Raw genomic sequence first — 115,343 nt, 5'->3', positions numbered from 1 at the left:
GGATACCCCACAATTTGTCCAGGTCCGTGATAGGTGATATCTCCACCACGATTGATTTTGTAAAAAGTAGCCCCTTTATTTTTTAGTCCTTCTTCATCGATGAGCAGATTCTCTATATGACCGCTTTTGCCAAGTGTATATACGTGAGGGTGTTCTACAAAAAGGAAATAATTAGTAGTAGGCAAGTTTGTGCCATTAGCTTTGTTATTTGTTTTTTGTGCGACTATTTCTTCAAACAGCGACTCTTGGTAGTCCCACGTTTCTTTGTAGTCTTTATTACATAAATCCTTAACGATTACTTGTTTGTTCATAAATAGTTTGAATATTACCCTGACGGATATCTCCAGTATTGTACCCTTTGGTAAACCAATATTTACGTTGTTCAGAAGTACCGTGAGTGAATGAATCAGGTACTACGTGTCCTTGCATACGTTTTTGTATAGCATCATCACCTACAGCGTTAGCCGCACTAAGAGCTTCGTCAATATCATCGACATCTAAATATTTTTGGTTGTGATGTGCCCATACTCCCGCATAGAAATCGGCTTGTAATTCTTGTGCTACCGACCATTTATTGGCAGCTGCTTTGGAGAGCCCTTGTTGTTTTTGGCGTACTTGTTGCGAAGTGCCTAAGAGCGTTTGGATATGATGCCCTACCTCGTGTGCCATTACGTAGGCAATAGCAAAGTCGCCACCTTTAGCTCCGAAGCGTGTTTTGAGTTCTTCAAAGAAATCCATATCCATATAGAGCTTTTGGTCAGCAGGACAATAGAATGGACCTACTGCAGAAGAGGCAGTTCCACAGCCTGTATTTACATTAGCAGTAAAGAGTACCAAGGTAGGTTTCTTATAGGTTCCTAAGCCATTTTGAGCAAATATTTTATCCCATACATCTTCGGTATCGGCGAGTACTGTAGCGGTAAACTCACCTATTTTCTTTTGTTCGGCAGTAAGTTCTACGCGTTCTACCGCTTGTTGAGTTTGGTTACCACCTGCTACTTGACTTACTACAGAGGCTACTTGTTGTCCTGTTTCGCCTCCAAAGAGTTGTAACAATACTACGATGATACCTACGATACCGCCGCCTGCTATAAGACCACCTTTAGCACTTATTCCGCGACGGTCGTCTACATTGCTACTTTGTCTTCTTCCTTCCCATTTCATAGTTTATCTTGTTATATTTTGGTGCAAAGATACATCTTTTCTCAATATGTACAATATCCGTTTACAATAAATGAATTCCGTTCTTATCGCATAACTGAACCATATCATCTGTCCATATGGATGCTTGTACTTCACCGATATGAGCTTTTTGCAAGAGTAGCATACAGATACGAGATTGACCGATACCTCCCCCAATAGTTAAGGGTAATTCACCGCGTAATAGCATCTGATGATATTCTAACTTCTCGCGTTCTTCTGATTTTGAAGCTTTCAGTTGAGAATGTAGAGAGGCTTCGTTTACTCGAATGCCCATTGAAGAAAGTTCTAAAGCGCTGTTTAGTACAGGATTCCAAATAATAAGGTCGCCATTGAGTTCCCAATCGTCATAATCGGGGGCTCTATTGTCGTGTTTTTTTCCTGAAAGAAGTGTTTTGCCTATTTGAGTAATAAAAATAGCTCCTTTTTCTTTGGTGAAATTATGTTCGCGTTCAGAAGGTGATAAGTTAGGATACATATCTTCTAATTCTTGTGAACTTATAAATGTTACTTCACGAGGTAGGAAAGCTCTACACTTGTTATATTCTTTTACTAATATCGCTTCTGTTTCAAGAAAGGCATTATATAGCTGTTTTACGGTTTGTTTGAGATAAGATAAAGTGCGCTGAGAGGGAGTTATCACTTTTTCCCAATCCCATTGGTCTACATAAATAGAATGGGTATTATCTAATTCTTCATCTCTACGGATAGCATTCATATCAGTATAAATGCCTTCGCCTGCTTTAATACCATAGCGTTTCAGGGCTAAACGTTTCCATTTAGCAAGCGAATGGATAATTTCTATCACTTCACCTTTGTAATCTTTCATTTCAAAGCTAACAGGGCGTTCTATTCCGTTGAGGTTGTCATTAAGACCTGTGGAACGCTTCACAAATAAAGGAGCCGAAATACGTGTGAGGTTTAAAGCACGCGCCAAAGCCTGCTCAAAAGAGTCTTTGATTAGTTTTATAGCTCGCTCGGTATCCATTATTCCGTAGGGAGTTGAGTAGTTTTTAGGAATAATAATAGTCATAATCAGACGATAATAAGCTGTTTGTTAATTTAGTAGCTTGCTTTGAGTTAATAGCATTAGTTCTCGTACTGCTTTGGTAGTTATAGGGTGTTCATCGGCACGAACATCAAAACCATTCATTTCGCCTATATTCCACAAACCTATACCATCAGGGAAGGCTTGAGAGTCTTTAATTTTGGAGGCAATCTTCTCAAACCATTTAGCTCTCTCAGTATCATTTCCTTTGTATTCTTTTCCTGTTTCCTCAATGACCAAAGGTTTACCAATGCTATGGCAAAAGGCAACTAATTGGGGAATGCTATTAATAGCGTCGTCGTCGTATACGTGTATGGTGGGGATATCAATCTCGGGCAACGACCATATTTCTTTAAAACCTAAATCGGCATCGGTACCCCAGCCGTCTTTGCCTTGATGGAGGAACGCACCTGCTGAAATAGGGCGAGTTACTCCCATTCTCTTCAACTGAAGGGCTAACCGTTTATAGAAGGCAATGAGATTAGCTTTATTACCCGCTTTCTCTATTGGATTATCACTGTATTTACTAAAAGGCTCGCCTGCTATGGCTATGAAAGCAAGGTGAGGTTCGTTTTTATAAGTATATCCTTTTATAGGGGTTCTGTTTAAAACAACTTCTAAATACGGAGTCCAATCGGTAGAAGGTGAATAAGGGTTGATACCTTCTTTTATGAGTTGATTTCGTATGTAGGATAAATCTAAAACATAAGTCATACCGCTGGCGACTATTTTGGCTACTTTTTTATCCATTTCGTCAAACTTATGTTCAGGGTCACTGGTTAAATCTTGCAAATGACCTTTATCTTTTTGTATCATATCAGTCAATCGCATACAATTAATACCCATAGCTTTAGCATTAGCAATCCATTTATCGACATTAGGAGCTCCATAAGCAGTAGCAATTCTTAATCCTACTCCTGCTTTTGGTTCTTTGTTTTCAGGATTTGATTTTTCGTCTTTACAAGCGATTAGTAAGACAAAAAATAGGAGTAAATATTTTCCTTTCATATTGTGTAAGTTTTTTTAATTTTAGAATCAAAGAAACTACACTTTGCTAAACTTGCTGTTTAACAAAGTGTAGAAGCTATGAAAATTAATGAAAAAAGTATTTTATTTTTCGATAATAATAAATTCTACGCGTTTATTAGCTTGGTGTTCTTCTTCACTACAAGGTACTCCGTTTTCGCAACCATTTACCAATTGCGTTTCGCCATAACCTTTGGCAGTTAATCGGTTAGGAGAAATACCTTTGCTTACAAGCCATTGATAGATAGATTGCGCTTGAGTTTCGGTGAGGTTCATATTGTAACCGTCTTCTCCTCGGCTATCGGTGTGCACTTTAATTGCTATCTTTACAGTAGGATTGGCTTCCAAAAAAGCCACAATTTTAGCTAATTGCACAGAGGCGTCATATCGGATATTGGTTCTTCCGTAGTTAAAATGAATATTATCAATGGCAAAAACAGGGGCTAAATCATCGCCCTCGTTAAGGCTTATTGTGTGAGGGGCTAATGATATTGTTTTTTTGAGAGTGTTATTGTTCTCAAAAACGATAGGGGTATCGGCAATATCATAATCTTTTTTTACGATTTCCACAAAGCCATTTTGAAAGTTACAGTTCAGTTTTTTGGTAGTAAAAGAGCCCTTACTATCAGTTGTATTGCTGGAAAGAGCTCCCATAGCACTATCAAATATAAAAACTTGAGCACCAGAAATCTTGGCACCTGTTTCGGCATCGGTTACAGTGCCTATAATTTCACGAGAGCAATCTGGTGTAGGGTTAGTTTGAGGAGCGTCACTTTTTTTTGTGAGTACCTCGAAAAGGTTAAATTGTTTTTTAGCTTCGTCTTTTTTACCTAAGGCTTGCAATACCACTGCATAGCGGTAACGGTTGATAGGTTGAGGAGAGTAGTTGCCGTCTTTCATCAGTTTTTCATACCAATAGAATGCCTTAGGATAATCTTTACTAGCATAGTAATAATCGCCTAATCGTTCTACAACTTCTTGTATTTCATATCCTCTATCTACTACTGTGTTATAAATTTCGACAGGAGATACTTTTATTTGTGAAAAACCTAAGGAGCAACCTCCTAAGAATAGCGCAAATAATACTTTTATCTTCATATTTTTCATTTCAAATTAAGGCACAAATGTACAAAAACTTCTTAAAAGTTGTACAGTTTCCCTTTTTAATTTAACATTTTTAACAATTTCTCTCTTAGTTAGAGTTAGGTAACATATACCTTATTTCTACCTTTACAAAATTAGTGCCAATTTTTTTGATTAGCAAATTAGATGTAAGCTGTACGGGCAGTTGTGGTATAATGGACAGTGCGAGCTACGCAGGTGATTAAGTTAGCAAGCTGAGAGAGTTGGATTATCGAAAGATTTCGAAGAGGTTCGGAAGGAGTAAATTGGCTAAAAAGTGAAAAATAGAGGGTAAATGGGTATGCTTAGCTTATAGAGAGCTTATAGGAAGCTTGAACGAATCTTGGAAGATTGGTATAGAAAGGGTATATAAGTAGTTGATAGTGAATAGTTAAAAGTGAAGGATAAAAAGAGGTTTAGGCGAAAGAAAAGTAATGAAAAACGAAAGTTGTCTACCTTCTGAGGGAGATTGTAGCAACGCAAAAGTGATTGAAAAGTACTACTTTGTTATATTGAACTGATGTAAAAATACAAAAGGTCTATACGATTCATTTTCTGTATTATTTTCTTACTTATCATTCATCATTTGTAATTCATAATTATTTCCTACCTTTGCACCCTCATAACATTACAATGGACATTCAATTCAATACAAACGAAGATTACAATAAATTAGCCCTTAGCGAGTTGCGCAAACGCTTGAAAAAAGTAAAAGAAAGCGGGGGCAAAAAGAACCTCGAAAAGCTTCATAGCCAAGGTAAACTTTCGGCTCGTGAACGCATAGAGTATCTGTTAGACAACGATAAACCCCAAATAGAAATAGGCGCTTTTGCCGGTGAGGGAATGTACGAAGAACACGGCGGTTGCCCCTCGGCTGGTGTAGTGGTGGTGATAGGCTATGTAGCTGGTAAACAATGCGTAGTAGTAGCTAATGACGCTACTGTAAAGGCGGGAGCGTGGTTTCCTATTACTGCCAAAAAGAACCTACGCGCTCAAGAAATTGCGATGGAGAACCAATTGCCTATCATCTATTTGGTGGATAGTGCAGGGGTGTACTTGCCTTTGCAGGACGAGATTTTCCCCGATAAGGAACACTTTGGTCGCATCTTTCGCAACAACGCCCTGATGAGTAGTATGGGCATCACCCAAATAGCCGTAGTAATGGGCAGTTGTGTGGCGGGTGGGGCTTACCTACCAATAATGAGCGATGAGGCACTGATAGTAGATAAAACGGGCAGTATCTTCTTGGCAGGTAGCTATTTAGTGAAGGCAGCGATAGGCGAAAACATCGATAATGAAACCTTAGGTGGAGCCACTACCCATTGTGAAATTAGCGGGGTAACCGACTACAAGGCAACCGATGATAAAGACGCTCTCGACCGTGTACGCCGTACAATGGCTAAACTTGCCGATGCCGAAAAAGCGGGCTTTAACCGCATTGAAGCTCATAAACCGCTGAAAGACCCTAACGAAATTTACGGTATATTGCCTAAATTGCGCACAGAGCCTTATGATATGAAGGAAATTATCCTTCGATTGGTAGACAATTCAGAATTTGACGAATATAAAGAAGGGTACGGACAAACTATTCTCACGGGCTATGCGCGTATTGAGGGTTGGGCGGTAGGCATTGTTGCCAACCAGCGCAAAGTGGTAAAAACTAAAAAAGGGGAAATGCAGTTTGGAGGAGTAATCTACTCTGATAGTGCCGACAAGGCGACCCGCTTTATAGCCAATTGTAACCAAAAGAAAATTCCCTTGCTCTTCTTGCAAGATGTTACCGGTTTTATGGTAGGCTCTAAATCAGAACACGGAGGGATTATCAAAGATGGGGCTAAACTTGTGAATGCAGTTGCTAATTCGGTAGTGCCTAAATTTACGGTCGTGATAGGCAACTCGTATGGGGCTGGTAACTACGCAATGTGCGGTAAGGCTTACGACCCGCGTCTTATCGTATCGTGGCACAGTGGAAACATTTCGGTAATGGGAGGAGTACAAGCTGCTAAAGTACTCTTGCAGATAGAAACTGCCAACCTAAGAAAAAAAGGAGAAGAACTTACCCCTGAAAAAGAAGCTGTGCTTTTTGCTCATATCAAAGAGCAATACGACGAGCAAATATCACCCTACTATGCTGCCGCACGCCTTTGGACTGATGCCATTATCGACCCATTAGAAACCCGCCAATGGATAGCAATGGGTATAGAAGCCGCTAATAATGCCCCTATTGAAAGAGCGTTTAATTTGGGTGTGATACAAGTATAAAATAGATAAGCAATAAAAAATCCCTTAAAGTAACATCATACTTTAAGGGATTTTTTCTATCTAATTGTTATTTGTTTAATCAAATAAAGTGCCTTGCTTCGCAGAATTCACTCTACCTAAGTGTTTATAAGCTAAATCGGTTACTTCGCGTCCGCGAGGAGTACGTACGATAAATCCTTCTTGAATGAGGAAAGGTTCATACACCTCTTCAATAGTTTCAGCACTTTCGGAAACGGCAGTCGCCAAAGTGGTAATTCCCACAGGCCCTCCTTTGAACTTATCAATAAGGGTTGAGAGAATTTTGTTGTCCATCTCGTCTAATCCGTGTGCGTCTACATTTAAGGCTTTGAGTCCGAAACGGGTAATAGCAATATTTATTTCACCATTGCCTTTTATCTGAGCAAAGTCACGAATACGGCGCAAAAGAGCATTGGCAATACGTGGGGTACCTCTACTTCTGCTTGCTAATTCTATAGCAGCTTCCATAGAAATAGGTACTTTAAGGATAGAAGCACTGCGCTGAACGATATCTGCCAAAAGTTCGGTAGAATAATACTGCAATCGACTTTGAATACCAAAACGTGCACGCATAGGAGCTGTAAGTAGCCCTGAACGGGTGGTCGCCCCTATAAGTGTAAATGGATTGAGATTGATTTGTACGGTGCGGGCGTTAGGGCCTGATTCTATCATTATATCAATCTTGTAGTCTTCCATAGCTGAGTAAAGGTACTCTTCTACTACTGGGCTCAAGCGGTGTATCTCGTCAATAAAAAGCACATCACGTTCTTGCAAATTAGTGAGTAATCCTGCCAAATCACCAGGTTTATCAAGCACGGGACCTGAAGTAATTTTGATACCTACGCCCAATTCGTTAGCTAAAATATGAGCGAGAGTAGTCTTTCCAAGTCCAGGAGGTCCGTGAAAAAGGGTATGGTCGAGTGCTTCGTGACGCATATTAGCAGCTTTTACGAATACTTTTAGGTTTTCTAAAACTGCTTCTTGCCCTGCAAAATCATCAAACGACAAAGGGCGCAAGGCTCTTTCTATATCGAGTTCTTGCGCCGAATAATTTTCTTTATTTGGGTCTAAGTTTTTATTCAAGCTTTTAGGATTTAGAGGATACGAGTTAGGAGATTGAATCACTTCATATTGCGAAGGTTGATTACTTCTTGCTGAGTGAGACGACGCCAATGACCCCGAGGTAAATCTTTTTTAGTGAGTCCAGCAAATACTACACGGTCGAGTTTTTCTACTTGATAGCCCAAGTGTTCGAAAATACGACGTACAATACGATTACGACCACTGTGAATTTTGATGCCTATTTCATTCTTAGGTTTGTCGTTCACATAGCTGATTTCATCTACTTCAATAAGACCATCTTCTAACTCTAATCCGTCTTGTACCTTCATAAAGTCTTTGTAGTCGAGTTTGCGATCGAGAATTACGTGGTATATTTTGCGCACACCGTGAGTGGGGTGAGTCAGTTTTTTGGTAAGCTCTCCATCATTGGTAAGCAATAACAACCCTGTAGTAGCTCTGTCTAAACGACCTACAGGCAAGATGCGTACATTGGTAGCATTTGCGACTAAATCCATTACAGTTTTGCGTCCTTTCTCATCGTTGGTAGTGGTGATAAAACCTTTGGGTTTGTTGAGCAAGATGTATTCTTTCTTTTCAGAAGAAAGGAGTTTTCCATCAAAACGCACTTCATCGGTAGGCTTTACGCGATAGCCAAGCGTGGTCATTACTTCACCATTTACCGTTACATTACCTGCCGAAATATACATATCGGCATTACGGCGTGAGCAGATACCAGCATCGGCAATATATTTGTTCAAACGCACTTCAGCTGGAGTGGTAGTAGGGTAATCTATAGGAGCGTTGTTTTGAGGTTTGTAGGTATTGTTATAAGGTTTTTTGTTGAAAGGTTTTTTATAATTATCGTTTCGGTTATAACCTTCATTACGGTTGTAGTTGTTAGGCTTGTTATATCCCTCGTTCTTTTTGAAGTTAGGATTGTAAGATTTTCTATTTTCGGAGTTGTAACCATTGTTACTATTGTTGTAACGATTGCCACCGTTATTTTCATAACGATTACTGCTATTATTTTCATAACGGTTGCCACTGTTATTGCTGTAACTGCGTCCTTCGTTCTGTCCGTAAGTTTTCTTTTTGAATGAACTATTGCTGTTGTTGTTACGATTGTTACTGCTGTTATAAGAAGAATTGTAAGGCTTTTTCTCTGAATTCCCATTAGAGGAATAGCTATTCTTCTTGTAGTTGTTAAATTTTTTGTTTTCCATATAAATTAAATCTCTCTATTATATATCCCGACGCATTACATTATGCTAAGGCTTCTGAACCTCCTACGATTTCTATAATCTCACCTGTGATGGTAGCCTGACGGGCTTTATTATAGGTAAGTATGAGTTCGTTCTTAAGGTCTTGAGCATTGTCGGTAGCTTTGTGCATAGCTGTCATACGAGCACCGTGCTCAGCAGCTACTGAGTCGCGTAAGGCTTTGAAAATCTCTGTTTTCAGAGAACGCGGAATGAGTTCTTCTACGATCTCTTGCTTAGAAGGCTCATAAATATAATTTGTGTTTAGTTCTTTGCCTTTTGCTTTAGTCGCTATAGGCTGAATAGGCAAAAATGTTTCTTCGGTAAGAATTTGTGTAGCTGCATTCTTAAAGCTGTTGTACACCAATACTATCTGATCATATTTACCCGAAGTGTACAATTCCATTAGTTCTTCAGCCAAAGTAGCAGCTGTAGCAAAGGTGAGCTTATCGAAAATCTCGCTGTTATGAGCTATAATATTGTCGTATTTTTTCAGCACATCATTGCCTTTTTTACCTATGGTGTAGAGTCGCACCTGCTTGTCTTTATAGGTAGTTTGTTCTAACTCTAACGCTTTTTTAATCACGCTGGCATTGAACGCCCCGCAGAGTCCTCTATTAGAGGTGATAGGTACTAAAAGTACTTTTTTTACCTCTCCTTTGCGCGGGTTATAAACATTCTCATCACCCAAGGCAGCACTAAGATGTTCTAATAACTGCTTGAGTTTATAAGCATAAGGCTTCATCGCTACAATAGCATCTTGCGCCTTTTTCAGTTTGGCTGCCGATACCATTTTCATCGCTGCTGTGATTTGCATCGTTGAACTTACCGATGAAATTCTGCTTCGTATTTCTTTTAAATTCGCCATTTTATCAATTAACAGTTAGCAATTTTATCATTGCTGTTAAAAAGAATACCTTTGATAAACATCTATTCCTTCTATCTTCCTTAATGAAGGTGATTTGCTATGGAATAGCTGAGAGGTTAGAATAATAAGGTTTTCCAAATCAAAACCCTGAATAGTACGTCCTAAAAGGAAAGATATGGTATATTCTTGCCAATTCTTACCTTGTTCTTTTGCTATTTCTGATACTTTTTGCAATATATCCCACATTTCAGTTTCTGTGATATATTGGCACCAATAACACCATTTAGCCAAAGAAGCTGCTCTACACAAATCCCACGCATAAGCCGATTTTACTGCTTCTACTTGTGCTAATTCTATCTCCAAACCTTTGGCTATTTGTTTCTGTATTTTGCTAAGCTCAGGTGAGGTTTGCGTTAGCAGATGTCGGAACTGTAACGAACGTTTCTGTGCTAATAAGTCACTTATAGTTTCTTTAGCAGATGCTGTATCTGTTATTTCCCATTGTCGACGTAATCCTTTCTGATATGTTTCTAATATTTCAGTAGGTATCAGGTTTAGTAGATTTTCACCACGGTAATACGTCAGTATTGCTCCAAAAGTAAGTAATCGTATCTGTTCCTCTGTTAAAGGGTTTTGATTGATGTGCCCTATTTGTTTTTGCAAATGTTTTTTTGTATAAACTTTATTTACATAAATCTTTAGCGCAAATAAAAAGACGGCTCCAATAATTACCCATATAATAACACTCATAAGAATAAATGTTTAAAAAGATGTATTTACTATTTCGCGTATTTTTCACTCAAATCTTTCGCTACTTTTTCGAGGGTAGTTGTAATCTCATCGGTGAGTTTGCCAGCTTTTAGCTCGTCTAAAATGTCACGATGGGATACATTGAGGAACTCCAAATATTCTCTCTCAAACTCTTTTATCTTGTCCACAGGCACTTGTCTCAATAAGTTTTTAGAACCTGCATAGATAATTGCAATTTGGTTTTCTACGGGGTAAGGGTCGTTTTGTGGTTGTTTTAAGATTTCCACATTGCGCTTCCCTTTTTCGATAACCCCCATAGTAGCTGCATCGAGGTCAGAGCCGAATTTGGCGAAAGCTTCGAGTTCGCGGTATTGAGCTTGGTCTAATTTGAGAGTACCCGCTACTTTCTTCATCGATTTAATCTGTGCTGAACCTCCCACACGCGATACCGAAATACCCACGTTTATAGCTGGACGTACCCCTGAGTTGAACAAATCAGACTCCAAGAATATCTGTCCGTCAGTAATAGAAATCACGTTAGTAGGGATATAGGCTGATACGTCACCCGCTTGAGTTTCGATAATTGGCAAGGCAGTGAGAGAACCTCCCCCTTTTACGAGTGGTGCAATGCTTTCGGGTAGGTCGTTCATCTGGCGTGCGATAGTATCATCATTAATTACTTTGGCAGCGCGCTCTAATAAGCGAGAGTGCAAGTAGAACACGTCACCAGGGTAAGCCTCACGTCCAGGTGGACGGCGTAATAGAAGTGATACCTCACGGTAAGCTACCGCTTGTTTAGAAAGGTCGTCGTAGATAATAAGAGCTGGGCGACCTGTATCACGGAAGTATTCCCCGATAGCAGCTCCTGCGAAAGGTGCATATACCTGCATAGGAGCAGGATCGGAAGCATTAGCAGCTACAATGGTAGTATAAGCCAAAGCACCCGCATCTTCTAAGGTTTTAGTGATACCTGCTACGGTAGAAGCTTTCTGACCAATAGCCACATAGATACAATATACTGGCTTACCCGCATCGTAGAATTCTTTTTGGTTGAGGATAGTGTCAATACACACGGTAGTTTTACCCGTTTGGCGGTCACCAATCACTAACTCACGTTGTCCGCGACCGATAGGAATCATTGCATCGATAGCCTTGATACCTGTTTGTAGAGGTTCATTTACAGGCTGACGGAAGATTACCCCAGGGGCTTTGCGTTCCAACGGCATTTCGTATAGTTTGCCAGTAATAGGTCCTTTTCCATCAATAGGTTGTCCTAAGGTATTTACCACGCGCCCTACGATGCCTTCACCTACGTTGATAGAAGCAATAAGCCCTGTGCGTTTTATGGTATCCCCTTCTTTAATATCGGTAGACGGCCCTAAGAGAGTAATCCCCACGTTGTCTTCTTCGAGGTTGAGGACAATCCCTTGTAGTCCGTTGTCAAATTTCACTAATTCACCGTATTGCGCATTCGATAGCCCGAAGATACGTGCAATACCGTCTCCCACTTGTAATACTGTTCCTACTTCTTCCAAAGAAGCATTGGCGTCGAAGTGAGCTAATTGTTCTTTTAAAATTGCTGAAATTTCAGCGGCTTTTATTTCTGCCATTTTTTCAGTTTTTATTTCTTAGTCGTTAGTTTTTAGTTGTCAGTCTTATTTATATCAATCTTTAAACAATTCTTTCTCCTTACCATTCATCTCTTACTTACAGAAACAGTTTCTCTTGAAACTCTTGTTGTAATCGGTTGAGTTTGTGAGCTACACTAGCATTGTATTGGACATCATCTACACGAAGAATAAAGCCCCCAATAATATTTTTATCTACCTTGTTCTCAAGAGTAACATTTTTATTTTTAGTAAGCATCATTACCTTTTCGAGTATCTCTTTGCGGGTAGCTTCATTAAGCGGAGTTGCTGTAGTTACTACTGCTGTTTTGTTATGCTTATAATCGTTGTACAATACAACAAACTTCTCGGCTACTGCTCCGAGTATTGGCAAGCGTCGGTTCTGAATAAGCAAATCGAACAAACGTTGCGTTTCAGGAGTAACCATTGTAAATATTTCAGTAAGGACATTCTTCTTTACCGTTGTTTTCACAATAGGCGAAATGAGCATACGCTCCAAGTCCTTATTCATTTTTATTGTTTTATCTATCAAGGTCATATCAGCGAAAACCCCTTCTAATGCATTTTGTAGAAGAGCGTATTCCAAGAGTGCCTTGGCATATCTATTTGCTACTCTCAATCCGTACATAACCTATTTTAGTTTAATGTAACACCTTTTAGATAATCGTTGATGAGAGCAGTTTGTTTCTTCTCGTCTGAGAGTTCGCTCATCATCACTTTCTGAGCCATTTCAACAGAAAGAGCTGCCACTTGGTCTTTCAGCTGTGCCAAGGCTACTTTCTTCTCACTGTCAATCGCTTGTTGCGCTTGCTTGATAAGTTTTTCGCCTTCGCGTTGTGCTTCTTCTTTGGCTTCTGTTACTATTTTATCTTTAACATCTCTTGCCTCTTTCAAAATTACATCTCTCTCGGCACGTGCTTCAGCTAAAAGACGCTCATTATCGGCTTTGAGATTTGCCATTTGTTTTTGAGCTTCTTCAGCAGCTTCCAAAGCCTTATTGATAGAGTCTTCGCGTTGCTTTACCGCATTCATTATGGGCTTCCAAGCGTATTTTGCTAAGAGGAAAAGCAATATCAGAAATATGAGAGTATTCCAGAATAATAAACTTTCGGGGTGTGCTAAATTCATTTCTTTAGTTGTTATTTAGTCTTTAATAATATGATTATTTTATTCTCTTTTGTGTCCCTTTATGTAGGGATAAAAGGCAATTCACCATTAGTGGCATACGCCCTAATTTTATAAAACCGTTGTGTAACCAACCGTTGCACAACGGTTTTGTCGTCCTATTTTGCGATGAGTGCTACTACCACAGCAAAAAGGGCTACCCCTTCGATAAGTGCTGCTGCAATAATCATCACAGTTTGAATTTTTGAAGACACTTCGGGTTGGCGTGCTACTCCTTCAACAGCAGAAGCACCAATTTTACCAATACCGATTCCGGCTCCAATGGCTGCTAATCCAGCCCCAATTCCTGCTAAAACCATATATATAAAATTAATTAGTTACTTGTTAATTGTCAATTGTTAATTATCAATTGATTAGTGTTCTTCTTCCACTGCCTGTCCTATAAACAAAGCTGATAACAGTGTAAACACATAGGCTTGTAAAACAGCTACCAATAGCTCCAAGATACTGATAAACAAGGTAAATAATACCGATACAGGCGATATATACACCGTTCCAAAGATGAAGATGAGTGAAATTAAGCTCAGTACGATGATGTGCCCTGCCGTCATATTGGCAAATAAACGTATCATTAAGGCAAAAGGCTTAGTAAAAACACTCAACATTTCAATAGGTATCATAATCGGTAATATCCAGGTAGGAACTCCTGGGGGAGCAAAAATATGCTTCCAATAGTGTTTGTTACTGCTAAATAAGGTGAGAATAAGGGTAAAGATAGCCAACATACCTGTGAAAAGAATATTGTTAGTTACCGTACCAGCAAAGGGGAAAAACGGAATTAATCCGAAGAGGTTTCCTATCCAAATCAAGAAAAACACAGTAAGCAAATAAGGCATATACCTATTGTAGTACTTTTCGCCTATATTAGGAATCGCTATCTCATCGCGCACAAAAAGCACTATGGGTTCTAAAACTCCTGTTAAGCCTTTAGGGGCTTTGGGGTTCTTCTTGTAAGAACGTGCCATATAGGTGAAGATGAGCACCATCAATACCGATACTAAAAGCAATGAAAACACGTTCTTAGTAATAGAAAAGTTCAACGGACGTGTATTGGTTACTTCTCCTTTCGCGTTGAAAGAGAGAGGTGTATCAGCATTTGCATAGTAAATATCTTCTTTGTAGCGCACAAATCGCTGTCCGTCTTTATCTACTACTACTGTACCTTTGTTGTCGTGATGGAAGGCATTCGATAGGAAAGTCACTAATCCTTTATCGGTATAAAGAATGATAGGCAAGGGCAACGAATAAGTGTGCCCTTTATAATCAAACAAGTGAAAATCGTGTGAATCGTTGATGTGTTCATCAATCAAATCGTTGATTTGAAAAGGTTCTCCTTCCTCATTTTCAGTTGCAAAACCTTGTAGAGGAATGAGTGAGGTTACAAATAAAGTGATATATAGAATGTAATTCTTTACTTTCATTACTTGTTTTGTTTTTATTCGTGCAAATGTAGGAGTTTTTATTTAAGTGGCGAAATTATTTAACACATTTTTTCACTTAATGTAATATAACCTGCTGAAATACAGAAGTTATATTTTAGCAGTTGAGATTTAGGTTTCGCTCTAATTATTAACTTCTAATTCTTATAAAATGCTATACACAGGGTGTCCTTTGAGTTTCTCCCTGCCGTTCAGAAAATGGAGTTCCATCAAGAAATCTAGTTGTACAATATCGCCACCGAGGCGTTCTACAAGTTTTACTACCGCTTCAGCAGTACCACCGGTAGCGAGGATATCGTCGTGAATAAGGATTTTTTCACCTTTCACAATAGCGTCTGCGTGAATTTCCAATACGTCTTGTCCGTACTCCAAATCGTAGGTTTGCGAGAGGGTTTTGTAAGGTAATTTTCCTTTTTGCGCACTGGTACAAAGCCAGCCCCCAATCGTTGTGCAAGCAACATTCCGAAGAAGAAACCCCTACTTTCCATACCCACTACTTTGTCTATTTTCTGTCCGTGCAGGTTCTCCACGAGCAGGTCTATTACATATTGCCCTGCTTTCACATCCATTAGTAATGGTGTAATATCTTTGAAGATAATTCCTTCTTTAGGAAAATCTTTAATATCTCTAATTTTACTTTTAATATATTCTTTTTTGTCCATTTTTTTACTTGTTACCTAATTACGTGGATTAAACACTTCTGCTAGCATACACCTCGCACTGCCTCCTCCACAAGTCTCAATAGTTTCTAAATTGCTGTGGAGTATCTGGGTATATTTCTCAATCGTCTGTATCTGTTGAGGGGTAAGGGCGTTATAAGCGACATCACTCATCACCAAATAAGTATTGTCCTTACCCTGCACTTGTAGCATATTGCCTGCGTACTGACACATCTGCTCAGGGGTGATGCTGATAATCTCTTTCTTGTCTTCTTTTAGGTGATGCAAAAGGTTCTTGCGCTCACTTTTGTCGGTGATGGTATCTAAACACACCACCGCAAAATTTTCACCTAAAGCCATCATCACATTGGTATGATAGATAGGTACTTGCTTACCATCTACCTTTTGGTAAGCTTTGAAAATTACAGGCGTATACTCAAAATCTTCACAGAACTCAATAAATAGTTCCTCATCAGCGCGGGGCGAGAGCGCACAATAAGCCTTGCGATGCACACGGTCTAGCACCATAGCCCCCGTACCTTCCAAGAAGATGTTTTCTTGCTCAGCATCAGTATAGTCATACACATTTTCGATGAGAAAACCTTCTTCCTCTACCTTGTCCAAAATATCCTCACGACGCTCACGACGCCGATTTTCAGCAAACATAGGGTAAATTGCTACGTTGCCATTTTGGTGAAAGGTAATCCAATTATTCGGAAATACCGAATCAGGAGTGTTTTGCTCGTAAATATCGTCTACGCCAATCACTTTTACTCCTACCTCACGTAGTTTATGCACAAAGGCATCAAACTCTTGTTGCGCTTGGCGATTGATTTCCTCGTTCTTCAAATCCATTTCCTCTTGGAAATAGTTGTTCACAACGGTTTCTTCGTTCATACGGAAGCGCACAGGGCGCACCATTAGTACAGTATTGGTAATTTGTTTTTTCATCAGTAAACAATGGTTAGCACTCAAAGCGACAAAAGTACAAAATAATCAGTAATTAACAATGAAGCAAGAAAAATTATTTTTTCAAAAACGCTACAATTCTGATTTTATCAAGCTCCATTTTAATTTCACCTTGCCTCTATTTTATCTTCCTCTTATCTTCACCTTATCTTCACCTTATCTTCGTTCATTGTTCGTCTTTTGTTCGTTGTAGAGCCACTGTAGAGCCACTGTAGACCCACTGTAGAGCCACTGTAGAGCCACTGTAGAGCCACTGTAGAGCTACTGTAGAGCCACTGTAGAGCCACTGTAGACCCACTCATTGTTCGTTTATCCTTTAAGCCTTGTATAAGCAACCTCCTTAATTTACCCATCTACCCTTGCGACTTCCTCCCTTCATCATTTGTTCAAGTTTCAATTTATCCTTTGCTAGTGCGAGCTTGTAGCTCGTACCTAAAAAATATGCACCAAAAAATTGTACAATTAAAAATTAGTTGTACATTTGTAGCGAATTTAAAAATCATTTAAACACTATTTAAAAGAAACAGAAAAAACACTTACATAAAGACATAAATTAGCGTTTCGCTTTACATTTTCCTTTTTATAGAAAACGACCATTTTTATTAAAGTAACTAAAGGGAAGTAGAAGTGGAAATGCCTACGTTATAAGCGTGGGCATTCCTTTTGCTTTAGTTACTGCCTTTGGTCGGGCTTCTATAAAAGTATAAGGAATGTGCCCGCGTTTTTTTATGCGCTTATATGAACGACAAAGGCTCTATCCGAAGGGAGCAAAATAGGTACTTTCCGAAATACCTTTAAATAGTAGGAGTTATCTAAAATTAATTTATTTAATGCGTAAAATTCTATTAAGCTCATTATTTTTCTTATTAGCTTTAAAAGGAATGGCTCAAGCACAGTTAATTGTAATAAACAACTTTAGAAGCCCTTCTAATATAAAAATAATGACTACAAAAAACGGTTATAATTCTATTTTCCATACAGAATTTATTAACCAAAACGGGCAAAGGGTATATTCCATACCTAAAAACAAGTGTGGAACTTTTACTATTAAGGTAAAAGTTGGAACAATGAGAAATGAAACCTTTTTAAGAATTCCTTCATTTCAAATAACTAATGGTTATAAAACAACTATTTACCTATCAAATGGAGTTCCGAGTTCTAAATCAGAGTTTAATCGATAATATAATCAAATGGCATATTTAGAAGACAAAAACTTAGAATTTCTACAATATTGCAGTACTGAAGACTTGCAAGTATTAGTAGATTACTTAACCAAAGACAAGAATGGTGTTTTACGTGTTTCAGAAACTTTGACAGGAACTGAAGCATACAAAAAGTATTATCCACATAGTTTACCTATGATGTGGAAACTAATAGCTGAAGAGCTACAACACTATGGAGGAAATACTTTTGCGAATGGACTTCGTGGCACTGGAGTTTCTTATAGAGAAATACTAGATGATGTAGCAAAGAAGCAAAAGGTAAATTTCAATTCTGACAATAGTGTAGAACTTATAGAGCAATACATTTTGCAATCTATTATGCAAAAAGCTATTGAAGAAATGTCAGAGAAAGAATTGAAAGACTTTCTTAATGAAATGAATGCAGGAAAAATAGTAGGAACTAAACAAGCTATGACTGCAGGAGCACTTGCTTTACTTAGAGTAGGAGGCTTTGGAACCTACAAAATGGCTGTAATTGTAGCGAATGCTGTTGCAAGAAGTCTATTAGGTAGAGGATTGTCATTTGCAGGAAATGCTACTTTAACAAGAACGTTAGGGGTAGCTTTAGGTCCTATAGGCTGGATAGTTACAGGTTTATGGACACTTTTAGATATAGCTTCTCCTGCCTATAGAGTTACTATCCCCTGTGTAATACAAGTAGCCTATATGCGTTTAAAATTTCAAGAAGAAGCTTTAAAAGGAGAGCTTTCTTCTGATGGAGTAGAAACTACTCCAAAAGAAAAAAGAGAAGAATCTAATCTCACCTCTGACATTACATCATTCAGAGAAGCAAATGAAAAGAATATTCAAAATTTCTTTGAAGAGGTTCAGAAACTGAGGGATAAGAATATGCCTGAAAAAGCTCTAATGTTATTAGAACAAAAAGAGGACGAGTTTGGTTTTTTACCAGAATTCAAGTTGATTAAAGATCAAATAGTAGGTAATATTCAGCAAGTAAAAGCTAAAAATTACTTTGATTCGTTAGAAGAACTTTTAGAGAAAAACGACTATGAGTCTGTTATAAAAAGTTTAAGTGAGAACAGAGCTCTTTATGGAATGTATAGTAGATTTCAAAAGTTACAAGAAGAGGCTTTATCAATGAGAAAAATGGAAGAAGCAAACTCTTTTTTTGATGCATTAGAATATCTTTTAGAACAAAAGAAGTACAGAGAGGTTTTAAAAAAACTATATCAGAATGAAGAAAGATACCAATCATTTAAACGCTTTAAAGAAATTGAAGAAAAGGCTTTAAAAGGAATTAAAAACACTTAAAACATTAAAATCCCCGCAAAACTTATTGCAAGTCTTGCGGGGATTTTTTGTCTCTACACAGCATCACTACAATACAGCAATACAAGAAATCTCTACTTCTACGGATTTAGGCAATTGTGCTACTTGTACGGTTTCGCGTGCAGGTGCTGTTGCCTCGTTGAAATAGCGTGCATATACGCCATTTACTTCCGCAAATTGCCCCATATCGGCTAAGAAAATAGTGGTTTTTACTACATTCTCAAAAGTAGCTCCTGCTTCGGTAAGGATAGCTTTGAGATTTTCCATTACTTGTTTGGTAGCGGCTTCTATGCCTTTTACTACTTCTCCTGTTGCAGGATTTACCGGTATTTGTCCTGATACGTAGAGTGTGTTGCCAGCTTTCACGGCTTGTGTGTAAGGACCAATGGGTGCTGGCGCTTTTTCTGTAAAAATGATATGTTTCATATAGCTATTAGTTATTAGTCGTTAATTGTTTGTCGTTAGTTTTGTAAAGTTGGCTTTCAGAGTTCCTATGTTGCCTACTCTGTCTTTCGCGTTTACAATGAGTTCGTATCTATTGGTTTGGGTAGTATCAATATCGCTGAAATGAAAGGTGAGGCATCGGTTTTTAGGTTCATATTCAAAAAGAATCCACTGCCCATTTAGGGTGGCAGAACAAGATTCAAATCCCGTAAGATTATCGTTTACTAAAATCTTGAGAGTATTACCTTTCACAATGCCTCCGTTCCTAAAATTCACTGCCTTAAGAGTGGGCGGAATAGTATCCTTACGCAAATAGAACTTTCCTAAGTTACGCGATTTGGCTGTAAACACACCATCTTTATAGACCGTTGGTTCATAGCCCCCGTTCGAACGAGCTATAAATACCTTAGAAGTATCTTCATTGGCATAAGTATCACTTTTGATAGTTATAGTAAAGAACTTTTGAGCAGGAATGAACGAACTACCCACGGTTAAAGTATCTTTAGTGCTAGTAATATTCATCAAATAGTCTTTATAAAAAGTATCTTCGGGGAAGTATACACTTCCGTATTCCATTTCGTAATAATTATCACGAGTAGCAATTACTTGCTTATTGCCTTTAGGTTCTGGTTGAGCTGTTTTTAAAGGCTCTCGTTTGCCTTCAATAGGAATATTGATTTTAGTGGTATTCCCCTTAAAGTCTTCTGCAATAATAGATACAGTGTATTGTTTACCTTCTTCAATAGTAAGATAACCTTTATTAGGTTTTAAGGTAGGATATACTGATTCGAGTTTGTTGTTAGGCAATTTGTACAAAAGCTGTACAAACCCTTTGTGTTGTGCATATCGTTCGTAGTCTATAAGTGCATTAAGGTAACGTGTTTCGTCATAGTTTACTTTATCAAAGACAGTTTCTAACTGGGTCTCTCCGTTTAGAAGTAAACTCACCTTGTAAATACCATTGCGATGCATTGTTTCATCTTGACGGTCATAGCCCAAAATACCAAAACCTATGGTGCCAATCGCATTAACTTTCTCGGTGAGGTAAGTGCCGTCTATCTGTTTATTTTTATTGAGCTGACGTGGTAACTGAGTGTTATCTATTTGTGCGTCATCACTTAGTGAATAAGCATATACAAGCAATACATCAGGAGGAGTGGTGTCTTGTATTTCTTGAAAACCAAAAAGCAGAGGATTCCAACCGTTATTGTGAATATCGCGTACCTCGAAATGCAAGTGTGGCCCTCTACTTCCGCCCGTATTACCACTGAGAGCTATCCAATCGCCTTTTTTTACGACAAATTGTTTTTCGGGAAGAAGTATATCGATATCATAGCTTTGCTTTTCGTATTGTTTTTGCTTTACGTAAGCTTCTATTTCAGGAGCGTACTTTTGTAAATGCCCATAAGTAGTTACATAACCATTGGGGTGAGTAATAAACAACATTTTGCCATAACTGTAAGGACTTACTTTGATACGAGACACATAGCCATCTTCGGCAGCAAACACCTGCAATCCTTCACGACCTTCGGTTTTTAGGTCGATGCCACCGTGAAAGTGGTTGGGACGCAATTCAGCGAAATTACCTGCGAGCAAAGGTTTAGTGTTGAGAGGCATTGCGACCTGGAAAGACTGAGCTTCTAAGGTAGGAGGTAAGAGGTAAGAGGTAAAAAGTAAAAGATTGGATAATAAGCAAGCGATAAGTTTTTTCATTGTTTCCGTTTAAAATATTTTGCTTTTGTAAAAACGGCGCAAAAGTAAGAATAATTTGTTAATTAGCCAATTTGTAGATTAGTAAATTAGCAAATTTTTGATATTTTAGGTATAAAAAAAAACTTTGCCAAAGTTCTATGGCTTTGGCAAAGTTCGTGTGATAAGATTTCTTAAAGCGTGCTGATGTTCAAATCCTCTAAATCAAGAGTAGCACCTATTTCTAAGAGGTGTAAGCGACGGTGGTCGTCTTTGAATTTGCGTTTAGCCGCTTCTTTATCAATTTTAATTACAGGGAAGGTGTCGTAATGCACACCTAACACATTGCCTACCTCTACAAAACGAGCCGCTGTAAGAGCATCGCGTACGCCCATTGTATAGTTGTTGCCGATAGGAAAAATAGCTAAATTCACCTTGTATTGGTGAGGAATAATTTTCATATCGTAATGTAAGGCGGTATCTCCTGAAATGTAGATAGTATTATCGTTGTAATCAATCAAAAAACCAGCAGGATTGCCTCCATAAGAACCATCGGGGAAGGAAGATGAGTGTTCTGCCTTAATCATCTTTATTTTTACCTTGCCATCTACGAAGCGGTGAGAGCCTCCGAGGTTCATTGCGTGACCACTAAGCCCTAATTTTTCGTAATGAGCGAGAATTTCAGGATTGGTAATCAGTTGAGCGCCTGTACGTTTGGCAATAGCCCCTACATCGGCAATATGGTCGCCGTGGGCGTGGGTAATGAGAATGTAATCCGCTTTGATAGAGTTTATATCAATGTGTGAAGCCAAAGGGTTTGGGCTAATAAAAGGGTCTACGAGAAAGTGAGTCCCATTGATGTCTATATTCACGCAAGCGTGACCTAAATAAGTTACTTTCATAGTGTTTTATTTATTTGTTGTTTAAGGCTACAAATGTAGAGATAAAAAACGAATAAAGCAAATAATTTTCAGTTTTTATTTTAATCGCCCATTCCACCACCATCAAGTACAATTTTTTAAATTAGCAAATAATCCTTACTTTTGCGCTCTAAACTGAAAAAGAATGAAAAATACCTATATATTAGCTATAGAATCTTCTTGCGATGACACTTCTGCTTCAGTGCTTTGCAATGATAAAGTGCTTTCTAATGAGGTGGCAAATCAAGAGGTGCATAAACAATACGGCGGGGTAGTGCCTGAACTGGCTTCGCGTGCTCACTTACAAAACATAGTGCCCGTAGTGGCTCAAGCGCTCAAAAAAGCAGGGATAACCAAAAAAGAGCTCTCGGCTATTGCCTTTACAAGGGGACCTGGTTTGATGGGGTCGCTATTAGTAGGTACATCGTTTGCTAAATCGATGGCAATGGGACTAGATATCCCACTCATTGAAGTGAACCATATGCAGGCACATATTTTGGCACATTTTATAGAGGAAGGTCAGCCGAAACCAGAGTTCCCTTTTCTCGCAATGACCATCAGCGGAGGGCATACCCAAATAGTGAAGGTGAACAGCTTTTTTGATATGGAGGTGCTGGGCGAAACCCTCGACGATGCGGTAGGGGAGGCGTTCGACAAAACCGCTAAAATATTAGGGCTCCCTTACCCTGGAGGGCCTCTCATCGATAAATACGCCCAAGAGGGCAACCCTAAAGCCTTCAGTTTTTCTAAACCTAAAATATCTGGTCTCAACTTCAGTTTTTCAGGACTTAAAACAGGTATTCTCTATTTTGTACAGAAAAACACTGAAGAAAATCCTAATTTCATAACTGAACATTTAGCCGACATCTGTGCCTCGGTACAACACACTATTGTGGAAATACTGATGAGCAAACTCAAAAAAGCTGTAAAAGAAACAGGTATCAAGCAAGTGGCTATTGGGGGAGGGGTATCGGCTAATTCGGGTATTCGCAATGCCCTCACAGCTTTAGGACAGCAGTACGGTTGGCAAACCTTTGTACCTAAATTTCAGTATTGTACCGATAATGCAGCGATGATAGGTATCGTAGGGTATCACAAGTTTTTAGAAGGAAATTTTGTGGCACAAGAAGTTACTGCACAAGCGCGACTTTCTTTGAGGTAATAGGTAACAAAAAAGCTCATATCTTTATAGGAATTCTCCTGTAAAAATATGAGCTAAAAAAAGTAACAAATAAAAATAATTTTCTTCGCTTTATTGGTCTTTTACAATTACGAGTTGTGCTTTCGAGCCTGTTGCTAAATCCCAACGGTTGCGTATAATGGTGTTGCCTTTGTCGTCCAGCACCATAAACTCGGCTGTATTAGGACCTGATTCACCTTGGTTGAGTGCTAAAAACTCTACTTTGTTGAAACCTGGTTTCAATTCTACTTTAAAACCTCTGAACTCCCCAAGAAGAAAAATATCGCGAACTTCTTCTACTCCATTCACATATAAACTCACTCGATCGCCATCAATAGCTGCGAAGTCGCGACAATATACATTTACAAACTTTCCATTATTGGTGAAGTCGCCAAAAAACTGGTCGCCTTTTGGGGCTTCGTAATCTTCCCGTTTATGGTCGTTGAGTACCTCATAATTAGGTTTGAACTCTATTTTACGCTGTACCAAATTACTCTTTCCCGTAAAATCAATGCTCTTTTCAGGCATCTTCATCCAGGGATTATTCTCTTTTTTAGGAGCTACCCGCAGATTGATGGGACTACCCTTGTACTCTATCTCAGGTGATTTTTCTAACGGAATGACTACCTTTTCATCTTTTTTACGTGTTTCAAAAGGTTGAGCTTGAGCTACTAATCCCCCTAATAAAAGTAATATGTATAGACATAAATGTTTCATATTGTTTGAGCATTTACTTTTTTATAGCGATAACTATGCCAAATTTGCTATTTTGCCAATTGTTTTATACTTTTGCACTTCATTATAAAGTATTTTTTTATGAAAAACATTACATTATTTGTAGCGCTGTGTGCTTCTTTTGTAGTAACAGCACAAGACGACCTAATCAGATCGGTAGCAGGAAATCAATCGGCTAATGCTGGATTTCAGTTTACTACCATTATTAACCTCGAACGCACCGACGTGAAAGACCAAGGTAGCAGTGGAACTTGCTGGAGCTATGCAGGGGCTTCGTTTATAGAAAGTGAGATGAAGCGTATGGGTAAAAAGCCTATTGATCTTGCCGAAATCTTCACTGCTCGCAACTGCTATATCGAAAAAGCTAAACAATATGTGCGTATGCACGGCAATTTGGATTACGGACAAGGAGGTGAACTCCACGATGTAATCAATATGTACGCCAAATATGGTGCTGTACCTCAAAATGTTTATACAGGCTTGCACTATGGTACTACTCGCAATGATTTTGGTGAACTGCACGCTATCCTACAAGGCTTTTTAAAAGGAATGATAAGAAATGGTGAAAAGAAGAAAAAACTCACCCCTAACTGGCTACCTGCTTTCACAGCTACCATTGATGCCTATTTAGGTGCAGTGCCCGAAAGTTTTATGTACGAAGGTAAAAAGTACACTCCTCAGAGCTTTGCTAAAGAGCGCGTAGGTATCAATCCTGCCGACTATATAGAAATGGTATCGTATGCCGATCAGCCTCTCTACAAAAACGTATTTATGGCAGTACCCGATAACTGGAGCTTTGATTATGCTTACAATATTGCAATGACAGACCTCACTAAAACCATTGACAACGCCCTTAAAAAAGGTTATACGGTAGCGTGGGCAGCCGATGTGAGTGAGCGTTATTTCAGTTGGAAAAACGGAGTGGCTTTTGTGCCTGAAAAAGAAGTGAGTGAGATGAGTAATGAGGAAGCCTTGTATCTTTTTTCTAATCCTCCCACTGCCGAAAGAACCATCACCCCCGAGATGCGTCAGCGTGATTTTGACAATTATCAAACTACCGATGACCACGCAATGCACATCGTAGGGCTTGCCAAAGACCAAAATGGACGTGAGTACTACATCGTGAAAAACTCTTGGGGCTTGCGCAACGATTATGAAGGCTACTTGTACGTAACTAAAGCCTTTGTAGAGTTTAAAACAACTGCCATTATGCTTCACAAAGGAGGAGTGCCGAAAGAGGTACTTTCAGGTAAGAGATAAGAAGTTAATACTAAAAATTGTTTATTATTTATTGCTAATTAATAAATTGTTTCGTATCTTTGCCGAATAGTTACCAAATCATTCTCGTATGAACTTACACGAATACCAAGGAAAGGAAATCCTTTCGAGTTTTGGGGTGCGCGTACAACGTGGCATCGTTGCTCAAACCCCCACCGAAGCCGTAGAGGCTGCCAAACAACTCACCGAAGCCACTAATACTCAGTGGTATGTGGTAAAAGCACAAGTGCACGCCGGAGGGCGCGGAAAAGGCGGTGGCATTAAGTTAGCCAAAGGTTTAGACCAAGTAGAGCCTATAGCTTCTCAAATTATAGGTATGCAACTCGTTACCCCTCAAACGCCCCCCTCAGGAAAAAAAGTACATCAAGTGCTCATCGCCGAAGATGTATATTACCCTGGAGAAAGCGAACCCAAAGAGTTCTATATGTCGGTACTATTGAACCGTGCCAAAGGTAAAAATATGATTATGTATTCTACCGAAGGCGGAATGGATATCGAGGCAGTAGCTGAAAAAACACCTCACCTTATCTTCACCGAAGAAATCGACCCTGCCGTAGGGCTCTTGCCTTTCCAAGCTCGCCAGATTGCTTTCAACTTAGGAGTTACTGGTGACGCTCAAAAAGAAATGGTGAAGTTCGTAACAGCACTCTACAATGCTTATGTGTCTTCTGATGCTAGCTTGTTTGAAATTAACCCTGTTCTAAAAACTTCTGATAATAAAATAATGGCAGTAGATGCCAAAGTAACTCTTGATGACAATGCACTTTTCCGTCACCCTGAGTATGCGGCTTATCGCGACACGCGTGAGGAAAACCCAGTAGAAGTAGAAGCTAAAGCGGTAGGACTCAACTATGTTGCTCTCGATGGTAACGTGGGCTGTATGGTAAATGGTGCAGGCTTGGCAATGGCTACGATGGACTTGATTAAACAAGCGGGGGGTTCACCTGCTAACTTCCTTGATGTAGGAGGTACCGCCGATGCTAAACGCGTAGAAGCTGCTTTCCGTATTATCCTCAAAGACCCTAATGTGAAGGCTATCCTCATCAATATCTTTGGTGGTATTGTGCGTTGCGACCGTGTAGCACAAGGGATAGTAGATGCCTACCAAAATATGGGCGACGCTATCAAAGTGCCTATTATCGTGCGCTTGCAGGGTACGAATGCCGAGCTTGCTAAAGAAATATTAGACAATTCAGGCTTAGCGGTTCATTCAGCAATCCTCTTCCAAGAAGCCGCCGATAAAGTAAAAGAAGTATTACAATAAACTACAGATAATTATTTTAGCTTTTCTGTTTTGAAGTTTATTCTTAGGAAAATATTCTAAATTCATATCGGTACACAAGTTTTATTATTAAAAATTTGTGTACCGATACTATTTTTCATATCTTTGCGCCCAATTAAAATTTCAATAAAAATATATGAAATCAAACGTATTAGGTTATCCTCGTATCGGTGAAAAACGAGAACTTAAAAAAGCCAATGAGTCTTTCTGGGCTGGTAAAATATCAGAAGAAGAACTCTTAGCTGTGGCTGAAAATATTCGTGTACATAACTGGACACTACAAAAAGAAGCAGGAGTAGATTTGATTCCTTCTAACGACTTCTCTCTTTATGACCAAATGCTTGACTTTTCGTTTACAGTAAGCGCTATTCCTGAGCGTTTTACACCAATTAAACATTTGCGTGATTTAGAACGTTATTACGCTTTGGCACGTGGCTATCAAAAAGATGGTATCGATATTACTGCTATGGAAATGACCAAATGGTTTGATACCAATTACCACTATATCGTACCCGAATTTACTAAAGACCAATCTTTCAAAATTCTTGTAAACAAACCTTTGCAAGAGTATAACTTAGCTAAAAAACACGGTTTCGATACTAAACCTGTACTTATCGGCTTGGTAACTTACTTGCTTCTCGGTAAAGAAAAAGAACAAGGTTTCCACCGTTTAGACTTGGCTGAGCGTCTATTACCTGTGTATGTACAAATCGTACGAAGTTTAGTAGATGCAGGTGCTAAAACTATTCAAATAGATGAGCCTTACTTAGTTCTCGACCTTCCTGAAGGCGCTGCCGATGTATACAAAAAAGTATATACCGAGCTAAGAAGCAAATTCCCTACTACCGAATTTATCCTCACTACCTACTTCGGAGCATTGGATAACAATACCGAATTAGCTGTTTCATTGCCTTTCAATGTATTGCACATCGATTTAGTGCGCGCAGCGGCTCAGCTTGACAAAGTGCTCAAAGCACTTCCTGCCGATAAAAAACTATCGCTTGGAGTAGTAGATGGACGTAATATTTGGAAAAACAACTTCGAACACTCATTAGCATTGATTGAGAAAGCTAAAGAAGCTATCGGGGCTGATCGCCTATTGATAGCTACTTCTTGCTCTTTATTGCACTCTCCTTGCAACCTCGAACTCGAAAACAACGAGAAAGTGCTTACCCCTGAAATCAAACAATGGTTGGCTTTTGCTAAACAAAAAGTAAAAGAAGTAACTACTTTGCAAGCTCTTGCTACAGGTCACATAACTCCTGAGGTAAAAGCCGTTTTTGAAGAAAACAAAAAAGCAGCTGAAACACGTAAAACTTCACCGCTTATCCACGACAACAAAGTGAAAGAGCGCGTGAACAACATCACAGCCAAAGACGATGTGCGCCACAGTCCGTTCAACGAGCGTAAAGTAGCACAACACAAAGCGTTAAACTTACCTCTTTTCCCTACAACTACTATTGGGTCATTCCCTCAAACCGACGAGGTACGCAGCTGGCGTGCTCGCTTCAAAAAAGGAGAACTCACTCAAGCTGAATACGACAAGTTATTGGAAAAAGAAATTGAAGAGTCTATCCGTTTCCAAGAAGATACCAATATCGATGTACTCGTACACGGAGAGTTTGAGCGCAACGATATGGTGGAATACTTTGGCGAATTGCTCAAAGGATACACCTTTACCAAATTCGGTTGGGTACAAAGCTACGGTTCACGTTGCGTAAAACCACCGATTATCTTTGGTGATATTTCACGTCCAGAACCAATGACTGTACGCTGGAGCAAATACGCACAATCGCTTACTAAATTACCAGTAAAAGGTATGCTTACAGGACCTGTGACTATCTTGCAATGGTCGTTTGTACGCGATGACCAACCGCGTTCTGAAACTTGTTTGCAGATAGCTTTAGCAATCCGCGATGAAGTAGTAGACCTCGAAAAAGCGGGCATCAAAGTTATTCAGATTGACGAACCAGCTATCCGCGAAGGATTGCCTTTGCGCAAGAGCGAGTGGAAAGCCTACTTCGATTGGGCAATCAAAGCGTTCCGCATTTCAGCCTCAGGTGTGAAAGACGAAACTCAAATCCACACCCATATGTGCTATTCTGAGTTCAACGATATGATTGAAGCTATCGCCGATATGGATGCCGATGTGATTACCATAGAATGCTCACGTTCACAAATGGAACTCCTCGATGTATTTGGTGACTTCAAATATCCTAACGAAATAGGACCTGGAGTATACGACATTCACTCACCACGCGTACCTTCACAAGAAGAAATGACCAACTTGATGAAGAAAGCTATTTCGGTAGTGCCAAAAGAGCAATTGTGGGTAAACCCCGACTGCGGACTCAAAACGCGTCACTGGCCAGAAACCAAAGCAGCTCTTCACGCAATGGTGGATACCGCCAAAGAACTTCGCAATCTTTACAAATAAGAAATAAGAAGTAATAAATAAAAAAAGCAATGTGCAGAAGATGTACATTGCTTTTTTTGTTGCTTCACATACTTTGGCAAAGTTTCAAGCTTTGCCAAAGTTGATAACACAATATTTTTGTCAAAAATATTCCTTTATTTTGTAGGAATGATATTTTTTTGTACATTTGCCTCATTAAACCAAAATAACTATTATAAGAAGTACTATTTTAAAATAGTATTATAAAATAACATATAGCGTTTCGCTTTACAGTTTCCTAATTTCTGAAAACGACCAATTTTTCAATGTTACAAGGAAAGTGAAAGTGGAAATGCCTGCGGTTACGTGGGCATTCCTTTTGCTTTGTAACATAGCCTTTGGTCGGGCTTCAGAAATTGAGCAATAAGGAATGTTCCCACGTTTTTTATTGCTTTATTATAGCGAAACCTACTTAAAAGGCGGTAACCGAAAAGCCTGAACAGAGTAGGTATAAACTTAATTTTATGTAACAATAGCAATGAAAAACAAAAACAAAAACGTAGCGTGGTCGACCTTTCGCACTGCTACACAGGTAGTAGCCATTATGGCAGTAATTTTAGTAACCCTTATCGCTTGTGATAAAAGCGACAGCGGGGGAAGTGTACAAAACAAGGATTTGATTGGAACTTGGAAGTTAGAAAGTATGACTATTGATGGAAAGAATGTAGAGGATATTGTTTTTGACGATGGTGAAAAGATATCTAAAGCCTCTAAAAAATGCCTTTATCGTAGATCTTTCACTTTCTTAGAAAAAGAAGGGGTATTCTCTAATTGTGCGCTTGAAACTTTAAAAAACAACGAATGTAAGTGTGAATCTATTTCATTTATTTACACTGTCTCAGGCAATACTATAGTTTTAAAATCAACTACTGGAGAAGCAGAATCTATGTCTATAGTAGGAAATAAACTTACTCTTAGTGCTTCAAAAGAAGATGAAAAAGGAAATAAACATACTTATATTATGACTTTTGTCAAGCAATAAATCTCTCATATCATTACCTTAGAAACTTATTTAAGGAACAAAAAGAGCAAAGCGCGTTAAAGTGCTTTGCTCTTTTTTATCTGTCACTCCAAAAAATCTTAACTTACTCTGTTGTAGTTTTTTCAGGTAATTCATTATGTTCTTCGCGTTTAAATACAAAAGTATCATAATAAGTATTGAAAAACTGTACAAACATAACCGCACCTTGTCGGTCTTTGTAGACTTCTACTAACAAATCCCCATCTTTATCAGGAGCTATGCGTATTCTATCAATATCTACTCCTAAATAAATAGGAATAAACGGATAGATTCTAAACCTATTATAGCGTTGCCAAAAGTTCTTCTTCTGTTTGCCTTTAAAACCAGCTACCATTCTCACAGTAGTGGTGCTATCCTTCACCTTTTGGTAACTCACGTACAGCGAATCTGCTTTTACTTGCAGTTTAAACCTACTTAAAGGTAGCGCTGTTTCTTGGTATTCTTTGGGCAGTAGCGGAAAGAACAAGGGAGCTTGCTTTTCCATAGGCTCAGAATACACATAATACGTTCCTTCATTAAGGGTCTTAATAGCAGCTTCATCCATAGGAGCTGTCATTTTAGGGCGTTGTACTGTTTTACACGAAAACAGCAATAACGATAGTAAAACAAAAGTAAAGGTTCTCATATAAAATTATTATTAATCATTCACCATTAATCATTCACCATTAATCATCAGTTTCTCTCTTTTAGCATCGGTACAAACTGAAAAGTACCGTGCGTAGTCTTGTGAAATTCTTTTTCCGATATGCGCTCGTAAAGCGTCATTGTTTGAGTTTCTTCTCCTATCGGAATTACCAAACGTCCTCCTACCGCCAATTGTGCAAGCAACGCTTTCGGCACATATGGAGCGCCTGCCGTTACCAAAATACGGTCAAAAGGTGCTTCGTTAGGAATCCCTTTATAACCGTCGCCAAAGTACATATGCACAGTACGATTCATTAGTTTGGGAAGTAGTTTTTGTATTTGCTTAAAGAGTTTCTGTTGTCGCTCAATAGTGTAAAGCTGTACCCCTAAATATAGCAGTACACTAGCTTGATAGCCACTGCCTGTACCTATCTCCAATACTTTTTGTCGAGGTGATACTTGTAGCAATTCCGTTTGGAAAGCTACGGTATAGGGTTGAGAGATAGTTTGCCCTTCCTCTATCGGGAAAGCCTTATCTTGGTAAGCGTGATCTTCAAAACTGCTGTCCATAAACAAATGGCGCGGTATCGTGCGAATAGCCTCCAATACACGCTTGTCCTTTATGCCTTTTTCTCTCAATAAATCAGCTAATTGATTCCGTAATCCTTTGTGTTTTAATGTGTCTTTCAGCGGTAGCATCTTCTTGTATTTTCGGGTACAAAATTCAACCTTTTTTTTCAACTAAAAAAGTATTTGTGTTATTTTTTTGCTAAAAAGTTGATTAGTTTAAAAATTATTTATACTTTTGTGGCGGAAAAAACTAAATTAGGAAAGAGATGAAGCGTTTAAAACGTAACTTGTATTTCATCTTTGTCTTCCTTTTAGCTACGGCTTGCAGAGTGAGCGATACCTCCTCTGAAGCCACTCAAGTAGTGAAAGTTGAAGATAGATATGAAATGACACTACCTAACTCTCTTACCAGCCAAAATAATCTTTATGAAGAAGCCTCTCTGCAATATGGCAACGGTAAGTCTGAGCTTTTTGTTGCAGTAATCGATGAAGACCGCAAGGAGCTTAATGAGGTACTTTACCAAGTGTTAAAGGACTCTTTGCATATTAAAAACAAAAAAGCCTTTGTTAAATCTTTCGGATTAAAGGACTATTTTAGCATCTGCAAAAAAGGTTGGGCAGAAGCCAAGATGATGCGCCCTACTGATAAACAAATTACCGAAACTACCATTAATAAATATCCTGCTGTAGTAGTTGAAACTACCGAAACCGTCAATGGTATCGGAGTCTTTTACGTGGTAGCTATTGTCGAAACTAAAAAGACCTACTACCAAGTTTTTACCTGGACGTTAGCTAGCAAAAAAGAAAAGAATTACCAGCAGATGAAGGACATTATCAATTCCCTAAAAGAATTATAAATACTTATCTAATGACTATTAATGTAGCCCTTGCCAGCTTTGGTATGAGTGGACGGGTATTTCACGCCCCTTTCGTAGCACAACACCCACAGTATCACCTCTATGCGATAGTAGAACGCCATCGTTCCGATTCGCACGCTCTATATCCTGATGCTAAACTTTATCGCTCAGTAAACGAAATGCTACAAGACCCTGCGGTAGATTTGGTAGTGGTCAATACCCCCGTGCAAACCCATTATGAGTATGCCAAAGAAGCGTTATTAGCAAATAAGAATGTATTGGTTGAAAAGCCTTTTACGGTTACTGTTGAGCAGGCTGAAGAACTCAATACATTAGCTACAAAACAAGGTAAGTTGCTTTCCGTTTACCAAAATAGGCGTTATGATGGCGATTATTTAAAGGTAAAAGAAATAGTAAACAGTGGTGTACTGGGCGAACTTAAAGAAGTAGAAATGCGCTTCGACCGTTTCCGAAGTGAAATTAGTGCTAAGGCTCATAAGGAAACTCCCGAACGTGGGGGAGGGGCTCTCTACGATTTAGGAGCACATCTCATAGACCAAGCACTCCAGCTATTCGGTACTCCTAAAAACGTATATGCCGATTTGGGTTACCTTCGCAAAGGTACTCAAACCGACGATTATTTTGAACTGATTCTCTTTTACGAAAACGAACTACGCGTCCGTCTTAAATCCACTACCTATGCTTTGGAACGCCAATGGGAGTACACCTTGCACGGCACTAAGGGTTCCTTCCTTCAACAGCGGTTCGACGGACAAGAAAATGCCTTAGTAGCGGGCACTATCCCTTCAGCCTCTCAGTGGCTACCTTCTGTTACCGAGCCTAATGGCATTCTCCATACAATTGAAAAACGTTTGTTTACCACTGCCCAACACGGTAACTATTGGCTTTTTTATAACGACCTTTACCAAGCTTTAACGGGCAAAGGTGTCAATCCCGTCCCCGCCATTCAAGCCGTTGAAATTATCAAAATTATTAGTCTATTTAGCCAATAACACAATCTGCTAATTCTCTAATTTTCTAATTTGCAAATTACAACCTTCCTTGCAAGAATTTCTTTACTTTCTTCACGTCATACCCCTTCCCCGATTCTAAATCTTCACTTTTTTGAGTGAAAAGCACATCTCCTTTTTCGTTGAGAATCAAAAAAGAGGGATAACCATATTGTGCGCCAGGGTTTCCGTACTTTTTAAAAGCCTTTTCATTCTTGTTTTCAGGTGAGAAGTTTAGGTGATAGAAAATATATTTCTTATCCAAAATACTTTTCAGTTCAGGTGTAGTAGTCACCAAATGGTTAAAGCGCAAGCACCACACACACCAATTGCCACCTATTTGCACCAACACTTTTTTGTGTTCTTTTTTAGCTTGTTTTAGCAGTTGTGTAATACGTGCATCACCGTCTTCCTCAGGGTGATAAGGTTGTTCATAACCAGCGCGTTCTTTACTTATTTCCTCACTGTTTTGAGACCAAAGAGCAGTGCCTCCCCAGCAGAGGAGTGCTATAAAAAAGTATTTCTTCATAAAAACCAAATCTTTTGAAAATATATAATTACAAAAAAAGTGCCAAGATACTTCAAGAGCTACATCGAGGCTGTTCCAAAAGTCTTAAATTGCATTTGCGTCGCTACACTGTAGAGGCGATTGGCAAATTGCCTTCACAATAAACATTACTAAATCTCCTCTTTTCAATAGATTTTATCTATCATAAATAGCTCTTATAAACATCTAATATATAGGTTATTAATAGCGTTCCTTCGTCTTTTGTTCGTCTTTTGTTCGTCTTAGCTTCGTCTTAGGTTCGTTTTAGCTTCGGTCAAACTCCCTCTAAAAAGGCTCTTTTTTCTTCATTTTCCATAGATAATATCTATATAAAGAAAACTATCCGCTTAATGAGTTGATATTTTTTTAATATCATAACTATTTTACAGTTTCATTTTTTATTGATTTTTAAGATTTCCATAAGGTCAGATATTCCTTTTATATTCTGAATTTTTATTTGCTAATTTTCTAATTGGCTAATTGGCTAATTCCCAAATTACTAATACATTATCTTAAAAATATTTCATAAAAAGTATGGTTATTCCAAAACAAAACATTACCTTTGCCTATCATTAATGAAAAATAAACGAAACAATTGCTTTTTATGGATAAGTATTCTTTTTTGAATGCCGCAAGTACGGCTTATTTTGGTGATTTATACGATAAATATCTCGAAAACCCCGATGCGGTAGAACCCAGTTGGCGTGCTTTCTTTCAAGGTTTCGATTTTGCTCAAGAGCAATACAGCACTCCGGTAGAAGAAGCGGTACCCGTAATGGTACAACAAGTGGTGGGTAACGAAAACCCTGCGCTTTCCGAAACTGTCAAGAAAGAGTTTGCCGTGCTTAACCTCATCAATGGTTATCGCACTTACGGTCACTTATTCGCACAAATTAATCCGCTACGTCCTCGTGAGCCATATACACCTACTTTGGCTATCGAAAACTACGGACTTACGACGGCTGACCTCAATACTACATTCGATGCTGCTCGTGAAATAGGCTTAGCTCCCTCGCCTTTAAGTGCAATTATTGAGGCGTTGAATACTACTTATTGTAAGTCGATAGGGGTAGAATATCAGTATATTCACAATCCCCAAGAACGCGATTGGTTCACCAAACGATTACAGCAAAATCACAATAAACCTCAGTTTTCTAAGGAAGAAAAACTGCAAATCCTTAATAAACTTAATGAAGCCACTTCTTTTGAGAACTTCCTTCATACTAAGTATGTAGGTCAAAAACGCTTTTCGCTTGAAGGCAACGATGCGCTCATCGCAGGTCTCGACTTTATGGTGGAAGCTGCTGCCGAGCAAGGCGTAAAACACGTAGTACTCGGTATGGCGCACCGTGGGCGATTAAATGTATTAGCTAATGTGTTCGGCAAGAATCCAAAGGATATCTTTTCCGAGTTCGACGGTAAGGATTACGAAATGGACGATTGGTTCGACGGTGATGTGAAATACCACTTGGGTATCACTACCCAACGCACTACTCGTGCCGGAAAAATCGTAGATATGAATTTGGTACCTAATCCTTCGCATCTCGAAGCTGTAGATGCCGTTGTAGGAGGTATTACTCGTGCGAAACAAGACCGTTATTGTCAAGGGAATTTCCGACAAGCCTTGCCTATCATCATTCACGGTGATGCTGCTGTGTCAGGGCAGGGTATCGTCTACGAAACGGTGCAGATGTGTGGCTTGAGAGGCTTCACCAATGCGGGTACCGTGCATATAGTAATAAACAACCAAGTAGGGTTCACTGCTAATTTTGCCGACTCGCGTTCGTCGTTGTACTGTACCGATATTGCAAAGATGAACGATTCGCCTGTGCTTCACGTAAATGCCGACGATGCCGAAGCCGTAGTGCGCACTTTTCTCTTGGCAATCGATTACCGCCAAGCCTTTGGCAAAGACGTGTATATCAATCTCTTTGGCTATCGTAAATACGGTCATAATGAAGGCGATGAACCGCGTTTTACACAACCTCTTTTGTACAAAATTATAAGTAAGCACGACAATCCCCGCAATATTTACGCACAGAAGCTAATCGAAGAAGGACTCATACAGCAAAGTTATGTTGCCGAGATAGAGAATGCTTATAAAGCTACTCTTGATGCTGACCTCGAAGCATCTCGTCGCGAACCACTTACGATATTAAAGCCTTTTATGCAAACCGAATGGCAAGGCTTTGAAATAGCATCGCCAAAACAAATGTTACAAAAGGTAGATACGACTATTAGCAAAGGAAAACTCGACACAATAGCCAAGGCACTTACTGAATTGCCTGCCGATAAACCTTTTATCAGTAAGGTGAAGAAGATTGTAGCCGACCGTAAAGAGGCGTATGCACACAACCATATCGATTGGGGAATGGCAGAGCTCTTGGCGTATGGTTCACTCCTTACTGAGGGCTATGATGTACGTATTACTGGGGAAGATGTGCAACGGGGTACATTCTCGCACCGTCACGCTGTGCTCAAAACAGAAGATACCGAAGAAGAAATATGCTTCTTGCAAGACCTCAAAGCCAAACAATTGGCAACAGGTACTTTCCATATCTACAATTCGCTGTTATCCGAATATGGAGTCTTGGGCTATGAGTACGGCTATGCAATGGCAAGTCCGCGCACGCTCACCATATGGGAAGCACAGTTCGGCGATTTCTCTAATGGCGCACAAATAATGATTGACCAGTATATCTGTTGTGGTGAAGACAAATGGAAAGTGCAAGACGGATTGGTAATGTTACTCCCTCACGGTTATGAAGGACAAGGAGCTGAGCACTCTTCGGCACGCATAGAACGCTATTTGCAACTCTGTGCTGAGAATAATATGTATGTAGCCAATTGTACTACCCCCGCTAACTTTTTCCACCTACTACGCCGCCAAATGAAGACTACCTTCCGTAAGCCGTTGGTAATATTCACTCCTAAAAGCTTATTGCGTCACCCCCAAGTGATTTCAACTGTGGAAGATTTAGCTGGCGGACAGTTCCAAGAGGTGTTAGACGACCCTATCGCTAAAGCTCAAAAAGTAAAACGCGTAGTATTTTGCTCTGGTCGCTATTACTACGACCTCTATGCCGAACGCGAAAAACTTGGCAGAGACGATATAGCCTTAGTGCGCATCGAGCAGTTGTTCCCGCTACCGCCAACACAGCTCAAAACCATTATAACGAAGTACAAACACGCCACCGACTTTATTTGGGCGCAAGAAGAACCTAAAAATATGGGCGCTTATGGTTATATGTTAATGAATTTCGATTTGGTAAAATGGCGTTATGTAGGTACTCCCGCCTATGCAGCACCTGCCTCTGGTAGCCATACTCGTGACCGCAAACGCCATAACGAAGCTATCGCAGCTGTATTTGAATAATAAAAAACTAAAAATACCAATTGATATGAAACGAATTATTACATTACTATTGCTGATAACCACTTATGCGCTATCAGCGCAAAAAACAGTTACCAAAATTGTGTCACGAGAGCAGAATTCACCCTTGCTCGTGGTGAATGGCGTTCTGATAGACGATAACAAGATAGGTAGTATCTTTTTAAACGCAATTGATCCTAATGATATTGAGAATATCAACGTACTTAAAAGCGCACTTAAAGATCCTTCTGCTACTGTTTTATGTAGTAGTAAAGCCGAAAAAGGAGTGGTTATCATTACGTTGAAGAAAAGCAAAGACACTTCTAAGAAAGATAACCTATCAGGAATAGAAGTTCCTAATAAAGCTTTTCCTCTGGTTATTGTCAATGATGTAGAGTTTTCAGATCCTGAAGTAGGAAAGCTTTTTATGAACAATATCAACCCTAAAAAAATAGAGAGTATCGTAGTGCTAAAAGACAAAAAAGCTACTGAAAAATACGGTGAGAAAGCTAAAAACGGAGTGATTTTAGTTACTCTAAAAGGAAATCCTGAAAAGTTAGATATACCACCTTATGAACCTAAGTCGTAGTACGACGAGCAATTCGTCGCAAACTTTGGCAAAGTTCAACCTCTATGGGGAACGGAGCTTTCTAACACATAACACCTAAAAAAATGAGTCGAACTTTTTACATTAAAAATACACAAGCACCTAAGGAAATGACTCCTCAGCAATTGCTCGACCTCCAGCGTGAGGGATTTGTACAATACTCTATTGATGATAACGACGAGCATTACTCTCAAGTGATGAATGCACCGCTCAGTGATTGGGGCTATATGCTGATGGGACAAGAAGGCATCAGTGGTCGCGGTTTTGAGGTCTCTTACGACACCGAAACTCAAGACTACGGTGTGCGCGTCTTTACTCCCAGTACCGAAGCCGATTGGTTAGGTGCGTACGAGTTTATTGGCAAAGTAGCCACCGCATTGGGTAGCAAAGTAGTTGATGAAGAAGGAGAGGTTTATGAGCCCAATGCCATTACGTACGATTATAGAAACGATATTAAATTTGGTATCAAATGTTATGAAGGTGAAAAAGGAGGATCTTATCTGTTCGGTGTCTACCGTCCTATATGTTTGTCAGACGAAATGATAAACGGGTTATTAGTCTCCGAAGATAAGGTAAAAGCCTTTAGTCAGCTTATAGAAAAACAACTATATGAGCACCCTGATGCATATATCGCACGTCAGCAGTTTTTTAGAAATGACAGAGGAGAGGTGATGGGAGCTTATGCTCTTACAGAGGGCGTTCCTACTATCTTGCCATATGAATATCCGCCTTTTGTAGATTTCACCCAAGTAAACCTCAGTCAAGACGATGTAAAGTTGTGGCGCATTAGTTTGGTAGTTATCAACGGCGACGAAAACGACCCTGATGCTTATGAGGTACTCGATGGACTCGATTACCAAACCTTTTTAGAGCGATTGCCTCAAGAGAAAATACAAAAACTCGATGGTCACTATATGCTTATAACCCTCAACCGACAAGAACTCGAAACTCTCTTGCAAAATGATAAACAAGAACGCAAAGGACTCCTAGCAAAATTGAAAAACTTTTTAACGACGAAATAACTAATACCTAACGCTTAAAACTAAACGATATGTTGGAAATGAAAGTCCCTTCACCTGGGGAATCTATCACCGAAGTAGAAATAGCCCGTTGGCTTGTAAAAACGGGTGATTATGTAACCAAAGACCAAGCTGTTGCCGAAGTGGATTCTGATAAGGCTACTCTCGAACTTCCCGCTGAAGCCAGTGGAGTCATTACACTGAAAGCCGAAGAAGGCGAAGCTGTAAAAGTAGGACAAGTGGTATGCCTGATTGATACTAAAGCAAAAGCACCAGTAGGAGCTTCAGCAGGTACTTTACCATCGCAACCAGTTAAACAGGAAGCTCCTGTGGCACCCAAACCTACAGCTCCAGCACCTTCCACAGCTCCTATAACACCTGCATCTTCTGCAAAGCAAGTTCCAAGTCCTGCCGCTCGTAAAATATTAGCAGAACGTGAGATTCCTGCATCAGCAGTAGTGGGTACAGGCAAAGGCGGTCGTATTACCAAAGATGATGCACTTAAAGCCTCTAAACCTTCGATGGGGACTCCTACGGGTGGCGTTCGCAAAGAAGTGCGTACTAAGATGAGTATGTTGCGTCGCAAAGTGGCCGAACGTTTGGTGAGTGCTAAGAATGAAACCGCTATGCTCACTACCTTCAATGAGGTGGATATGACGGCTATTTACGAGTTGCGTACACAGTATAAAGATACCTTCAAAGAGCGCCATAATGTGAGTCTCGGCTTTATGTCGTTCTTTACTTTAGCCGTCGTGCGTGCCCTTAAACTCTTCCCCGATGTCAATTCGATGATTGACGGACAAGACAAGGTAACTTACGATTTCTGCGATATCTCTATTGCCGTTTCAGGTCCTAAAGGCTTGATGGTTCCCGTGATTCGCAATGCCGAGAACCTTTCGTTTAGAGGTGTGGAAGCCGAAGTAAAACGCTTAGCTACCCGCGCTCGTGATGGACAAATTACGGTAGATGAAATGACCGGTGGTACTTTTACGATTACTAATGGGGGCGTGTTTGGCTCTATGCTTTCTACTCCTATCATCAATCCGCCACAATCAGGGATTTTGGGTATGCACAACATCGTCGACCGCCCTATCGTGCGCAACGGACAGATAGTGATTGCTCCTGTAATGTATGTCGCTCTTTCATACGACCACCGCATCATCGATGGGCGTGAATCAGTAGGATTTTTAGTAGCTGTAAAAGAAGCTCTCGAAAATCCTGTAGAAATTCTAATGAATGGCAATCCTAAACAAGCCCTTGAGCTCTAAGGAATTATAGAAAAAGATATAGAAAACTCCCTGTAAAGCTATTAGCTTTACAGGGAGTTTTAATAATTAGTAAATTATGAATCAGTTACTTTACAAAAGCAACGACTTTCATTTCTTCAATGAAACGCAGAGCAAGTTCATCGGCTTCTGCTTGACTTTTAGCTTCAGTGTAAATGCGAATAATAGGTTCAGTATTAGATTTTCGCAAGTGTACCCAGCTTTGAGGAAAATCAATCTTTAAGCCATCGATAGTATTGATTTGCTCGTGTGCGTACTTCTTTTGCATTTCACGTAGGATATTATCGGGGTTAATGTCTTTGGTAAGTTGTATTTTGTTCTTGCTCATATAATAAGCAGGATAACTATTGCGCAAGGTCTTTACACTGCATTTTCTTTCAGCAAGTAAGGAAAGAAATAACGCTACACCTACCAAAGCGTCACGACCATAGTGTAGTTCAGGATAGATAATACCTCCATTGCCTTCACCACCTATGATTGCGTGCACTTCCTTCATTTTAGCAACTACGTTTACCTCACCTACAGCTCCTGCTGCATACTGTACTCCGTGTTTTTCGGCTATATCTCTCAATGCACGAGAAGAAGAGAGGTTAGAGACTACATTTCCTTTGGTTTTTCCTAAAATATAATCGGCGCAAGCAACCAAAGTATATTCTTCGCCGAACATTTCACCTTCTTCCGTAATAAAAGCTAATCTATCTACATCGGGGTCTACTACGATACCAAAATCGGCTTTTTCTTCAAGTACTTTTTTGCAGATGTCTCCCAAATGTTCTTTTAAAGGTTCGGGGTTATGAGGAAAATGTCCGTTTGGTTCACAGTACAAATGAACTACTTCTACGCCAAAACGTTCTAATAACTTTGGAATTGCAATACCTCCTGTGGAGTTCACCGCATCAACAACTACTTTGAATTTACAATTGCGTATGGCTTCGATAGTGGAAGATGTTAGCAACCCTAACACTGCCTCAATATGTTTTTGAATATAGGTATTATCGTGAGAAATGCTTCCTAAAGCTTCTACGTCAGCAAAAACCACTTTGTTCTCTTGAGCGATGGTTAGAATTCTTTCACCTTCTTTAGCACTGAGGAACTCTCCCTTATTATTGAGAAGTTTTAAGGCGTTCCACTGTTTAGGATTATGACTTGCAGTGAGAATAATGCCCCCATCGGCTTTTTCCATTGTAACAGCTACTTCGACGGTAGGAGTTGTACTTAGCCCGATATCCACTACATTAATGCCTAATCCTACAAGGCTGTATTGTACTAAGTTCTGTATCATTTCGCCCGAAATACGTGCGTCTCTTCCTACAACTACCTTTATATTTGCTTTGTTGAGGTTTTCTTTGAGCCACGTACCATAAGCGGCAGCGAATTTTACGGCATCGATAGGGGTTAGATTTTCATCGGGTACACCCCCAATAGTACCACGAATACCTGAGATTGATTTGATTAATGACATAATTTAAGTGATTATACTCTCTTCAAAAGATAATGATAACATAGAAGAGAGAGTGTTTTTTCGCGACAAAAATAGGATAAAAAAATGATATATAAAAATTTGAAATCATAAAGATTAATAGTTAATAGTTAAATTAAAGAAGGCTTATGGAATAAACGAACAACAAGCGAAGAAAGAATGGTTCTACAGTGGGTTTACAGTGGGTTTACAATGGGTTTACAATGGGGCTACAATGGGGCTACAATGGGGCTACAATGGGGCTACAATGGGGCTACAATGGGGCTACAATGGGGCTACAATGGGGCTACAATGAATAAAAGACGGTGCGACCTGCACGGGCAGATAGAGAAAAGACGAAGAATGAACGAAGAAAATATGAAGGAAAAGTGAAGGAAAAGATGAATGACGAATGACGAAAGCCTCCGAACCCCCGAAGGGGGACAAGCCTTAAAGAGAAATTGGTGAAGACTATCAATCTGAAAGACAAGACCTATTTGAAGAGAAAGCGAAGCTAAAGTAGACCTAAAACGAACAAATAACGGTACGAGCCGCAAGGGTGGATAAAGAATAAATGAACAAAAAGCGAATTTAAAGTAAATGAAATTGCAATTTTCTATGGCTTTATAGAAAAGATATTTGCTTATACTGATTTGCGATAGGAGCGCCACCAACGTTCGGGGATAGTACCACTAATGGCTTCTTCGTAGTCTTGAGGTAGACAAGGAATAAGTCCGGAGGGTATGTGGTTTTGAGGTCCGGAGTATTTATCGCCTCCGGGTTTCATCCACCAGCGTTCGGTTTGTGTGCTTTTGAAGAACTCTATTTGGATATCTTCAATGGGTACGATGTATTTAGTGTAATTCTCGTCGTTTATCACAGGTAGTTCTTTGATACGGAAGTTAAATCCTTCGTAGAAATACCAAAGCATTTCGGCGAGTAGCTGACTTGCCAAATCGGTATTGGGGATATCGAAAATACCTGCCACTTGCACATTACTACTGATACCTGCATAACGCGTGATAGCACATATTTCCCTACTATTGAAGCCGTTTACATTACCTTCAGTTAACATATCTTTTGCCTGCACACAGGTCATATCGACACTCACGATATCGGCATCACGCATTGCGGGCTCGATAATCTTCAAATCATTCACTATATTGCCCAAGCGGTGTACCTCAAAACACATTTTTTCGAGCAAATCGAGCTCTTCTTGAGCTACGTAGTAAGACTGATAGCCGAGATTGGTAAAATCGAGTAAATTCACGGGAGGTTCTGAAATGAGTTTGCTCATATAGGAGCTCTCTACAAAGAGTTCTTCGGTATCGCCAAAATCGAACTTAGCATCTACACACACTACATTCACCATTTGTTCGAGACTATCGAAAGCGCGGTAGAGGGAATAAGTAAAGTCTTGCGAACCACCCAGTACCACAGGGATAACGTCTTGCTTAATGAGCTCGGCTACAATTTCTTTGATAGCAAAATGAGTATCGTCGTCGGTTTCGCCTAAGGGCAAGTTACCCAAATCGGCAATGGCAAAATTCCAATTTCCCATAAAGAGAGAATACAGATGCTGACGGAAGCGATAGAATGACTGTCCTTCTGTTTCGATACAGAAAAAGGCAATTTTCACATCGGTAAGGTCAGGTAAACCAAGGGAGGGGAGGTGTTTATGGAGTTGGAAACCCACTTGTTGTGGCTTGTAATCGTCTAAGGTGAAAGCTTCATCAACGGGTTGTAAATAGGATAGTGACATAATTTTTTTTATTAATAGACGGCAAAGGTAGGGGATAATTAGCAAATTAGCAAATTTGAGGATTAGCAAATTATTTGTGGTTCTTCACTTGTAGTTCGTAATTATTTATTATTTTTGCAAAAAATTAAGACCTCTATTAGGCTCTTTATATTTAAAGATAAAAAAGGATTCACTTTAAAATGAAGATATTACATATAGACAAAAACCACCCCTTGATGCTTTCACAACTCGCAGCACAGGGTTTTGAAAATTACGAAGACTATACAAGCTCTAAAGAGTCTATTGAAGCTAAAATAGCTGATTACGAAGGAATTATTATACGCAGTCGTTTTACTATAGACAGGACATTTTTAGACAAAGCTACTCGATTGAAATTCATAGGCAGAGTAGGTGCAGGGCTTGAAAATATAGACGTAGCTTATGCCGAAAGTAAAGGTATAACGCTCATCGCAGCCCCTGAAGGCAATAAAAATGCAGTAGGCGAACACGCACTCGGTATGCTTCTGGCATTGCTGAACAAGTTTAAAAAAGCCAATAACGAAATTAAAAACGGCAAATGGTTGCGCGAGGAGAACAGAGGTTGGGAGCTCGACGGCAAGACAGTAGGTATCATAGGCTACGGCAATATGGGAAAGAGTTTTGCTAAGAAGTTACGCGGTTTTGACTGTAGTGTGATTTGCTACGATATACTCCCCAACAAAGGTGACGAGAATGCCAAACAAGTAACCTTAGTAGACTTTTTTCGTCAGGCAGATGTAGTGAGCTTGCACACACCTCAAACTCCACAGACTATAGGTATGGTGAATGAAGTGTTTATCAATAGTTTTGCTAAGAGTTTTTGGCTCTTAAATACTGCACGTGGGAAGAGCGTAGTTACCGATGATTTGGTACGCGCCTTGCAAAGCCGGAAAGTATTAGGGGCAGGCTTAGACGTGTTAGAATATGAAAAGGCATCGTTTGAAGACTTCTTTAGCGACGAACAAATGCCCAAATCGTTTAAATACCTATTGGAAGCGGATAATGTGGTTCTCACTCCTCATATTGCAGGCTGGACTTTAGAAAGTAAAGAAAAGCTTGCGCAGATAATAGTAGACAAGATAATTAGCAAATTTGGAAAATTAGCAAATTGATAAATTAAATAGAAATGAAAAAGAATTATTTACTCATTGGAGTAGTAGCTTTACTGCTCGGCAGTTGCTGTGCTACTAAAAACATTACCACAACGCAAACTACTACGCAAGAAAGTGCCCTCATTGCAAACGGCAAATTGTGGTCGTCTTACTTTCAGCAAAACGCTGCTGAATATGAAGCTTTGTGTTTGCAAGCCTTCAACGTGGCACAATTGCGATTGGACGAAGCCCTTGCTAAAAAGGGCGATAAACCGCTGGCAATTGTTACCGATATAGATGAAACCTTTTTGGACAATTCGCCCTTTGAAGCCTATTGTGCGAAACAGGGTATTAGTTATTCACAAAAAGTGTGGGAAGAATGGACAGTTTTAGGCGATGCCAAACCGCTAACAGGCGCGTTAGAGTTCTTTAAATACGCCGATAGCAAGGGAGTAGCTATTTTTTATGTGACTAATCGTCGTGACAACGAACGTGAAGGTACGACCAAGAACTTGCGCAAGTACAATTTTCCTTTGCCTTCAGACAATCGACTTATCTTGCGTTCTGCTGAGAAGAGCAAAGAAAATCGTCGATTACAAATTGCTAAAGATTACGACATCGTGCTCTTGATGGGCGACAACCTTTCCGACTTTTCTAAAGATTTCGATGGTGGTACTCCAAAAGAACGTTCAGAGGCAGTACATAAGAACAAAACAGAGTTTGGCAAGCGTTTTATTGTGCTCCCTAACTATTCTTACGGCGATTGGGAAGGAGCTGCTTATGGTCATAAATACTCTATTCCAGAAGCCGAGAAGGAAGCGATTATTAAGAATAATACAAAGGCATTTAAATAGGTAAGAGGTAAAGCTAGGGTTGTGGAATTGGCGTGTATGTGAATAAGAGACAAAAATATTGTCAATTGAAAATTAATTTCTATCTTTGCAAAAAATTAAGCACTATATGCCTAAGAACACTGTTATGCCCTATCAAGATTCAGCACAGGGTAAAAAAGAACAAGTTACCCAAATGTTTAACACTATCTCGGATACTTATGATGGTTTGAACCGTTTGATTTCGTGGGGCTCAGATGTAAAATGGCGTAAATTTGTAGTACAAAAAGTAGCAGAGATACACCCTACTACGGTGCTTGATGTAGCAACAGGCACAGCCGATTTAGCAATTGCTCTTACTACTATTCCAAATGTGAGAATTACAGGATTAGATATCTCAGAGGGAATGTTGGAAGTAGGACGCGAAAAGATAGCTAAAAAAAAACTTACTGACCGCATTAATTTAGTACACGGAGACAGTGAGCAACTACCTTTTGCTGATGCTACTTTCGATGCTGTAACGGTAGGCTTTGGAGTACGCAACTTTGAAGATTTAGAAAAGGGACTAAGTGAAATTCTCAGAGTGCTGAAACCTAAGGGGCGCTTGGTGGTATTAGAGACTTCTGTACCTAAAAAGTTCCCTTTCAAACAAGGGTATCATCTATATACAAATTATATGATGCCTCTCATAGGCAAACTCTTTTCTAAAGACAGGTCGGCTTATAGGTACTTATCTGATTCGGCTATCCATTTTCCTTACGGGAAGAAGTTTCAAGAGATATTAGATAAGGTAGGTTATCAGAAAACTGAATATTATCCTAAAACCTTAGGTGGAGTAGTTACCATTTACATAGCTAATAAATAGAACTTTAACAATAAAAAATGAATAAGAAAACATTTAAAAAGAGTCTTATAGGGTTGTTCTTATTTTTAGGAGCATTGAATTTGTATGGGCAAATCAAAGAGCCTATTATGAACTTAGAACATTTTGATGACAAACGCTTTCAATGGGGGTACTATTTTGGTACCAATGTGTTTGACTTCAAAATAGATTACCGCGACTTAAATTATCGCACAGCTAATCTGCGAGAAATACAAACTGACCGTAAATTAGGTTTCAACGTAGGTCTTACAGGCTCTGTGCGCTTAGTGAAACATCTCGATTTGCGAATTGAGCCAGGTTTGGTGTACAATAAGCGTATTCTTATCTTCCCTGGGTTCTCTGATTCGAGAGATTCGATGCGCGATGTTCCTTCTACATATATTTATATTCCATTATTGCTAAAGTATAGCGCTAAGCGCTGGTATAACGTAAAACCCTACGTAACGGCAGGAGCTTCTATGGTGTTTAACTTGAGTAGTAATGCGAATCTAAATGTTGATAATTCCGAAAAGACTTTCCGTGCTACAAGAAATGTTTTCTTCTACGAATTAGGTTTAGGTATTGACTTCTACACTCCTTATTTTAGAGTTTCTCCTTCTCTGAGAGCCCTATTTTCAGTTAATAATGAGTTGATACCCGATAATAATCCCAATAGCCCTTGGACAAGTAACCTTAATGGTTTAAAGAGTCGTGGGTTCTTATTAAATCTAAACTTCGAATAATATGAAGAAACTAATCCTTATAGTAGTTTTTATGATAAGCCTTGCGTCTTATGCGCAGAACTTTAGCTACCCTATGGCAAGTCCGCGTCAGGTAATCACACAACAGTTTTCTGTGAGTCAAATTACAGTAGATTACGGTCGCCCAAGTGTGCGCGGGCGTAAAATATTTGGCGAATTAGTTCCCTATGGGAAGATTTGGCGTTTAGGAGCTAATCAAGCTACGAGTATTAGTTTTCTTCAGCCTGTAAAATTTGGTGGCAAGTCGGTAAAAAAGGGCGATTATGCTATTTTTGTAACTCCTGAAGCTCACCAGTGGACGGTAGTTCTCAATTACGATGCCGATGCGTGGGGAGCTTATAGCTATGACCCTAATGAGAATGCTATTGAATTTACAGTGCCTGTTACTCAAACCAAAGATTTACAAGAAGCTTTAGAGTTCTCATTCGAGAACATTTCTAATGAAAAAGTAAATTTAGTAATTCGTTGGGAGTACACTAAAGTGGAAATTCCTATTGAAATAGACAAAAAAGAAACTATTGATAAGATTATAGAGCAACTCAAAGAAGTAAAACAATTTGAGAGAGACTTGGAAGGTAAAGACGATAAGAAATAATGGAAAGAAAACAAGTATGGAAATATAGTGTTTTTGCTATTTACATAGTTATTTGGCTTGTTTTTCGTACTTTTCCTACCGTTACAGAACATATTTATAGTAAAGGTATCTACCCATATATAGCTAAAGTGTTGCACTTTTTATTCGGGTGGATACCTTTTTCTATGGGCGATATTCTATACACGTTGCTCATTATAGGTATATTTTTAGCCGTAGTAAAACACTTCAAAAAGTTATGGCAAGCCCCCTTAAAAATCTTAGATAAGATATTTTCAAAAATAATACGTATTGCCTTTGCCTTTTTCTTCCTTTGGGGGTTCAACTATTTCAGGGTACCTTTATCGGAATCTTTGCACATTTCTAAAGAATATACACAAGCCCAACTGCTGAAAGCTACACAAACGTGTATTGACAGAGCCAACACAATCCATTCCCGATTGGCAACCAATGATACTACTAAAGTAAACTTTTGGCTTTCACAAAAAGAAATATATCGCATTGCTTATAACGGCTATCCTTTGGAGAAACAAGGTGTTACAGACTTTAAAGCAATGAAAAGCGTCAAACCTTCTCTTTACAGTAAACTGCTTACCTATATGGGATATAGTGGGTATTTGAATCCGTTTACTAATGAAGCCCAAGTAAACAGAAAGATGATAGGTTATAGTGTGCCTATTACTGTTTGCCACGAGATAGCACATCAAATGGGGTATGCTGCCGAAGAAGAAGCAAATTATTTAGGGTATTTGGCAGCTCTAAAAACTGATAATCCTTATTTTAAATACAGTGCAGAACTCTTTGCCTTACGCTATTTTCTCAATGAAGTAGCTCAAGTAGCCCCTACTGAATATGAAAGCCTTCACTCTCAAATTCACAAAGGTATCTTTGAAAACTATAAAGAAGTGCGTTTGTTTTGGCAACAATATGAGAACAAAGCTGAGCCTGTTTTTAAAGCAAGCTACGATGCATTCTTGAAAGCAAACAAACAATCACAAGGTATCAATAGTTATGATTTAGTGGTAGGATTATTAATTCCTCATTATGTTAGAAATTAGGAATTAGAACTAACCATTAATCATTGACCTTTAATCATTAATTACAGAAATTTGTTAAGTTCCATTAGTAAGACTTCACTGTCTTGAAAGCCTTCTCCCCGCCAAATAAGATTCATATTATTAAAGATAATAACAGTAGGCAAGACACTTATCTTCAGTGCCTTACTTAATTCTTTATTCTTGTTAATGTCTACTTTCACAACCTTTACTCTATCCTTCAAAATAGTAACTACTTCGCGTAATACAGCATTCATATGTAGTGAAACTTCAATACCTTCAGAATAAAAACAAATGAGCACAGGTGTATTTACATTGATGATATCACCAAATTTCTCCATAATTTTATGTTTAAAATAATGGCACAAAAATACAAAGTTTTTTTTAATTACAAATAGAAATAAGCAAAATATATTATTTTTTATTTTTAAAAAGCTATTAACGCTATCTTATCTTCCTCTTCTCTTTAGCATTTCTTCGTTTATTGTTCGTCTTTTGTTCGTTCATCGTTCGTCATTCGTTCATTTGTCCGTGCGGCTCGCACCGTCTTTTGCTTATCTGCTCGTGCGGCTCGCACCGTTCATTGTTCGTTCTTCCTATAAGATTCGTATAAGCTAAGTATAAGATTGCTTCAAACAAAAACTGTCTTTCTTTGTTGTTTATAAATTCGTTTTTCTATCGTCGGTAAAGTTTCTATTTTTTGGAATTCGTGGAAGATTAAAAAAAACAGCGAAACTACCTATTTGTAATTGCTTGTTGTGTTAGGATTTTCTGTAGTGTAAGTCATACTATTTCTTACGTCAAACTCACATTAAAATTAAAAAATATCTAAAAAAATTTGGTAGTAACAAATATTCTTTCTACTTTTGCCATTATTACTCCGCAAAGGGGTAAGTTTTGTCATTTAAAATATATAAAAATATGAAGTTTATAGTATCAAGTTCCTACTTATTAAAGAAGTTACAAGTATTTGGCGGTGTAATCAATAACAACAATACAATGCCTATACTCGATAACTTTTTGTTTGAACTGTCTACCAATTCTTTAACTATCTCTGCTTCCGATTTGGAAACTACTGTAAGAGGTACTTTGGAAGTAGAATCAGATTCAGAAGGGAGCATAGCAGTATCAGCTAAATTATTGATAGATATTCTTAAAACCTTTTCAGAACAACCGCTTACCTTTTTGGTAAAAGAGAATAATGTAATAGAAATTAGCTCTACTACCGGTAATTATACGTTAGCTTATTTAGATGGAGAGGAGTTCCCTCGCCCTGTAGCTTTGCCTGAAGCAAGCAAAGTAACGATGATAGGCGATGTATTAGCAACTGCCGTGCAAAAGACTATCTTCGCAGCAGGAAATGACGATTTACGTCCTACAATGAGCGGTATTTTATTCCAATTCAGTGAAAACGGACTTACCTTTGTAGGTACTGATGCTCATAAATTAGTGAAATACGAACGCTTAGACGTCAAAGCTAATGAAGCTGCTGATTTCATTATGCCTAAAAAACCGTTGAACATTCTCAAAGGTATTTTAGCAGGTAGCGAAACAGAAGTAACAATAGAATACAACGAGAGCAATGCAAAATTCTCTTTTGACGATATGGAATTCATCTGCCGCCTTATAGATGGTAAATATCCTAACTACGATGCGGTAATTCCTAAAGAAAATCCTAACAAACTTATCTTAAATCGTTCGCAATTCTATAGTTCTATTAACCGTTTGTCGTTGTTTTCAAATAAAACCACTCACCAAGTGCGCTTGAAAATAGCTGGTTCTAGCTTGGTAATTTCAGCTGAGGACGTAGATTACAGCAATAAAGGTGAGGAGCGTTTCACTTGTAACTATCAGGGAGACGATTTAGAAATAGGCTTCAACTCTAAGTTCTTGAAAGAGATGATTAATAACTTAGACTCTGATGAAATCTTGATAGAAATGTCGTTGCCAAATCGCGCCGGACTTATCACGCCTGTTGATGGACTTGATGAGGGTGAGAAAGTGCTAATGTTGGCAATGCCAATTATGCTTAACACAAATCAATAAATAAAGAATTTTTCATTTTTAAAATGAAACGCCTTATGAGTCTTTTTAAGGCGTTTCTTTTTTTAAGAGAGAAATCACAATGTTTATCATTCAAAAATAACTATCTATGAAGTCCATTTTAGAAAGAATAAAGCCTTTTACATATATAGCTGCCTTATACCTAATCGTATCGTTTGTGATGCGCATCGTTTTTATGGTGCACCCTATTACTGCTACCACATTTTCGGTGTGGAGTGTGTTTAAGATGCTTTTCATAGGCTTACTATCCGATGCTTTTGTGATAGTATTGGCAAGTAGTATTTTAATGCTTTATTTCCTCTTTATCGCCAATGTAAAGTACAAAAAACCTTACGGAGGCATTATTTTAGGAGCATTTATCCTCATACTACTCTATATACAGTTTTATCCTAACAATATATTTGCACAATATGGGGGCGTGATTCCCGAAATCGCATTAGCTTTCTTCGGCTTTAAAACGCTGTGTTTTGCCTTATTACTCTTTTTGCCTAAGTACAGAGCCCAACTGCGCAATGCACTGTATTTTATTACATTGGCTATCTATGTATTTGCCATAGTGATGAATGCAGTAAGCGAATATTTCTTTTGGAATGAATTTGGTATTCGTTATAACTTTATAGCAGTAGATTACCTTATTTATACCAATGAAGTGATAGGTAATATAATGGAGAGTTACCCCGTAGTACCTTTATTTACAGGGGTTTTTGTAGTAGTATTGGCAATTACTATATATTTATTTCTCAAGACTAAGAGTGCGCTCAAAACAATACCTACCCTCTTTGAAAAAACGGTTATAGTAGTGCCCTATTTACTGTTAGTGCTTATAGGAATGTGGAGATTACCCCAGCTTGATGCTATGACTGCCGAAAATACTTTTGCTCAAGAAATACAAAGTAATGGTGTTTACAAGTTTTATTACGCTTTTACCCATAGTGAGTTAGATTTCTTTCAGTTTTATCCTACCTTGCCAGATAAAGAGGCTGAAAGCATTGTGCTCAAACAACTCAATGCTCCTGCCCTCGAACGAAAAATTGTAGGCGATACTACCGAAGTACACCGCAATGTGCTCCTCATTTCAGTAGAGAGTCTTTCGGCAGAATACCTTACAATGTATGGCAATGCCGATAATCGTACGCCTTTCTTGGATAGCTTAGCTAATAACAGCTTGTTTTTTACTAATTTGTATGCTACAGGTAACCGTACAGTACGTGGTCTGGAAGCGCTTACTCTTTGTATTCCGCCTACCCCAGGAGAAAGCGTGGTGAAGCGTAAGGATAATAAAAATAAGTTTACCACAGGCAGTGTGTTCAAAAGCAAAGGGTATGATGTGAAATATCTCTATGGAGGTGATAGTTATTTTGATAATATGAAGGATTTCTTCAGTGGTAATGGTTACGATATTATAGATAACAAGAGCTTTACTCCAGAAGAAGTAACTTTTTCCAATATATGGGGTGTTTGCGATGAAGATATGGCAAACAAAGCTATAAAGGTGATGAATGAACAAGCTAAAGCAGGCAAACCATTCTTTAATCACTGGATGACAGTAAGTAATCACCGTCCGTTTACTTATCCTGAAGGTAAAATTGATATTCCTCCTACTGAGAAACGACGTGCAGGTGGAGTAAAATATACCGATTATGCGCTCAAACGATTCTTTGAGATGGCAAAACAACAAGATTGGTACAAAAATACTCTTTTTGTGATTGTAGCCGATCACTGTGCATCGAGTGCAGGTAGTACCGAATTGCCTTTAGATGGTTATCGCATTCCTTGTTTTATTGTTGCCGATTTTATCACTCCTAAGAAAATAGATATAATGGTATCACAAATAGATGTGATGCCTACCGTTTTTGGTTTGCTAAATTTCAATTATACCTCTAAGTTCATAGGGCAAGATGTACTAAAAGAAGGCTATCAGCCACGCGCTTATATTGCTACTTATCAGGATTTAGGTTACTTAACCCCTGATAAACTCACTATTATATCACCTTTGAGAAAAACCACTCAATACAGTTTGCACAAAGAAGCCGAACAACCCTCACAAGAGTATCCGTTGTTTTATAAGCAAATAAAAGAAAATAATGTGAATAAAGAACAAGCCGATGCTTGTATTGGTACTTATCAAGCTACTGCCGAGTGGTTAAAAAACAAACAGTTCAATGCGGTCAAGAAATAAGCTAAAAATTATCAACGACCCTATTTATGGGTTTATCCATATCCCCAGCACTCTGGTGTTCGATATTATTGAGCATCCTTATTTCCAGCGGCTCAGGCGTATCAATCAAATGGGACTTTCGTATTTGGTGTTCCCTGGGGCTAAACACACTCGTTTTGAGCACGTATTGGGGTGTGTGTTCTTGATGCAGAAAACAGTAGAAATGTTGCGCTTTAAAGGTATACAAATCTCTGAAAAAGAGGCTGAAGGACTCTATATTGCCATATTGTTGCACGACATAGGGCACGGACCTTTTTCTCACGCAATGGAACACAGCATTGTCGAAGGTATTTCTCACGAGGAAATCTCTCTTCTCTTTATGCAAGAGCTTAACAAGGTATTCAATGGCAAATTAGATACCGCTATAGCAATATTTCAAGGTACTTACCCTCGTAAGTTTATGCATCAACTCATCTCTGGTCAGTTGGATATGGATAGAGCCGATTACCTCAAACGCGATAGTTTTTACACAGGAGTCGCCGAGGGGAATATAAATTCTGAACGCCTTATTTCAATGCTTAACGTACGCAACGACGAATTAGTAGTCGAAGAAAAAGGCTTGTACTCAGTAGAAAAATTCCTAATAGCTCGCCGCTTAATGTATTGGCAAGTGTATCTGCACAAAACTAGCGTAGTAGCCGAGCAGATACTCATCAGGTTGCTCAATCGCGCCAAAGAGTTGGTAAAACAAGGACAAGAACTGACTATGTCCACCGCCTTAGCTTTCTTTGTGAAAAACAAGATATCCAAAGATAATTTCTCACAAGAAGTACTTGAGATGTTTGCTCGTTTAGACGATACAGATATTATTTCGGCAATGAAAGAATGGCAGTTTCACCCTGATGTAGTCCTTTCTAAACTCAGCAAAATGTTGCTCAATCGCGATTTGCTAAAAATAAAAGTCAGATTGAACGATTTTGAAGAACAGAAGATAAAGAGACTGCAGAAACTATCAGTTGCCAAAGGAGTAGGCGAAAAAGATATGAAGTACTTTGTCTTTACAGGAGTGATGACTAACAGAGCGTATAATCCAGGAAAGGAAATAATTAAGATTCTTACCAAAAATGGAAGAGTAGTAGATCTTACTAAAACCTCTGAAGCTATCAATTTAGAACCTCTTTCACAAGTAACTGAACGATACTATATTTGCTATCCAAAGTAAGGTAGAAAAGGAGGGAGTAAAATTACCAATAGAGAAAAAAAATAGCAAAAATAGTGCTATATGAAATAATTTTTATATTTTTGTTGCGAAAAACAACCTTTTTTTAAGACAAAAACATATAAATATTGCTTTATATCGTTTTGATTATAAACTAATTAAATGAAATTTACAGCATTACAAATAGCCAATGTACTCGGCGGTGAAGTAGAAGGAAATCCCCAAATTGAAGTCTATAAACTTTCAAAAATTGAAGAGGGAAGTGAAGGGAGTATATCTTTTTTGGCAAACCCTAAATACAAACATTTTATCTATACTACTCAAGCATCTATAGTGATTGTAAATAAGGACTTTGAGGCTGAAGATAAAATATCAGCAACCTTAGTGAGAGTAGACGATGCTTATGCCGCTTTTACTAAACTCTTAGAATTTTACAATCAAGTGAAAATGAATAAAGTAGGTATAGAACAACCTTCGTTTATCGCTTCATCTGCTAAAATAGGACAAAATGTATATATAGGAGCTTTTGTGTATATTGGCGAAAATGTAGTGGTAAGCGATAATGTGAAAATCTATCCTAACACTTACATAGGTGATAACTCATCAGTAGGTGAGGGGACTACTATTTTTGCAGGCTGTAAAATATATTCCGAAACTGTCATAGGCAAAAATTGTATGCTCCACAGTGGAGTAGTATTAGGTGCTGACGGATTTGGCTTCCAGCCCAATGAAAAAGGAGAGTTCAGCAGAGTGCCACAGATAGGTAATGTCGTTATTGAAGATTCTGTAGATATAGGTGCAGAAACAGCTATAGATCGTGCAACTTTAGGCTCTACTATCATTCGTAAGGGAGTAAAGTTAGACAACCAAATACATATTGCCCACAATGTAGAAATAGGTAAAAATACAGTGATTGCTGCCCAAACAGGTATCGCTGGCTCAACTAAAGTAGGCGAAAATTGTATGATAGGTGGTCAAGTGGGAATCGTAGGTCACTTAGTAATAGGCAATCGAGTGAAAATACAAGCCCAAACAGGGGTAGGTCGTAACCTTAAAGACGACGAAGCGATACAAGGCTCTCCCGCTTTGGGGCACGCTGAATACAACAAAGCTTATGTTATTTTTAGAAAATTACCTAACTTGCTTAAACGCTTAGAAGAATTAGAAAAAAAATTAAAATAAATACACTATGGTAAAGCAAAATACTTTATCCAAAGAAATTACCTTAGAAGGTATTGGGTTACATACTGGTAAACAAGTAAAAATGGTGCTCAAACCTGCACCAGTAGGCAATGGTTTTACCTTTGTACGTACCGATTTAGAGGGAAACCCCGTTGTCGAAGCGGATGCTACCTATGTAGCAAGTACAGAACGTGGTACTGTTTTAGAGAAAAAAGGGGTGAAAATCCAAACCTGTGAGCACATCTTAGCAGCGCTCGTCGGTATGGATTTGGATAATGTGATTATTGAGCTCAACTCCTCTGAACCTCCCATTATGGATGGTTCTTCTAAATATTTTGTAGAAGCTATAGAAAAAGCGGGTATCACTCCTCAAGATGCAGAGCGTGATGAGTATATAGTAAAACAAGTAATTACTTACGTAAATGAAGAAACAGGTAGTGAGATTACTCTCATTCCTGCCGAGGAATACCAAGTGACTACAATGGTAGATTTTGGTACTAAGATTTTGGGCACCCAAAATGCTTACCTCAATAAACTTTCCGAATTTAAAACCGAAATAGCTGATGCTCGCACTTTTAGTTTCTTGCACGAGCTCGAAGCTTTACTCGACCACGGTCTTATCAAAGGAGGAGATTTGAATAATGCTATCGTATATGTAGATAAAGAAATTTCTGATAGTACGATGCAGAAACTCAAAAAGATTTTCAACAAAGATAATATTTCAGTGAAACCTAACGGAGTGCTTGATAATCTTACTTTGCATTACCCTAACGAAGCTGCTCGTCATAAACTATTGGATGTAATAGGGGATTTGGCATTGGTAGGTACACGCATTCGTGGTAAAGTAATTGCTACTAAACCTGGACACTTCACCAATACCCAATTTGCTAAAAAACTTTCTAAGATTATAAAAAATGAACGTCGTAACAACGTTCCTTCTATAGATATCAATCAACCGCCGTTACTCAATACTGTTGATATAATGAAGTTGTTACCTCACCGTCCGCCATTCTTGTTGGTAGATAAAATCTTTGAACTTTCCGATAAACACGTCGTAGGTTTAAAGAATGTAACAATGGATGAACCTTTCTTCGTAGGGCACTTCCCAGGAGCTCCTGTGATGCCTGGAGTACTCCAAATAGAAGCAATGGCACAAACGGGAGGAGTATTAATACTTAGTACTGTTCCTGACCCCGAAAACTATCTCACTTACTTTATGAAAATAGACAATGTAAAGTTCAAGGTACAAGTAGTGCCAGGGGATACCCTTATATTCAAGTTAGAATTGCTAACGCCTATTCGCCGTGGTATTTGCCATATGCAAGCTTACGCTTATGTGAACGGGAAGTTGGCTACGGAAGCTGAGCTAATGGCTCAAATTGTTAAAGTAAAATAAAAGTATATGATTCAACCTTTGGCTTATGTCCACCCCGATGCCAAAATCGCTAAAAATGTAGTGATAGAGCCTTTTACTACTATCAGTAAAAATGTAGAAATAGGTGAGGGCACTTGGATAGGACCTAACGTAACCATTATGGAGGGAGCGCGTATTGGGAAAAACTGCAAAATTTTTCCTGGAGCTGTAATTTCAGCCATTCCACAAGACCTCAAGTATAAAGGTGAAGAAACCACTACTCACATAGGCAATAATACTACTATCAGAGAGTGTGTAACCATCAATAAAGGTACCGTCGACCGTATGAGAACTGTAGTAGGCAACAATTGCTTGATAATGGCTTACTCTCATATCGCTCACGATTGTATTGTGGGGGACAATTGTATTTTCTCTAATGGTACTACTCTTGCAGGACACGTAACTGTAGGTGATTGTGCTGTAATGGCAGGAATGACTGCTGTTTATCAGTTTTGTTCTATAGGGAGTTATGCTTTTGTAACAGGAGGTTCGCTTGTAGGTAAAGATGTTCCTCCTTATGTAAAGGCCGCACGCAATCCACTTTCTTATGTAGGAGTGAATTCTATAGGGTTACATCGTCGTGGATTTACTACTGAGAAAATACGTGAGATACAAGATATTTACCGTGTACTTTTCCAAAAGAAACTCAGTACCTCTCACGCTTTGGACTATATAGAAGCTGAAATGGAAGCCACCGTAGAACGCGATGAGATATTGCAATTCGTGCGTCGCTCACAGCACGGTATTATGAAAGGCTATCACGGTGAATTAATAAAAGAGTAAGAACTTAAAACAAAAAACAAATAATTTAAAATAGAATAAATGGCAACAACCGCAGACATTAAAAAAGGATTGTGCATTCGCTTCAATCACGATATCTACAAAATCATTGAATTCCTACACGTAAAACCAGGTAAAGGTCCTGCTTTTGTGCGTACCAAACTCAAAAGTGTTACCACAGGTAAAATTCTTGACAACACTTTCTCTGCTGGTCACAAAATTGAAGATGTACGTGTCGAAACTCGTTCTTTCCAATATTTGTATGCCGAAGGCGATGAGTTTGTATTTATGAACAACGACGACTTCAACCAAGTGCATATTCGCAAAGATATGCTCGATTACCCCGATTTACTTAAAGAAGGTGAAACCGTGATGGTAATCTTCAATGCCGAAGACGAAACACCGCTTTCAGTTGAAATGCCTGCTAACGTTATCCTTACTGTTACGCACGTAGAACCAGGAGTAAAAGGTAATACAGCTACTAATGCTACCAAACCTGCTACTGTAGAAACAGGAGCTATTGTGAATGTACCTCTTTTCATCAACGAAGGTGACCGTATTAAGGTAGAAACTGAAAAAGGTACTTACGTCGAAAGAATGAAAGACTAATTATGCGTTTCTCACAGCCTTATACCCTTAAGCAAATAGCTACTATCATCAATGCGAAATACGTAGGTGCAGAAGATTTTCCTGTACTTGGAATGAACGAAATTCACGTAGTACAAGCAGGTGATATAGTCTTTGTAGACCATCCTAAGTATTACGAGAAGGCTTTGCATTCTAAGGCTACTATTGTACTTATCAACAAAGAAGTAGAATGTCCTGAAGGGAAAGCCCTTTTAATATCCGATGACCCTTTTCGCGATTTTAATAAACTCACCGACTTTTTTAAACCTTTTCAAAAAGCAACTGCACTTATAGCCCCTTCAGCTCGTATAGGTGAAAATACAGTAGTGCAACCAGGTACTTTTTTGGGTAACAATGTAGTAATAGGCAACAACTGTCGTATTCATTCTAATGTGAGTATCTACGACGATTGTGTGATAGGTGATAATGTAACTATTCACGCCGGTACAGTGCTCGGAGCAGATGCTTTTTATTACAAAAAACGCCCCGAAGGTTTTGATAAACTCAAGTCAGGCGGACGTGTAGTAATTGAGGACAATGTGGATTTAGGCGCTCTTTGTACCATTGATAGAGGAGTAACAGGTGATACCACTATCAAAAAAGGAACAAAGATAGATAATCAAGTGCATATAGGTCACGATACGGTAGTAGGAGAGAAGTGTCTCATTGCTTCACAAACAGGAATTGCTGGTTGTGTGGTAATAGAAAATGAAGTAACTATTTGGGGACAAGTAGGGATGACTAGCGGTATCACCATAGGTGAAAAAGCAGTAATTTTAGCCCAAAGTGGTATTTCTAAATCCTTAGAGGGTGGACAAACTTACTTTGGTTATCCTGCTGGTGAAGCTCGTGAGAAATATAAAGAAATGAGTGCACTCAAACAGCTTATCAATTGTAAATAAGTAATTTTATAGTTATACAATTAAGGAACTGCCTTTTTAGGTAGTTCCTTTCGTTTTTTATCACTTTACCTTCGCCCAAACCTCTTCTTTATCTTAATTCTTAACTACTAATTCTCAACTTTTATATAGCTATTGTATACCAATCGTCCAAGATTCGTTCAAGCTTCCTATAAGCTTTGTATAAGCTAACTATATTCCTCCAGAAGCTATTTTTTAATTTTTCACTAAAAAACATCTTCCGAACCTTTTTGTTTTCTTCCGAATTCTCAGCTCTCTTCATTAGTTAATTGAAGAATTTGCTAATTTGTTAATTACTCACTACCTTTGCCCCCAATTATGATAGTACGCAGATTCATCTCTTTCCTTTATTCTACCAAGCTGATGGCAATTCTCTTCATTGCTTTTGCTATAGCTATGGCAGTAGGAACTTTTATAGAAAACGACTGCGATACCGATACCGCCCGCATTTGGGTGTATAACACTTGGTGGTTTGAGGCGATAATGGGGCTTTTTGTGGTAAATTTTATAGGGAATATCTCTCGCTATCGATTGCTCAAAAGAGAGAATTGGGCGGTGCTGGTGTTGCACCTCTCGTGGGTGTTTATCATCGTAGGGGCTGGAGTTACGCGTTATTTTGGTGATGAAGGTATGATTTCTCTACGCGAAGGAGAAACTATAAATACTTACCTCTCCGATCGCACTTATATCACTGCAATGGTAGATGGCACTTATCAAGGAGCTCCCTTGCGCAAAAAGAAACAAAAAGAGGTGCTTTTTTCTTCATATACCTCTAATCATTATCAGTGGTCGTCTGACTTTAAAGGCAAACCTTTTAGCATTACCTATAAATCGTTTAAACGTATAGGCAAGGAGATGAATGTCTTGGTATTGGAAGTTGTTTCAGGTAATCAGCGCAAAGAAGTAACAGTAATGGGCAAACGCGGTGTGCAACACCCTCCTACTACTATCACTTTGAACGGCTTGCAGTTTCATCTAAGCTATGGAGCACGTGAAGAGAAGTTGCCTTTCAGTCTTACCCTCAACGATTTTATAGCCGAAAAATACCCTGGTACCGAGAATAGTTATGCTTCCTTTAAAAGCAAAGTAACCGTGAATGGGGGAGGGGAGAGCTTTCCTTATGATATTGAGATGAACCATATCCTCAATTATCAAGGTTATCGTTTGTTTCAATCTTCTTTTCACCCCGATGAACAAGGTACTATACTCTCGGTAAATCGTGACTTTTGGGGTACCCTCATCACTTACGTAGGTTATATACTGCTCTTCGGCAGTTTGCTGGCGTTTATGTTTGTAGGCAAATCCCGATTTAGGAAACTCAATCAGCAACTTAAAGACCTACAAGCTAAAAGGGTTGCAATCGTTTTGGCATTATGTTTTGGCTCTTTGGCTACAGCCCAAACTCCTATGGTAGTACCCGACAAAGCGCACGCTGAAAAGTTTGGTGCAATGCTCATTCAAGATGATGGGCGCTTTAAGCCCGTGAATACCTTCTCTTCAGAACTCTTACGAAAACTTAGCAAACACGATACTTATAAAGGGCTTACTTCCGATCAAGTCTTGCTTTCTATGCTCCTCAGTCCGCAAGCGTGGTATGAGTCGGACATTATCTATTTGAAGAAAGCTAATGACAGTTTACATCACTTTTTGGGAGTCCCCGAAGGAACCAAATGGGTAAAGCCTAAAGATTTTTTTGATGCAAATGGACAGTACAAGCTCTCCCCTTTGCTGAAAGATATTTACAACACGAATACTCCTAACCAATTTCAAAAAGATTTTAAGGAAGTAGACCAACGTATTGGGTTGCTTAACAGAGCGTTACAAGGTGATATTTTTAAGGTCTTCCCTGTGCCTAATGACCCTAATCATAAGTGGATTTCGCATTTAGATTACGTAAACGACACCCTCCAAATCACCGACCCACTGTATAAACAATTTGTAAAAAACGCATTACCAGCTTACCTTATCTTGCTACAACAAGCCTCTAAAACAGGCAATTATAGCAAAGCTGATAAGGTGCTCAACAATATCAAACTACAACAAGAATTTTACTCGGCTGAGGTATTGCCCTCACCTGCCAAAGTACAAACCGAATTATGGTACAATCGCATCAACATTTTTGAACAACTCTTTCAAGCGTATTTGTATCTTGGCACAGTGTTATTTATAGTATTACTATGGCATATTTTTATACCAAAACAAATTTTTAGAAGACTTACCCAAATAGGTATAGTCTTACTGTGGCTCTGTTTTATCCTGCATACTGTAGGACTTGCCGTTCGTTGGTATCTTTCAGGTCACGCACCTTTTAGCGATGCTTATGAGAGTATGATATATGTAGGGTGGTCGGCTATTGGGGTAGGACTTTTCTTTTCGCGACGTTCCCCCCTCACGGTTGCTGCCACCGCTTTTGTAACCGCTATGATACTGATGATCGCTCACTGGAATTGGATGGATCCTGCTATTGGAACCCTCCAACCCGTACTCAATAGCTATTGGCTGATGTTGCACGTTGCCGTGATTGTAGGTAGTTATGGACCTTTTGCCTTAGGAATGCTATTAGGTATTATCAACCTCCTACTGATGATAGTTACTACTCAAAAGAATGCTCATAAAATCAACCTTATACAACAAGAACTCACTATTGTAAACGAATTAGCTCTTACAGTAGGACTCGTAATGCTCACCATAGGCAACTTTTTGGGTGGTATGTGGGCAAACGAAAGCTGGGGACGTTATTGGGGATGGGATCCTAAAGAAACTTGGGCATTGATTAGCATTATGGTTTACGCCTTGGTGATACACCTGCGCTTGATACCCCATTGGCGTGGACGATGGGTGTTCAACTTTATGAGCATTGTTGCCTTTGGCAGTATCCTAATGACTTATTTTGGTGTGAATTTCTACCTTACAGGTATGCACAGCTATGCCACAGGCGATAAAATTATCACCCCTGCTTTTGTGTATTATGCTGTGGGTATAGTGCTGTTGTTAGGACTGGTATCGTATTTGAGAGTGAAAAAAGCATCACAAGTTTTGCCGAACACTAATACTAATTCCTAATCCCTAATTTCTAACTCCTAAATTGTTAATTATTAATTGTAAATTGTTAATTGAATGAAGTCTTATATCAATGGAATAGCCTGTATCTCGGCTCAACCTACTTTCTTAACACCTCATTTCCTCGATGAAGCCCTAAAAGTTACTCCAGAGGAAGTGTGTTACGCTCAAGAACCTTCTTATAAAGAATATATAGCCCCTAATGCTAGTCGTCGTATGGCTAAAGGCGTAAAAATGGCTATAGCTACTGCTGCCGAAGCTCTAAAAGAAGCGCATATCTCTACCCTTGATGCTATTTTGGTGGGTACCGGTATGGGGTGCCTACAAGATTCTGAAAAATTCCTTACAGTGCTTATCAACGACAACGAGGAGCACCTCACTCCCACGGCTTTTATACAATCTACTCATAATACTGTTGCCGGACAGATAGCCCTTTTGTTACAGTGCAAAGGAGAAAACTTTACCTATGTAAATGGGGCTGTATCATTTGAATCAGCTTTATTAGATGCTAAAATGCAAATGGAGCAAGATACTATCAATACGGCTTTGGTAGGAGGTGTAGATGAACACAGTCCGCACACTTTGTATTTATATGATTTAGTAGGGTTTGACCAAAAAGGGGAAGGCGCAAGTTTCTTTGCTTTATCAGCAGAAGCTACCCCCAATACCTATGGAGAACTTGTGGATGTAGCTTTGTACAATGAACTCACCCCCGAGCAACAACAAACAGCCCTTAACGACTTTCTTTCTCGCCACCATCTTACCCTCTCTAATATAGATTTGATACTTACTGGTGAAGCAGAAAATCGTTCTTGGCAACGCCCTACCTTGCACTACAAAACCTTGAGTAGTGAGTATTACACAGCCTCAGCCTTCGGACTTTGGTTGGCTTGCCAAGTACTACAAAAGCAAACCCTTCCCACCATTTGCGAGCTTACTCTCTCCACCCCTATACAATATATTTTATTAGTAAATTCATATAGAGGCAAAGATTTTAGTTTTGTACTTTTGAAAAAATAAAAAAAGCGACTTTTAGGGTCGCTTTTTCGTTGTAAAGAGGTTGCCAAAGTTTGAGCTATATTTATTTTGAGCTGTATTTATTATGATATTTAGTAAGCTCCTTTCAAAATTAAACTTTTCAGAAGGTTTCATTTCTTTCTATATTTGTTGTATTTATCAGCATACGAGTATTTTAATAATATTTAACCTTCCTCATTAGAGCTGATAAAATATGAAGTTATGTGTGAAATTTCTCTTTGAAAGATAGGTGCTTACATAAATAACATATTAAGATTGATAATGAAATTGTTCTTATTTAATTTTTAAGAAGAAAGTTTTGTACTAAAAGAGTAAAAAGATTTTTAATAAAAACTTATTTTCTACGTTTCGGGAAAAAGTAATTAAAATATTTGTAAGGAAGTAAAATGTATGTTATTTTTGCCGTGCTTAATATAAATATACTTTCATTGTATAAAAAAACTGATACAAAATATTTAATTCACTTAAGACATTCGTAAGTAAATACATTGTAAAGTATTTTAAGCCAAATCAAATTAGTGTAAATCCGTGAAATCCGTGTGAGGTTTTCCTTAACAAAGTATCAACTCTATATTATTTAAACATTGAACAAACATCTTTTTATAATTGCAATATTTGTAGCTACTCTTGTAACAGCATTTATACAAAATGCTCCTTGGTGGGTATATGTGTTATTAATAGTGTTGTTTTTAGGCATTACCTCTTGGGGCGTATTCGATATCCGCCTCTCTTATTTTGTTAAAACACAATACTTCTTAAAGGGGCGTCCAGTAAAAACAGTAGCGCTAACTTTTGATGATGGTCCCTCAGAACTCACACCACAATTCTTAGATCTATTGCAGCAATACAACGCCAAAGCAGTCTTTTTTTGTGTAGGTGAACAAATACAAAAGTATCCAGAGGTCGTCAAACGTATGCAAGCCGAAGGTCATTTAGTGGCAAACCATACCTTCACCCATCAACCTAAAAATATTCTGCACGCAAAAGCCCTTGCCAACGAAATTCGCCATACCGATGAAGCATTGGCGCACTTGGATATCGTTACCCCATATTTCCGACCTCCATACGGAATCACCTCACCACCCGTTGCTAGAGCAATTCGGGCAACAGCTAAAAAAGCCATAGGTTGGGATGTACGCTCATTAGATACCGTAATACACAACGAAGACAAGCTTTTTCATCGCATCGTGCGCAAACTTACCAACGGCAATATTATCCTGATGCACGACCGTCTGCCTCATACCCTCACCGTTTTGGAACGCTTATTGCAGTATCTCAAAGAAAATAACTATACAATTATAAATAATTTAGAATGAAAAAACTCTTAATATTCCTTATTTGTGTTGCACCTTTAACAATCAGTGCTCAAGCCCTTACAGAAGCCCAAATACGAGACTTCAAAACGCAAACTATTGCTAAAAACAAGTCAATCCAAACAATGCAAGCGGATTTTACTCAGAAAAAACACTTGGATTTTATGAGTAAGGATATTGAGACTTTTGGAAAAATGGCATTTGCTAAACCCGACAAACTGAATTGGCAATACACGAAGCCTTACCAATATCGCATTATTTTTCAAAAAGACAATATCACGGTGAACGATGCAGGTAATGTCTCACAGATGAAAGCTGATAATAAAGTCTTCAAAAAAATAAATAACCTCATTGTGAGTTCTATCAGTGGTGATATGTTCAACGAGAAAGAATTTGCGATGACCTTTGCCAAATCGGGCAAAGCTACATTGGTAAAACTATTGCCCAAGGATAAGATGTTTTTGAAATATGTGAGTGAAATACATCTGTATTTTGATGTCGATAGTGTCGTGGAACGTGTAAGACTCATTGAACCTTCTAAAGACTACACTGAAATCTTATTCAGCAATAAAAAACTAAATACAAAAATTGATGAAGCAAATTTTAAAATGTAGTTTGTTTGCTATATTGCTTAGCCTTAGCAGCTGCTCACCTTCTTATAATCTTCCTGCTGAATACCAATCAATGGTTACAACGCCAACAACGATAGCCAATCCCCACATAAGGGTAGGGGAGGAGTACCTCTATCGCGCTACCATTACCGCTTATGGTCACACTTTCAACGGACTCTTAGTAGCTAAAATTACCGCAGATAATACGTGGCGAGTAGCCCTTACTACCGACTTTGGTAATACGCTTTTCGATTTTGAAAACCAAAACGGAAAGATAAAGACCAATTATATAACCCCCGACCTCAATAGGAAAATCATCATTCGTACCCTCACCACTGACTTTAAGCACCTTCTTAAAACCTATTGGCAGGTTACTCAAAAATACACCAATGGCACTATCGAAGTACAACAAAGCAAAGATGGGAATGATGCCGTTTATTTGTTTACCTCAGGAACCAACCTCTCCAAACAGCTCAATATGCAAGGTAAGAAACTATACACTACTTTTACCTATAATAGCAACAACATAACCATAGAACATCACACCTTTACTATTAAAATAGTTTTAGAACCCTTAATTATAAATCATTAATTGCTTATTCTCAAAAATGTTAAAAGAATTTTATACCCTCAATAGCTTAGAAAAGCAAGACGCAGAAAACTATCTCTGCACCCTTACCCTCAACCCTCAACACGCTATCTTCAAAGGGCACTTTCCTGGTAATCCTATTACACCAGGAGTGTGTATGATGCAAATAATCAAGAACCTTACTGAGGAAATTACAGGGCATAAACTCTTTTTAGCCAAAACTACCAATGTGAAGTTTATGGCGCTTATCAACCCCATTACTCACCCTATTTTGCAACTCACACTCACCATTCAGCATAAAGACGCCGACATACAAGTGAAGAATACGACTTCCTTTGATGAAACGGTAGCACTAAAACTTACGAATTTGTATAAAATAGTATCTTAAAAAGCTCGTTTCTTTATTCATTATCTGAAATGAAAAAAAAAAGCTCAAAAATTACGCTATGTAAAATAAAATAGTTACTTTTGCAGACATTTTGAAAAAATCATTAAAAGCAAATAGAAATTAAAATATCAATATTTTATAGTGGAAAAGGAACTAAAAAACTTTACAGAGAAGAGTTGCGAGAAGTTGAAAAATGCAATTCAAGAAATTGCAAATGAAGAGGATAAAAAAGAAGTCTATGCACTGTCTTTTTGTTATACGTGTGACGATGATGACTTGCGATTTCCTAAAATTACACTGGGCTATAATACCCTTTCAAATGTAAAAGAAGAGAGTTACAACGCCACTTCGAAAGAAGATGCCAAGTGGAATTTTGATTATTGGTTACAAACAGAAGTGGAAACCGTAGGAGGTAAAAAAGACAAATTGCTCAAGCAGTGGTTTGCTAAAACCCCTTATTTTTATTCTGATGAGGAAAACGACCGCGCCATAGAAGAAGATGAAGAACTTTACGACAAACTCCTCAAAAAAGGTGATAAGTTTGGTAAAGACTTTATCAAAGAGGTGATAGCTCTCGCCAAACGATTGTTGGACGACGGGGAGGTAGAAAAGGTATTTGGACGTAATATTCCTATCATTATTCACCAGCGAGATTTTGAAGATACGCCTATTTCTTGGACAAAGAAAGCCAATTCGGCCAAGCTCATAAAGGAGTTTTTGGAATACTGGGATGGAGATGGAGAAGAGGAAGATTAAGATTTTATAAATTATTATAATAAAAATATAAGGGCTGTTCAATGTACATTGAACAGCCCTTTGTTATTTATGAATTACAAAAAACTTTAAGAAGTATATTGGTGTCTGTTGGCTATCAGTTGTAAGCTGATACGGTTAAACCTATACAAAAGACAAACAGCAGCGACTGTGAGACCGGTGAGCAAGCCAATCCAAATACCCATAGTACCTAAATTGGTATGAACGCCTAACACATAAAGAATAGGGAAGGCAATCAGCCAATAGGCTACAAAAGTGATGTACATAGGCACTTTAGCATCTTGTACTCCACGTAAGGCACCAAGAGCTGTTACTTGCATTCCATCGGATATTTGAAAAATAGCTGCAATGAGCAAGAGATTGGTAGCTTCGCCTATTACTAGAGTATTATTAGCTAATTTTTCTATGTTATCCATCTCTAAGTACAATGACGGTAACCAAGTGCGAAATACCGCTAAAAGAAGGGCAAAAAATACTTGTGTGCAGAGTACTAACAGAAATACCGAAATAGCTACTCTACGCAAATTAGCATAGTTTCTCGCTCCTAATTGATTTCCTACACGTATCATAGCGGTAATTCCTAAGCCATTAGCAACCATAAAAGTCATACTCGATAAGTTGAGCGCAATTTGGTTTGCTGATAAATGATTTTCGCCCAGCATACCGCTTATCCAAATAGCTGCGGTAAAGATACCTGTTTCAAAAATCATTTGCATAGCGGTAGGGAGTCCGAGAGCAGTTATCTTTTTGTACATTGCTTGTTGCATATTCTTAAAACTGATACTCATAACATATTCACGCGACTTCTCTAAGTTTTTCAGCATAAAGAAAAGCATTATAGGCATTACAATTCGTGATACTAAGGTGCCAATACCAGCGCCTAACACTCCTAATTTCGGGCAACCCCAATTACCATAAATAAAAAGATAGTTTAGAAAGACGTTTAGCAAGTTTGCTAAGATAGTAACATACATAGCATATTTGGTCATTGATAAGCCATCGGCAAACTGCTTGAAGGTAGTGAAAACACCCAACGGAATAAGCGAAAAAGCTACCAAATGGGTGTAGGGTACTGCCAACTCTATTACTTTCTCGCTTTGTCCTGTATAGCGCATCACAGGTTCTACAAAAAACAATAAAAGGAAGAGTACTACTCCTAATATTACATTGAGTACCATTCCGTGATTGAGAATAGACTGAGCAGTTGGTTTATCACCTGCTTCATCAGCCATTGCTACTAAGGAAGTACTAGCAACAGAAAAACCAATGGCAAACGACATTGCAATGAATATAGCGGTATTACCCAGAGCAGCAGCTCCGAGTTCGGTAATACCTACTTTACCTACCATTACATTATCTACGAACCCAACAAGGGTGTGCCCGAGCATTCCTAATATGATGGGGTAAGCAATTTTAAAGTTGTATTTGAATTCTTTTGTATAACTTGATAGGCTCATTCTATTTTAGGAGTTAGGAATTAGCTTATATGCTAACTCCTAACTCTTTTATCTACTGTACTGTTTCTATTTCATTTATAATGTTCTTGGCTCCGGCATAAATATCGATTACCCATAGGACGTAGCGAATATCTACGTTGATAGTGCGTTGTAGTTGTTTGTCGAAGATTACATCGCCTGCCATTGCTTCGATATTGCCGTCGAAAGCAAGCCCTATGAGTTCTCCTTTACCATTCATTACAGGCGAACCTGAGTTACCACCTGTGATATCGTTATTAGTAAGGAAGTTTACGTGCATAGAACCGTCTTTGTCTATATACCTTCCAAATTCTTTCTTCTTATAAAGGTCGAGCATACGCTGTGGCATATCAAATTCGGCATCACCTTTTTTGTACTTTGCCATTAGGGTATTGAAGGTAGTATAGTAGTTCTTTTTCACATCGGGGTTGCGTTTATCGGCAGCCAATGGAATGACCGTACCATAGGTAAGGCGCAGAGTAGAATTGGCATCGGGATACAAAATAGTACTGATTTTAGAATCGCGCATACCTTTTACGAACTTGCGGAAGGCTTTGGCATAGCTGTCTTCTAAGCTAAGTTGTTCTTCTGAAGGGTTGCGATAGTTAGCAAAAAGTGCTATAGAAAGTGCTAAAATAGGGTCGCTTGCTAAAGCCATATTTATCTGCTCTTCATTTTGAAAGACTTTGTTTTTAGGAAAAACACCTTCTTTAGCAGTTTCTTTGCTACGGTAGATACTCTTAGCCAAAAGCTCTTCTACGTATTTGTTAAAATCACCCTTGTACTGTGTTTTAATAGTTTTGAGTTCAGAGGGGACATCAGTACCTTTGTTAGTGTATAATTTCAGCATATCGGCAAGGATAGCCTTTTCTACGTCTAAGTTTACTTTATCGTACTCAGTGAGTAGGTCGTCCACTCTTTTCTCCAATTCGTCGGTAGGCATACCGCCTTTTTTAGCATTACTTACCAAGCTAATGTAACGTGTAGGAATCTTTACGAAGAAAGAAGCACGCCATAGCATACCCAAATAATTCTCATCGGCTGATTTAGCATTGGTTTTTTCAAAGAAATTAGATAAAGTGTTCAGCACGTCGCCATATTCAGCCTTATTTTCAGCTTTATTAGCCCATTTGGCAAAAATAGCTTCGGTTTTGCGCTTAGTAGCTGCTGTTTTATGAGCGGTAAGTGCATCAATCATACCTTGGCGGTTTTTCCAATAATTGGCAATGCTTGAATATTGTGAAGCGTATTGCAAGCGTACTGCATCGTCTTTATTCATAAAGCGCTTCATTGCGTCCATAGCTGTTTTAGAGGCTTCTACCCACGCAGGATAGGCATATTTTACGTTTTGGTCTACCCAATAAGAGCTTTCCCAACGGTTGGTACGTCCTGGGTATCCCATAATCATTGCAAAATCTTTATCTTGCACGCCTTTAAGGCTCACTTTAAGATAACGTTTTGCTTTAAGAGGTACGTTATTAGGTGAATAGTCGGCGGCATTACCGTCTTTATCAGTGTAAACGCGGAAAAGTGAGAAGTCGCCTGTTTGGCGAGGCCATTCCCAATTATCGGTATCGCCACCGAATTTTCCAATGCTTTCAGGAGGCGTACCTACAAGTCGTACATCTTTAAAATCTTGGTATACGAAGTAATAATATTCATTACCTTGGAAGAATGGACGTACTGAAACTACGTATTTACCCCCTTCGCTGTTCTCTTTTTGTATTTTAGCCATTTCTTGGTTAAGAGCAGCTTCGCGTTCTTTTTCGTTCATTGAAGGTTTTACCACTGATAGCATACGGTCGGTTACATTGTCCATACGCACAAAGAAACGCACGAATGATTGCTTAGGAGAAAGTTCTTCGGCGTGAGAGCGTGCCCAGAATCCGTTTTTTAGATGGTTGTTTTCAGGTGTAGAGAGCTGAGCGATATTGCCATAGCCACAATGGTGGTTGGTGAGCACTAAGCCATCTTTGGAGATGATACTCGCAGTACAACCTCCATTAAATTGTACGATAGCATCTTTGAGACTGTTATTATTGATGCTATAAATTTCTTGAGCAGTGAGTTGTAAGCCTAACTTCTGCATATCTCTTTGGTTGAGACGTTCGATGAACATCAAAAACCACATTCCTTCGTCGGCTTTTGCTATGGGAGTGAGCAATAAAAAAGCCAACAGTATAAGACTGATTTTCTTCATAAAAATGATATAATGATTTATTAGGGTGCAAAGATAGGGAATAATTGGCAAATTAGCAAATGTGCGAGCCGCACAGGCAGGTGTGAGTCACACGGGCAGTCGTAGCACGACAGGCAGATAATAAAGAGACTAACAAAAGACGAAGAAAGGACGAAGAAAGGACGAAGAAAGGACGAAGAAAAGACGAACAAAAGACGAAGAAAAGACGAAGAAAAGACGAACAAAAGACGAACAAAAGACGAACAAAAGACGAACAAAAGACGGTGCGAGCCGCACGGGCAGATAAACAAAAGACGAAGAAAGGACGAAGAAAAGACAAACCAAGAACGACGATAAGGTGGAACTAAAGAGGGGATAAGATGAAGGTAAGGCAGATGTAGCACAAATTTGCAATATGATTTTTTTTTGTACTTTTGCACCCTAAATGAATTTATTATGACCGAACACGAGCTACTAAAAGCCCGTTGGGAAGAGGTGGTACAACGCCTTTCCGATACTTTTACCGAAGGAGAAACATTGGGGATAGATGGGATTATCTATCTCATCGGGGTACAAGAATTGGGACAATTGGGACGCACTTATGTCAAAGATGAGAAAGTAGACTTGATGCACATTGGCATTTGTAAGCTCTTAGAACCCTTTGGCTATTACCAATACGAATTTACAGACCCTGACGGCTGGCCTCATTACCGTTTGGTGCAAAACCTCCCTGACCTAAAGCCTGGTGAACAAACCATACTGATGAAAAAAGCCATTGTACAGTATTTTTTAGAGAGAGAATTTTTTGATAGGTAAAAGGTAAGAGGTAAAAGGTAAAAAAACTAATGACTAAATGAAGAAAGTAGCATTTTATACTTTGGGTTGCAAACTGAACTTCTCGGAGACTTCAACTATTGCGCGGAGCTTTGAAGAAGAAGGCTACCAGCGCGTAGATTTTGACGAACCCGCTGATATATATGTAATCAATACTTGTTCAGTAACTGAAAATGCTGACAAGCAATTCAAACAAATCGTACGTAAAGCACTGAAAACAAACCCTAAGGCATTCTTGGCGGCAGTGGGTTGTTATGCCCAGCTGAAACCCGAAGAACTCGCCTCGGTAGATGGGGTGGATTTGGTGTTGGGAGCAAAAGAAAAGTTTAACATTACCCAATATATCGATGACCTTACCAAAAACAATGAGGGTGTGGTACACTCCTGTGAGATTTCGGAAACTGATTTCTATGTGGGGAGCTACTCTATCGGAGACCGTACGAGGGCTTTCCTAAAAGTGCAGGACGGTTGCGACTACAAATGCACTTACTGTACCATACCGATGGCACGTGGTATTTCGCGCAGTGATACTATTGAAAATATCATTGCTAATGCTAAGAAAATCTCGGATAAAGGTATCAAAGAAATTGTGCTTACGGGCGTGAACATAGGTGATTACGGCAAGGGAGAATTTGGCAACAAAAAGCACGAGCATACCTTTTTGGAACTTGTGCAAGCTCTTGATAAGGTTGAAGGCATAGAACGCCTGCGTATCTCATCGATTGAGCCGAATCTCATTAAGGACGAAACGATTGACTTTATAGCGCAATCTAACAGCTTTGTGCCTCACTTTCACATTCCGTTACAAAGTGGAAGTAATGAAATTCTCAAAAAGATGAAACGCCGCTACCTGCGTGAGCTTTATGTGAGTAGAGTAGCCAAAATACGCGAAGTTATGCCCGATGCTTGCATAGGGGTAGATGTAATTGTAGGCTTTCCGGGGGAGACTGATGAGCACTTCTTGGAAACGTATTACTTCCTGAATGATTTGGACATCTCGTATCTGCACGTATTTACTTATTCCGAGCGCGACAATACTGAGGCGGTGCTAATGGACGGGGTAGTGCCCGATGCCGTACGCGCTAAACGCAGTAAGATGTTACGTGGACTCTCGGCAAAGAAACGCAATGCCTTTTATACGAGTCAGCTGGGGAAAGAGAAGACTGTGCTTTTTGAGAGCGACAACAAGCAGGGATATATTCACGGGTTTACCGAGAATTATGTAAAAGTAAAAGCTCCTTGGGATCCTGCTTTAGTGAATACATTGCACAAAGTAAAGCTCACTAAGATAGATGCAGACGGAATGGTAAGATTTGAATTTGTTTAAGGTAAAAGGTGAGATATAAAATGAAATTTCTTTTAACAATACCCCTTTCACTACTGGTTTTAGCTTGCAATAACTCTGTTATTACCTTAAAAAAGAACTGTAATGCCGAGACCGCTAAACAAACGGTTGCTGAATTAGCAGAAGTAAAAGGGAAAATACAACAGATAGAAAGTCTTGCGGGTAGTAATCGCACCTATTGGGTGCAAGATAGCTTGCAACAAGATAGTAAAGCGTATTACCGCTATCAGTTGCTGAGCCAATTGCCTTATGCCGATATACATTTGTACACCTTTTGTGTAGCTAAAGATGATTGCAAACAGGTATTCTTACAGCGAAAGGACGGTAGCTTATTACCTTATGCCGAAATGGAAAAGCAAACTAAACAGCTGGTAGACCAGCAAAAGCAGTTCCCCGCTTTCTTCAAGCAATTCACTACTGATATGGCGTTTAGGCAACAGCATTTGGCAGAGCCTTTAATGCGTTTGTTGCTACAGAAAGACGGCAGTATACTTCTTACCGAAGAAGAGTTACTCACCGATGATATCAATGCCCTACAAACCTATACTTTTAGTTATTATCCCGATGGGGTATGTTGTAAAAATACGGAAAAAGCCATTGCGTTTGTGTTTGTGCCAGTAGGGGACACTTGGCGACTTTTGGAGATTTGGCATTAATGCTAAGAGAAGTGTGGCAAGTCACAGAAATTAAAATAAAACTTAGAATGGAAGATTTTATCAATGTACTATCGCAGATAGACCAGATTTATCTCTGGGACTTAATAGGAACGGCTGTATTTGGTATTTCGGGCGTGTTAGTGGGGTTAGAACGACGTATGGATATATTTGGAATGCTCATTTTAGCCTTTGTAACAGGAGTAGGAGGGGGGACGCTTCGCGATATTATGATAGGCAGTGTACCGGTATTCTGGATGAACAATCTTACGTATATATTGATGATAGTCATTAGTGTAGTGATTACTGTTGTTTTCAAAAAGCAATTCTCTGAGCATTGGAGCAAATCGCTGATGTTGTTTGATACTATTGGGCTGGGGGTGTTCACTATCATCGGGATAGAAAAAGCATTGCGTTTTGGCTTGTCGCCTACTATTGCTATTATCTTAGGTACGATGACAGGTAGCTTCGGAGGAGTTATTCGGGATATATTAGCCAACAAACTACCTGCTGTCTTCCACAAGGAGATTTATGCAACGGCTTGCATAGCAGGAGGTACTGTTTATTTCCTTATCGATAACTTTGTAAATCACAACTTAGTAGTATTCATTACCATAATGGTAGTTATAGCTGTGCGATTGCTATCGGTAAAATACCATTGGGAGTTACCGAAGTTTTAATAGTTGAGTTTCTATTGTTATTTGCTCATTATTTATTACTTTTGCACTCTGATTGAGAATTTAAGCCAATGGCACATCTGAGACATATACGTAAATATTTTTATAAATATAAATACCACTTACTACTTGGGATACTCATTACCATAGTGTCGCGAGTGTTTTCACTCTTTATGCCGCGATATGTAAAAAACTCTATCGCAGCCATTGAGGACTTTGCTAAATCGGCTAACAAAGATGCCTCACAAATGACTTCCTTACTTATAGAATACGCACTTATTATCATCGGTACAACTATCATATCGGCGGTGCTAATGTTCTTTATGCGTCAGCTTATCATCAATGTATCTCGTTATATCGAATACGATATGAAAAATGAGATATTTAAGAAATACGAACAGTTATCGCTTAGCTTCTACAAACGCAACCGAGTAGGTGACCTGATGAACCGTATCAGCGAGGACGTATCGAAAGTACGTATGTACGCAGGTCCTGCTATTATGTACAGTGTGCAAACTATTACACTTTTTGCTTGCGTAATTCCGCTAATGTTTATCATCTCTCCCAAACTTACTATCTACACCCTTATCCCATTGCCTATTCTCTCTTTGCTTATCTACAAAATGAGCAAAAAGATTAATATCGAAACGATGAAGGTACAAGCCTACCTATCCGACCTTTCTACTTTCTCGCAAGAAACTTTCTCGGGTATTGGAGTGATAAAATCGTATAATAACGAGGCAGCTACCGATGCGCAATTAGCAGTACTCGCCGAAGACGGTCGTCAGAAAAACATCAAGCTCGCTAAGATACAGGCTTTCTTTATCCCTACAATGATACTGATGATAGGATTGAGCCTTATCTTTGTAATCTTTATTGGGGGAAAGCTCTATTACACCGGTGAAATACAATCTATTGGAGTAATTGTAGAGTTCAGTATTTACGTGATGATGCTCACTTGGCCTGTGGCTACCGTAGGTTGGGTAAGTTCTATTGTACAACAAGCAGAAGCCTCACAAAAGCGCATCAACGAGTTTCTTTCCGAAGTACCTCAGATACGCAATCAGGTAGGAGAGCTTACGCCTATTAAAGGAGATATTACATTTGATAAAGTATCTTTCCGTTATGAAGATACGGGGATAGAAGCTCTTAAAGACGTATCTTTCCATATAGAAGCAGGACAAACAGTAGCCGTTATAGGCAAAACCGGTAGTGGTAAGACTACATTGTTAGACCTCATTGCACGTATGTACGATGCAAATCAGGGTGAAGTACTGATAGGAGGCAAACCCGTAAGAGAATTGAATCTACACAGCTTGCGCAGAGCCATTTCGGTAGTGCCACAAGAGAACTTTTTGTTTTCGGACACTATTCGCAACAATCTGCGTTTTGGCAATAAAAATGCTACCGAAGAACAGATAATACAAGCCTGCCAAAAAGCAGTGGTACACAACAATATTACAGAGTTCACCCATCAATACGATTCGGTGCTTGGAGAGCGCGGGGTATCACTCAGTGGCGGGCAACGCCAACGAGTAGCTATCGCAAGAGCATTGCTCAAAGAAGCCGAAATTTATTTGTTAGACGATTGTTTATCAGCCGTAGATACCGATACCGAAGAGAAGATTTTAACTAATTTGCGCGATACCTTAAAAGGCAAGACCGTAATTATAGTGAGTCATCGTGTGTCTATCACTAAATACGCCGATAAAATACTGATGCTCGACAAAGGAAAATTAGTAGAACAAGGTACCAAAGATGAGCTATTGGTACAAAATGGTGCTTTTAAAGCTTTTTATGATTCACAAACGATATAAACCGTAGCACGGCAAGCATTTTATTTATATGAAGATTAAAACCGAAGATTATATTTCATTTGAAGAACTTTTAAAACAAGTACAGCACAAATATGCTGAACACTTACCTTTTGTGTGCTACAAGCCCCCTTATCACACTTCAGTAATATTGTTGCAACAAGAAGATGATACACTTCATTTTTTTAACACTGATAAAGAAGAACAAGAGGGATTTGTTTTCGCTCCTTTCGATGCTAACGAACCTGCTGTTATCATCACTCCTAACAAAGTTACCGTAAGCCATTTGCCTACACAATCGATTGTAGAAAATACTAATATTGATATTTTAGAAGATACCGAAGCCGAAAAACAAAAGCACATAGATTTAGTAACCAAAGCTATTGATGAGATACACGGAGGTCATTTTGAGAAAGTGGTTCTTTCGCGCAAGATAACTATCAAAGAAGTCGTAAATCCGTTTAAGAGCTTTGCCAATATGGTAACACGATACCCTTCGGCATTTTGCTATTTGTTTTATCACCCTAAAGTAGGGACTTGGATGGCTGCTACGCCCGAAACGCTCTTCCGCAGTAATGGCGAAGATTTTTGCACAATGGCATTGGCAGGTACACAACCTTTTAAAGAAGGTGAGATACATTGGCATACTAAGGAAAAAGAAGAACAGCAAATAGTTACTGATACCATCGTGCAGCAGTTACAAGAGTATGTTAATGAACTTGAGGTTTCAGCAGTTAAAACTGTGCAAGCAGGTAGTCTGATGCATTTATGTACTAAAATAAAAGGGAAGATAGCTCCTGATAAAGTATATGAGTTAATAAAACGTCTGCACCCTACACCAGCCGTCTGTGGTTATCCTACTGAGGAAGCTCGCACTTTTATTATAGAAAACGAACTTTATAAAAGGCAATATTACACAGGCTATTGTGGCTGGGTGTCCAACAATAGCCAAGCATTCTATGTGAATTTGCGTTGTATGCAGATAGAACGAGAGCAAACTTACCTATATGTGGGAGGAGGAATTACTAAAGACTCTGTGCCCGAAAAAGAATATGAGGAAACACAGAACAAAACACAAACAATGAAATCGGTAATTTCTGTTGAAAAATAGGAAAAAAGTGTTTTGAGTAAAATTCTGCGGAATACGACCTTCCCCAAGCTATGGGAGACAAAATTCTGCGGAACACGACCTTCCCCAAGCTGTGGGAGACAAAATTCTACAGAACACGACCTTCCCCAAACTGCGGGAGATAATTTTCTATAGAAAATGAATTGAAAACAAAGTGTGACGAGCAATTATCAGTTGATAGCAAGCAGAAACGAAATGTAACGAAGAATTATCAATTGATGAAGGGTAGAAACACAAATGTAATAATGATTAATAACTAAATTATAATGAAAAGAATAGTAATGGCAATGTCCGCACTATTGATGATAGCTTGCAACAAGGAAGACAAAAACACAATGATTGTGGAAGGAAATATCGACGGATTGAAAGTAGGTACTATCTACCTACAACAATTCGTAAACGATAAGCTCACCAATATCGATTCGGTAGTAGCCAATGGCAATGGTAAGTTTACCTTCAAGCGACATTTAGAGAGTCCTGAAGTGTTTTTTATTTACCTCGATTTAAAAAAACAAGCAGGTACTGACCTCGGTGACCGCCTAATGTTCTTTGGTGAACCTAAGCTGATTACTATCAACAGTTCTTATGATATGTTTGAAGTGAAAGCCAATATCAGTGGTTCACAATCGCAAAAGGATTATGGAGAGTATGCCCACACTATGCGACAGTTCGGAATGCGCAATGCTGAACTCCTTGAACAGCAAGTGAATGCTTTTAAGGCGGGTAATACTACCTTAGCCGACTCGCTGAATGCAGCATCGGAGAAAAATAACTTCCGTCGTCACCTCTTTGTGCTGAACTATGCCCTCACGCACCCCGATTCGTATATCACCCCTTATGTGGTATTGGTTGATGCCCCCAATACTCGCGTAAAATACTTAGATTCTATTTATGGAAAACTCAATAAAGAGGTTGCCAATTCTAAATACGGCAAAGAGTTCAAAAACTATATAGAAGAAGCTCGCAAGGCAGAAAAAGAAATGGAGAAGTGAAAAGTTAAGAGTTTTTCACCTATCTAAAATCTGCCGTAGAGTATTCTTCTTAGCCATTTTATGCGCTGTACCAATCGTTGTATTATATCGCAAGCGATGATGGCTAAAACGGTAAATATAGCTACGTTCAAATAGAAATTATCGCTTATATATTCTTTGATGTAAACTACTAAGAAGCGCATATAATAGTGGGTGACGTATATTTCTAAAGAAATGCCTCCTAAAAACTTCAAACATTGTGTTGCCTTATTTTCTGAACGGCAGAACCATTCCCATAAAACATAAGAAGCAGCGATACCCGTAAGTGCTAAAGCGTATAAACGGAGAGAGTGAAGTATGTAATGAGCTTTATCGACAGGGAAGAGCAATAGGAGCGGAAAGGCAATAAAGCTCACCCAACCCATAGGGCGCAGAACTTTCAGTGCTTGAGGTTTGTACTTGTGTGTGGCGTAACCCAATGAAAAATAGATGAAATACCAACACAATTCGGGCAATCCATAAAAGATAGGTTGTGCTCCTGTAACTCGGTGCAAGAAGATGAGAATGCTCCAGAGACCTATCATCACCCATATTTCACGATGTTTATTAATCTTCAAAGCCAGATAGAGCAAGGCACACTCCCAAAATAGCAACCACAAGAACCACATTCCTTGTGTGGGTTTATAAATGAGCACGCAAAGATGTTCCCATACTTTTTCTATATCGAGGATATAACCGTGATAGGTGGCAGAAATTAAAAACCAAACGAAGAAAGGAATCACCAACACCTGAAAGCGTTTGCTGAGGTTCAGTTCGCCACGAATATTGAAGTTCACATAACCTGAAAGGAACATAAAAAGAGGCATATGGAAAGCGTAAATGGTTACATACAAGGGGTTGGTGCGGTCATCGCCCGAAAACCATTGCGAAGCATGCCCTATCACTACCAAGATGATAGCAAAACCTTTGAGCACATCGATAAGAGGGTTACGTTCTTTCATAGTTACTTCTTTATGAGGCAAAAATACATTCTTTTTTTGATACTACAAAATAATTGATTCATACCAGAAATGCCAATAATGCCAATAAAGCTAGAAATACCTGAGGCAATAAAAAAACTTTAACAAAGTGTGTACTACAAAAGTGGCATATTGGGGCTTTTCGGAAGGAAACGAAGGGTATCGTAGCAGGTGTGAAAGTGCTTTTAAGATGGGATTAGCTTATAGAAAGCTTATAGGAAGCTTATACGAATGTTGGAAGATTGGTATAGAAAAGGTATTTAAGTAGTTGGGAATGAATGATTAAGAGTGTGTGGTAGAAAATGTTAAAACGAAAGAAAAAGGAAGGAATGACGAATGACGGGTGACGAATGACAAAGGTAATGTAGTGATGGGAACTTGTACAGAGCAAGAAAAGTATTAGATTTTGAAAAACTAAAAGGTTTATTCTATCAGAAGCTAATAAAAAAAATTGCACTTGATAAAGGAATTGGCGGGACAATAAAAAAAAGAAAATAATTTGCTAATTGCTAAATGTTTTATATCTTTGCACCCGATTTCAGTACCTCTGATTAAAAAATACTTTCAATAATATCCCATCTTAACTATATAAAAAGAGGAATTTCACTTATCTTGACTACTGAAAAAAATCACTTACTTTAATAATAACTATTTAAAATGCTTAACATTGTAGAGTTAAAATCTAAAAAGCTAACTGAGTTACAGGAAATAGCAAAACATTTGGATATACCTAAATTTCGGTATGTAAATAAGCCTGAACTCATAGACCTAATTCTAAAAAATCAAAAAAAAGAACTCCCCAACAAAAAAGAAGAAGTTCAAAAAGACAATTCTCCTATTATTACAACTGAGAACACAACTGAACCCAAAAAAAACAGTCGTAAAAAGAAAATAGAAATACCTCAAAAAGTAGGCAGTTCTAAACAAGAAAAGACTTCAAAAACACCAACCGTTAAAAAGGTTTCTTCGGCAGATGAATCTAAAACGTATCAGAAGAAAAACACTACTTCTGTGGTTTCTAACAATCATCAGAATAATGCTACTCCAACAAAAAACTACAGTTCTCCTGTACAAAATGGCAATGGCAATAATGGTAATTACAATCAAAATGTGAACAATGGCAATACTATTGTTAATAATGAGAATTTTGATAAAGAAAAGAAAAACCGTTATCGCGCCCCCGATTTTGAATTTGACAGCGTGGTAGACTGTGAAGGGGTTTTAGAAATCACTTCTGACGGTTATGGTTTCTTGCGTTCTTCGGACTATAACTATTTGGCTTCACCTGATGATATTTACGTATCTTCTTCACAAATCCGACTTTTTGGCTTGCAAACAGGAGATACTGTATATGGAGAAGTGCGTCCGCCCAAAGATGGCGAAAAGTATTATCCGCTACTAAAAGTTATAAAGATAAACGGACTTGACCCCCAAGTGGTGCGCGACCGAGTACTATTTGAGCACCTTACGCCTCTTTTTCCTGATGTAAAATTTGAGTTGGCAGGCAAAGGCTCTACTGTTTCTACTCGCTTGATAGATCTTTTTGCTCCTATTGGGAAAGGGCAACGCGGTATGATAGTGGCACAACCTAAGACGGGTAAAACAATGCTTTTAAAAGATATTGCGAATGCCATTAGCAAAAATCACCCCGAAGTGTACCTAATGGTACTCTTGATTGATGAGCGCCCTGAGGAGGTAACTGATATGCAACGCAGTGTGCGAGGAGAGATTATCTCTTCGACTTTTGATAAGGAAGCTGCCGAACACGTGAAAATAGCTAATATAGTACTTGAAAAAGCAAAACGATTGGTAGAATGTGGTCACGATGTGGTTATATTGTTAGACTCTATCACTCGTTTGGCTCGCGCTTATAACACAGTGCAACCAGCTTCGGGGAAAGTGCTTACTGGTGGGGTAGATGCTAACGCTTTACACAAACCTAAACGCTTTTTCGGAGCAGCTCGTAATATTGAAAACGGAGGCTCTCTTTCTATCATCGCTACGGCTCTTACCGAGACAGGTTCAAAGATGGACGAGGTAATTTTTGAGGAATTTAAAGGAACGGGTAATATGGAGTTACAATTGGATAGACGTATCTCGAACCGTCGTATTTTCCCAGCTATTGACCTAATAGCTTCGTCTACTCGTAGAGATGACTTGTTGCTTGATGAAAACACGCTTAATCGCACTTGGGTATTGCGCAAGTATTTGGCAGAAATGAACCCGATAGAGGCGATGGAATTTATGGAAAAGCAAATTAAGCTAACGCGCAATAACGAAGAGTTTTTGGCAACGATGAACAATTAGTTTTTTACAAAGGCAATATAGTTCATATCTGTAAAACAATAAATTATAAATAGAAGAGAAAAAATATCTAATTTTTTGCTTTTAAAATTTGCAGATAATAAAAATAGTTGTACCTTTGCACCCGCATAATTGAGAAAACAATTGTGATTGTGCACTTGGAGAGATGGCAGAGCGGTTAAATGCGGCGGTCTTGAAAACCGTTGAGGGTAACACCTCCGGGGGTTCGAATCCCTCTCTCTCCGCCAAAGTCAGAATGTTGATAAAATTATTTTTAAGGCTAAAATAGAACGTTTGTTTCTGTTTTAGCCTTTTCTCATATAAGAAAAAAATAGGCTTTTACCTTAGTAAAACTTGGGTTAGATATAAGAAGTAACTTTTTGTGCTTCACTTATAATCAGTACTTCCGATAGGGGATAGATATTTTTTCGGTCTAAAAACTTTTGTAATCATCAATTTTGTAGTATCTTTGTAAAAAATTATATAGAACATTAAAAAATAATGAATGCAGAAACACTTGCTGTAGATGAAATAGAAACCACTACCACTACTACCTTAAAGAGCAATAAACCAGAGTGGATACGGGTAAAATTACCCACTGGTAAAAAGTATACTGAACTGAGGAGTGTGGTGGACAGATATAACCTTCACACAATTTGTACTTCGGGCAGTTGCCCCAATATGGGAGAATGTTGGGGAGAAGGCACAGCTACTTTTATGATATTGGGGAATATCTGTACGCGCTCGTGTGGCTTTTGTGGCGTAAAAACAGGGCGACCTGAAAGTTTGGATTGGGAAGAACCTGAAAAGGTGGCACGTTCTATCAAACTGATGAACATTAGGCACGCAGTACTGACCTCGGTAGACCGAGATGATTTAAAGGATATGGGAAGCATTATATGGGCTGAGACGGTGAGAGCCGTGCGCCGAATGAACCCTAATACCACAATGGAGACCTTGATTCCTGATTTTCAGGGAGTAGAACGCAACTTAAACCGTATACTGAAAGCTGCACCTGAAATCATTTCGCACAATATGGAGACGGTACGCCGATTGACTCGTGAAGTGCGTATACAAGCTAAATACGACCGAAGTTTGGGTGTGTTGCGTTACTTAAAGGAAAATGGAGCGAACCGTACTAAATCGGGGATTATGTTAGGACTTGGAGAAACCGAGGAAGAGGTGATAGAAACCTTGCACGACCTTAAAGAGGCAAAAGTGGATATTGTAACTATCGGTCAGTATTTGCAACCTTCGAAACAGCACCTTCCTGTAAAGAATTTTGTCACTCCTGAGCAGTTTGCCAAGTACAAAGAAATAGGCTTATCATTAGGTTTTCGTCACGTGGAAAGTGGAGCGTTAGTACGTTCATCTTACCGCGCTCATAAGCATTTGTTATAAACCGTGTGGATTGTAATTCGTGAAAATATAAAAATAGCTCTTGACAGTATCAGAGGGCAACTATTGCGCACAATTCTCACCGTGCTCATCATCGCTATTGGCATTACGGCATTGGTAGGAATCCTGAGTGTGATTACTGCTTTGCGCAATACGCTTGAAGGTAATTTCTCGAGTATGGGAGCTAATACTTTTTCGATTACAAGGTATCAATACAGTCAGCGAGCTGAGGGGAGCGGTACCACCCAAAAGCCACACCCTTTAATTACCTATCAAGAAGCAGTAGCGTTTAAACAACAGTTAGATAATCCGTTTGCAAAAACGAGTATTTCTATGAATGTTGCCTCCTCAGCTGAGGTGAAGTACGAGAACAAAAAAACTGACCCATTAGCCGTAGTGATAGGCGTAGATGAATACTACATTGGCAATTCGGGGTTAGAAGTGGAAGAGGGACACAATTTTAGCGATTTCGATATACAGAACAATAGCTATGTGTGCGTGATAGGTCCGGATTTTAAGAAAACACTACTCAAAGATGTAAATCCACTAGGAAAGAGTATTTCGGTACGTGGTTATAAGTTCAAAGTCATAGGTATACTTAAAGAACAAAGTTCCTCCTTTGGGAATTACGAAAACTTTCAAGTGTTGATTCCTTTAGGAATTGCACGCAGTATTTTTCCCATAGATAATCCTAATTTTCAACTCAAAATAAGTGCTCAGAGCAAAGACCAGTTGGACGGACTTATAGATGATGCTACCATAGTGATGCGTAACCTGAGAGGCTTAGCACCTTTACAAGAAAATAATTTTGGGATAGAACGCAGTGACGACCTATTGCAACGCATAGGCAGTATTACGGGTACCCTTTCTGTTGCTGGTTTTGTGATTGGGCTTATTACCATCTTGGGGTCTTCAATCGCCCTATTGAACATTATGCTCGTTTCGGTAACCGAGCGCACTAAGGAGATAGGCATTCGCAAAGCGTTGGGAGCTAAACGCAAATCTATTACCTTACAGTTCTTTACCGAGACCCTAATAATAGCTCAATTGGGAGCACTTACGGGTATTGTGTTAGGTATCAGTTTAGGATATTTGATATCTAAAGCCGTTAAGTTTGATTTTACCATTCCGTGGGGTGTTATTATTATTGCTATATGTATAGCTCTTGTAGTAGCAGTAATATCAGGATTGTATCCGGCAGTAAAAGCCTCGAAATTAGATCCTGTAGAAGCGTTGAGATATGAATAAACTATGCAGCCTTTATTATTCAATAACTTACATATAGAAAACGAACCTGTGAATATCCCGTTGCCTGATGGGATTACTCTTACAATAAAGCGAGAGGACAAAAATCACCCTTTTGTATCAGGGAATAAGCTCAGAAAGCTCAAGTACAACATAGCACAAGCCCAACAGGAAGGCAAGGATACGATTCTCACTTTTGGAGGAGCTTATTCCAATCATATTGCTGCGACAGCAGCTGCGGGACAAATAGTAGGTTTGAAAACCATAGGTGTGATTCGTGGCGATGAGTTAGGTTCTAAAATAGATGTTAATCCTACGTTAAAGTTTGCTAAATCTTGTGGTATGGATTTTTATTTTGTTACAAGAGAGGCTTACCGACAAAAACATACGCCAGAGTTCTTGGAAAATCTTAGGAAACGCTATGGACAAAACATCTATATAGCCCCTGAAGGAGGTACTAACGAGCTGGCAGTGAAGGGTTGTGAAGAAATCCTTACTCCTGAGGACAACGCTTTTGATGTAATATGCAGTGCGGTAGGAACAGGTGGGACGATTTCAGGGCTCATCAATGCAAGTGCTAATCATCAGAAAGTCATTGGTTTTCCAGCTTTGAAAGGAGCGTTTTTAAGTGAGGTAATTAAACAATACACAACCAAAAACAATTGGGAATTAGTGCACGATTATCACTTTGGTGGTTATGCTAAAGTAACTGATGAATTAGTAGATTTTTTAAATGATTTTAACAGTCAGACGAAAATTTTATTAGACCCGATATATGTAGGTAAGATGATTTTTGCTATCTTTGCCCTCACAAAGCAAGGATATTTTGCACCCAATACCCGTATATTAGCCATTCATACTGGTGGTTTGCAAGGGATTAAAGGTTTTAACAACGAACGAATTAAAAAACATAAAAGTATATTGAATTATGATGAAAAGATTTAGTTTGCTATTGCTAATTCTCTTTATAATATCATCGTGCTCTGATCAGCCTTACAGGAAAGGGAGAAATTCTCATTCGGTAATCTATCGAGGACAAAAGCCGACACCGAGAGTGGAGATGAAAAAGCCTACACATTCGGAGATAGACCAAAGAAGTAAGGCTTTAGCTGATTCAAAACACAATCGTAGAGATGTCTCAGAAGACAGCTTTCACGAGATAACTCCTGCGGTACAAGTTACGACAGCCGTTACTCAAAAGTATATTCAGGATTATAAGGATATTGCAATGGTAGAGATGCAACGTTACAATATTCCTGCGAGTATTACTTTGGCACAAGGCATTTTAGAAAGTGGCTCGGGGCAAGGACGCTTGGCACGTTATGGCAATAACCACTTTGGAATTAAATGTCACGCTACTTGGGACGGCAAGACTATTACCCACGACGACGATGAGAAGAGCGAATGTTTTCGCAAATATAGATATGCATACGAATCGTTTGAAGACCATTCACAATTTCTTGTAAATCGCAATCGTTATAAAGTACTGTTTGACCTTAGTCCTACAGATTATGAAGGTTGGGCACACGGGCTCAAAAAAGCAGGCTATGCTACTGACCCTACTTATGCAAAGAAATTGATAGCTCTTATCAAAAAGTTTGAATTACATCAGTATGACAATCAAGTAATAGCAGCTAATGGAGGAGATATAACTTCTTCTAATACCCAAGTAGCAACTGTTTCAACTCCTAAAAAAGAAGTATCTAAACCAGCTACAGCTATTAAATCGGTGTCTAAACCCACTGTAACAAAAACAATCGTTAGACCTACTAATACTATTGATACCACGACCATTGAAAAAGAGGCTATTGCTGAAGTCTATTATCAAGTACAAACAGGTGATACTCTTTATAAAATAGCACGGGAGCAACAAGTACCTGTACAACAATTGATGAAGCTTAATAATTTTGATGATGTGACTAGTAGTAACCTAAAAGTAGGACAACAAATTCGTGTGAACTAATGACTTTTAGTGAGCTAAGAGAGTATATACATCATAAATTAGAAACACTTTATCCTAAGAGTGAAATAAATGCGTTTTACTTTATTCTTTTGAAGCATTATGGGAAGTACAGTAAAGCTACAATATTAGCAAATTCTGATACTTTACTTACTGAAGATATAGCACAACCTATTTTGCAAGCGATTAGAGAATTACAAACAGCTAAACCTATACAGTATATTTTGGGTGAAACTGAGTTCTTCTCTAATCGTTTTTTCGTAAATGAAAATGTATTGATACCTCGACCAGAAACAGAAGAGCTAGTGGATTGGGTACTTCAAGAATATCCTGACAAAAGCGAGAAAATCAAAATATTAGATGTAGGGACAGGCAGTGGCTGTATTGCTATTTCACTTGCTAAAGCTCTTCCTAATGCCGTAGTAACAGCTATAGATGTCTCGGAAGGAGCTTTGAAAGTAGCTAAGCGTAATGCTGAATTAAACAGTGTAGTTACTCATTTTTACAACAAGATATCTTGCGAATAGAAACTCTTTCTGATAAATATGATATCATTATCTCTAATCCGCCCTACGTACGTGAGTTAGAAAAGAAAGAGATACGCCATAATGTTTTAGAATATGAGCCTCATTTAGCACTCTTTGTCCGTGATAATAATCCGTTATTATTTTACGATAAAATAGCTATTCTTGCTCAGCAGACTCTAAACCCTAATGGGAGTCTTTTCTTTGAAATTAATCAGTATTTAGGGCAAGAAATGCAAACATTATTAGAACAAAAGCATTTTACTGAGATAACTTTACGTCAAGACCTTTTTGGAAATGATCGTATGATAAAAGCTAAGTAGCTATAAAAGTAATATAGAAGAAAAGGCTATCTAAATAATAATCATTAGAAAGCCTTTATTTATTTTCTAAAGCTGATATATAAAAGAAATGTTGTAATAAGCTATAGTTTCTCTTTAACTAAAATATTAGATTTGAATAACTTTCGGGAGTTGTTTATGAAGATATTCATACTATCCTTAACGCTTTCAGTAAGGTCTTTGTAGTGAGTAGTTTCGTATTCTTTGCAAGGTAGTATTTCAAAAAGATATTTCTTATTAGTTTTTGGAGTGCGATTTACCCAAACTAAATAATATCCTTTATCAAGGATACGAGTGCCATAAGCATCTTTGAAGAGAGTCAGCTCTACCATCGCACCTCCGTCTGTTGAGCTTTTGCGTTGGTTAGATACAAAATTACCCAGTGAATAAACTACCATCTGTTCCTTATGAAGTCCCGTTTGCGGATAGTAATACATAGGTTGTAAGACGTGTGGGTGACCTCCTATAATAATGTCTACTCCGTTGTCAAAAAGAAATTGTGCTACTTCTTCCTGTTTTTTGTTTTGCTTTTGCTGGTATTCTATCCCCCAGTGTATCACTACTATCAGTTTATCGAGATTTACTTTTTTAGCGTTCTCAATATCCTGCTTCATTAGGTTGAGATTTATTTTATTTACGATGGTAGGTTCAGGAACGGGTAAACCATTAGTGCCATAAGTATAGTTGAGTATTCCCACTGAAATCCCATTTTTGGAAAGCACCAATAAATTATGTTTCTCAAATTCTGCTTTGTTGCGAAAGGTTCCTGTATGAGCTATTTTCAGAGAGTCGAGTACGTCTAAAGTACGAATAATTCCCTTTTTGCCTCTATCGCAAGTGTGATTATTGGCAGTTACCAATACATCTATTCCGCTATCTCTACAAGCAACTGCTAAAGCATCGGGCGACGAAAACTGGGGGTAACCTGTATAAGGTTCCCCTGCCAAAGTTACTTCCAAATTAGCAATAGCAAAATCTACCTGCGTAAACTTATGCTTGATTTTGTCAAATACAGGCATATAATTGTATTGCTTTGTTTCAATATCGTAAGCTCCTTCTATTTGTGGCACGTGCCCCATTATATCCCCCATAAAAAGCAATGACATTCGGTTACCTGTTTCTTGGGCAAAAGTTATCGAGAAGAAGAGAAAAGTCAGAAATACACGTATCATTTATTTGAAACCTATTTTAGTTTGCTTGTCTTGTTCTTTGAGTTCCTTTATGTCTATATTGGTCAGTTCTGCTAATGAGTAAGGCTTATCTACTCTAAAATCTCTATCAGTAGATTGCAAATACTTATTGCACTTCTCAACAGTTAGCTCTTTAAACTTATACTCGGCTATCAATCTGCCTTTGCGCAATAATGCCGAGTCTATCTTAGAAATATCGGAGTTAAACGTGCATATCAGCTGGCATTCTAATACATCAGAAAGCATACCGTCAGCTATATTGAGGATAGACGACACTACATCGGTATTACTGTTGAAGGAGGTGCGTTCAGCTATATAGTTCTCACAATCTTCGAGTACCAATACAGAGTTCTTATTGCCTATGAGCAGACTAATAAAAGCAGGATCGGTAAGCGACCCTATCATTGTAGTAGGTACAAAGATAAATTTTTTATTCGGGATTTGACTTGTAAGCCATTTGATGTAGTTTGTCTTCCCCGAACCAGCAATCCCGTGAAATAGTACCACGCCCTTGTTGTCATTCGTTAGCGCATTTTTCACTCGAGTATGTACTTCGAAGAAATCATTGTTGTACATCGTTTCAAAATCTATGCGGTAAGGCTTGATGCTATGAGTTTTGATTTCTAATCCTATTTGCGTTTTTAGTAGTATAGAAACCTTAGATTCTTTAGAGATATACTTTTCTATATATTCTGAAAACAAGGTGTTGAGGTGTTCCTTAGCCTTTGGATTGTCGTTTTGGTAGTATACTGAGTTTACTTTGTATAATCCGTCTTCAAAAATCTGGTTATCGTACTCGTTGGAGAGATTTTTGTCTATTACCAAAAAGATTTCGAGCTCTGGGTGAAAATAGCATTCTTCCGATTCGTATAGCTCATTTTGTTTGGAGGCGTATTCTATGGTGTAATAGTCAGTACATTTCACAAAGTGTTTCAGTTTGTCTCGTTGGATAACCAAATCCTCTCCTCCTATATAAATTCTTGCCATCAAGTCGTCTAACAAACAACGGTACGGGTTGCTGAAAGTCAGAAGTTTGTATTTATCGTACACCTCTACGTGGTCGTCGGAGTCTATCTGCAAGAGGTTTACAGGGTGATAATATTTAGATTCTTTTATTTTCATCGATACCATTTATAAGCTAATAACGTATTTTTCAAGAGCATTGCTATGGTCATAGGACCTACGCCCCCTGGTACAGGAGTAATGTAGCTCGCTTTTTCTTTTACTTCATCGAAAGCTACATCGCCTACTATGCGATAACCTTTATGGGTGCTATCGTCTTTTAGACGTGTAATTCCTACGTCTATCACGGTTACGCCTTCTTTTACCATATCGCCTTTTAGAAATTCTGGAATACCTAATGCCATTACCACAATATCTGCCTGACGCGTAAGCTCAGCGAGGTTAGGGGTATGGCTGTGAGTAAGTGTAACGGTAGCGTTGCCTTGTGCTCCCTTTTGGCTGAGTAATATGCTGATGGGGCGACCTACGATGTGTGAGCGTCCTACTACTACCACGTGTTTGCCTTTGGTAGGCACTTCGTAGCGTTTCAGCAACTCCATAATACCGAAAGGTGTAGCAGGAATAAAAGCCTCCATATCCAGTGCCATTCTACCGAAGTTAGCAGGGTGAAAGCCGTCTACATCTTTTGTAGGGTCTATGGCTAAAAGTATTTTCTGCTCGTCGATGTGTTTAGGTAGTGGTAATTGTACTATATAGCCGTCAATTTCAGGATTAGCGTTTAACTTTTCAATTTCTCGCAGTAACGCCTCTTCACTGATGTTAGCAGGAAGTTTTACTAAAGTAGACTCAAAGCCTACTTGTTCGCAAGATTTCACCTTACTCCCCACGTAGGTAAGACTTGCCCCATCGTCGCCTACCAATACAGCAGCCAAATGTGGTACTTTCTTTCCCTCAGCTTTTAGTTGCTTTACTTCCTCAGCAATTTCTTGTTTGAGGGCTTCTGAAGTCTTTTTTCCGTCTAAGATAGTCATTACTGATTGTGTTTTTAGTGGTTAAAGAGCTTCTTCATCGGTGATGTCAAGCTCTATTTGGTTCAAAAGTTGTTTTACTTGGGCTAATGATTCGAACGAGTCACTAAAAGTAACCGCTGTTTTTGTTCTGTCAATTTCTTTTATCAATGCTTTTATCAAATCAACAGGTACGAGTTCTTCTCCTCCTGATAAATCAGCGTTGAACCCAATACCCACTGCCATTGTTTCTACTTGCATTCCAAAGCATATCTCAATAAACTCTTCTAAGGTAGCCGATTTTACAATTCCCTTAGCCCATTCATTGGCTTTACAAGCTACAGCTTTCTCTTCGTCTTCCCAAAAGAGGGCTACAGGAATAGCTTCTTTGGTTTCCTCAATGTAGAAGGCTTGCGAACCACACATAGCAAACGATTCGTTTACCTCTAAGTAAAACACTTCTTTATTTTTTACTACGGTCTCTATGAATTTCTTTAGCATAGTTATATTTTTAACATTTCACTTACTTCATTCCCTGCATCATCTGCATCATCTTTCTGCCCCCGCCACCTTGCATCATTTTCATCATCTTACTCATTTGCTCAAACTGTTTCATTAGTTGGTTTACCTCTTGAATATCGCGACCGCTACCTTTGGCAATTCGTTTTTTGCGGTTTAAATCTATGATAGCAGGCGTATTGCGCTCTTTTGGAGTCATCGAATGGATAATTGCTTCGATATGCTTGAAAGCGTCATCTTTGATATCGAGGTCTTTCACTGCTTTGCCTACACCAGGTAGCATACCAAGGAGGTCTTTCATACTACCCATACGCTTAATTTGCTGTATTTGTTCAAGAAAGTCGTCAAACCCAAATTGGTTTTTTGCAATTTTCTTTTGCAATTTGCGCGCTTGCTCTTCATCAAACTGTTCTTGAGCGCGTTCTACTAATGATACCACGTCGCCCATACCGAGAATACGGTCAGCCATACGGTCGGGATAAAACACATCAATAGCGTCCATTTTCTCGCCGGTACCTACGAATTTGATAGGTTTATTCACTACCGATTTAATAGTGATAGCCGCCCCACCGCGGGTGTCCCCGTCGAGTTTGGTAAGGACAACCCCATCGAAGTTTAGCACATCGTTGAAGGATTTAGCCGTGTTTACAGCATCTTGCCCCGTCATCGCATCTACTACAAAAAGGGTTTCTTGTGGGTTCAGTGCTTTGTGGATATTCGATATTTCGGTCATCATTTGCTCGTCTACTGCCAACCGACCTGCGGTATCCACAATCACCACGTTCAAGTGGTTTTCTTTGGCGTATTGCACCCCTTTTTTGGCAATATCCACAGGGTTATTGTTCCCTTTATCCGAAAAAACAGGTACCCCCACCTGTTCTCCTACAATATGTAATTGGTCTATCGCAGCAGGACGATACACGTCGCACGCTACGAGCAATGGTTTTTTATTTCTTTTATTTTTGAGGTAGTTAGCCAATTTTCCTGAGAAAGTAGTCTTACCAGAACCTTGTAACCCCGACATCAATATAACAGTAGGATTCCCCGATAGGTTCACCCCAGCAGCATCTCCTCCCATTAGCTGGGTGAGCTCATCTTTTACAATCTTCACCATTAACTGCCCTGGTTGTAGGGTAGTGAGCACTTGTTGTCCTAAGGCTTTTTCTTTTACGTTATTGGTAAAATCTTTGGCTATCTTATAATTCACGTCGGCATCAAGCAAAGCGCGACGCACTTCTTTCAGTGTTTCAGCTACGTTTATTTCGGTAATCTTACCGTGTCCCTTTAAGTTATGTAGGGCTTTCTCTAATTTATCACTTAAATTATCAAACATTTTTGTCTATTTTAAAAAGTTGTGCAAAGGTACTGAAAAAAAGTGGAAACTAAAAACTAAACAGCTAAAAAAGTGTATTGATACGGTTAATAAGGTGTTTTTCTATAATATAACTCCTTATTTTATAGAAGTTTAAAAGGCTGTTCTATAATAATCGTACAAGATTCCGTATAAGATTTCTATAAGTTAAGCATATTTTACCTCCGAGTTTTTTAGAGTTCCTCCATATTTCTCCAATATCTCACCTTACCTTTTCTTTCGCCTCGTAACCCCGTTTTTAGCATTTTTTTGCGTTGGTGTATCATATTATTAATCAATCACTTATATACCCTTTCTATACCAATCGTCCAAGATTCGTATAAGCTTCCTATAAGCTTCCTATAAGCTAAGCATACCTTCCTAATAGCCTTTTCTCTTCAAAATTACCCTCAGTGTACTTCTGGTATTTTTCGTTTACTTCCGAAAGTTCTACCTCATTCCGACCAATCAAATAACTATTTAAATCTCTCCCCATCATTTGCTAATTCCCAAATTTGCTAATCTGCTAATTTTCACATTTACTAATTTCCTAATTTTCACATTTGCTAATTCCCTAATTATCCTTATCTTTGCACCCAAAATATGTTTTTAATATGATTCATATTGATTTAAAGATAAAAATTGCAGTTTTAATAGCTATTTTTATCACCTTACAAAGCTGTAGAAAAACTACTCCCACTACTTCTCACCCCAATTCTTCATTAAATGAGGCTGGTAAAGAGGTTTATACTGAGGCTCTTACTATTGCAGTAGATACCTCTGTAACTTCATTCGAAAATCTTACAGTTCTTGATGCTACTTATAAAAAAGGAATACAGTCCGAAACCCATAGTTATTATACAGAAAATGGAGGAAAAACTCGTTGGCTCTTCGAAGATATCCCTTCTCGCATCTTTTCGCAATATATAGATGCTTTAAAATGTATTGAAGAAGATGGTCTAAACCCCGAAACTTATAGGCGTTCTGCTTTGAAAAAAGTGGTAGATAGTGCCTATAAATATAAACTCCCTAATGATTATAAGGCTTATTTAGATAAACAAATTACCGCCTCTTTTTTGCTTTTTGCCAAGCACCTTACTTCTGGTCGCTTTTCTAAAAGAGCCTATGGAAAACACACGTGGATAAAGCCAAAGTATAAATATCGGAATATTGATATGCTTTTACATTTGGGAGATAACGATGATTTAGAAGCAAAATTAGCAAGTCTTTATCCCAAAGGAGAACAGTATAGACGAATGAAATATAAGTATATACAACTCAAAAATCAGCCTCTTGACACTATTCGTATCATTAAGTTTTCAGACCCTAAAAACTTTGTTTACGGGTATACCGATCCTGAGGTTGAGAGCTTGCGCAATGCCTTAGCTAAAAAAGGCTTTGGGTCAGTTCCCAAAATCGACCCTCAGGAAGTAGATAGTACCCTTATATGGGCATTGAAAAGATTTCAGCGCAGTAATGGGCTTACTCCCGATGGTTCCTTAGGTATCCAAACACTCAATCGTCTGAATATGAATAAAGCACGCCAGCGCGATTTACTTAGGCTCAATATGGAGCGTATGCGTGTTTTCAATAATGATTTAGGTGATGATTATATAATTGTGAATATCCCTGATTATAGACTTTTTTATATCATAAGGACTCATTAATATATCAAACCAAAGTAGTGGTGGGGCGAGCTCAAAGCTCAACTCCCATTTTCACCGATTCTATTCGTTCAATAGAATTTCGCCCTACGTGGTCTGTGCCTCAGAGTATTATCAGAAAGGAAATGATTCCTCAAATGCTATTGCAAGAAGACCCCGAAAGATACAAAAATAGAGGTTATACTATGTATGAAAATGGCAAGGTGATAGACCCCTTAGAAGTAGATTGGACGAATCCATTAGTGCATAAACGTGCTTTTTATTTTGTAGAAGCTCCCTCCGAGCGCAACTCATTGGGCTTAGTGAAGTTCCTGCTCAATAATAATATGAGTATATATTTGCACGATACACCATCGAAGTATTTGTTCGAACGTGAGCAACGTGCACTTAGTCACGGCTGTGTACGCGTGCAAAATCCTTCGCAATTAGCCTATTATCTACTGAAGAATGAAGGTGATGGAAAGTCTTGGACAGAAGAGAAGGTTAAAGACTTTATGAACAATAATAAGCGCAATCAGTATCGTGTAAAACTCAATACAAAATATATGATTAATATTCTGTACTACACTATATCGGTAGATAAGAAAGGCGAAGCAACTATAAAGAATGATATCTACGATCTTGATAATGAACAGTTGAAAGACATAAAGCGGTTTGAAAGCTAATTTTCAAACCGCTTTTTTTATTTGTCACTTATTTTAATGCCCTTTATTTTAAAGCTTTTCTTATTTCTTCTTTTAAACTATCCGAAGCCTCTACCAAAGGCAAACGTACATAGGGCTCACATAAGCCTTGAGTAGCCAAAATAGCTTTAATTCCTGTGGGGTTCCCTTCTTTAAAGGCTAAAGCCATCATAGGTAACAATTCGTATTGCAAAGCATTGGCTTTAGAAGTATTACCATTTAACCCTAACCGTACCATCTCAGAAAATTCCTTAGGGAAAGCAATCCCAATCACCGAAATTGCTCCACTACCACCCATATATACTGAAGGAAGGGTCGTAGTATCATCTCCTGATAAGAAAGTGAAATGTTTAGGCATATCTTTTAAGATATTCATATCTAACACTAAATTACCCGAAGCTTCTTTTACAGCTATAATATTCTTAAAGTCATTAGCCAATCGCAATATGGTTTCAGCGGTCATACATACCCCTGTGCGTCCAGGTACATTATATAAAATAATAGGTAAAGGACTCTCTTTGGCTATTGCTGCAAAGTGTGCATATAAACCATTTTGCGAAGGTTTATTGTAATAAGGCGTTACAGATAGAATCGCATCAAAAGGGGTTAAATCCGTACTCTTGATTTCCTCAATAACACTTTGGGTATTATTGCCCCCAATACCTAATACTAAGGGTAAATGCTTTTTATTAGCCTTGATAATAGTCTCTCGCACAAGAGCCTTTTCTTCCTTACTGAGAGTAGGAGCTTCGCTGGTAGTTCCCAAAACTACAATGAAATCTACTCCACCATCAGTTACATATTCTACTATACGGGTAAGAGCCTTAGTATCCACCCGCTTCTCAGCTGTGAAAGGTGTGATAAGAGCCACACCAGTTCCTCTTAGTTGTTTTGTCATAATTTTTTTATTTGCGAATAATGGTTTCTAATATTTTTTTTAATTCATTAGCAAAAACCTTTTCATCAGCAGGAGAACAAGCTATCACAATATCGTTGTACTGTAGCCCTATTCCTTCAAAACCAGCTCTTAATTTAGCCTTGATAGACGAAGATAATAGCAACAATGGCAATTTAGGCTCGCTAAAATAATTAATGAGCAAGTCATATTCTTGTTCAGCTAATCTATCGGCGTGGTAATTCCTAATCTTTCCTTGCCAATTAATTTCCTTATCAATCAGAAAAGGAGTTCCATTAGCGTGAGTTTCTTCTGATTCACGCTTATATCCTAAGACAATATAGTTCTCAGGGCGAATGGAATAGTATTTTATAAGCTCCAATAAGGGGTCTACATTCTTCACTACATCCATATCCACAATACAACCAACTTTTGCTAAGTTGTTGTCTAACCTTTTGTTATAACTTTCTAAGGCTTTAAAATTCTTCCGAATTTTATTTTTTATGTTATAATTTTTTACGATGTCCAAAATATATTGTAATTTTGCGTGTGATTGCAAAGGTAAAAATAATTTTTAAAATAGAAATATATTTATGAAAAAGTTTGATGTAATGAAGCATTATTTTTTTGTATTGCTTGTAACAATAGGATTTTTAGCCTCTTGCTCTTCGTCTAAAACGCAGCTTACAAGAGTAAAAGCTATAAACATTCCTATTACCGATACTATTTCACAAAAAGCTGAAATAGAAAACTTTATCACACCATATCGCGAACACATATCCTCTGAGATGTCTACCGTCTTAGCTCAAAACCCAGCCGATTTGGTGAAAGATAGAAAAGAAAAAGCGTTAAATACCGCTATTGGTAATTTTATGGCTGATGCTACCTTCGAAATTGTAAATCCTCTTTACAAAAAACGTACAGGTAAGGATATCGACTTTGTAATGCTCAACTGGGGAGGTATTCGTTCCGATTTGCCTAAGGGAGATGTTACAGTAGGTTCAGTTTATGATATAATGCCTTTTGAGAATAAAGTAGTAGTACTTACAATGTCAGGAGAGAAAGTACAAGAGCTTCTTAACTATCTGATTAAAGAGCGAAAACCTCACCCTCTGTCAAAGCAAATAGATTTGCAAATCACTAAAGATGGTAAGGTGGTTCATTTCAATATCAATGGGAAACCTTTCGATTCTAAAGCTACTTATATAGTCGCTACTTCCGATTATTTAATGAATGGGGGAGATGCGATGTACTTCTTCGAAAATTCTTTAAAAGTAGATGAAACAGATTATAAACTTCGCAATGTACTGATTGACTATTTCAAAAAAATAGACGTATTAGACGCTAAAAAAGATAACCGATTTGAATATAAACCATAATACGATTATGAAAAGACGTACTTTTATTAAAAACATAGGAGCTTCATCTTTGCTAATGGGGGTAGGAGGTCTATCACTATCAATGAAGCCAAGCAATGCAAAACAAATTACTATTTTGCATACAAACGACGTACACAGTCACATCGACCCTTTTCCTATTACTGACCCTCATAACCCTAATAAAGGAGGAATAGCACGTAGGGCATATCTCATCGACCAAGTACGTAAAGAAAATCCTCATACCTTGCTTTTCGATGCAGGAGATATTTTTCAAGGCACTCCTTATTTTAATTTCTATGGAGGTGAGTTAGAGTTTAAGCTAATGTCAATGCTTAAATACGACGCTGCTACCTTAGGGAATCACGATTTTGACAATGGGGTAGAGGGGCTTTTTGCACAGCTTCCTCACGCCAAGTTTGATTTTATCATTTCTAATTACGATGTAAGTAAAACGCTCCTCAATGGATACACAAAACCCTATAAAATTTATATGGTAGATGGTATTAAAATAGGAGTCTTTGGTCTGGGTGTTGAATTGGAAGGTTTGGTAAATAAAAAACAATACGGCGAAACAGTTTATCTGAACCCCATAGAGATAGCACAAGATATGGAACGTAAACTTTATAATGAAGAACATTGTGACTTAATACTCTGTCTCTCTCACTTAGGATATGATTACAAAAATAGCCCTAAGGTCTCCGATTTAAAAGTTGCTGCTCAAACCTCTTATATCGATTTAATTATAGGAGGTCATACACATACTTTTTTACCTCGCCCTACTTTGGTTACAAATAAAAGAGGAAATACTACTTTGGTAAATCAAGTAGGTTGTTATGGTATTAATTTGGGAAGAGTAGACTTCTTTTTTGAGGAAGGTAGCCTTGTAAAAAACAAAGCAGTTACTATTGAAGTATAGGTTGTTATAAATTATTTTGTAAAAAAGTAATCGTTTTTTTGTATATTTAAAAAACTTATGTACTTTTGCAACCGAATTAAAAAGGAGCCTGAGTGGCGGAATTGGTAGACGCGCACGACTCAAACTCGTGTTCTTCGGAGTGAGGGTTCGATTCCCTCCTCAGGTACAATAAAAGGAGCTACATTATTGTGGCTCCTTTTTGTTTTTTAATATAAAGTAGTTTTGAGAACTATTTATTTTTTAAGTTTTATTTCGGTTCTCGCTTCTTCTGTTAGGTACCTCTTTTGTCTTTTTACCTTCCTTATTTATCGTTGTTTTTTCAATTCTTTAGCACGTTGTTTTAAGTCTTTTTCAGTAAAGTAGTAAATAGTAACTTTATTGCTAAAATATTCCTCTCGTAGGTAGTAATAGGTGTTAGTTTTAAGGTCTTTTACAAGGTAATGAGTATTATGGTTGTCAGGGAAGCCTTTGAGGATTTCATAAGTAGTGAGATGGAAGAGTTTGCGTACGAATTTGCCAATGCGCTCGTCTTTAGGAATATCACTTTTCAGTTGGAAAGAAGGATTAGGCGATTTGCCTCGTGTATCATAAATTTTAATAAAGCGCAGTAAAGTGGCTACGTCATTTAGTTTCTGTTTGTCGGCAACAAAATTACCAGTACTTTTAATGAGGTAGTATTCATCGTTGGAGATTTTGTGGAGATAATAACTACCGAGATTAAGATTGAGCTCTATAGGAATACTATCACATTCCACCCCTCGTTTTTCCATTTTCTCTACCTGAATAGATAAATACTTACCTACCGCTTCATAAGTCCCTATAGTAGGAGAAGAGCAGGTATTACCACATTCAGTTACTAACCAGGAGGAGAAAGTACCATCTGAATTGAAGAGAATACGGTCGCCAAAAGTATATTTACTCTCAGGCGTTTTTAGGAAATACACATCGGTCACGTCAGGAAACTCCCCTAAAAAATTATCAATGCGCCATTCTTTGCCTATAAAATCTTGAGCGTGAATAACACTGATTAGCAGTAGTCCAATAGTAGTAAAAAGTGTTTTCATTTTTTAAATTGTACAAAAATACCTCCTGCAAGCCATAAAAGCAATAAAATACACCCTACAAGACTTAACCTACTACCTGTTTTTACTACTTCGGGTTCAAAAGCAAAGCGTATCTCGTGTTTTCCTGCGGGTACAGACATTCCTCGTAAAGTGTAATCTACACGGTAGATAGGCGCCTCTTTGCCATCGATAGTCGCTTTCCATCCGTGAGGGTAGAACATCTCCGAGAAAACCGCAAAGCCCTCGTGAGAATTGTTACTTTCGTAAGTTAATTCATCAGGGCGCATATGTTTTAGTGCAATCGTAGCCGTGCTATCCACAGTGTATTGTGATGGAAGGTTTGTTTTCAAATCTTTGAGCGTTGCTAAAGCCTCTTCGGAAGGGTGAAACTCTTTTAAAGCTTTCATCACCTCATTATCACTGTTTTTTAAGCTAAGTTGCTTTATAAACCACGCATTACCTAAGGCATCTTCGTTGTGCATTGGTTGTATTTCTCCCTCTTGGTTGCGCAAAAGTATATATTTCACATTTAGCATATTGAGCACTTCCATATTTCCTTTGGCTATTTGGTAATCGAAGAGCTCTTGCAAGCGCTTGGGTTTAGCTGCGTGATAGCCTCCAATCGAATGGTGAAAAAACGAAGTACGTGCACCATTGATACCCACTTGAGGTTCGTATACGCGATAATAGCTCTTGTCTTGAAGAATCGCCATATCAGCAGGAGTTGCCTCAAAAGGATTTTCTATTAGGTATTTATCTACAAAATTGTCTTTGTTTACATAGCGTTTGGCTACTCCTCCCAAATCAAAGAAAAGCAATGCTAAGAGTGCTATTTGCATTCCCCTAAGAGGAATTTTGTTGTACTGATAAAGCACCAAAGCCAAAGCCGTGAGTATTATAAGTACGGTGCTTCTCAGCAAATCAGCAGTGTAAATACTTTTGCGGTCTTCCACTATCATTTGCACAATCTCTCTGTTGCCGTAATACACATCGTTTGCGCTTTGGAAATCAAAGAATCCTTTTCCTAAGAAAAGCAATAACATTACCCCCAAACAAATATAAAGACTGTAAAGCAAGTATTTTTTGCGCTCCTCTTCAGGTGTTTTTAAGAACTGTTGTAACCCTACTATCGCCAATATAGGCACGCAGAGTTCTAAAATTACTTGTATAGACGATACCGCTCTAAACTTATTGTATAACGGAAAGTAGTCTATCATAAAATCAGTGAGCAGTCCGAAGTTCTTGCCCCACGAAAGTACGAGTGCCATTACTGAGCCCGTTAAAAGCCACCATTTAATTCTACCTTTTACTACAAAAAGTGCTAAGACAAATAGGAAGAACACCACAGCTCCTATATAGGCAGGGGCAGCCACGATGGGTTGGTCGCCCCAGTAAGTGGGTAAACGTTGTGTTTCTTGTAATGCCTGCATAGGGGGTACCCCCAATTGTACCAAATACTGATACGTCTTAGAGTTTTCTCCTAAGTTTTCGTGGTTAGAACCTCCAAAAAGACGAGGCACGATAAGGTTTAGTGATTCACTGATGCCATAACTATATTCGGTGATATATTCTTTTGATAGACTGCTGTTCTGCTCTTTCGGAGTCCCATCAGGAGTAATGGTAAGTGTCGATTTACTACGGGTACTCCAATCGGCGTATTCGCGAGTCGTGAGCAGTAAAGTAGCATTTGCCAGTACACTCACCACTACAGCCCCAAGTAGTACTGCCATAGCTTTTGCAAAATCTTTGAGTTGTTTCTCTTTGATAGCTTTATAAAGGAAGCCTACGCCTAAGAGCAATACCAATAAAAGCAGGTAATACGTCATCTGGAAGTGATTAGCGCAGATTTCTAACGCCAGCGCTACTGCTGTGAGTAATCCTCCCCAAAGGTATTTCCGCTGAAATACCAATAAGATACCCGCTAATAAAGGAGCAAAATAAGCAATGGCGTGTGCTTTGGCATTATGCCCTGCCCCTAAAATAATAATCAAGTAAGTAGAAAGACCAAAGGCAATAGCCCCCAAGAAAGCATTCTTGTAATCCACTTTTAGCACCAAAAGTAGGACGTAAAAGCCTATAAAGTACAAGAAGAGATAATCGGCAGGACGAGGTAAAAAGCGTAACGTTCTGTCTAGCTGCTTTACAAAATCATTAGGATATTGTGCCCCTAACTGATAGGTAGGCATACCACCAAAAGCGCTGTTTGTCCAATATGTCTCTTTGTTTTCTGTTTGACGGTAATCATTGCGCTCCTTCGCCATACCGGTATACTGAACAATATCGCTTTGGAAGATACCTTTTCCCTGTAATACAGGATAAAAGAAAGCAAGCGCTATTACAGCAAATAGCGCTATTACTACAACGTGAGGGACTATTTTTTTCATTTGGTTATTTTTTACCTTTTATCTCTTACTTAAATCAAACTTCCTCGTAATCTATATACTCACCCACTTGCTTGGTAGCTTCAGGGTTTTTAGAATGAGAATTCTTATTTATAATAGTTTGTTTGCCTTCCTTCTCTTCTGAGCGATTTTGCCCATAAGCATTTTGTTGGTACTGATTTTGGGTACGCTCGAATTCTTTTTGCATTCTTTCACTTACCTTGTTTATGAAAAAACGCATCATATAAGGAGCCAATATTCTCAGGAGGATTCTCAGTCCCCAAAACACTAATATAATAATAAGGATAGTCTGTATAAATCCTGAAAAAGAAGCTTCTGACATCATTTCATTTTTAGTTTTGGTGCAAAGGTATAAAATAATTATGAACTAACAAATTTGTAAAATTTACTAATCTCCTCCACTTTTACCTTATTTTTGTCTTTACCTTTGCATCGCTAAGTCCCCTATCCTTAGGAGAGTTTCTCAATAACTGCCGAGTAAGTACGTGTTAAGAGGATTTTATCTTTCTCTTACTTTCGCCTCGTAACCCTGTTTTTAACATTTTTGGCATTGTTGTATTATAGTATGAATCAACTACTTATATACCATTTCTATACCAATCGTCCAAGATTCGTATAAGCTTCCTATAAGCTTCCTATAAGCTAACCGTACCCAATTTATCTCTTATCTTATACTCTTTACCTAATTTTCTATTTTCGAATTCTTATGATATATTTCGAAAAAAAGATGGAGTTATTTTGAGTGAAAAAACAGAGAAGAATGAAATTCGTACGAATTCTTACTTCTAACCCAACTTATTTTTGAAAATCAATAGGTCCACTTCAATCCTATCAGATAAGTTCTCCCCGGAGAAATACTGGAGTAGAAACTCGTGGTTTTAGTTACATAATCGAAAAGATTGTCAATACCTGCCGTGAAGGTAAGGTGGTAGGGAAGTTTAGAGAATAGTTGCAAATGCCATATACTATAAGGTTCATAATAGGTATAGAGCTCATTGTTATTACTATCGGTATCGTGAATGCGGGTAGCACTTACGTATTTGCCACTCAACACAACGTTAGGAATATAGAGGGCATCACGCTTAGGAATGTATTCAGCTTTTACAGTGAAAGTATGCGGGCGGTTTTCACCTGTACTATTGCTAATGTAGTAGTAAGCATACGAACCTTTAAAGCGGAAAGCTTTTGTAGGGTGATAAGTCGCCGATATCTCAGAGCTTACAATCTCAGTATTGCCATTAAAATTTACATAACGAATAGTATCGCTGGCAGCCGTCCAGCGGAAGGCTATTTTATCTCTTACCGACGAGAGTTGCGTCATCGCAGTAATATTCACTTTCTTGCTGTCGAAATCTACTGAAAGGTTAAGGTTATTACTGGTTTCGGGTTTAAGGTCTTTGTTACCCATTATTTGGAAGCCACCCCCCCAAGGGTGAAACCAATTAGTGTAGAGTTCTTTCAAGGTAGGCGACCGGAAACCTGTGGAAAAACCTCCTCTAAAAGTAAACTGCTCTACCTTAAACATCGCTGACAAGCGATAGGTAAAGTGTTCTTTAAAAAGTGAATGATAATCTATACGTGCCCCAGTTACCAAGGTGAAGGCAGAAGAAAGTGTCCATTCTTGTTGGGTGAAAGCAGTGTAGTTTTGTGCATTTTCTTTGGCTTCAGTACCCGTATTATCAAAACGAAAACTGAGTAGTTCATCTGAAAATATTTCTGCTCCTGCTACTAACGAATGTTTTTCCCATAGCGATTGGTTGTATTGCATTCCTGCACGCCATATGGTGTTTTCATAGTTCTTTTCTTTTTCTTTTAATAACGGGAAGTAGTTAAACTTGTCGTAGCGGTCAAAAGCTCCCGATAGGCTTAATTTTTTGCTCTCAGTGAGTGCAATGTTAGATTTAGCCGATAAAGTGTAGTTATAATATCTATCACGTAGTTTCCTTGAAGATTCTGTCCCTTGATTGCGCTCGCTGAAGTAGTAGTTAGGCGTAAGGGCAAGGTCTATTTTAGGTGATAAATTGAAAGTAAGTTTAGGGGTAACCCCATAAGTAGTAAACCCCGCAATATTGAGTTCTCCTTTTTCAGAGGTAACAGCTGTTCCATTCTTATAAACAGTTAATGGTTCGCTGTCTTCCAAAACATAAGGTTCGCGGAAATTGTAAAAAGATGTCAGGCGGATACTACCCCATTTCTGCTTGCTCCCCACGCCTACATTCGCTTTATGACTTTTTATGCTCTCGTACTGATAACTCGCGCTACCTTCAAAAGGTTTCTTAGCATTTTTGGTAATAATATTAATCACCCCTCCTAGCGCATTCGAGCCATAAAGAGAGGAAGAAGCCCCTTTGATAATTTCAATACGTTCAATATTATCCAAGTCAATACGATTATAGTCAATATTGTCAAAAGTTTCTCCTGCCATACGCTCGCCGTCCATTAAAAAGAGCACATATTTACCTCCAAATCCCATCATATTAATGTTAGGCATACCTCCATCGTAAGTAAAGTTAATACCTGCAAATTCCGTTTCTAAAAACGATTGAAAGTCGGTAGCTTGCGATTTGCGAATATCTTCAGCGGTAACTACTTGTACGGTGATAGGTACGTTTTTTAAGTTCTTTTGAGCGCGTGTAGCCGTTACAATTATTTCATTGAGTTTTATAGGTTCATCTTCCTTCTTGTCGTTTTGAGCAAGAGTAGATAGCGAGTAGAATAATGAAATAAAAGCAGTGATAAAAATCTTTCGCATATTGATAATTTAATTTAGACGAAAGAGGCTGCCTATATCAAGACAGCCTCAGTGTGATTATTGTTTAGGCTTAAAACTTACCATCCTTGCTAATTAGATAGCTAAGAGTAACGTAGTTAGGTTTAGCTCCATCGTTATAAAAATCGGTAACTTGAAATTTAACGTATTCTCCTTTTGCAGTTTTAATTATGTAAACATACTTTGTAGGAGCATACACACTTGGCCATTTTCCTATATTGTTGGGTGAAAGAGAAACATAACCTGTTTTTGTTTCAAAATCTCCAGATACAATTGGAGAAAAAGTACCTTTTTTTTCTGTTAGATTAGGATAAGATCCATAAGACATTGTACCTTTTACATCTTGTGTATAACCTTCAGTAGGAGCAGAAGTAACAGCGTCAAAGTCGTTAGAGTCAGTTTTTATAGCTCCTCCTTCTCCTTTACCTGATACACCACCATTAGTTTTGAGATAATGAGCAAAAAAAGCTATATCCCAATCTAAGCTATTTTCAGGATCTTGAATAGTTATGACTCCTTTTTTAAAAGAAAAGTATACCCAATTATCTTTGTTGAAAGTGTACAAGTTCTTCACTTGTGTTCCTTTTGAGATTTTTTTCTCTTCTTTGCTATCATTGTCCTTACTGCAAGAAGCAAAAGTAAGGGCTATAGCTAAAACTGATACTAATAATCTAACTTTCATAATCTTTATTATTTACTTTGAGTATCACTCAATTGATATCTTAGTTTCGGGTAATTAGGTACTTTTTCGCTGTTTACTTCCTTATAAAAATCAGTTACTTGCACTTTAGCGTATTTACCATCAGCTGTTTTGATAATGTATACCCATTCATTGGGAGCGTAAACTCCTTTCCATTTTTTTGTATTGCTAGGACTGATGTTTATAGTACCTGTAGTAGAACCAAAGCCTCCTGTAAGTACTGGTGAAACGTTTACTTTAGTAGAGCTGTTTCTACCAGTAAAAGTTACTTCTTTGTCTTTTTCAAAACCTACCACTACAGTTTCTTTTACAGCATCAAAATCTTTTGATTCTGTTTTAAGAGCTTCTCCTTTTCCTTTACCATTCACACCACCATTGAGCTTTACATAATAACTTTTGAAAGCTATATCCCAAGTAGTATCAGTTTCTGGAGTGGTAACGCTTACTACTGCTCCTGTTGCCAATGAAAAGTATTGCCAATCGGCAGTAGCATCTAATTGTACTTCTCCAACTGCTTTGGTAAAAGTAAGGTTTACTTTTTCTACTGGAGCTTGTGAGGTAAGAGTATCATATTTAAAAGTAAGATAACCTAATTCACCCTTAGCGTTAGTATACTCAGTAATTTGTAATTTTACATACTTTCCTTTTACTGTTTTTACTACATATACATATTTGGTAAGTGTAATATGAGGAGTATTGCTTCCTGGTGTAGGAGGCATATAATTATAAAAACCTTTAGGGTCAGGGCTTTGTACTGTACCTGTAATGGCAGGATTAACTGAGATAGTTATAGTAGTAGGAGTTGTTTGTCCTGGTTGTGGACGCCCATAAGAAGTTACTAATATGTCTTTCTCATATCCTATGCCAGGGTATTGAGTAACAGTAGCAAAATCTTTACTTCCTGTATTGGCTACTTCCACGCCTCCAATACCTGAAGTACCACCATTAGTTTTTACGTTATAACGATTGAAAGCGATATCCCAATTATCACTTGTGCGAGGATTGGTTACCTCTACTTGTTTCCCTTCTGAAAAAGAAAAATACACCCACTCTGTTTGTGAAGAAACATTTAATTCTTTAACTTCTTTAGCAGTAGAAGGTATAGGGGTCGGATTGTCGTCTTTACTACAAGAAGTAGTGATCACCATCATTCCTGCGATAAGCGCAGGAGCTAAAAATTTTAATCTCATAATATTGTTTGTATTTTGATTTGACGGCGCAAAGATACTACTTATTTAGAATTATACAAAACAATATGGTATTTTATTTTGAAAAGTTCAATATAAGCAAACTTTCCCTCAATAAAAACTTATCAATATTTTCTTTTTGTGAGTGTGTAATTTGCAGAAGGAGTGATAGTATAATCTAAAAAAACATCAGTAGCATTTCTCAAAGCATAAAAGTTATTTTCAGGAGGGAAGTAGGAGAGTCCTATTTTGAGTGTTTCACCTCTGCATTCACTCAAAAAACGGTCGTAATAACCACCGCCATACCCTATCCGATTGCCATATTTATCATAGGCAAGAAGAGGAACGAATACTACATCTATGGTTTCGGGAGTTATAACAACACCTTGTTTAGGTTCGGGAATTCCCCAAGCGTTATTAATGAGCTGAGTATCTTTGGTGAGAAGAATAGAGGACAGCGTGCGAGTATTGCTATCCATTTTCGGGACTACTATTTGCTTATTCTTATCGCGTAGTATGTTCAATATATAATTTGTGTTTATTTCGGCTAATCGTTCTATGGGGAGGAATATATGGTAAGTGTGATACTCCCATAAAGAATTAGGAAAAAGAAGTAAACTTTCAGCTATTTGTTGGCTGAGGAGGTCTCTCTCCTCAGCTGATAGGGCATTGCGTTTTTGCTTATAGAGTGTCCTGAGTTCTTTTTTTGTCATACTACAATAAGAGTTTGTTCAGTTCGCTACTATCACCATTGAAAATATTAAAATCTATTTTGACTTTTGCTCCTGCAGTAATACCATTTTCAGTAAATTGCCATAACTGCCAAGAAAAAACAGAGGTGGGAACTGACACATTATTATAATTGGCTATCCATAATGGGTATTGCTTGAATGTGGAATACAAATAATCTTCGTAAAAACTAATGTAAGTATAGATAATAGGTTTGCGTTTGTAGTGTTTTTCAACAATATCTAACCACGTTTGTACATCTTTAATAAACTGTTCTTTGGATTTCTTTTTAGGCAATTGTTCTATATCTAAAATAGGTAAGAAATCTCCTTTTTCCAACCGAGCATTCTTTAGGTAGGAGTTTGCTTGTAGCTTAGGGTCTTCGTCTGGGCGATAGTAATGGTAAGCTCCTCTGATAAGTTGGTGTTTTTTAGCTTCTGAAAAAAAGTGTGCAAAGTTCTTATCGGTTCCATCGTTCCCCATTGTTGCTCTAAAAATGGCAAATTGAATAGGGTATTTTGCAGTTTTATTTCGGATGTAGAGGCTATCCCATTCTATTTCTTCGCGTTCTTGATAGTGCGAAAGGTCGATGCCGAAGACTTTATCGTAGTAGAGGCTTACGATATGTTCAATACGATTGCTTTCGTAGGTAGAGTTTATTTTACGGGCTGTAATTTTGTTTAGTATTTTTTGGTAAATGGCAGGATAATAAGTTCTGATATAGAAAACGCTACCTACTCCCAACAACAAAATGCATAGGAGGCTTACAGTAAAAAAGTTCCCAAATAGAGATTTCTTTTTTGCAGATATACGAGACTTACTTCTTTGTAGCTTTTTCTTTTTCATTTTGCAAATATACATTAAAAATCTGAATTACGTATAAATCTTTAAAAATATTAATTAGCGAATTAGCCGATTAGCAAATGTGCAAATTAGTAAATGATGAGTAGGGATAAAAATAGTTATTTGATTGGTCGGACTTGTAGGAATCGTAGGAAGGACTCAGAGAAACTCGAATAGACTCGTAGTTTTCGAAGGGAAACGAAAACATCATAAGCAGACTGAGGGTAATTTTGAAGAGAAAAGGCTTTGAGGAGGGAGAAAGCCTTGTTTAATGATTAATGGTTAATTTGGGAGAAGCTTATAAGAAAGACGAACAAAAGACGAACAATGAACGAAGAAATAGTGCTCTCAAAGTGAAGGTAAAGTGGAGCTAATGAAATACTGTTTTGAGCGTTTTGCCTAATAAAAGTGAGGCTTAGGGGAAGAATGGGTCGATAGTTTTGATAACTAAACTATTTTCTATTAGGAATTGGTTTTCAGGTGAAGCCAACTCTTTGTTTTTAATATCACATATCAAATCGTCGGATTGGGCGATGAGGGCGTATAGATAATCGGTGATAGAATGGACTAAGCAGGTGATAGGCAGTTGGGCAAGAGCGCGCAAGCTACGGAGCATTGCAATGATTTCAAAACCATTGTGAGCACTATCTACCAAAATACGCAGTTTGTCGTTAGGAGTAAGAATGTGGATGAAAGTTTCCTTAATGGTGTTTTCTAAAAGAAGAGATGCAGGTATATAGAGGTATTGAGCTTCTTTTACCGATAAGGCTTGGGGCAAAGTATCAATAGCAGTTATCACCAATGATTTGCAAGATGCTTTGCTTTGTGTAAAATTCTCGATGTTCTGATAAAGTATTTCAGTGGGTTCGTTAAGCGAAATGCTTTCTTCTTCCATAGCCACAATGCGCAAAGAGGGCATTCCTTCTAAATACCCCATTGCGCGATACCCGCGTTCATAAGGCGGCAAACCAGCCATAGTTTCATTGTTTTTGCTCATACATTTCTTGTTTTATTCTTTTTTCAAAGGGTTCCCAGAGGCGTTTGGGTGTTAATGAGTCAGCGATGTGATTTCTGGTAAAAGGATAGAAATCCCATTCTTTACGTGGATAAACTTCAACGGTACTGTTTTCAGGAAAGAAAGTAGTACATTGTGCATTAAAAAACTGTTGTTCTTGCGATGCCTTAGCCTTTATTTGTTTTTGCAGGCTGTGGCTTTTTAGCATAACCGACAATCCTCCTTGTTTATGAACTTGCTGGTATAGCACAAGAGCTTTCTTGTACATTTCGTAGCTGATAGCCTCAATTGCATACATTCCGTTGAGCCGTGTTGCGTTTCGGGTAGCAGTGAGTTGCTGAATGGTAGTTACATTTGCTTTTTCGGTATTTACGCTGTTTTTCTTAAAGAAAAGGGAATTTTTAGGCAATAAATAATCAGCACCTCCTAATACAGCAGCCTCGTAAGCTAACTGTACATAGTTTTGGTTATGCGACGATTTCAGAAGTGATAAGCCTCTATGAGATACTTCGGCTATTAAATGAAAGGGTAGGGTAGGGTAGAGCTCGCTAAATAAGCGACGAAAAGCGCGTAGTTTGGCAATTTCTAACAGAAAGCTACCCCCAACCGCTATTTTTACAAAAGCAGTGGTTACTTTTGAAGTAGTCAGTATTTCCTGCATTTGGGCTACTCCGAAAGCGATTTGTTGCACCATTGAAGCTCCTGTGTTTTGGTAGGTTGAGGTATCTACAGTGAGGGCATTGGTGAACAAGTAGTGTAAATCAGTAGGTAACCATTGTTGTACTTCGTCTTGAATAAGCTCAGTGTGCAGGTTGAGCAAAAAAAAGTGAACTGATTGGTTTTGCCAAAAAGCAATGCGTTTGAGGGTCTGCTCTTTATCGGATACAAAAAGAGGAACAGCTACTTGTGTTTGGATATCAACTGCATAAGGGCTTTTTACGTTCTCGGAAGTGTAAAAAGGTAAGATAGGAACGTCCTCTGCTGAAGTGTATATAAGCGACTCGTAGTCTCTTCCTTTCAGTAGGTATTGCAGTTGTTGTTTCCATTGTTTAGCAGTGTTCTCCATTCTTCGCTTTTTAGTGAAAGAAGTCTCCGTTACGGGAGAGAAATTGAATAAGAATTCTTTAAAAATTAAAACAAAATTATGTTTTTGTAATTATGTAGGTTTAACTTTGCCAATGTTTCAAACATTGGCAAAGTATATAGGAAAGCTAGATTTTATCCTTTAGCTTTTTCGGTAGGGCGCAACACCATACGATACGACTGGTCTTTGCTGATATAATAACCTATCCAATTGTACAAAGCTTTTAGTTTGTTGCGGAAGTTTACCAGTGACATTATGTGTATAAATGCCCAAATAGCCCACGCTACGAAGCCTTTGAGGAAAATGTGTTTAGGCAAATCGGCGACGGCTTGGTTACGACCAATAATTGCCATTGAACCTTTATCGATATAACTAAAAGGAGTAGGGTTTACGAAATCTTTATTGAAGTTTTTTCCTAAGTTATTAGCTTGTTGTATGGCTACTTGTGCGAGCTGAGGGTGCCCTTGAGGGAAGTGAGGGTCGGCAGTCATAATAGACGAATCGCCGATTGCATAGATGTTCTCGAAGCCTTCCATTTTGTTATAAGCATCGGTTTTCATACGTCGTCCACGACCCAAGTGTTGCTTGTCGTCAATACCTTTAAAGGTTTTAGCTGAAATCCCCGCTGCCCATATTAGGTTACGAGCATCAAGTATGGTACCGTCCGAAAGGTATACTTCGTCATTCAGAAAATCGGTTACCTGTACTCCTAATTTGAGTTTTACACCTTTTTTAAGCAAGATTTTTTCGGTATATGCTTGGGCTTTTTTACTCATAGGAGCGAGTACGGTGTTTTGTCCGTCGATGAGATAAATATCACCTAAATCATCATAAGTAAGCTCAGGATAATCCTTGCGCATAATGTTCTGTTTCATTTCAGCAAAAATACCCGATAACTCTACCCCAGTAGGACCTGCTCCTGCAATAGCAAAAGAGAGTAACTTACGGCGCAATTCTTTATCCTCAGTACGGGTAGCGCGCTCTAAACGGGTGTATACTAAGTTGCGAAGCATAAGGGCGTCGCCTACGGTTTTCATAGGCATTGCTTTTTCTTCTACATCTTTGTTACCAAAGAAGTTTGATTCAGCTCCCGTAGCCATTACCAATACGTCATAATGCAGTTCTCCATTGCTCAAGATGAGTTTGTTTTCCGATGGAACGACTTCTCGCAAGGTAGCCATTCTGAAACGTGCATTTTTATACTTGCGAAATAGACGGCGGAAAGGGTAGGAGATAGATGATGGCTCCATAAAGCCCGCAGCCAACTGATATAGCAGAGGTGGAAAGAAATTGTAGTTATTCATATCCACCAAGGTAATTTTATATTTACCAGAGCGGTTCAACACTTTTACTAGCTCTAAGCCAGCAAAGCCACCGCCCACAATTACGATATGCTTTTTGTTTTCCATAATGATTATTTTAATTAGCTAATTAACAAATTTGTCAATCAGCTGATAACAGTGTGTAATTATAATGTTTTATTTTCTTTTTCAGTGTTTTCTTCTTCCTCGTCCTTAGGGAATATCTCAATCTTAGGTTCTTTGATAGTTTCTTTGTTGGACAGACTGCGTTCTAAGAAAAGCAATAGACTTGGCAAGAGTAGTAAGTTCGTCATCATTGCGAAAAGCAAAGTGGCTGATATGAGTCCACCGAGTGCTTTGGTACCTCCGAAGCTGGAGAGCAAGAACACTGAGAAACCACAGAGTAGCACAATAGAAGTATAGAACATACTTACCCCTGTTTCGCGTAAAGCTGCATATACCGATTTGCTTATCTTCCAATTACGCGCTACTAACTCTAAGCGATATTTAGCCAAGAAGTGAATGGTATCGTCTACCGAAATGCCAAAGGCAATACTGAACACAAGTATAGTGGAAGGCTTGAGCGGAATGCCAAAATAGCCCATCAGTCCTGCGGTGATGAGTAGCGGTAAAAGGTTAGGAATGAGTGAGACAACTATCATCTTGAACGAACGGAACATATACGCCATAATGAGCGCAATGAGCAAAATAGCCAAGGCTAATGACCAAATGAGGTTGGTAGCTAAATAATTAGTACCTTTGGTAAACAAATAGGCTTTACCGGTAATTTTCACTTCATACCTATTACTTGGGAAAAGCTTTTGAGCTTTGGTGTAAATATTGTCCTCAATTTGTTGCATCTTCTCAGTACCAATATCCTTCATAAAAGTAGTGATGCGTGCCGTTTGCCCCAATGAATCTACATAAGCGGAGAGCATATTAGCATTACCTTTAGAGTTTTTGACGTATGAAAGGATAAAGTTTTGCTCTTGGGTAGTGGGCAGGCTATAATATTTAGGGTTGCCATTGTAATAGGCTTGTTTGGCGTATTTCACCAAGTTTACCAACGAAAGCGGTTTGGATATTTCGGGGATTTCCTCAATATGAGTGCAGAGTTCGTCAATGCGTTTGAGATTCACTAACCGAGTAACACCGTTCTTCTGCTTCGTATTAATAGTGATTTCCAAAGGCATAATTCCGCCATAATTCTTCTCGAAGAAAGTGATATCGTCAAAAAAATCAGCTGACTTAGGCATATCTTCGATGAGACTACCTGAAACCTTTATTTTGTAAATACCAATAATACTGAGGATAAGCAGAGCAATAGCCGTAGTGAATACTGCAATACGGTGATGCTTTACTGTATTCTCAATGAACTTGATAAGTCCACCTATCCAGTTGCGATGCAAATGCCTTAGGTGTTTTTCCTGAGGTATGTGCATATAACTGTAAATAATAGGGATTAGCAATAGAGAAATGAAGAAGATAGATACTACATTGATAGAAGCAATGACCCCAAACTGTTTGAGCAAAGAACTTTCGGTAAAAATAAAGGTAGCAAAACCGATAGCCGTAGTGAGGTTGGTGAGCAGGGTTACATTGCCTACATTGCGGATTACCCTAATAAGCGACTTGGCTTGGTTGCCGTGCTTACTGATTTCTTGTTGGTATTTATTGATGAGGAATACACAGTTCGGGATACCAATTACAATGACCAAAGGCGGAATAAGTCCTGTGAGAATGGTGATTTCGTAGCCGAAAAGCCCTAGAAAACCAAATACCCACATTACTGCAATGGATACCACGCCCATAGAGATAAACATCGCCCTGAATGAACGGAAAAAGAAAAAGAAGATGGCTGAAGTAGAGAGTAAGGCAGCCAAGATGAATAACCCTATCTCGTCCATTATGTTTTGAGCGCTGAGGGTACGAATATAAGGCATACCCGAAGTGTGCACTTTGAGTCCGGTTTGCGCTTCGAACTTCTCGACTATGGGAATAAAATCGTTGAGGATAAAATCCTTGCGGGCTTGTGTATTGACAATCTTTTTGTTCATATACACGGCTGTTTGCAAGGTATTTGTTTTCTTGTTGTAGATGAGACCTTCGTAGAAAGGTAGTTTCTCGGAAAGTACTTTCTTGAGACTATCAGCTTCAGTTTGGTTTTTTACTTTTCCTTCGATAAACTTATGGGTAACAAAGCGTTGCTGTGCAGTGTCTTTCACTAAGATAGGCAAATTGTCGATAGAGATAACAGCATCTATCTGTTTGAACTTTTTTAGTTCGTTACTAAGGGCAATCCATTTGTTGAGCACTTCAGGTGTATAGATTTTTTTATCGTCTAACGCCATTAATATCAAGTTACCTTCTTCGCCGAACTTATCGAGGAAGTGCTTGTACTCCATATTCACAGGGTGATCATCGGGGAGCATATTTGCTTCGGTAAAAGTAAAGCGCACGTTCTTCCACTGTGTAGCTAAGCCCCCAGTGATAGCAGCTATGAGTAGTAAAAAAGCAATTCGGTTGCGCAATATTAAGCCCGCAATGGTACCCCAGAAGCTGGCTTTTATCCATCTAAACATCTTGATATCTCTTTATTTTCTGAGGGCGCAAAAGTACAAAATAATATACAATTACAAAAATAAATATCAATGATTAATGGTTAGTGGTTAATGATTAATAATGATTTTATGAATTGATAGGGAGTTTGACGTAAGAGATAGATAGCGTAACTTAATTAGCAAATGAGGAAATGAGGAAATGAGGGAATGTGGGAATAAGAATATCGGAGGGGCTTAGATTTCGGAGGAAAACGAAAAATATCAGAAGTAAGCTGAGAGGGATTTTAGCGAAAAAAGGTTATTAGGAGGGTGGGGTTAGCTTATAGAGAGCTTATAGGAAGCTTATACGAATCTTGGACGATTGGTATAGAAAGGGTATATAAGTGATTGATTAATAGTATAATACAATAAGGTTAAAAATGTTAAAAATGAGGTTTCGAGGCGAAAGAAAGAGGAAGAGGTGATAGGCCTTAGGTCATAGGCAATAGGGGGGAGTGTGACGGAAAATTAAAAGAAACCTCCCCCTAGCCCCCTCGGAGAGGGGGAATGTGGAGACGGAAAAAAGAAGAAATGACGAGAGGACGAATGAGGAATGACAAGGACAATTGGGATAAATATTCTTAGAATATTAGCTCATTTCAATAAATTGTTGTACTTTTGCACCCTAAAAACAACAAGTTAAAGAGAATTCTGCAAATAAATATGAAAAATAAAATCTTTACTTTTGTATTTTCTTTATTAATCATCACAACAACTCTCACTGCCCAAGAACTGCTACCGCTTCCTTTGCGTCAGAAAGAGGAGCTCAAAGCGCGTTCGTGGGTACGCGAAACGCCTTTTGAGCAAGTGATAGTAAAAGAGATAGGCAACCGCATCAGTGCGCTGAGTGTAAACCCTAAAAATAGCAGTGAGTTTATAGTTGCTCCAGAAAACGGAGGCGTATGGCTTACCCAAAATGGCGGGGAAACCTATGAAGTACTATGCTCAACCCTTCCTACACAAAGTATCACAGCACTGGCGGTAGATTGGCAATCGGGGACTTTGGCGGTTGCGACCCCTTATGGCGTTTTTATCTCTACTGATAAAGGCAAAACAACTGACTTTAAGGGATTAGGGGGAATGCAACGCATTAGTAGTTTGTATATCAACCCTACTAACCCCCAAGAACTTGTGGCAGGAGTATTGGGTAACCCTTATAAAGCCGATGAAAAACGCGGTATCTTCAAAACTACCGATGGCGGAAAAACGTGGCAACAAAAACTATTTGTAAGCACTCGTGCGGGTATTACGCAAATTACTGCTTCGCCTGATGGAGCAATGCTTTTGGCTGTATCGTGGGAAGTGAATAACAGTCAGTGGGACAGTGCTCCTTATGGCAGTAATAGTGCTATTTACAAGAGCGCTGATAAAGGCAATACGTGGACGAAAATCACGGTAAATAACGGATTTCTCAAAGGAAATAACATTGGCAAGATAGGGGTGAGTTGCTTTAACAGTCAAACTTATTATGCGATAGTAGATAATCGCAACGCCAAAAAGAAAGAGAATATTAACACTGTACAGAAAGTAGTGCGCATTCATCTTTCCGCTCAAGATTTTGATGTGATGAGCAAAGCCGATTTCCTCGCGTTAGATAACAACCGTTTAAATGTGTTTTTGCACAATATTGGTCAGGACGAGAAATATACAGCTCAGAATCTCAAAGATATGATAGCTGCAGAGGTAACCTCTCCTGCTAAACTACTGAGTTATTTGGGTGTAAGTACCCAAGAGGTTATAGGTGCGGAAGTGTACGTAACCGAAGATGGGGGTAATTCTTGGCAAAAGGCGAATGTTCAGCCTCTGAATGATGTGTATTACCAAAACGGAGAGCGTTTTGGGGGCATCAGCGTAGACCTTAGTAATAAAAAACACTTATTTATAGGAGGATATCCCTTATTGGAATCTACCGATGGAGGCAGGACGTGGAAAAGCAAACAACCGATTTCGTTGGACAACAGCTATGAACAACTTTACTTACAACAGGGTACTCTATTTTGTACAACTCGCAGTGGATTACAGGTCTCTTACGACAATGGAAAAAGTTTTGCTTTTAAGAATGTGCCACAAGCAATGGCTTTTACCCAGCTGAGTTACGACAAAGCTAACAAAACGCCTTACTATGTGAGTGACCAAGTGGTATTGGCGCAGAATAACAGTCATTGGAATACGTTCAGAAAAGCTATTCATTCGCTATCGTTTGGCAATGATAGCTATGCCGCAGAACCTTATGGCAAGTTCTTTACTTTTTTGCCTGATAGAGACCAGCTTTTCCCATTAGGAAGTGCTTATTACGGTGAAAACAAGGAACCGTTGCGTTTTGGCAAGAATGCACCACTACTTATTTCGCCACAAAACAAAGATATTATTTACATAGGAAGCGACAAATTGCACATTTCTATGGACAAAGGTCGGAATTGGCGGACTATTTCGGACGATGTAACCAATGGTAACAAGCAGGGCAACAAGGCATATGGTACAATTTCGGCTATAGCTGAATCGCCTTTTATGTTTGGTTTGCTTTATACGGGTAGTGACGATGGTATGATTTACACCAGCGACAACGGAGGGGTATCGTGGAAACAGATATACAACGCCTTCCCTCGTCCGCTAAAAGTGAACAACCTTATTGCCTCTAAACACCAGCGTAACCGCGTATTGGCAACCCTTATTAGTACTGATGATTCCAATATCGACCCTATTATTTTTATGAGTAATGACAATGGCAAGAGTTGGACAGA

Annotated in this window: 99 protein-coding genes, 2 tRNA genes and 3 pseudogenes (2 of these 104 cut by a window edge); 55 read left to right on the top strand and 49 right to left on the bottom strand. The window is 38.6% G+C overall.

Annotated elements, in window-relative coordinates; genetic code table 11:
- The 5 genes from lipB to C3V44_RS03810 form a co-directional block, all read right to left on the bottom strand.
- Positions 1 to 311: the beginning of a lipoyl(octanoyl) transferase LipB gene (gene lipB, locus C3V44_RS03830; protein ID WP_106095593.1), read on the bottom strand. 385 nt of this gene lie to the left of the window's left edge; 311 of the gene's 696 nt are visible here — the first part of the coding sequence; its start codon is at positions 309 to 311; its stop codon lies off the left edge, out of view.
- Positions 289 to 1,164, bottom strand: a complete 876-nt coding sequence (locus C3V44_RS03825) for a neutral zinc metallopeptidase (RefSeq protein WP_106095592.1) — start codon at positions 1,162 to 1,164, stop codon at positions 289 to 291. Before C3V44_RS03825 ends, lipB begins: the two co-directional genes overlap by 23 nt.
- 61 nt (positions 1,165 to 1,225) lie before the next feature.
- Positions 1,226 to 2,233: an aspartate--ammonia ligase gene (asnA, locus tag C3V44_RS03820; protein WP_106095591.1), complete on the bottom strand. Its 1,008-nt coding sequence runs from the start codon at positions 2,231 to 2,233 to the stop codon at positions 1,226 to 1,228.
- 24 nt (positions 2,234 to 2,257) lie between these two features.
- Positions 2,258 to 3,256: a glycosyl hydrolase family 5 gene (locus C3V44_RS03815; protein WP_106095590.1), complete on the bottom strand. Its 999-nt coding sequence runs from the start codon at positions 3,254 to 3,256 to the stop codon at positions 2,258 to 2,260.
- Between the two features lie 102 nt (positions 3,257 to 3,358).
- The gene (locus C3V44_RS03810) at positions 3,359 to 4,381 is read right to left on the bottom strand and encodes an OmpA family protein (RefSeq protein WP_106095589.1); all 1,023 of its coding nucleotides are present in this window, start codon (positions 4,379 to 4,381) and stop codon (positions 3,359 to 3,361) included.
- Between the two features lie 648 nt (positions 4,382 to 5,029).
- On the opposite strand from C3V44_RS03810, the gene C3V44_RS03805 reads away from it, so the two are divergent.
- Entirely contained in the window at positions 5,030 to 6,658 is a 1,629-nt protein-coding gene (locus C3V44_RS03805; protein ID WP_106095588.1) for an acyl-CoA carboxylase subunit beta, read from the top strand.
- A 75-nt stretch (positions 6,659 to 6,733) separates the two neighbouring features.
- On the opposite strand, the gene ruvB is transcribed toward C3V44_RS03805, so the two are convergent.
- The 12 genes and pseudogenes from ruvB to C3V44_RS12045 all read right to left on the bottom strand — a co-directional run bounded on the left by ruvB (position 6,734) and on the right by C3V44_RS12045 (position 16,797).
- Positions 6,734 to 7,759 carry a Holliday junction branch migration DNA helicase RuvB gene (gene ruvB, locus C3V44_RS03800; protein WP_106096619.1) on the bottom strand — a complete coding sequence of 342 codons (1,026 nt, stop codon included), beginning with the start codon at positions 7,757 to 7,759 and terminating at the stop codon, positions 6,734 to 6,736.
- A 38-nt stretch (positions 7,760 to 7,797) separates the two neighbouring features.
- Positions 7,798 to 8,961, bottom strand: coding sequence for a pseudouridine synthase (locus C3V44_RS03795; RefSeq protein WP_106095587.1), 1,164 nt, complete (start codon positions 8,959 to 8,961; stop codon positions 7,798 to 7,800).
- A gap of 40 nt (positions 8,962 to 9,001) precedes the next feature.
- Positions 9,002 to 9,865 carry an ATP synthase F1 subunit gamma gene (gene atpG / locus C3V44_RS03790; protein WP_106095586.1) on the bottom strand — a complete coding sequence of 288 codons (864 nt, stop codon included), beginning with the start codon at positions 9,863 to 9,865 and terminating at the stop codon, positions 9,002 to 9,004.
- A gap of 36 nt (positions 9,866 to 9,901) precedes the next feature.
- Complete coding sequence (locus C3V44_RS03785; RefSeq protein ID WP_106095585.1) at positions 9,902 to 10,615, bottom strand: DUF1266 domain-containing protein; 714 nt, start codon at positions 10,613 to 10,615, stop codon at positions 9,902 to 9,904.
- 29 nt (positions 10,616 to 10,644) lie between these two features.
- Positions 10,645 to 12,225 (bottom strand): F0F1 ATP synthase subunit alpha, encoded by a 1,581-nt coding sequence (gene atpA / locus C3V44_RS03780; protein WP_106095584.1) that lies wholly within the window; start codon positions 12,223 to 12,225, stop codon positions 10,645 to 10,647.
- A gap of 97 nt (positions 12,226 to 12,322) precedes the next feature.
- Positions 12,323 to 12,871: an ATP synthase F1 subunit delta gene (atpH, locus tag C3V44_RS03775; protein WP_106095583.1), complete on the bottom strand. Its 549-nt coding sequence runs from the start codon at positions 12,869 to 12,871 to the stop codon at positions 12,323 to 12,325.
- A gap of 8 nt (positions 12,872 to 12,879) precedes the next feature.
- Positions 12,880 to 13,371 carry a F0F1 ATP synthase subunit B gene (locus C3V44_RS03770; protein ID WP_002671464.1) on the bottom strand — a complete coding sequence of 164 codons (492 nt, stop codon included), beginning with the start codon at positions 13,369 to 13,371 and terminating at the stop codon, positions 12,880 to 12,882.
- Between the two features lie 155 nt (positions 13,372 to 13,526).
- Positions 13,527 to 13,727 (bottom strand): ATP synthase F0 subunit C, encoded by a 201-nt coding sequence (atpE, locus tag C3V44_RS03765; RefSeq protein ID WP_002671466.1) that lies wholly within the window; start codon positions 13,725 to 13,727, stop codon positions 13,527 to 13,529.
- A gap of 54 nt (positions 13,728 to 13,781) precedes the next feature.
- Positions 13,782 to 14,849 carry a F0F1 ATP synthase subunit A gene (gene atpB / locus C3V44_RS03760; protein ID WP_106095582.1) on the bottom strand — a complete coding sequence of 356 codons (1,068 nt, stop codon included), beginning with the start codon at positions 14,847 to 14,849 and terminating at the stop codon, positions 13,782 to 13,784.
- Positions 14,850 to 15,011: 162 nt separating this feature from the next.
- Positions 15,012 to 15,529: pseudogene (locus tag C3V44_RS03755) on the bottom strand (adenine phosphoribosyltransferase).
- Between the two features lie 15 nt (positions 15,530 to 15,544).
- Complete coding sequence (ctlX, locus tag C3V44_RS03750; RefSeq protein WP_106095581.1) at positions 15,545 to 16,477, bottom strand: citrulline utilization hydrolase CtlX; 933 nt, start codon at positions 16,475 to 16,477, stop codon at positions 15,545 to 15,547.
- Between the two features lie 158 nt (positions 16,478 to 16,635).
- Positions 16,636 to 16,797: a hypothetical protein gene (locus C3V44_RS12045; RefSeq protein WP_164996606.1), complete on the bottom strand. Its 162-nt coding sequence runs from the start codon at positions 16,795 to 16,797 to the stop codon at positions 16,636 to 16,638.
- A 528-nt stretch (positions 16,798 to 17,325) separates the two neighbouring features.
- Between C3V44_RS12045 and C3V44_RS03745 the strand changes: the two genes are divergently transcribed.
- Positions 17,326 to 17,676, top strand: a complete 351-nt coding sequence (locus C3V44_RS03745; RefSeq protein WP_106095580.1) for a hypothetical protein — start codon at positions 17,326 to 17,328, stop codon at positions 17,674 to 17,676.
- A gap of 9 nt (positions 17,677 to 17,685) precedes the next feature.
- Complete coding sequence (locus tag C3V44_RS03740; protein ID WP_106095579.1) at positions 17,686 to 18,990, top strand: DUF3944 domain-containing protein; 1,305 nt, start codon at positions 17,686 to 17,688, stop codon at positions 18,988 to 18,990.
- 66 nt (positions 18,991 to 19,056) lie between these two features.
- Here C3V44_RS03740 and C3V44_RS03735 read toward each other — a convergent pair whose 3' ends face one another.
- From C3V44_RS03735 to C3V44_RS03725, 3 genes are all read right to left on the bottom strand, one after another.
- A complete protein-coding gene (locus C3V44_RS03735) occupies positions 19,057 to 19,434 on the bottom strand; it encodes a RidA family protein (protein ID WP_106095578.1) in 378 nt (125 codons plus the stop codon).
- A gap of 21 nt (positions 19,435 to 19,455) precedes the next feature.
- Positions 19,456 to 21,165, bottom strand: a complete 1,710-nt coding sequence (locus tag C3V44_RS03730) for a M23 family metallopeptidase (RefSeq protein ID WP_106095577.1) — start codon at positions 21,163 to 21,165, stop codon at positions 19,456 to 19,458.
- A 170-nt stretch (positions 21,166 to 21,335) separates the two neighbouring features.
- Positions 21,336 to 22,043: a metal-dependent hydrolase gene (locus C3V44_RS03725; protein ID WP_048747968.1), complete on the bottom strand. Its 708-nt coding sequence runs from the start codon at positions 22,041 to 22,043 to the stop codon at positions 21,336 to 21,338.
- 163 nt (positions 22,044 to 22,206) lie between these two features.
- On the opposite strand from C3V44_RS03725, the gene tsaD reads away from it, so the two are divergent.
- Positions 22,207 to 23,223, top strand: coding sequence for a tRNA (adenosine(37)-N6)-threonylcarbamoyltransferase complex transferase subunit TsaD (tsaD, locus tag C3V44_RS03720; RefSeq protein ID WP_106095576.1), 1,017 nt, complete (start codon positions 22,207 to 22,209; stop codon positions 23,221 to 23,223).
- Positions 23,224 to 23,313: 90 nt separating this feature from the next.
- Here the strand turns inward: tsaD and C3V44_RS03715 are convergent, their stop codons facing one another.
- On the bottom strand, positions 23,314 to 23,958 hold the full coding sequence (locus tag C3V44_RS03715; protein WP_106095575.1) for a hypothetical protein: 645 nt from the start codon (positions 23,956 to 23,958) through the stop codon (positions 23,314 to 23,316).
- A 99-nt stretch (positions 23,959 to 24,057) separates the two neighbouring features.
- On the opposite strand from C3V44_RS03715, the gene C3V44_RS03710 reads away from it, so the two are divergent.
- The 4 genes from C3V44_RS03710 (at position 24,058) to C3V44_RS03695 (ending at position 29,973) form a co-directional block, all read left to right on the top strand.
- A complete protein-coding gene (locus C3V44_RS03710) occupies positions 24,058 to 25,236 on the top strand; it encodes an aminopeptidase C (RefSeq protein WP_106095574.1) in 1,179 nt (392 codons plus the stop codon).
- 88 nt (positions 25,237 to 25,324) lie between these two features.
- Positions 25,325 to 26,518, top strand: a complete 1,194-nt coding sequence (gene sucC, locus C3V44_RS03705) for an ADP-forming succinate--CoA ligase subunit beta (protein WP_106095573.1) — start codon at positions 25,325 to 25,327, stop codon at positions 26,516 to 26,518.
- A gap of 154 nt (positions 26,519 to 26,672) precedes the next feature.
- Positions 26,673 to 28,973, top strand: a complete 2,301-nt coding sequence (gene metE / locus C3V44_RS03700; protein WP_106095572.1) for a 5-methyltetrahydropteroyltriglutamate--homocysteine S-methyltransferase — start codon at positions 26,673 to 26,675, stop codon at positions 28,971 to 28,973.
- Positions 28,974 to 29,469: 496 nt separating this feature from the next.
- A complete protein-coding gene (locus tag C3V44_RS03695) occupies positions 29,470 to 29,973 on the top strand; it encodes a lipocalin family protein (RefSeq protein ID WP_106095571.1) in 504 nt (167 codons plus the stop codon).
- Between the two features lie 103 nt (positions 29,974 to 30,076).
- Here the strand turns inward: C3V44_RS03695 and C3V44_RS03690 are convergent, their stop codons facing one another.
- Positions 30,077 to 30,637 carry a hypothetical protein gene (locus tag C3V44_RS03690; protein WP_106095570.1) on the bottom strand — a complete coding sequence of 187 codons (561 nt, stop codon included), beginning with the start codon at positions 30,635 to 30,637 and terminating at the stop codon, positions 30,077 to 30,079.
- 47 nt (positions 30,638 to 30,684) lie between these two features.
- Positions 30,685 to 31,335: a protein-L-isoaspartate(D-aspartate) O-methyltransferase gene (locus C3V44_RS03685; protein ID WP_106095569.1), complete on the bottom strand. Its 651-nt coding sequence runs from the start codon at positions 31,333 to 31,335 to the stop codon at positions 30,685 to 30,687.
- 137 nt (positions 31,336 to 31,472) lie between these two features.
- Between C3V44_RS03685 and C3V44_RS03680 the strand changes: the two genes are divergently transcribed.
- Positions 31,473 to 32,063, top strand: coding sequence for a hypothetical protein (locus C3V44_RS03680; RefSeq protein WP_106095568.1), 591 nt, complete (start codon positions 31,473 to 31,475; stop codon positions 32,061 to 32,063).
- Positions 32,064 to 32,074: 11 nt separating this feature from the next.
- On the top strand, positions 32,075 to 33,076 hold the full coding sequence (locus C3V44_RS03675; RefSeq protein WP_106095567.1) for a Gfo/Idh/MocA family oxidoreductase: 1,002 nt from the start codon (positions 32,075 to 32,077) through the stop codon (positions 33,074 to 33,076).
- A gap of 37 nt (positions 33,077 to 33,113) precedes the next feature.
- On the opposite strand, the gene C3V44_RS03670 is transcribed toward C3V44_RS03675, so the two are convergent.
- The gene (locus tag C3V44_RS03670) at positions 33,114 to 33,602 is read right to left on the bottom strand and encodes a thioredoxin family protein (protein ID WP_009411346.1); all 489 of its coding nucleotides are present in this window, start codon (positions 33,600 to 33,602) and stop codon (positions 33,114 to 33,116) included.
- 622 nt (positions 33,603 to 34,224) lie between these two features.
- Here C3V44_RS03670 and C3V44_RS03665 point away from each other — a divergent pair.
- From C3V44_RS03665 to odhB, 4 genes are all read left to right on the top strand, one after another.
- The gene (locus C3V44_RS03665) at positions 34,225 to 36,996 is read left to right on the top strand and encodes a 2-oxoglutarate dehydrogenase E1 component (RefSeq protein ID WP_106096618.1); all 2,772 of its coding nucleotides are present in this window, start codon (positions 34,225 to 34,227) and stop codon (positions 36,994 to 36,996) included.
- A 25-nt stretch (positions 36,997 to 37,021) separates the two neighbouring features.
- On the top strand, positions 37,022 to 37,582 hold the full coding sequence (locus C3V44_RS03660) for a TonB-dependent receptor plug domain-containing protein (RefSeq protein ID WP_106095566.1): 561 nt from the start codon (positions 37,022 to 37,024) through the stop codon (positions 37,580 to 37,582).
- Positions 37,583 to 37,665: 83 nt separating this feature from the next.
- Entirely contained in the window at positions 37,666 to 38,622 is a 957-nt protein-coding gene (locus tag C3V44_RS03655; RefSeq protein WP_106095565.1) for a DUF4299 domain-containing protein, read from the top strand.
- Positions 38,623 to 38,651: 29 nt separating this feature from the next.
- Positions 38,652 to 39,887: a 2-oxoglutarate dehydrogenase complex dihydrolipoyllysine-residue succinyltransferase gene (gene odhB, locus C3V44_RS03650; protein WP_106095564.1), complete on the top strand. Its 1,236-nt coding sequence runs from the start codon at positions 38,652 to 38,654 to the stop codon at positions 39,885 to 39,887.
- A gap of 85 nt (positions 39,888 to 39,972) precedes the next feature.
- Here odhB and glmM read toward each other — a convergent pair whose 3' ends face one another.
- A complete protein-coding gene (gene glmM / locus C3V44_RS03645; protein ID WP_106095563.1) occupies positions 39,973 to 41,367 on the bottom strand; it encodes a phosphoglucosamine mutase in 1,395 nt (464 codons plus the stop codon).
- Between the two features lie 177 nt (positions 41,368 to 41,544).
- Between glmM and C3V44_RS12040 the strand changes: the two genes are divergently transcribed.
- On the top strand, positions 41,545 to 41,757 hold the full coding sequence (locus C3V44_RS12040; protein WP_164996605.1) for a hypothetical protein: 213 nt from the start codon (positions 41,545 to 41,547) through the stop codon (positions 41,755 to 41,757).
- Positions 41,758 to 42,007: 250 nt separating this feature from the next.
- Here the strand turns inward: C3V44_RS12040 and C3V44_RS03630 are convergent, their stop codons facing one another.
- Positions 42,008 to 43,126, bottom strand: coding sequence for a formimidoylglutamase (locus C3V44_RS03630; protein WP_009411354.1), 1,119 nt, complete (start codon positions 43,124 to 43,126; stop codon positions 42,008 to 42,010).
- 179 nt (positions 43,127 to 43,305) lie between these two features.
- Here C3V44_RS03630 and C3V44_RS03625 point away from each other — a divergent pair, with 179 nt between their 5' ends.
- The 6 genes from C3V44_RS03625 (at position 43,306) to C3V44_RS03600 (ending at position 48,338) form a co-directional block, all read left to right on the top strand.
- On the top strand, positions 43,306 to 44,256 hold the full coding sequence (locus C3V44_RS03625) for a 2-hydroxyacid dehydrogenase (RefSeq protein WP_106095561.1): 951 nt from the start codon (positions 43,306 to 43,308) through the stop codon (positions 44,254 to 44,256).
- Between the two features lie 14 nt (positions 44,257 to 44,270).
- Positions 44,271 to 45,089, top strand: a complete 819-nt coding sequence (locus tag C3V44_RS03620; protein ID WP_106095560.1) for a 5'-nucleotidase, lipoprotein e(P4) family — start codon at positions 44,271 to 44,273, stop codon at positions 45,087 to 45,089.
- A gap of 106 nt (positions 45,090 to 45,195) precedes the next feature.
- Entirely contained in the window at positions 45,196 to 45,930 is a 735-nt protein-coding gene (ubiE, locus tag C3V44_RS03615; RefSeq protein WP_106095559.1) for a bifunctional demethylmenaquinone methyltransferase/2-methoxy-6-polyprenyl-1,4-benzoquinol methylase UbiE, read from the top strand.
- A 17-nt stretch (positions 45,931 to 45,947) separates the two neighbouring features.
- Positions 45,948 to 46,670, top strand: a complete 723-nt coding sequence (locus C3V44_RS03610) for a porin family protein (RefSeq protein WP_009411358.1) — start codon at positions 45,948 to 45,950, stop codon at positions 46,668 to 46,670.
- A 1-nt stretch (position 46,671) separates the two neighbouring features.
- A complete protein-coding gene (locus C3V44_RS03605; RefSeq protein ID WP_174683110.1) occupies positions 46,672 to 47,283 on the top strand; it encodes a DUF2911 domain-containing protein in 612 nt (203 codons plus the stop codon).
- On the top strand, positions 47,283 to 48,338 hold the full coding sequence (locus C3V44_RS03600; RefSeq protein WP_106095558.1) for a DUF3810 domain-containing protein: 1,056 nt from the start codon (positions 47,283 to 47,285) through the stop codon (positions 48,336 to 48,338). The genes C3V44_RS03605 and C3V44_RS03600 overlap by 1 nt, the downstream gene beginning before the upstream one ends.
- A 41-nt stretch (positions 48,339 to 48,379) precedes the next feature.
- Here C3V44_RS03600 and C3V44_RS03595 read toward each other — a convergent pair whose 3' ends face one another.
- Positions 48,380 to 48,676: a co-chaperone YbbN gene (locus C3V44_RS03595; protein ID WP_002671563.1), complete on the bottom strand. Its 297-nt coding sequence runs from the start codon at positions 48,674 to 48,676 to the stop codon at positions 48,380 to 48,382.
- 580 nt (positions 48,677 to 49,256) lie between these two features.
- Here C3V44_RS03595 and dnaN point away from each other — a divergent pair.
- The 15 genes from dnaN to C3V44_RS03515 all read left to right on the top strand — a co-directional run bounded on the left by dnaN (position 49,257) and on the right by C3V44_RS03515 (position 66,454).
- On the top strand, positions 49,257 to 50,381 hold the full coding sequence (gene dnaN, locus C3V44_RS03585; protein WP_106095556.1) for a DNA polymerase III subunit beta: 1,125 nt from the start codon (positions 49,257 to 49,259) through the stop codon (positions 50,379 to 50,381).
- Positions 50,382 to 50,487: 106 nt separating this feature from the next.
- On the top strand, positions 50,488 to 52,578 hold the full coding sequence (locus tag C3V44_RS03580) for an LTA synthase family protein (RefSeq protein ID WP_106095555.1): 2,091 nt from the start codon (positions 50,488 to 50,490) through the stop codon (positions 52,576 to 52,578).
- The gene (locus C3V44_RS03575) at positions 52,562 to 53,779 is read left to right on the top strand and encodes an HD domain-containing protein (protein ID WP_106095554.1); all 1,218 of its coding nucleotides are present in this window, start codon (positions 52,562 to 52,564) and stop codon (positions 53,777 to 53,779) included. Before C3V44_RS03580 ends, C3V44_RS03575 begins: the two co-directional genes overlap by 17 nt.
- A gap of 159 nt (positions 53,780 to 53,938) precedes the next feature.
- Positions 53,939 to 54,958 carry a UDP-3-O-(3-hydroxymyristoyl)glucosamine N-acyltransferase gene (gene lpxD / locus C3V44_RS03570; protein ID WP_106095553.1) on the top strand — a complete coding sequence of 340 codons (1,020 nt, stop codon included), beginning with the start codon at positions 53,939 to 53,941 and terminating at the stop codon, positions 54,956 to 54,958.
- 7 nt (positions 54,959 to 54,965) lie between these two features.
- Positions 54,966 to 56,354: a bifunctional UDP-3-O-[3-hydroxymyristoyl] N-acetylglucosamine deacetylase/3-hydroxyacyl-ACP dehydratase gene (locus C3V44_RS03565; RefSeq protein WP_009411366.1), complete on the top strand. Its 1,389-nt coding sequence runs from the start codon at positions 54,966 to 54,968 to the stop codon at positions 56,352 to 56,354.
- A gap of 6 nt (positions 56,355 to 56,360) precedes the next feature.
- On the top strand, positions 56,361 to 57,155 hold the full coding sequence (gene lpxA / locus C3V44_RS03560; RefSeq protein ID WP_002671575.1) for an acyl-ACP--UDP-N-acetylglucosamine O-acyltransferase: 795 nt from the start codon (positions 56,361 to 56,363) through the stop codon (positions 57,153 to 57,155).
- A gap of 39 nt (positions 57,156 to 57,194) precedes the next feature.
- Positions 57,195 to 57,761: an elongation factor P gene (gene efp, locus C3V44_RS03555; protein WP_002671577.1), complete on the top strand. Its 567-nt coding sequence runs from the start codon at positions 57,195 to 57,197 to the stop codon at positions 57,759 to 57,761.
- Positions 57,762 to 57,763: 2 nt separating this feature from the next.
- Positions 57,764 to 58,681 (top strand): UDP-3-O-(3-hydroxymyristoyl)glucosamine N-acyltransferase, encoded by a 918-nt coding sequence (locus tag C3V44_RS03550; protein ID WP_106095552.1) that lies wholly within the window; start codon positions 57,764 to 57,766, stop codon positions 58,679 to 58,681.
- A gap of 336 nt (positions 58,682 to 59,017) precedes the next feature.
- The gene (gene ccsA, locus C3V44_RS03545; RefSeq protein WP_174683109.1) at positions 59,018 to 61,762 is read left to right on the top strand and encodes a cytochrome c biogenesis protein CcsA; all 2,745 of its coding nucleotides are present in this window, start codon (positions 59,018 to 59,020) and stop codon (positions 61,760 to 61,762) included.
- A 54-nt stretch (positions 61,763 to 61,816) separates the two neighbouring features.
- Positions 61,817 to 62,779: a beta-ketoacyl synthase chain length factor gene (locus C3V44_RS03540; RefSeq protein ID WP_106095551.1), complete on the top strand. Its 963-nt coding sequence runs from the start codon at positions 61,817 to 61,819 to the stop codon at positions 62,777 to 62,779.
- A 602-nt stretch (positions 62,780 to 63,381) separates the two neighbouring features.
- A complete protein-coding gene (locus C3V44_RS03535) occupies positions 63,382 to 64,113 on the top strand; it encodes a polysaccharide deacetylase family protein (RefSeq protein WP_106095550.1) in 732 nt (243 codons plus the stop codon).
- Positions 64,110 to 64,724, top strand: coding sequence for an outer membrane lipoprotein carrier protein LolA (locus tag C3V44_RS03530; protein ID WP_106095549.1), 615 nt, complete (start codon positions 64,110 to 64,112; stop codon positions 64,722 to 64,724). The genes C3V44_RS03535 and C3V44_RS03530 overlap by 4 nt, the downstream gene beginning before the upstream one ends.
- The gene (locus C3V44_RS03525) at positions 64,702 to 65,313 is read left to right on the top strand and encodes a DUF3261 domain-containing protein (RefSeq protein WP_106095548.1); all 612 of its coding nucleotides are present in this window, start codon (positions 64,702 to 64,704) and stop codon (positions 65,311 to 65,313) included. The genes C3V44_RS03530 and C3V44_RS03525 overlap by 23 nt, the downstream gene beginning before the upstream one ends.
- A gap of 16 nt (positions 65,314 to 65,329) precedes the next feature.
- Positions 65,330 to 65,698 carry a 3-hydroxyacyl-ACP dehydratase gene (locus C3V44_RS03520; RefSeq protein WP_002671590.1) on the top strand — a complete coding sequence of 123 codons (369 nt, stop codon included), beginning with the start codon at positions 65,330 to 65,332 and terminating at the stop codon, positions 65,696 to 65,698.
- Between the two features lie 141 nt (positions 65,699 to 65,839).
- Entirely contained in the window at positions 65,840 to 66,454 is a 615-nt protein-coding gene (locus C3V44_RS03515) for a hypothetical protein (protein ID WP_106095547.1), read from the top strand.
- An 86-nt stretch (positions 66,455 to 66,540) separates the two neighbouring features.
- Here C3V44_RS03515 and C3V44_RS03510 read toward each other — a convergent pair whose 3' ends face one another.
- Positions 66,541 to 67,929 carry an MATE family efflux transporter gene (locus C3V44_RS03510; RefSeq protein WP_015782815.1) on the bottom strand — a complete coding sequence of 463 codons (1,389 nt, stop codon included), beginning with the start codon at positions 67,927 to 67,929 and terminating at the stop codon, positions 66,541 to 66,543.
- A 52-nt stretch (positions 67,930 to 67,981) separates the two neighbouring features.
- Positions 67,982 to 70,147: a S46 family peptidase gene (locus C3V44_RS03505; protein WP_106095546.1), complete on the bottom strand. Its 2,166-nt coding sequence runs from the start codon at positions 70,145 to 70,147 to the stop codon at positions 67,982 to 67,984.
- Positions 70,148 to 70,582: 435 nt separating this feature from the next.
- Between C3V44_RS03505 and C3V44_RS03495 the strand changes: the two genes are divergently transcribed.
- The 7 genes from C3V44_RS03495 (at position 70,583) to C3V44_RS03465 (ending at position 77,570) form a co-directional block, all read left to right on the top strand.
- Positions 70,583 to 70,942: a hypothetical protein gene (locus C3V44_RS03495; protein WP_106095544.1), complete on the top strand. Its 360-nt coding sequence runs from the start codon at positions 70,583 to 70,585 to the stop codon at positions 70,940 to 70,942.
- A 37-nt stretch (positions 70,943 to 70,979) separates the two neighbouring features.
- Positions 70,980 to 72,287 carry a tRNA (N(6)-L-threonylcarbamoyladenosine(37)-C(2))-methylthiotransferase MtaB gene (gene mtaB, locus C3V44_RS03490; RefSeq protein WP_106095543.1) on the top strand — a complete coding sequence of 436 codons (1,308 nt, stop codon included), beginning with the start codon at positions 70,980 to 70,982 and terminating at the stop codon, positions 72,285 to 72,287.
- Positions 72,288 to 72,307: 20 nt separating this feature from the next.
- Entirely contained in the window at positions 72,308 to 72,961 is a 654-nt protein-coding gene (locus C3V44_RS03485) for a hypothetical protein (RefSeq protein WP_106095542.1), read from the top strand.
- Positions 72,962 to 73,008: 47 nt separating this feature from the next.
- A complete protein-coding gene (locus tag C3V44_RS03480) occupies positions 73,009 to 73,638 on the top strand; it encodes a trimeric intracellular cation channel family protein (RefSeq protein WP_106096616.1) in 630 nt (209 codons plus the stop codon).
- A gap of 68 nt (positions 73,639 to 73,706) precedes the next feature.
- Positions 73,707 to 75,452 (top strand): ABC transporter ATP-binding protein, encoded by a 1,746-nt coding sequence (locus C3V44_RS03475; protein ID WP_106095541.1) that lies wholly within the window; start codon positions 73,707 to 73,709, stop codon positions 75,450 to 75,452.
- Positions 75,453 to 75,480: 28 nt separating this feature from the next.
- The gene (locus C3V44_RS03470) at positions 75,481 to 76,560 is read left to right on the top strand and encodes an isochorismate synthase (protein WP_106095540.1); all 1,080 of its coding nucleotides are present in this window, start codon (positions 75,481 to 75,483) and stop codon (positions 76,558 to 76,560) included.
- Between the two features lie 284 nt (positions 76,561 to 76,844).
- Complete coding sequence (locus tag C3V44_RS03465; protein WP_106095539.1) at positions 76,845 to 77,570, top strand: DUF4369 domain-containing protein; 726 nt, start codon at positions 76,845 to 76,847, stop codon at positions 77,568 to 77,570.
- A 23-nt stretch (positions 77,571 to 77,593) separates the two neighbouring features.
- On the opposite strand, the gene C3V44_RS03460 is transcribed toward C3V44_RS03465, so the two are convergent.
- The gene (locus C3V44_RS03460; RefSeq protein WP_106095538.1) at positions 77,594 to 78,550 is read right to left on the bottom strand and encodes an acyltransferase family protein; all 957 of its coding nucleotides are present in this window, start codon (positions 78,548 to 78,550) and stop codon (positions 77,594 to 77,596) included.
- A 675-nt stretch (positions 78,551 to 79,225) separates the two neighbouring features.
- On the opposite strand from C3V44_RS03460, the gene rho reads away from it, so the two are divergent.
- The 7 genes and pseudogenes from rho to prmC all read left to right on the top strand — a co-directional run bounded on the left by rho (position 79,226) and on the right by prmC (position 86,322).
- Positions 79,226 to 80,875 carry a transcription termination factor Rho gene (rho, locus tag C3V44_RS03455; RefSeq protein ID WP_106095537.1) on the top strand — a complete coding sequence of 550 codons (1,650 nt, stop codon included), beginning with the start codon at positions 79,226 to 79,228 and terminating at the stop codon, positions 80,873 to 80,875.
- A gap of 157 nt (positions 80,876 to 81,032) precedes the next feature.
- Positions 81,033 to 81,120, top strand: a tRNA-Ser gene (locus C3V44_RS03450).
- A 253-nt stretch (positions 81,121 to 81,373) separates the two neighbouring features.
- On the top strand, positions 81,374 to 82,273 hold the full coding sequence (lipA, locus tag C3V44_RS03445) for a lipoyl synthase (protein WP_002671622.1): 900 nt from the start codon (positions 81,374 to 81,376) through the stop codon (positions 82,271 to 82,273).
- 3 nt (positions 82,274 to 82,276) lie between these two features.
- Positions 82,277 to 83,518, top strand: a complete 1,242-nt coding sequence (locus tag C3V44_RS03440; protein WP_106095536.1) for an ABC transporter permease — start codon at positions 82,277 to 82,279, stop codon at positions 83,516 to 83,518.
- A 3-nt stretch (positions 83,519 to 83,521) separates the two neighbouring features.
- Positions 83,522 to 84,460, top strand: coding sequence for a 1-aminocyclopropane-1-carboxylate deaminase/D-cysteine desulfhydrase (locus tag C3V44_RS03435; protein ID WP_106095535.1), 939 nt, complete (start codon positions 83,522 to 83,524; stop codon positions 84,458 to 84,460).
- The gene (locus tag C3V44_RS03430) at positions 84,444 to 85,478 is read left to right on the top strand and encodes a glucosaminidase domain-containing protein (protein ID WP_106095534.1); all 1,035 of its coding nucleotides are present in this window, start codon (positions 84,444 to 84,446) and stop codon (positions 85,476 to 85,478) included. Before C3V44_RS03435 ends, C3V44_RS03430 begins: the two co-directional genes overlap by 17 nt.
- Positions 85,478 to 86,322, top strand: a pseudogene (prmC, locus tag C3V44_RS03425) (peptide chain release factor N(5)-glutamine methyltransferase). Before C3V44_RS03430 ends, prmC begins: the two are co-directional and overlap by 1 nt.
- Positions 86,323 to 86,423: 101 nt before the next feature.
- Here prmC and C3V44_RS03420 read toward each other — a convergent pair.
- From C3V44_RS03420 to ffh, 5 genes are read right to left on the bottom strand one after another with little or no spacing between them, the layout of a single operon-like run.
- Positions 86,424 to 87,512, bottom strand: a complete 1,089-nt coding sequence (locus C3V44_RS03420; protein WP_106095533.1) for a CapA family protein — start codon at positions 87,510 to 87,512, stop codon at positions 86,424 to 86,426.
- Entirely contained in the window at positions 87,513 to 88,652 is a 1,140-nt protein-coding gene (locus C3V44_RS03415; protein ID WP_002675730.1) for an AAA family ATPase, read from the bottom strand. It abuts the gene before it with no gap.
- Positions 88,649 to 89,524, bottom strand: coding sequence for a bifunctional methylenetetrahydrofolate dehydrogenase/methenyltetrahydrofolate cyclohydrolase FolD (gene folD, locus C3V44_RS03410; protein WP_106095532.1), 876 nt, complete (start codon positions 89,522 to 89,524; stop codon positions 88,649 to 88,651). Before folD ends, C3V44_RS03415 begins: the two co-directional genes overlap by 4 nt.
- 21 nt (positions 89,525 to 89,545) lie before the next feature.
- Positions 89,546 to 90,001 (bottom strand): DUF2750 domain-containing protein, encoded by a 456-nt coding sequence (locus C3V44_RS03405; RefSeq protein WP_106095531.1) that lies wholly within the window; start codon positions 89,999 to 90,001, stop codon positions 89,546 to 89,548.
- 22 nt (positions 90,002 to 90,023) lie between these two features.
- Positions 90,024 to 91,352: a signal recognition particle protein gene (gene ffh / locus C3V44_RS03400; RefSeq protein ID WP_106095530.1), complete on the bottom strand. Its 1,329-nt coding sequence runs from the start codon at positions 91,350 to 91,352 to the stop codon at positions 90,024 to 90,026.
- 632 nt (positions 91,353 to 91,984) lie between these two features.
- Between ffh and C3V44_RS12560 the strand changes: the two are divergent.
- Positions 91,985 to 93,699 (top strand): annotated as a pseudogene (locus C3V44_RS12560) (murein L,D-transpeptidase).
- A gap of 43 nt (positions 93,700 to 93,742) precedes the next feature.
- Here the strand turns inward: C3V44_RS12560 and dapA are convergent.
- Positions 93,743 to 94,615: a 4-hydroxy-tetrahydrodipicolinate synthase gene (gene dapA / locus C3V44_RS03390; RefSeq protein ID WP_106095529.1), complete on the bottom strand. Its 873-nt coding sequence runs from the start codon at positions 94,613 to 94,615 to the stop codon at positions 93,743 to 93,745.
- A gap of 7 nt (positions 94,616 to 94,622) precedes the next feature.
- Complete coding sequence (locus C3V44_RS03385; protein WP_002671644.1) at positions 94,623 to 95,171, bottom strand: hypothetical protein; 549 nt, start codon at positions 95,169 to 95,171, stop codon at positions 94,623 to 94,625.
- A 34-nt stretch (positions 95,172 to 95,205) separates the two neighbouring features.
- Between C3V44_RS03385 and C3V44_RS03380 the strand changes: the two genes are divergently transcribed.
- The 3 genes from C3V44_RS03380 (at position 95,206) to C3V44_RS03370 (ending at position 97,073) form a co-directional block, all read left to right on the top strand.
- Positions 95,206 to 95,991, top strand: a complete 786-nt coding sequence (locus C3V44_RS03380; RefSeq protein WP_106095528.1) for a 5'-nucleotidase C-terminal domain-containing protein — start codon at positions 95,206 to 95,208, stop codon at positions 95,989 to 95,991.
- Positions 95,992 to 95,998: 7 nt separating this feature from the next.
- Positions 95,999 to 96,907, top strand: a complete 909-nt coding sequence (locus C3V44_RS03375; protein WP_106095527.1) for a bifunctional UDP-sugar hydrolase/5'-nucleotidase — start codon at positions 95,999 to 96,001, stop codon at positions 96,905 to 96,907.
- 86 nt (positions 96,908 to 96,993) lie between these two features.
- Positions 96,994 to 97,073, top strand: a tRNA-Leu gene (locus tag C3V44_RS03370).
- A 139-nt stretch (positions 97,074 to 97,212) separates the two neighbouring features.
- On the opposite strand, the gene C3V44_RS03365 is transcribed toward C3V44_RS03370, so the two are convergent.
- The 12 genes from C3V44_RS03365 to C3V44_RS03310 all read right to left on the bottom strand — a co-directional run bounded on the left by C3V44_RS03365 (position 97,213) and on the right by C3V44_RS03310 (position 112,584).
- Positions 97,213 to 97,971: a hypothetical protein gene (locus tag C3V44_RS03365; protein ID WP_106095526.1), complete on the bottom strand. Its 759-nt coding sequence runs from the start codon at positions 97,969 to 97,971 to the stop codon at positions 97,213 to 97,215.
- Positions 97,968 to 100,355, bottom strand: a complete 2,388-nt coding sequence (locus tag C3V44_RS03360) for a YfhO family protein (RefSeq protein WP_106095525.1) — start codon at positions 100,353 to 100,355, stop codon at positions 97,968 to 97,970. Before C3V44_RS03360 ends, C3V44_RS03365 begins: the two co-directional genes overlap by 4 nt.
- A 34-nt stretch (positions 100,356 to 100,389) precedes the next feature.
- A complete protein-coding gene (locus C3V44_RS03355; RefSeq protein ID WP_009411402.1) occupies positions 100,390 to 100,698 on the bottom strand; it encodes a DUF4834 family protein in 309 nt (102 codons plus the stop codon).
- Between the two features lie 483 nt (positions 100,699 to 101,181).
- On the bottom strand, positions 101,182 to 103,125 hold the full coding sequence (locus C3V44_RS03350; protein ID WP_106095524.1) for a TonB-dependent siderophore receptor: 1,944 nt from the start codon (positions 103,123 to 103,125) through the stop codon (positions 101,182 to 101,184).
- 70 nt (positions 103,126 to 103,195) lie between these two features.
- On the bottom strand, positions 103,196 to 103,825 hold the full coding sequence (locus C3V44_RS03345) for an HmuY family protein (RefSeq protein ID WP_106095523.1): 630 nt from the start codon (positions 103,823 to 103,825) through the stop codon (positions 103,196 to 103,198).
- Between the two features lie 8 nt (positions 103,826 to 103,833).
- Positions 103,834 to 105,033 carry an HmuY family protein gene (locus tag C3V44_RS03340; RefSeq protein WP_106095522.1) on the bottom strand — a complete coding sequence of 400 codons (1,200 nt, stop codon included), beginning with the start codon at positions 105,031 to 105,033 and terminating at the stop codon, positions 103,834 to 103,836.
- Positions 105,034 to 105,155: 122 nt separating this feature from the next.
- Positions 105,156 to 105,743, bottom strand: coding sequence for a 5-formyltetrahydrofolate cyclo-ligase (locus tag C3V44_RS03335; RefSeq protein WP_106095521.1), 588 nt, complete (start codon positions 105,741 to 105,743; stop codon positions 105,156 to 105,158).
- 1 nt (position 105,744) lies between these two features.
- A complete protein-coding gene (locus C3V44_RS03330) occupies positions 105,745 to 106,605 on the bottom strand; it encodes a glycoside hydrolase family 25 protein (protein ID WP_106095520.1) in 861 nt (286 codons plus the stop codon).
- A 412-nt stretch (positions 106,606 to 107,017) separates the two neighbouring features.
- Entirely contained in the window at positions 107,018 to 107,599 is a 582-nt protein-coding gene (locus C3V44_RS03325) for a hypothetical protein (RefSeq protein WP_106095519.1), read from the bottom strand.
- Complete coding sequence (locus C3V44_RS03320; protein ID WP_106095518.1) at positions 107,583 to 108,683, bottom strand: methylmalonyl-CoA mutase family protein; 1,101 nt, start codon at positions 108,681 to 108,683, stop codon at positions 107,583 to 107,585. Before C3V44_RS03320 ends, C3V44_RS03325 begins: the two co-directional genes overlap by 17 nt.
- Positions 108,684 to 108,835: 152 nt before the next feature.
- Positions 108,836 to 110,110, bottom strand: coding sequence for an NAD(P)/FAD-dependent oxidoreductase (locus C3V44_RS03315; RefSeq protein ID WP_106095517.1), 1,275 nt, complete (start codon positions 110,108 to 110,110; stop codon positions 108,836 to 108,838).
- A gap of 59 nt (positions 110,111 to 110,169) precedes the next feature.
- Entirely contained in the window at positions 110,170 to 112,584 is a 2,415-nt protein-coding gene (locus C3V44_RS03310) for an RND family transporter (RefSeq protein WP_106095516.1), read from the bottom strand.
- Between the two features lie 681 nt (positions 112,585 to 113,265).
- Between C3V44_RS03310 and C3V44_RS03305 the strand changes: the two genes are divergently transcribed.
- A protein-coding gene (locus tag C3V44_RS03305; RefSeq protein WP_106096615.1) for a sialidase family protein crosses the window boundary here: on the top strand, positions 113,266 to 115,343 show its 5' portion. 661 nt of this gene lie beyond the right edge of the window; only the first 2,078 of its 2,739 coding nucleotides appear in the window; the start codon lies at positions 113,266 to 113,268; the stop codon falls past the right edge of the window.

The sequence above is a fragment of the Capnocytophaga sp. oral taxon 864 genome, assembly GCF_002998835.1.
GTDB lineage: Bacteria > Bacteroidota > Bacteroidia > Flavobacteriales > Flavobacteriaceae > Capnocytophaga > Capnocytophaga ochracea.
The sequence above is the reverse complement of the archived record's forward strand: the minus strand, read 5'-3'. Positions and strand labels throughout refer to the sequence as shown.

Coding starts and splice junctions, on each gene's coding strand:
- C3V44_RS03665 (WP_106096618.1), top strand. CDS start 34,225: ATGGATAAGTATTCTTTTTTGAATGCCGCAAGTACGGCTTATTTTGGT.
- atpE (WP_002671466.1), bottom strand. CDS start 13,727: ATGGTTTTAGCAGGAATTGGGGCTGGATTAGCAGCCATTGGAGCCGGA.
- lpxA (WP_002671575.1), top strand. CDS start 56,361: ATGATTCAACCTTTGGCTTATGTCCACCCCGATGCCAAAATCGCTAAA.
- ctlX (WP_106095581.1), bottom strand. CDS start 16,477: ATGAAAAAACAAATTACCAATACTGTACTAATGGTGCGCCCTGTGCGC.
- C3V44_RS03795 (WP_106095587.1), bottom strand. CDS start 8,961: ATGGAAAACAAAAAATTTAACAACTACAAGAAGAATAGCTATTCCTCT.
- C3V44_RS03380 (WP_106095528.1), top strand. CDS start 95,206: ATGAAAAAGTTTGATGTAATGAAGCATTATTTTTTTGTATTGCTTGTA.
- C3V44_RS12045 (WP_164996606.1), bottom strand. CDS start 16,797: ATGAGTGGGTCTACAGTGGCTCTACAGTGGCTCTACAGTAGCTCTACA.
- C3V44_RS03690 (WP_106095570.1), bottom strand. CDS start 30,637: ATGAGAACCTTTACTTTTGTTTTACTATCGTTATTGCTGTTTTCGTGT.
- C3V44_RS03695 (WP_106095571.1), top strand. CDS start 29,470: ATGAAAAACAAAAACAAAAACGTAGCGTGGTCGACCTTTCGCACTGCT.
- C3V44_RS03605 (WP_174683110.1), top strand. CDS start 46,672: ATGAAGAAACTAATCCTTATAGTAGTTTTTATGATAAGCCTTGCGTCT.
- asnA (WP_106095591.1), bottom strand. CDS start 2,233: ATGACTATTATTATTCCTAAAAACTACTCAACTCCCTACGGAATAATG.
- C3V44_RS03575 (WP_106095554.1), top strand. CDS start 52,562: ATGCGGTCAAGAAATAAGCTAAAAATTATCAACGACCCTATTTATGGG.
- dapA (WP_106095529.1), bottom strand. CDS start 94,615: ATGACAAAACAACTAAGAGGAACTGGTGTGGCTCTTATCACACCTTTC.
- C3V44_RS03540 (WP_106095551.1), top strand. CDS start 61,817: ATGAAGTCTTATATCAATGGAATAGCCTGTATCTCGGCTCAACCTACT.
- C3V44_RS03475 (WP_106095541.1), top strand. CDS start 73,707: ATGGCACATCTGAGACATATACGTAAATATTTTTATAAATATAAATAC.
- C3V44_RS03405 (WP_106095531.1), bottom strand. CDS start 90,001: ATGCTAAAGAAATTCATAGAGACCGTAGTAAAAAATAAAGAAGTGTTT.
- C3V44_RS03620 (WP_106095560.1), top strand. CDS start 44,271: ATGAAAAAGAATTATTTACTCATTGGAGTAGTAGCTTTACTGCTCGGC.
- C3V44_RS03745 (WP_106095580.1), top strand. CDS start 17,326: ATGCGTAAAATTCTATTAAGCTCATTATTTTTCTTATTAGCTTTAAAA.
- C3V44_RS03805 (WP_106095588.1), top strand. CDS start 5,030: ATGGACATTCAATTCAATACAAACGAAGATTACAATAAATTAGCCCTT.
- C3V44_RS03345 (WP_106095523.1), bottom strand. CDS start 103,825: ATGAAAGTTAGATTATTAGTATCAGTTTTAGCTATAGCCCTTACTTTT.
- C3V44_RS03670 (WP_009411346.1), bottom strand. CDS start 33,602: ATGAAGAAATACTTTTTTATAGCACTCCTCTGCTGGGGAGGCACTGCT.
- glmM (WP_106095563.1), bottom strand. CDS start 41,367: ATGTCATTAATCAAATCAATCTCAGGTATTCGTGGTACTATTGGGGGT.
- C3V44_RS03365 (WP_106095526.1), bottom strand. CDS start 97,971: ATGAAAACACTTTTTACTACTATTGGACTACTGCTAATCAGTGTTATT.
- C3V44_RS03330 (WP_106095520.1), bottom strand. CDS start 106,605: ATGAAAAAGAAAAAGCTACAAAGAAGTAAGTCTCGTATATCTGCAAAA.
- C3V44_RS03730 (WP_106095577.1), bottom strand. CDS start 21,165: ATGAAAAAACTTATCGCTTGCTTATTATCCAATCTTTTACTTTTTACC.
- C3V44_RS03655 (WP_106095565.1), top strand. CDS start 37,666: ATGAGTCGAACTTTTTACATTAAAAATACACAAGCACCTAAGGAAATG.
- C3V44_RS03625 (WP_106095561.1), top strand. CDS start 43,306: ATGAAGATATTACATATAGACAAAAACCACCCCTTGATGCTTTCACAA.
- C3V44_RS03325 (WP_106095519.1), bottom strand. CDS start 107,599: ATGAGCAAAAACAATGAAACTATGGCTGGTTTGCCGCCTTATGAACGC.
- ffh (WP_106095530.1), bottom strand. CDS start 91,352: ATGTTTGATAATTTAAGTGATAAATTAGAGAAAGCCCTACATAACTTA.
- atpH (WP_106095583.1), bottom strand. CDS start 12,871: ATGTACGGATTGAGAGTAGCAAATAGATATGCCAAGGCACTCTTGGAA.
- C3V44_RS03740 (WP_106095579.1), top strand. CDS start 17,686: ATGGCATATTTAGAAGACAAAAACTTAGAATTTCTACAATATTGCAGT.
- C3V44_RS03430 (WP_106095534.1), top strand. CDS start 84,444: ATGATGAAAAGATTTAGTTTGCTATTGCTAATTCTCTTTATAATATCA.
- C3V44_RS03580 (WP_106095555.1), top strand. CDS start 50,488: ATGAAGTCCATTTTAGAAAGAATAAAGCCTTTTACATATATAGCTGCC.
- C3V44_RS03435 (WP_106095535.1), top strand. CDS start 83,522: ATGCAGCCTTTATTATTCAATAACTTACATATAGAAAACGAACCTGTG.
- C3V44_RS03460 (WP_106095538.1), bottom strand. CDS start 78,550: ATGAAAGAACGTAACCCTCTTATCGATGTGCTCAAAGGTTTTGCTATC.
- C3V44_RS03375 (WP_106095527.1), top strand. CDS start 95,999: ATGAAAAGACGTACTTTTATTAAAAACATAGGAGCTTCATCTTTGCTA.
- C3V44_RS03815 (WP_106095590.1), bottom strand. CDS start 3,256: ATGAAAGGAAAATATTTACTCCTATTTTTTGTCTTACTAATCGCTTGT.
- C3V44_RS03770 (WP_002671464.1), bottom strand. CDS start 13,371: ATGAATTTAGCACACCCCGAAAGTTTATTATTCTGGAATACTCTCATA.
- C3V44_RS03600 (WP_106095558.1), top strand. CDS start 47,283: ATGGAAAGAAAACAAGTATGGAAATATAGTGTTTTTGCTATTTACATA.
- C3V44_RS03680 (WP_106095568.1), top strand. CDS start 31,473: ATGAAGCGTTTAAAACGTAACTTGTATTTCATCTTTGTCTTCCTTTTA.
- C3V44_RS03525 (WP_106095548.1), top strand. CDS start 64,702: ATGAAGCAAATTTTAAAATGTAGTTTGTTTGCTATATTGCTTAGCCTT.
- C3V44_RS03315 (WP_106095517.1), bottom strand. CDS start 110,110: ATGGAAAACAAAAAGCATATCGTAATTGTGGGCGGTGGCTTTGCTGGC.
- C3V44_RS03725 (WP_048747968.1), bottom strand. CDS start 22,043: ATGAAAGTAACTTATTTAGGTCACGCTTGCGTGAATATAGACATCAAT.
- dnaN (WP_106095556.1), top strand. CDS start 49,257: ATGAAGTTTATAGTATCAAGTTCCTACTTATTAAAGAAGTTACAAGTA.
- C3V44_RS03565 (WP_009411366.1), top strand. CDS start 54,966: ATGGTAAAGCAAAATACTTTATCCAAAGAAATTACCTTAGAAGGTATT.
- C3V44_RS03595 (WP_002671563.1), bottom strand. CDS start 48,676: ATGGAGAAATTTGGTGATATCATCAATGTAAATACACCTGTGCTCATT.
- C3V44_RS03735 (WP_106095578.1), bottom strand. CDS start 19,434: ATGAAACATATCATTTTTACAGAAAAAGCGCCAGCACCCATTGGTCCT.
- C3V44_RS03505 (WP_106095546.1), bottom strand. CDS start 70,147: ATGAAGAAAATCAGTCTTATACTGTTGGCTTTTTTATTGCTCACTCCC.
- odhB (WP_106095564.1), top strand. CDS start 38,652: ATGTTGGAAATGAAAGTCCCTTCACCTGGGGAATCTATCACCGAAGTA.
- atpA (WP_106095584.1), bottom strand. CDS start 12,225: ATGGCAGAAATAAAAGCCGCTGAAATTTCAGCAATTTTAAAAGAACAA.
- C3V44_RS03550 (WP_106095552.1), top strand. CDS start 57,764: ATGCGTTTCTCACAGCCTTATACCCTTAAGCAAATAGCTACTATCATC.
- C3V44_RS03495 (WP_106095544.1), top strand. CDS start 70,583: ATGACCGAACACGAGCTACTAAAAGCCCGTTGGGAAGAGGTGGTACAA.
- C3V44_RS03320 (WP_106095518.1), bottom strand. CDS start 108,683: ATGGAGAACACTGCTAAACAATGGAAACAACAACTGCAATACCTACTG.
- C3V44_RS03810 (WP_106095589.1), bottom strand. CDS start 4,381: ATGAAAAATATGAAGATAAAAGTATTATTTGCGCTATTCTTAGGAGGT.
- C3V44_RS03360 (WP_106095525.1), bottom strand. CDS start 100,355: ATGAAAAAAATAGTCCCTCACGTTGTAGTAATAGCGCTATTTGCTGTA.
- tsaD (WP_106095576.1), top strand. CDS start 22,207: ATGAAAAATACCTATATATTAGCTATAGAATCTTCTTGCGATGACACT.
- mtaB (WP_106095543.1), top strand. CDS start 70,980: ATGAAGAAAGTAGCATTTTATACTTTGGGTTGCAAACTGAACTTCTCG.
- ubiE (WP_106095559.1), top strand. CDS start 45,196: ATGCCTAAGAACACTGTTATGCCCTATCAAGATTCAGCACAGGGTAAA.
- C3V44_RS03415 (WP_002675730.1), bottom strand. CDS start 88,652: ATGAAAATAAAAGAATCTAAATATTATCACCCTGTAAACCTCTTGCAG.
- C3V44_RS03530 (WP_106095549.1), top strand. CDS start 64,110: ATGAAAAAACTCTTAATATTCCTTATTTGTGTTGCACCTTTAACAATC.
- C3V44_RS03520 (WP_002671590.1), top strand. CDS start 65,330: ATGTTAAAAGAATTTTATACCCTCAATAGCTTAGAAAAGCAAGACGCA.
- metE (WP_106095572.1), top strand. CDS start 26,673: ATGAAATCAAACGTATTAGGTTATCCTCGTATCGGTGAAAAACGAGAA.
- C3V44_RS03510 (WP_015782815.1), bottom strand. CDS start 67,929: ATGAGCCTATCAAGTTATACAAAAGAATTCAAATACAACTTTAAAATT.
- C3V44_RS03675 (WP_106095567.1), top strand. CDS start 32,075: ATGACTATTAATGTAGCCCTTGCCAGCTTTGGTATGAGTGGACGGGTA.
- C3V44_RS03825 (WP_106095592.1), bottom strand. CDS start 1,164: ATGAAATGGGAAGGAAGAAGACAAAGTAGCAATGTAGACGACCGTCGC.
- C3V44_RS03470 (WP_106095540.1), top strand. CDS start 75,481: ATGAAGATTAAAACCGAAGATTATATTTCATTTGAAGAACTTTTAAAA.
- folD (WP_106095532.1), bottom strand. CDS start 89,524: ATGACTATCTTAGACGGAAAAAAGACTTCAGAAGCCCTCAAACAAGAA.
- C3V44_RS03485 (WP_106095542.1), top strand. CDS start 72,308: ATGAAATTTCTTTTAACAATACCCCTTTCACTACTGGTTTTAGCTTGC.
- C3V44_RS03610 (WP_009411358.1), top strand. CDS start 45,948: ATGAATAAGAAAACATTTAAAAAGAGTCTTATAGGGTTGTTCTTATTT.
- C3V44_RS03715 (WP_106095575.1), bottom strand. CDS start 23,958: ATGAAACATTTATGTCTATACATATTACTTTTATTAGGGGGATTAGTA.
- atpB (WP_106095582.1), bottom strand. CDS start 14,849: ATGAAAGTAAAGAATTACATTCTATATATCACTTTATTTGTAACCTCA.
- sucC (WP_106095573.1), top strand. CDS start 25,325: ATGAACTTACACGAATACCAAGGAAAGGAAATCCTTTCGAGTTTTGGG.
- C3V44_RS03660 (WP_106095566.1), top strand. CDS start 37,022: ATGAAACGAATTATTACATTACTATTGCTGATAACCACTTATGCGCTA.
- lipA (WP_002671622.1), top strand. CDS start 81,374: ATGAATGCAGAAACACTTGCTGTAGATGAAATAGAAACCACTACCACT.
- rho (WP_106095537.1), top strand. CDS start 79,226: ATGCTTAACATTGTAGAGTTAAAATCTAAAAAGCTAACTGAGTTACAG.
- C3V44_RS03340 (WP_106095522.1), bottom strand. CDS start 105,033: ATGAGATTAAAATTTTTAGCTCCTGCGCTTATCGCAGGAATGATGGTG.
- C3V44_RS03310 (WP_106095516.1), bottom strand. CDS start 112,584: ATGTTTAGATGGATAAAAGCCAGCTTCTGGGGTACCATTGCGGGCTTA.
- C3V44_RS03480 (WP_106096616.1), top strand. CDS start 73,009: ATGGAAGATTTTATCAATGTACTATCGCAGATAGACCAGATTTATCTC.
- C3V44_RS03710 (WP_106095574.1), top strand. CDS start 24,058: ATGAAAAACATTACATTATTTGTAGCGCTGTGTGCTTCTTTTGTAGTA.
- C3V44_RS03630 (WP_009411354.1), bottom strand. CDS start 43,126: ATGTCACTATCCTATTTACAACCCGTTGATGAAGCTTTCACCTTAGAC.
- C3V44_RS03355 (WP_009411402.1), bottom strand. CDS start 100,698: ATGATGTCAGAAGCTTCTTTTTCAGGATTTATACAGACTATCCTTATT.
- C3V44_RS03420 (WP_106095533.1), bottom strand. CDS start 87,512: ATGATACGTGTATTTCTGACTTTTCTCTTCTTCTCGATAACTTTTGCC.
- ccsA (WP_174683109.1), top strand. CDS start 59,018: ATGATAGTACGCAGATTCATCTCTTTCCTTTATTCTACCAAGCTGATG.
- C3V44_RS03785 (WP_106095585.1), bottom strand. CDS start 10,615: ATGAGTGTTATTATATGGGTAATTATTGGAGCCGTCTTTTTATTTGCG.
- efp (WP_002671577.1), top strand. CDS start 57,195: ATGGCAACAACCGCAGACATTAAAAAAGGATTGTGCATTCGCTTCAAT.
- atpG (WP_106095586.1), bottom strand. CDS start 9,865: ATGGCGAATTTAAAAGAAATACGAAGCAGAATTTCATCGGTAAGTTCA.
- lpxD (WP_106095553.1), top strand. CDS start 53,939: ATGAAATTTACAGCATTACAAATAGCCAATGTACTCGGCGGTGAAGTA.
- C3V44_RS03465 (WP_106095539.1), top strand. CDS start 76,845: ATGAAAAGAATAGTAATGGCAATGTCCGCACTATTGATGATAGCTTGC.
- C3V44_RS12040 (WP_164996605.1), top strand. CDS start 41,545: ATGGTTCTACAGTGGGTTTACAGTGGGTTTACAATGGGTTTACAATGG.
- C3V44_RS03350 (WP_106095524.1), bottom strand. CDS start 103,125: ATGCGAAAGATTTTTATCACTGCTTTTATTTCATTATTCTACTCGCTA.
- C3V44_RS03335 (WP_106095521.1), bottom strand. CDS start 105,743: ATGACAAAAAAAGAACTCAGGACACTCTATAAGCAAAAACGCAATGCC.
- C3V44_RS03685 (WP_106095569.1), bottom strand. CDS start 31,335: ATGCTACCGCTGAAAGACACATTAAAACACAAAGGATTACGGAATCAA.